The sequence below is a fragment of the Limosilactobacillus reuteri genome (assembly GCF_020785355.1).
GTDB lineage: Bacteria > Bacillota > Bacilli > Lactobacillales > Lactobacillaceae > Limosilactobacillus > Limosilactobacillus reuteri_I.
The window spans coordinates 1-109,823 of sequence record NZ_JAJGVH010000083.1; the positions used below are offsets into that span (position 1 = coordinate 1).

Annotated in this window: 95 protein-coding genes, 1 tRNA gene and 5 pseudogenes; 25 read left to right on the top strand and 76 right to left on the bottom strand. The window is 36.7% G+C overall.

Annotation, left to right across the window (positions count from 1 at the left end):
* Nucleotides 1-352 precede the first annotated feature (352 nt).
* The gene (locus LMB56_RS09395) at nucleotides 353-1,582 is read left to right on the top strand and encodes an IS110 family RNA-guided transposase (RefSeq protein ID WP_229282092.1); all 1,230 of its coding nucleotides are present in this window, start codon (nucleotides 353-355) and stop codon (nucleotides 1,580-1,582) included.
* A gap of 253 nt (nucleotides 1,583-1,835) precedes the next feature.
* On the opposite strand, the gene LMB56_RS09400 is transcribed toward LMB56_RS09395, so the two are convergent.
* From LMB56_RS09400 to LMB56_RS09415, 4 genes are all read right to left on the bottom strand, one after another.
* Entirely contained in the window at nucleotides 1,836-3,698 is a 1,863-nt protein-coding gene (locus tag LMB56_RS09400) for a L,D-transpeptidase (RefSeq protein WP_229284229.1), read from the bottom strand.
* Between the two features lie 257 nt (nucleotides 3,699-3,955).
* Complete coding sequence (locus LMB56_RS09405) at nucleotides 3,956-4,756, bottom strand: DUF4767 domain-containing protein (protein WP_229284228.1); 801 nt, start codon at nucleotides 4,754-4,756, stop codon at nucleotides 3,956-3,958.
* A gap of 213 nt (nucleotides 4,757-4,969) precedes the next feature.
* Nucleotides 4,970-7,765, bottom strand: a complete 2,796-nt coding sequence (locus LMB56_RS09410; RefSeq protein WP_229284227.1) for an NlpC/P60 family protein — start codon at nucleotides 7,763-7,765, stop codon at nucleotides 4,970-4,972.
* A 165-nt stretch (nucleotides 7,766-7,930) separates the two neighbouring features.
* Nucleotides 7,931-9,508: a peptide chain release factor 3 gene (locus LMB56_RS09415; protein WP_065867945.1), complete on the bottom strand. Its 1,578-nt coding sequence runs from the start codon at nucleotides 9,506-9,508 to the stop codon at nucleotides 7,931-7,933.
* A gap of 185 nt (nucleotides 9,509-9,693) precedes the next feature.
* On the opposite strand from LMB56_RS09415, the gene LMB56_RS09420 reads away from it, so the two are divergent.
* Nucleotides 9,694-11,163 (top strand): LCP family protein, encoded by a 1,470-nt coding sequence (locus LMB56_RS09420; RefSeq protein WP_229284226.1) that lies wholly within the window; start codon nucleotides 9,694-9,696, stop codon nucleotides 11,161-11,163.
* Between the two features lie 42 nt (nucleotides 11,164-11,205).
* On the opposite strand, the gene LMB56_RS09425 is transcribed toward LMB56_RS09420, so the two are convergent.
* The 8 genes from LMB56_RS09425 to LMB56_RS09460 form a co-directional block, all read right to left on the bottom strand.
* A complete protein-coding gene (locus tag LMB56_RS09425; protein WP_229277487.1) occupies nucleotides 11,206-12,324 on the bottom strand; it encodes an AI-2E family transporter in 1,119 nt (372 codons plus the stop codon).
* A 71-nt stretch (nucleotides 12,325-12,395) separates the two neighbouring features.
* Entirely contained in the window at nucleotides 12,396-14,696 is a 2,301-nt protein-coding gene (locus LMB56_RS09430) for a GH25 family lysozyme (RefSeq protein ID WP_229284225.1), read from the bottom strand.
* A gap of 71 nt (nucleotides 14,697-14,767) precedes the next feature.
* Nucleotides 14,768-15,607, bottom strand: coding sequence for a dTDP-4-dehydrorhamnose reductase (rfbD, locus tag LMB56_RS09435; protein WP_229284224.1), 840 nt, complete (start codon nucleotides 15,605-15,607; stop codon nucleotides 14,768-14,770).
* 146 nt (nucleotides 15,608-15,753) lie between these two features.
* Nucleotides 15,754-16,794, bottom strand: coding sequence for a dTDP-glucose 4,6-dehydratase (gene rfbB / locus LMB56_RS09440; protein WP_229279757.1), 1,041 nt, complete (start codon nucleotides 16,792-16,794; stop codon nucleotides 15,754-15,756).
* Between the two features lie 11 nt (nucleotides 16,795-16,805).
* A complete protein-coding gene (gene rfbC, locus LMB56_RS09445) occupies nucleotides 16,806-17,387 on the bottom strand; it encodes a dTDP-4-dehydrorhamnose 3,5-epimerase (RefSeq protein WP_003670616.1) in 582 nt (193 codons plus the stop codon).
* A gap of 13 nt (nucleotides 17,388-17,400) precedes the next feature.
* The gene (gene rfbA, locus LMB56_RS09450; RefSeq protein WP_152718276.1) at nucleotides 17,401-18,270 is read right to left on the bottom strand and encodes a glucose-1-phosphate thymidylyltransferase RfbA; all 870 of its coding nucleotides are present in this window, start codon (nucleotides 18,268-18,270) and stop codon (nucleotides 17,401-17,403) included.
* A gap of 146 nt (nucleotides 18,271-18,416) precedes the next feature.
* The gene (locus tag LMB56_RS09455) at nucleotides 18,417-20,738 is read right to left on the bottom strand and encodes a glycoside hydrolase family 73 protein (RefSeq protein ID WP_229279758.1); all 2,322 of its coding nucleotides are present in this window, start codon (nucleotides 20,736-20,738) and stop codon (nucleotides 18,417-18,419) included.
* Between the two features lie 206 nt (nucleotides 20,739-20,944).
* A complete protein-coding gene (locus LMB56_RS09460; RefSeq protein ID WP_229279759.1) occupies nucleotides 20,945-21,793 on the bottom strand; it encodes a hypothetical protein in 849 nt (282 codons plus the stop codon).
* 136 nt (nucleotides 21,794-21,929) lie between these two features.
* On the opposite strand from LMB56_RS09460, the pseudogene LMB56_RS09465 reads away from it, so the two are divergent.
* Nucleotides 21,930-22,691, top strand: a pseudogene (locus LMB56_RS09465) (IS30 family transposase).
* Nucleotides 22,692-22,736: 45 nt separating this feature from the next.
* Here LMB56_RS09465 and LMB56_RS09470 read toward each other — a convergent pair.
* From LMB56_RS09470 to recX, 21 genes are all read right to left on the bottom strand, one after another.
* The gene (locus tag LMB56_RS09470; protein WP_229284223.1) at nucleotides 22,737-24,461 is read right to left on the bottom strand and encodes a YfhO family protein; all 1,725 of its coding nucleotides are present in this window, start codon (nucleotides 24,459-24,461) and stop codon (nucleotides 22,737-22,739) included.
* 58 nt (nucleotides 24,462-24,519) lie between these two features.
* Nucleotides 24,520-25,008 carry a hypothetical protein gene (locus LMB56_RS09475; RefSeq protein ID WP_229279761.1) on the bottom strand — a complete coding sequence of 163 codons (489 nt, stop codon included), beginning with the start codon at nucleotides 25,006-25,008 and terminating at the stop codon, nucleotides 24,520-24,522.
* A gap of 210 nt (nucleotides 25,009-25,218) precedes the next feature.
* The gene (locus LMB56_RS10570) at nucleotides 25,219-25,386 is read right to left on the bottom strand and encodes an acyltransferase family protein (RefSeq protein ID WP_411268603.1); all 168 of its coding nucleotides are present in this window, start codon (nucleotides 25,384-25,386) and stop codon (nucleotides 25,219-25,221) included.
* 9 nt (nucleotides 25,387-25,395) lie between these two features.
* Nucleotides 25,396-27,096, bottom strand: coding sequence for a 6-pyruvoyl-tetrahydropterin synthase-related protein (locus LMB56_RS09480; protein ID WP_229284222.1), 1,701 nt, complete (start codon nucleotides 27,094-27,096; stop codon nucleotides 25,396-25,398).
* Between the two features lie 14 nt (nucleotides 27,097-27,110).
* Complete coding sequence (locus tag LMB56_RS09485; protein WP_229279763.1) at nucleotides 27,111-28,469, bottom strand: DUF6056 family protein; 1,359 nt, start codon at nucleotides 28,467-28,469, stop codon at nucleotides 27,111-27,113.
* Between the two features lie 22 nt (nucleotides 28,470-28,491).
* Nucleotides 28,492-29,253 carry a glycosyltransferase gene (locus tag LMB56_RS09490; protein ID WP_229279764.1) on the bottom strand — a complete coding sequence of 254 codons (762 nt, stop codon included), beginning with the start codon at nucleotides 29,251-29,253 and terminating at the stop codon, nucleotides 28,492-28,494.
* 5 nt (nucleotides 29,254-29,258) lie between these two features.
* Complete coding sequence (locus tag LMB56_RS09495; RefSeq protein ID WP_229279765.1) at nucleotides 29,259-30,044, bottom strand: DUF4422 domain-containing protein; 786 nt, start codon at nucleotides 30,042-30,044, stop codon at nucleotides 29,259-29,261.
* Between the two features lie 73 nt (nucleotides 30,045-30,117).
* Complete coding sequence (locus tag LMB56_RS09500; RefSeq protein ID WP_229279766.1) at nucleotides 30,118-30,753, bottom strand: YveK family protein; 636 nt, start codon at nucleotides 30,751-30,753, stop codon at nucleotides 30,118-30,120.
* A 2-nt stretch (nucleotides 30,754-30,755) separates the two neighbouring features.
* Nucleotides 30,756-31,931, bottom strand: a complete 1,176-nt coding sequence (locus tag LMB56_RS09505; protein WP_229279767.1) for a hypothetical protein — start codon at nucleotides 31,929-31,931, stop codon at nucleotides 30,756-30,758.
* A 13-nt stretch (nucleotides 31,932-31,944) separates the two neighbouring features.
* Nucleotides 31,945-32,871, bottom strand: coding sequence for a glycosyltransferase (locus tag LMB56_RS09510; protein WP_229279768.1), 927 nt, complete (start codon nucleotides 32,869-32,871; stop codon nucleotides 31,945-31,947).
* Nucleotides 32,871-33,860 (bottom strand): glycosyltransferase family 2 protein, encoded by a 990-nt coding sequence (locus LMB56_RS09515; protein WP_229279769.1) that lies wholly within the window; start codon nucleotides 33,858-33,860, stop codon nucleotides 32,871-32,873. Before LMB56_RS09515 ends, LMB56_RS09510 begins: the two co-directional genes overlap by 1 nt.
* 17 nt (nucleotides 33,861-33,877) lie before the next feature.
* A complete protein-coding gene (locus tag LMB56_RS09520; RefSeq protein ID WP_229279770.1) occupies nucleotides 33,878-34,837 on the bottom strand; it encodes a glycosyltransferase family 2 protein in 960 nt (319 codons plus the stop codon).
* Nucleotides 34,838-34,849: 12 nt separating this feature from the next.
* Nucleotides 34,850-36,286 (bottom strand): flippase, encoded by a 1,437-nt coding sequence (locus LMB56_RS09525; RefSeq protein WP_229279771.1) that lies wholly within the window; start codon nucleotides 36,284-36,286, stop codon nucleotides 34,850-34,852.
* Between the two features lie 5 nt (nucleotides 36,287-36,291).
* Nucleotides 36,292-37,410, bottom strand: a complete 1,119-nt coding sequence (glf, locus tag LMB56_RS09530) for a UDP-galactopyranose mutase (RefSeq protein ID WP_229279772.1) — start codon at nucleotides 37,408-37,410, stop codon at nucleotides 36,292-36,294.
* A gap of 282 nt (nucleotides 37,411-37,692) precedes the next feature.
* On the bottom strand, nucleotides 37,693-38,247 hold the full coding sequence (locus LMB56_RS09535; protein ID WP_003664399.1) for a hypothetical protein: 555 nt from the start codon (nucleotides 38,245-38,247) through the stop codon (nucleotides 37,693-37,695).
* A gap of 87 nt (nucleotides 38,248-38,334) precedes the next feature.
* Entirely contained in the window at nucleotides 38,335-40,878 is a 2,544-nt protein-coding gene (locus LMB56_RS09540) for a C39 family peptidase (RefSeq protein ID WP_229284221.1), read from the bottom strand.
* Between the two features lie 66 nt (nucleotides 40,879-40,944).
* Nucleotides 40,945-43,689 carry a M23 family metallopeptidase gene (locus LMB56_RS09545; protein WP_229279774.1) on the bottom strand — a complete coding sequence of 915 codons (2,745 nt, stop codon included), beginning with the start codon at nucleotides 43,687-43,689 and terminating at the stop codon, nucleotides 40,945-40,947.
* A gap of 191 nt (nucleotides 43,690-43,880) precedes the next feature.
* Nucleotides 43,881-44,810 (bottom strand): glycosyltransferase family 2 protein, encoded by a 930-nt coding sequence (locus LMB56_RS09550; protein WP_229279775.1) that lies wholly within the window; start codon nucleotides 44,808-44,810, stop codon nucleotides 43,881-43,883.
* Between the two features lie 12 nt (nucleotides 44,811-44,822).
* Nucleotides 44,823-45,584 (bottom strand): DUF4422 domain-containing protein, encoded by a 762-nt coding sequence (locus tag LMB56_RS09555; protein WP_229279776.1) that lies wholly within the window; start codon nucleotides 45,582-45,584, stop codon nucleotides 44,823-44,825.
* A 13-nt stretch (nucleotides 45,585-45,597) separates the two neighbouring features.
* Nucleotides 45,598-46,251, bottom strand: a complete 654-nt coding sequence (locus tag LMB56_RS09560; RefSeq protein WP_229279777.1) for a sugar transferase — start codon at nucleotides 46,249-46,251, stop codon at nucleotides 45,598-45,600.
* 78 nt (nucleotides 46,252-46,329) lie between these two features.
* Nucleotides 46,330-47,124 (bottom strand): recombination regulator RecX, encoded by a 795-nt coding sequence (recX, locus tag LMB56_RS09565; RefSeq protein WP_229284220.1) that lies wholly within the window; start codon nucleotides 47,122-47,124, stop codon nucleotides 46,330-46,332.
* 101 nt (nucleotides 47,125-47,225) lie between these two features.
* Here recX and LMB56_RS09570 point away from each other — a divergent pair, with 101 nt between their 5' ends.
* Together LMB56_RS09570 and LMB56_RS09575 are read left to right on the top strand one after the other, a co-directional pair.
* Nucleotides 47,226-47,441: a DUF1659 domain-containing protein gene (locus LMB56_RS09570; RefSeq protein ID WP_003670641.1), complete on the top strand. Its 216-nt coding sequence runs from the start codon at nucleotides 47,226-47,228 to the stop codon at nucleotides 47,439-47,441.
* 21 nt (nucleotides 47,442-47,462) lie between these two features.
* Complete coding sequence (locus LMB56_RS09575; protein WP_003670642.1) at nucleotides 47,463-47,690, top strand: DUF2922 domain-containing protein; 228 nt, start codon at nucleotides 47,463-47,465, stop codon at nucleotides 47,688-47,690.
* A 51-nt stretch (nucleotides 47,691-47,741) separates the two neighbouring features.
* Here the strand turns inward: LMB56_RS09575 and LMB56_RS09580 are convergent, their stop codons facing one another.
* Together LMB56_RS09580 and yjeM are read right to left on the bottom strand one after the other, a co-directional pair.
* Entirely contained in the window at nucleotides 47,742-48,632 is an 891-nt protein-coding gene (locus LMB56_RS09580; RefSeq protein ID WP_122481473.1) for a YihY/virulence factor BrkB family protein, read from the bottom strand.
* A 117-nt stretch (nucleotides 48,633-48,749) separates the two neighbouring features.
* The gene (gene yjeM, locus LMB56_RS09585; protein ID WP_113897388.1) at nucleotides 48,750-50,255 is read right to left on the bottom strand and encodes a glutamate/gamma-aminobutyrate family transporter YjeM; all 1,506 of its coding nucleotides are present in this window, start codon (nucleotides 50,253-50,255) and stop codon (nucleotides 48,750-48,752) included.
* A 330-nt stretch (nucleotides 50,256-50,585) separates the two neighbouring features.
* Here yjeM and LMB56_RS09590 point away from each other — a divergent pair, with 330 nt between their 5' ends.
* Together LMB56_RS09590 and LMB56_RS09595 are read left to right on the top strand one after the other, a co-directional pair.
* A complete protein-coding gene (locus tag LMB56_RS09590; protein WP_229284219.1) occupies nucleotides 50,586-52,007 on the top strand; it encodes a basic amino acid/polyamine antiporter in 1,422 nt (473 codons plus the stop codon).
* A 14-nt stretch (nucleotides 52,008-52,021) separates the two neighbouring features.
* A complete protein-coding gene (locus LMB56_RS09595) occupies nucleotides 52,022-53,143 on the top strand; it encodes an aminotransferase (protein ID WP_229279780.1) in 1,122 nt (373 codons plus the stop codon).
* A gap of 86 nt (nucleotides 53,144-53,229) precedes the next feature.
* Here the strand turns inward: LMB56_RS09595 and map are convergent, their stop codons facing one another.
* A complete protein-coding gene (gene map, locus LMB56_RS09600) occupies nucleotides 53,230-54,087 on the bottom strand; it encodes a type I methionyl aminopeptidase (RefSeq protein ID WP_003664420.1) in 858 nt (285 codons plus the stop codon).
* A gap of 113 nt (nucleotides 54,088-54,200) precedes the next feature.
* Between map and LMB56_RS09605 the strand changes: the two genes are divergently transcribed.
* The 3 genes and pseudogenes from LMB56_RS09605 to LMB56_RS10500 all read left to right on the top strand — a co-directional run bounded on the left by LMB56_RS09605 (nucleotide 54,201) and on the right by LMB56_RS10500 (nucleotide 55,635).
* Complete coding sequence (locus tag LMB56_RS09605; RefSeq protein ID WP_229273201.1) at nucleotides 54,201-54,659, top strand: flavodoxin; 459 nt, start codon at nucleotides 54,201-54,203, stop codon at nucleotides 54,657-54,659.
* Entirely contained in the window at nucleotides 54,652-55,089 is a 438-nt protein-coding gene (locus LMB56_RS09610; RefSeq protein ID WP_229284218.1) for a GtrA family protein, read from the top strand. Before LMB56_RS09605 ends, LMB56_RS09610 begins: the two co-directional genes overlap by 8 nt.
* Nucleotides 55,090-55,186: 97 nt before the next feature.
* Nucleotides 55,187-55,635 (top strand): annotated as a pseudogene (locus LMB56_RS10500) (hypothetical protein).
* A 51-nt stretch (nucleotides 55,636-55,686) separates the two neighbouring features.
* On the opposite strand, the gene wecB reads toward LMB56_RS10500, so the two are convergent.
* The 4 genes from wecB to LMB56_RS09640 form a co-directional block, all read right to left on the bottom strand.
* On the bottom strand, nucleotides 55,687-56,808 hold the full coding sequence (wecB, locus tag LMB56_RS09625) for a non-hydrolyzing UDP-N-acetylglucosamine 2-epimerase (RefSeq protein ID WP_229284215.1): 1,122 nt from the start codon (nucleotides 56,806-56,808) through the stop codon (nucleotides 55,687-55,689).
* Between the two features lie 80 nt (nucleotides 56,809-56,888).
* Nucleotides 56,889-56,961: transfer RNA gene (locus LMB56_RS09630), tRNA-Arg, on the bottom strand.
* Between the two features lie 59 nt (nucleotides 56,962-57,020).
* Entirely contained in the window at nucleotides 57,021-58,322 is a 1,302-nt protein-coding gene (locus tag LMB56_RS09635) for a DEAD/DEAH box helicase (protein WP_228341630.1), read from the bottom strand.
* Between the two features lie 11 nt (nucleotides 58,323-58,333).
* A complete protein-coding gene (locus tag LMB56_RS09640; protein ID WP_003674786.1) occupies nucleotides 58,334-59,353 on the bottom strand; it encodes a Gfo/Idh/MocA family protein in 1,020 nt (339 codons plus the stop codon).
* Nucleotides 59,354-59,513: 160 nt separating this feature from the next.
* Between LMB56_RS09640 and LMB56_RS09645 the strand changes: the two genes are divergently transcribed.
* Nucleotides 59,514-59,876: a DUF4828 domain-containing protein gene (locus LMB56_RS09645; protein ID WP_003670659.1), complete on the top strand. Its 363-nt coding sequence runs from the start codon at nucleotides 59,514-59,516 to the stop codon at nucleotides 59,874-59,876.
* Between the two features lie 31 nt (nucleotides 59,877-59,907).
* On the opposite strand, the gene LMB56_RS09650 is transcribed toward LMB56_RS09645, so the two are convergent.
* The 5 genes from LMB56_RS09650 to LMB56_RS09670 all read right to left on the bottom strand — a co-directional run bounded on the left by LMB56_RS09650 (nucleotide 59,908) and on the right by LMB56_RS09670 (nucleotide 64,673).
* The gene (locus LMB56_RS09650; RefSeq protein WP_229284214.1) at nucleotides 59,908-60,495 is read right to left on the bottom strand and encodes an LOG family protein; all 588 of its coding nucleotides are present in this window, start codon (nucleotides 60,493-60,495) and stop codon (nucleotides 59,908-59,910) included.
* Nucleotides 60,496-60,499: 4 nt separating this feature from the next.
* A complete protein-coding gene (locus tag LMB56_RS09655) occupies nucleotides 60,500-61,423 on the bottom strand; it encodes a lactate/malate family dehydrogenase (protein ID WP_020843255.1) in 924 nt (307 codons plus the stop codon).
* Between the two features lie 107 nt (nucleotides 61,424-61,530).
* Nucleotides 61,531-63,060: a glutamate--cysteine ligase gene (locus LMB56_RS09660; RefSeq protein ID WP_011953528.1), complete on the bottom strand. Its 1,530-nt coding sequence runs from the start codon at nucleotides 63,058-63,060 to the stop codon at nucleotides 61,531-61,533.
* Between the two features lie 136 nt (nucleotides 63,061-63,196).
* Entirely contained in the window at nucleotides 63,197-64,228 is a 1,032-nt protein-coding gene (locus LMB56_RS09665; RefSeq protein WP_229289148.1) for a DUF3114 domain-containing protein, read from the bottom strand.
* A complete protein-coding gene (locus tag LMB56_RS09670; protein WP_229284212.1) occupies nucleotides 64,218-64,673 on the bottom strand; it encodes a GNAT family N-acetyltransferase in 456 nt (151 codons plus the stop codon). Before LMB56_RS09670 ends, LMB56_RS09665 begins: the two co-directional genes overlap by 11 nt.
* Before the next feature lie 136 nt (nucleotides 64,674-64,809).
* On the opposite strand from LMB56_RS09670, the gene LMB56_RS09675 reads away from it, so the two are divergent.
* Both LMB56_RS09675 and LMB56_RS09680 read left to right on the top strand, forming a co-directional pair.
* The gene (locus tag LMB56_RS09675) at nucleotides 64,810-65,517 is read left to right on the top strand and encodes a Bax inhibitor-1/YccA family protein (RefSeq protein WP_229284211.1); all 708 of its coding nucleotides are present in this window, start codon (nucleotides 64,810-64,812) and stop codon (nucleotides 65,515-65,517) included.
* A gap of 14 nt (nucleotides 65,518-65,531) precedes the next feature.
* Nucleotides 65,532-66,707: an MFS transporter gene (locus LMB56_RS09680; protein ID WP_229284210.1), complete on the top strand. Its 1,176-nt coding sequence runs from the start codon at nucleotides 65,532-65,534 to the stop codon at nucleotides 66,705-66,707.
* Nucleotides 66,708-66,745: 38 nt separating this feature from the next.
* On the opposite strand, the gene LMB56_RS09685 is transcribed toward LMB56_RS09680, so the two are convergent.
* Nucleotides 66,746-67,300: a hydrophobic protein gene (locus LMB56_RS09685; RefSeq protein WP_229284209.1), complete on the bottom strand. Its 555-nt coding sequence runs from the start codon at nucleotides 67,298-67,300 to the stop codon at nucleotides 66,746-66,748.
* Between the two features lie 200 nt (nucleotides 67,301-67,500).
* Between LMB56_RS09685 and LMB56_RS09690 the strand changes: the two genes are divergently transcribed.
* Both LMB56_RS09690 and LMB56_RS09695 read left to right on the top strand, forming a co-directional pair.
* On the top strand, nucleotides 67,501-67,935 hold the full coding sequence (locus LMB56_RS09690; protein ID WP_229274520.1) for a LytTR family DNA-binding domain-containing protein: 435 nt from the start codon (nucleotides 67,501-67,503) through the stop codon (nucleotides 67,933-67,935).
* Entirely contained in the window at nucleotides 67,932-68,378 is a 447-nt protein-coding gene (locus LMB56_RS09695) for a DUF3021 domain-containing protein (protein WP_003664438.1), read from the top strand. Before LMB56_RS09690 ends, LMB56_RS09695 begins: the two co-directional genes overlap by 4 nt.
* Before the next feature lie 6 nt (nucleotides 68,379-68,384).
* Here LMB56_RS09695 and LMB56_RS09700 read toward each other — a convergent pair whose 3' ends face one another.
* Nucleotides 68,385-69,308, bottom strand: coding sequence for a peptidoglycan recognition protein family protein (locus LMB56_RS09700; protein ID WP_229284208.1), 924 nt, complete (start codon nucleotides 69,306-69,308; stop codon nucleotides 68,385-68,387).
* A gap of 248 nt (nucleotides 69,309-69,556) precedes the next feature.
* Between LMB56_RS09700 and LMB56_RS09705 the strand changes: the two are divergent.
* A pseudogene (locus LMB56_RS09705) lies at nucleotides 69,557-69,958 on the top strand (LLM class flavin-dependent oxidoreductase); the annotation flags it as partial.
* A gap of 176 nt (nucleotides 69,959-70,134) precedes the next feature.
* Here LMB56_RS09705 and LMB56_RS09710 read toward each other — a convergent pair.
* Entirely contained in the window at nucleotides 70,135-71,385 is a 1,251-nt protein-coding gene (locus tag LMB56_RS09710) for an RNA-guided endonuclease InsQ/TnpB family protein (protein ID WP_229284207.1), read from the bottom strand.
* Between the two features lie 74 nt (nucleotides 71,386-71,459).
* Between LMB56_RS09710 and tnpA the strand changes: the two genes are divergently transcribed.
* The gene (tnpA, locus tag LMB56_RS09715; protein WP_229284206.1) at nucleotides 71,460-71,909 is read left to right on the top strand and encodes an IS200/IS605 family transposase; all 450 of its coding nucleotides are present in this window, start codon (nucleotides 71,460-71,462) and stop codon (nucleotides 71,907-71,909) included.
* 47 nt (nucleotides 71,910-71,956) lie between these two features.
* A pseudogene (locus LMB56_RS09720) lies at nucleotides 71,957-72,142 on the top strand (LLM class flavin-dependent oxidoreductase); the annotation flags it as partial.
* 54 nt (nucleotides 72,143-72,196) lie between these two features.
* Here the strand turns inward: LMB56_RS09720 and LMB56_RS09725 are convergent.
* The 5 genes and pseudogenes from LMB56_RS09725 to LMB56_RS09745 form a co-directional block, all read right to left on the bottom strand.
* Nucleotides 72,197-72,655: pseudogene (locus tag LMB56_RS09725) on the bottom strand (methylated-DNA--[protein]-cysteine S-methyltransferase).
* A 14-nt stretch (nucleotides 72,656-72,669) separates the two neighbouring features.
* Entirely contained in the window at nucleotides 72,670-73,323 is a 654-nt protein-coding gene (locus LMB56_RS09730; RefSeq protein WP_229284205.1) for a nitroreductase, read from the bottom strand.
* Nucleotides 73,324-73,406: 83 nt separating this feature from the next.
* The gene (locus LMB56_RS09735; RefSeq protein ID WP_229284204.1) at nucleotides 73,407-73,946 is read right to left on the bottom strand and encodes a hydrophobic protein; all 540 of its coding nucleotides are present in this window, start codon (nucleotides 73,944-73,946) and stop codon (nucleotides 73,407-73,409) included.
* A gap of 93 nt (nucleotides 73,947-74,039) precedes the next feature.
* Nucleotides 74,040-74,753 carry a B3/B4 domain-containing protein gene (locus LMB56_RS09740; protein WP_229284203.1) on the bottom strand — a complete coding sequence of 238 codons (714 nt, stop codon included), beginning with the start codon at nucleotides 74,751-74,753 and terminating at the stop codon, nucleotides 74,040-74,042.
* A 154-nt stretch (nucleotides 74,754-74,907) separates the two neighbouring features.
* Complete coding sequence (locus LMB56_RS09745; protein ID WP_229284202.1) at nucleotides 74,908-76,239, bottom strand: dihydrolipoyl dehydrogenase family protein; 1,332 nt, start codon at nucleotides 76,237-76,239, stop codon at nucleotides 74,908-74,910.
* Nucleotides 76,240-76,464: 225 nt separating this feature from the next.
* Between LMB56_RS09745 and LMB56_RS09750 the strand changes: the two genes are divergently transcribed.
* Nucleotides 76,465-77,646, top strand: coding sequence for an ammonium transporter (locus LMB56_RS09750; RefSeq protein ID WP_107721448.1), 1,182 nt, complete (start codon nucleotides 76,465-76,467; stop codon nucleotides 77,644-77,646).
* Nucleotides 77,647-77,723: 77 nt separating this feature from the next.
* Nucleotides 77,724-78,554, top strand: a complete 831-nt coding sequence (locus tag LMB56_RS09755) for an Rpn family recombination-promoting nuclease/putative transposase (protein ID WP_229284201.1) — start codon at nucleotides 77,724-77,726, stop codon at nucleotides 78,552-78,554.
* Nucleotides 78,555-79,343: 789 nt separating this feature from the next.
* On the opposite strand, the gene LMB56_RS09760 is transcribed toward LMB56_RS09755, so the two are convergent.
* Nucleotides 79,344-79,667, bottom strand: a complete 324-nt coding sequence (locus LMB56_RS09760) for a multidrug transporter (RefSeq protein WP_229284200.1) — start codon at nucleotides 79,665-79,667, stop codon at nucleotides 79,344-79,346.
* Between the two features lie 130 nt (nucleotides 79,668-79,797).
* On the opposite strand from LMB56_RS09760, the gene LMB56_RS09765 reads away from it, so the two are divergent.
* Nucleotides 79,798-80,916 (top strand): ATP-binding protein, encoded by a 1,119-nt coding sequence (locus LMB56_RS09765; RefSeq protein WP_229284199.1) that lies wholly within the window; start codon nucleotides 79,798-79,800, stop codon nucleotides 80,914-80,916.
* 140 nt (nucleotides 80,917-81,056) lie between these two features.
* Here LMB56_RS09765 and LMB56_RS10610 read toward each other — a convergent pair whose 3' ends face one another.
* The 4 genes from LMB56_RS10610 to LMB56_RS09785 all read right to left on the bottom strand — a co-directional run bounded on the left by LMB56_RS10610 (nucleotide 81,057) and on the right by LMB56_RS09785 (nucleotide 84,927).
* Complete coding sequence (locus LMB56_RS10610) at nucleotides 81,057-82,031, bottom strand: GNAT family N-acetyltransferase (RefSeq protein ID WP_229284198.1); 975 nt, start codon at nucleotides 82,029-82,031, stop codon at nucleotides 81,057-81,059.
* A gap of 83 nt (nucleotides 82,032-82,114) precedes the next feature.
* Entirely contained in the window at nucleotides 82,115-83,731 is a 1,617-nt protein-coding gene (locus tag LMB56_RS09775) for a plasmid pRiA4b ORF-3 family protein (protein ID WP_229284197.1), read from the bottom strand.
* 325 nt (nucleotides 83,732-84,056) lie between these two features.
* A complete protein-coding gene (locus tag LMB56_RS09780; RefSeq protein ID WP_143451291.1) occupies nucleotides 84,057-84,176 on the bottom strand; it encodes an AbrB family transcriptional regulator in 120 nt (39 codons plus the stop codon).
* Between the two features lie 229 nt (nucleotides 84,177-84,405).
* Nucleotides 84,406-84,927: a PadR family transcriptional regulator gene (locus LMB56_RS09785; RefSeq protein ID WP_094532664.1), complete on the bottom strand. Its 522-nt coding sequence runs from the start codon at nucleotides 84,925-84,927 to the stop codon at nucleotides 84,406-84,408.
* Between the two features lie 159 nt (nucleotides 84,928-85,086).
* Between LMB56_RS09785 and LMB56_RS09790 the strand changes: the two genes are divergently transcribed.
* Nucleotides 85,087-86,742: an MFS transporter gene (locus LMB56_RS09790; protein WP_229282061.1), complete on the top strand. Its 1,656-nt coding sequence runs from the start codon at nucleotides 85,087-85,089 to the stop codon at nucleotides 86,740-86,742.
* Here the strand turns inward: LMB56_RS09790 and LMB56_RS09795 are convergent.
* The 4 genes from LMB56_RS09795 to LMB56_RS09810 all read right to left on the bottom strand — a co-directional run bounded on the left by LMB56_RS09795 (nucleotide 86,739) and on the right by LMB56_RS09810 (nucleotide 89,173).
* Nucleotides 86,739-87,323: an NAD(P)H-dependent oxidoreductase gene (locus LMB56_RS09795; RefSeq protein WP_229282045.1), complete on the bottom strand. Its 585-nt coding sequence runs from the start codon at nucleotides 87,321-87,323 to the stop codon at nucleotides 86,739-86,741. The two genes, LMB56_RS09790 and LMB56_RS09795, sit on opposite strands and share 4 nt — an antisense overlap.
* The gene (locus LMB56_RS09800; RefSeq protein WP_229284196.1) at nucleotides 87,323-87,859 is read right to left on the bottom strand and encodes a TetR/AcrR family transcriptional regulator; all 537 of its coding nucleotides are present in this window, start codon (nucleotides 87,857-87,859) and stop codon (nucleotides 87,323-87,325) included. Before LMB56_RS09800 ends, LMB56_RS09795 begins: the two co-directional genes overlap by 1 nt.
* A 138-nt stretch (nucleotides 87,860-87,997) precedes the next feature.
* Nucleotides 87,998-88,492: a cysteine hydrolase family protein gene (locus LMB56_RS09805; RefSeq protein WP_229284195.1), complete on the bottom strand. Its 495-nt coding sequence runs from the start codon at nucleotides 88,490-88,492 to the stop codon at nucleotides 87,998-88,000.
* A gap of 63 nt (nucleotides 88,493-88,555) precedes the next feature.
* On the bottom strand, nucleotides 88,556-89,173 hold the full coding sequence (locus LMB56_RS09810; RefSeq protein ID WP_229284194.1) for an SAP domain-containing protein: 618 nt from the start codon (nucleotides 89,171-89,173) through the stop codon (nucleotides 88,556-88,558).
* Nucleotides 89,174-89,390: 217 nt separating this feature from the next.
* Between LMB56_RS09810 and LMB56_RS09815 the strand changes: the two genes are divergently transcribed.
* Complete coding sequence (locus LMB56_RS09815) at nucleotides 89,391-89,813, top strand: YjdF family protein (RefSeq protein ID WP_225355628.1); 423 nt, start codon at nucleotides 89,391-89,393, stop codon at nucleotides 89,811-89,813.
* Nucleotides 89,814-90,095: 282 nt separating this feature from the next.
* Here LMB56_RS09815 and LMB56_RS09820 read toward each other — a convergent pair whose 3' ends face one another.
* Nucleotides 90,096-91,865, bottom strand: a complete 1,770-nt coding sequence (locus tag LMB56_RS09820) for a DHA2 family efflux MFS transporter permease subunit (RefSeq protein ID WP_229284193.1) — start codon at nucleotides 91,863-91,865, stop codon at nucleotides 90,096-90,098.
* Nucleotides 91,866-92,034: 169 nt separating this feature from the next.
* Between LMB56_RS09820 and LMB56_RS09825 the strand changes: the two genes are divergently transcribed.
* Nucleotides 92,035-92,568 (top strand): TetR/AcrR family transcriptional regulator, encoded by a 534-nt coding sequence (locus LMB56_RS09825; protein WP_229269065.1) that lies wholly within the window; start codon nucleotides 92,035-92,037, stop codon nucleotides 92,566-92,568.
* A 365-nt stretch (nucleotides 92,569-92,933) separates the two neighbouring features.
* Here LMB56_RS09825 and rlmD read toward each other — a convergent pair whose 3' ends face one another.
* From rlmD to LMB56_RS09890, 13 genes are all read right to left on the bottom strand, one after another.
* Nucleotides 92,934-94,310 (bottom strand): 23S rRNA (uracil(1939)-C(5))-methyltransferase RlmD, encoded by a 1,377-nt coding sequence (rlmD, locus tag LMB56_RS09830; protein ID WP_229284192.1) that lies wholly within the window; start codon nucleotides 94,308-94,310, stop codon nucleotides 92,934-92,936.
* Between the two features lie 214 nt (nucleotides 94,311-94,524).
* Nucleotides 94,525-94,689: a hypothetical protein gene (locus LMB56_RS09835; protein ID WP_229284191.1), complete on the bottom strand. Its 165-nt coding sequence runs from the start codon at nucleotides 94,687-94,689 to the stop codon at nucleotides 94,525-94,527.
* A 105-nt stretch (nucleotides 94,690-94,794) separates the two neighbouring features.
* Nucleotides 94,795-95,808: a diacylglycerol kinase gene (locus LMB56_RS09840; RefSeq protein ID WP_035168920.1), complete on the bottom strand. Its 1,014-nt coding sequence runs from the start codon at nucleotides 95,806-95,808 to the stop codon at nucleotides 94,795-94,797.
* A gap of 11 nt (nucleotides 95,809-95,819) precedes the next feature.
* Complete coding sequence (gene gatB / locus LMB56_RS09845) at nucleotides 95,820-97,244, bottom strand: Asp-tRNA(Asn)/Glu-tRNA(Gln) amidotransferase subunit GatB (protein WP_003664499.1); 1,425 nt, start codon at nucleotides 97,242-97,244, stop codon at nucleotides 95,820-95,822.
* A 1-nt stretch (nucleotide 97,245) separates the two neighbouring features.
* Nucleotides 97,246-98,718 carry an Asp-tRNA(Asn)/Glu-tRNA(Gln) amidotransferase subunit GatA gene (gatA, locus tag LMB56_RS09850; protein WP_035168922.1) on the bottom strand — a complete coding sequence of 491 codons (1,473 nt, stop codon included), beginning with the start codon at nucleotides 98,716-98,718 and terminating at the stop codon, nucleotides 97,246-97,248.
* Nucleotides 98,718-99,035, bottom strand: coding sequence for an Asp-tRNA(Asn)/Glu-tRNA(Gln) amidotransferase subunit GatC (gene gatC / locus LMB56_RS09855; protein ID WP_003664503.1), 318 nt, complete (start codon nucleotides 99,033-99,035; stop codon nucleotides 98,718-98,720). Before gatC ends, gatA begins: the two co-directional genes overlap by 1 nt.
* Before the next feature lie 151 nt (nucleotides 99,036-99,186).
* A complete protein-coding gene (locus LMB56_RS09860; protein WP_019253117.1) occupies nucleotides 99,187-100,302 on the bottom strand; it encodes a CamS family sex pheromone protein in 1,116 nt (371 codons plus the stop codon).
* Nucleotides 100,303-100,305: 3 nt separating this feature from the next.
* Nucleotides 100,306-102,348, bottom strand: coding sequence for an NAD-dependent DNA ligase LigA (gene ligA / locus LMB56_RS09865; RefSeq protein WP_229284190.1), 2,043 nt, complete (start codon nucleotides 102,346-102,348; stop codon nucleotides 100,306-100,308).
* 18 nt (nucleotides 102,349-102,366) lie between these two features.
* Entirely contained in the window at nucleotides 102,367-104,640 is a 2,274-nt protein-coding gene (gene pcrA / locus LMB56_RS09870) for a DNA helicase PcrA (RefSeq protein WP_035153928.1), read from the bottom strand.
* Nucleotides 104,641-104,797: 157 nt separating this feature from the next.
* Nucleotides 104,798-105,931, bottom strand: coding sequence for an ATP-grasp domain-containing protein (locus LMB56_RS09875; RefSeq protein WP_229284189.1), 1,134 nt, complete (start codon nucleotides 105,929-105,931; stop codon nucleotides 104,798-104,800).
* A gap of 16 nt (nucleotides 105,932-105,947) precedes the next feature.
* Complete coding sequence (locus LMB56_RS09880; protein ID WP_035157137.1) at nucleotides 105,948-106,523, bottom strand: xanthine phosphoribosyltransferase; 576 nt, start codon at nucleotides 106,521-106,523, stop codon at nucleotides 105,948-105,950.
* Between the two features lie 17 nt (nucleotides 106,524-106,540).
* A complete protein-coding gene (locus LMB56_RS09885) occupies nucleotides 106,541-107,167 on the bottom strand; it encodes a glycoside hydrolase family 73 protein (protein ID WP_003674860.1) in 627 nt (208 codons plus the stop codon).
* A 149-nt stretch (nucleotides 107,168-107,316) separates the two neighbouring features.
* Complete coding sequence (locus LMB56_RS09890; protein WP_035157140.1) at nucleotides 107,317-108,090, bottom strand: (S)-acetoin forming diacetyl reductase; 774 nt, start codon at nucleotides 108,088-108,090, stop codon at nucleotides 107,317-107,319.
* Nucleotides 108,091-108,454: 364 nt separating this feature from the next.
* Between LMB56_RS09890 and LMB56_RS09895 the strand changes: the two genes are divergently transcribed.
* Complete coding sequence (locus tag LMB56_RS09895; RefSeq protein WP_229282092.1) at nucleotides 108,455-109,684, top strand: IS110 family RNA-guided transposase; 1,230 nt, start codon at nucleotides 108,455-108,457, stop codon at nucleotides 109,682-109,684.
* Nucleotides 109,685-109,823: the final 139 nt, after the last annotated feature.

The following is a 109,823-nucleotide window of genomic DNA, read 5'->3' on the forward strand; positions in this document are numbered from 1 at the left end:
CTCGTATTCTATAAATATATCCTTACGGATTTTGCTACATTACAACTTGTTTTCTGGTCACCGCATGATAACCTCTAATTATCATTGGCTTTGGTCAACTGGTATAGGTTAATACCTCCTGTAGTTTTTAACTACTTATGAAGTCTGCCGCCCAGCCAATCTACTGATTTTCGAACTCACATGCTGTATCGATTAGATAGTTTACTAATTCAGAGTAGGATTAGGTGCAGCTTTAACTCTCTAACCAATGAATACTGATACTTGCGAGGATGTTTTTAGTGATTGTAATTAGGGGCTATCATGCAGTGATCAGATTAAGACCAGTAAATTTTAATGAAAGGAGGCCATTCCAATGAAACTTTTTGTCGGTATTGACGTTAGCTCAAAAGATTTAGTAACTTCAATGATTTCTGAAGAAACAACTGAAGTTGTTTTCCATGGTAACTTTGTTAATGATTTGAAAGGCGCAACAGAATTAAAAAACATGATTATCGATACGGCGAATTCAAATCATCTCGACCAAGTTGTGATTGGCATGGAAGCCACTTCCATTTACAGCTTTCACCCAGCAATGTTTTTCCAAGAAGACTCGGACCTTAAAAAGTTCAATACACAATCCGTGGTTATCGATCCTAAGAAAACTAAGCGCTATCATGATGTCTTCGCTGAAGATAAAAATGATCAAATCGACGCTTTTTACATTGCTGACTTCCTACGTGTTGGACGCTATTCAGTAGGGATTGTTCGTCAAGAGAACTACATTGCCCTGCAACGCTTAACGCGTTCCCGATATGAGCTTGTTCAAAGCTTAGCTCGGGCTAAGCAACACTTTATTGAGAACCTATACTACAAGCTCAATAAATTAGTAATTTCTGATGAACTGAATACTTCTATCTTTGGTTCAACGATGATGAGTCTGCTAACTGAAGATATGACTACTGATGACTTACTTAATCTTTCGATTACTGATTTAGCCGATTATCTGAATGAACACGGCCGGGGTCGCTTCGCGAACCCTGAAGCCTTGGCGAAAATAATTCAAAAGGCAGTTCGTGCTTCTTATCGTTTAGACAAAGTAATTGCTAATTCAGTTGATACAGTTCTCTCCGTTTATGCCGAGGAAATTAAAGCTTTTCAGAAGATGATTAAAGACCTCGACAAAGCAATTGAGAAAGTAGTTCAAGTAACTGATGAAGAACAGATTTTGCGCTCCATTCCCGGAATTGGACCAGTATACGCTGCTGGTATTTTAGCTGAAATTGGTCAAATCGAACGATTTGATAATGAAGCTAAATTGGCTAAATATGCTGGGCTTTCCTGGCGAGAAAAGCAGTCCGGAGCTTACGCTAGTGATAATACTCCGCTCAAGAGAACTGGTAATGCTTATCTTAGATACTATTTGGTTGAAGCTGCCAACAGAGTTAGAATCCAAGATCCAGTTTTTGGTGAATATTATCGGCGTAAATATCAAGAAGTAAAGCATACCCCATCAAAACGCGCTCTCGTCCTTACCGCACGTAAACTTATTAGGGTGATTTTCTTCCTACTCAAAAATCATCAAATCTATCAGGAAAAGAGGTAATTGGTATAGGAAGATAAACTGATTCTCGACGCTTAGCTTTTAAAACACCTTGGGATCAAGGCTTATTTAAGTGCGTCAAAAATCTGGTCAAAACAAGTTTGTCAGTGATAATTTTATCTTGACTTATTACCACATGACTTTTTGTTTAACACTTAATTACTTATGTAACTAAGTATATATGTAAATGAGAGATTTGGCAAGAGGGTAAAAGAAAAAAGAACCTAAAGTCAAAATGCTTAGGTTCTTCTTACTTCTAATTATCAATAACTACTTTCGTTCCAGTTGGCACATTATATTGAATCCATGCTGCATCAGGAATAGATAGACGGATACATCCGTGTGACCCTTGATTAATTCCTAATTGACTTGCCTCATAAGGCTTGTAATTACCATAAGCGTCAGTTGGAACTGTATGGAAGAGGTAAACGCCATGATCTAAAAATGAAGTCCAGTGATTAGCTCCTTCTCCTAAACTCCGATTAAAAAAGCTATTTCCACGTTCATTTTGGATATGGAATGTACCAGTTGGGGTTGTACTTACACCATGATCATAGTAACCTGCTGTACAGTACATTGTATAAACAACATCATTATTGTTCATTAAATAAACTCGATTATTTCCAATCTTTACGTGAATCCAGAAATTATTAAGCGTCTTAAGATCTGGATATGGCGCATATTCTGATGGCTGACGATAATCAATTGGTGTCCGCATAAAATTATTTACCATCACTGGATTAGAGTAAATATCTGAATAATCCCCATTACTGGATGGATCATCGGTATAACGATGAATAAAACGAACTGTATGATGTTGAACATTATTCGGAATATCAATACTTAGCCTATAGCCAGATTCTCCACTATTAAAAATATATGGAATAGCCTTTGCAACATCTGAACGCACTAGACCTTTTTCTGCAATTTTCCATCTTGCTAATTCTTGACCATTTTCACCAAGTGCTAGCAAGTATTGATATGGTTTATTTACACTCTGATTGCTTGCATGCCAACCATTAATAGAAACCGTTGCCTTATTGACATCAATTTGATCAAAACTACCTACATTAGAACTATAATTATTGCTAATTTGATCACTATAATTGTTATTTCCTAATGGATCGGCTGAGAATCGCAAAAGAACTTGCATATTACCATTAACTAATTGTGGATCGAATTTTACTAAAGTATTGAAGCCACTATTCAAACTGTTAAATACCCCTGGATAAACTTTTGCAACGTCAGGACGAGCCGTTAATTTTACCTGTTGGCGTGCAATTTCCCTACCATTATTGAGAATAATCACATAGGCATTGGGTTGCATTAATGAATTATCATCAACCATCCAGCCGGCTACTTTTAGTCCATCCTTAGTCATTTGAACTTGATCAAGATAATTTGCCTTAGTATTTAAAATAAATGAATTCGACCAGTAATCAGTATAGGCACCTTGATCACCATTTCCCTCTAATGCGGTTGAATAACGGCTAACAACAGAATAGCTATGCCCTGATAACAACTTTACATTTGTTAAATCAAATTCAGCTTGGTAACCAGAATTACCTGCTGTCTTAATATCAGGATAAGCTTTTGCAACATCTGGACGAGTAAAGGAAGTTGCCTTGGTGACGGCCACTTGCTGATTAGCAGTTTGATCATAAAGAATAATGAAATGATTTTGCTCATACTGGGTAACATCATTCGCATGCCAGCCACTAATCTGAACGTTATTACCATCTGCGAGATTTACAGCATCTACCCATCCCTGATTGGCAAATCCTCCTCCAAATGGGGCAAACCAATAATCTATTGCATTACCATTACCAGCTGGATCATCTGTATAACGATCCACTACTTGAAGCTGGTGATTAAAGTTAAATAATGAAGCTGTTAATTTTACATCAAAGCCAGATTTCTCAGCTTGGTAAATTTCAGGATAAACCTTAGCAACGTCTGGACGAGAAATACTTTCCGTAATCCGTTGACGAGCAAGTTCACGGTTATTATTTGTTTTATCGATAACAATTATATAGTGATACTTCTTATTAGCAGTACCATTATTTGCATGCCAGCCACTTAGTTGTAACTGGTTATTCTTAACTGAAACATTATCCAAATTACCATAATTTCCATGATCAAGATTAAACGGTGTAAACCAGTAATCTATTGCATTACTATTACCATCTGGATCATCTGTATAACGGTCAACTACTTGAATACTAGGAGTAGTAGCAATAACATTAGCAAGGTCAAATTGAACATTGAAACCAGATTGAGCTGCATTGTAAATATTATGTACTACTGCAACATCATTACGTTCTACTTGCTCATTCGTAATATTCTTTCGAGCAATTTCTTGGTGTGTTTCATCGTTTAAAATAATAGTATAACGATATTTTTATTAATCGCTTTGTTAGTTGCGTGCCAGCCACTAATATTTAATTGGCCATTATTAAGACTATGATTGTCTAACCATGCATAGTTTCCTTGATCTTGCATGTCATAAATCGGTTCATTATTTGCAATTTGAGTAAATACCGCTTGAAAATTATTCATATTATCCGCAGTCTTGCTATCCCATTCACGCACAGCTTGCTCATTATTTAGCCAGACTGTTCCCCCATTAGTTGTGCTATCTTCTAGTACAACTGGTTGGTTATTATGAAACACAAACCAATAAGTATCATGAAATTCACTAGGAACAGTCTTCCCTTGGTAATGATTATAAATGGCAACAACATTGTAGTCATAATCATCATTACCTGTTTTGCTATAGCCAATTGTAGCATTTTGATTATCTTGTACTTTAGTTATGTCAAACATTGGATAATCGCCATCAATTGGCATTGAAGTTGATCCATCATACTTCTGAAAAGTCAGCCCATGTTGCTGTCCGTATTGGTTGATATAGCTATTAAGTTGTTGATCCTTAGTAGGATTCCAATTACTTTGTTGAACATTATTTTGAGGAATAACTGGTTGTTTAATTTGTTGATCTATTCCTTGCCTATTACTTTCTTGTAATTGATTTAAATTAACAGATTGTGAAATTGTATTGTTTATATCTGGATTACTATCGGCTTTTACTGTTATCCCAGTATTAACTCCAAAAACAGCGCTAATAATTATACCGATTACCCAATTTTTCTTTGCCTTATATAGTTTCTTTTTCATAAATAATTATCTCTCCTAATTCGTTTAATGGTTACGCTTTCAATCAAATTTTACAATAAAGAGAGGAGAAAAAGCTAAGAATCTTCAACCCTTATTTAAAAGCTTATAAATTATTTATACTCTGACTAATAATTAAACACTATATTTAATTGCCAAATATTTTCAACAAAAAAGGCTTAAAGTGCACGACACACCTTAAACCTTTTTCACCTATTAAGCAAATACCCGTCTGATACCTGCAATTACATTACGTTGACCATTAACAATTGGTTGAACCATTACTCTTGGTGGCCAGCTTTCAATTACTTGGTTATTACCGAGGTAAATCGCAACGTGCCAAATAGTATGGGTTCCTGGTTGATAGTAGAAGACAAGGTCCCCACGTTGCCGATCATTATATGAAACATTCATAAAGTGCGGATCAGCAAAGAGGTTTCGAGAATTCCATTCATTGCCAGGGAAGCCATGATAGATGGAACTGCATGAAGTTGGATTAATTCCACCAGCATATAGAGCTTGCATTACTAACCCAGAACAATCAACACCGTAAGCTGGAGATGAAGAACATCCTGCAAGCCATGGTTTACCCATGTATTGATATGCTTGACGAATCATTGCTTCAATATGATCTTGACGTGAAGCACCAGCACCTGCTCCAAGTGGGGCTACGTAGCTATCAATGCTTGTCCATTGATCAGCTGGAAGACCTAATGCAACCCAAGTGTTATAGTCAACCCAACCAGTTGCTGGTAAGCCATGAGCTCGTTGAACACTCATTACCCGGTAAGCATCAGCAGTAGTGTAAGTGTTATGTTGATAACCAGTCCCAATTCGATCCTTAACTAGTTGCGTCTTAATTCCTTCATAACCAGGGCCGATGTTATGACCAACGGGACCACTTGGTTGGATTTGACTATAGTTAATTTGGTACATCCATGAAGGATTTTGGTAAAGATTTAAATATTGATTAGTAAGCCATACTTGCGAATAGTTTCCTTCACCATTATCTGCGTTACTATAACGACTGACTAATTGCATAGCATCGTGAGCATATTGACCATCAATATTAAAGTCAACTGTAAATCGAGCGTTATTTGCGCCTAAGATATTACCATAAACGTTATTAATATCTGGACTGGCAACATTAGTTACTTCTTTTCGAGCGATTTCACGACCCTTACTTAAATCCCATAAGATTATAAAGTGATGAGAGTCAATCATCGATGCATCATCAGCGTGCCAACCAGAAGCAGAAATAGTTGTACCATTTTGAGTAAAATGATCTAACCATGCCTGATTATTATTTAAGTTCACATTATTGTTATACCAATAATCAATATGGTTTCCTTCCCCATTCTTGGCATCATCAGTATAACGGCTGACAAGAACAAATTGGTGACCAACCATTGCTGGAGTGATATCAAACGTTGTACTGTAGCGCGATTGACCAGCATTTTGAATGTTACCATATCCATTGCGAGCAACATCAACGCTAGGAACCACCTTTACATTTTCACGAGCAACTTCACGATTTGCCGTCTTGTCAAATAGAATAAGATAATGATTCTTTAATAGAACGGAAGCATCAGTCGCATGCCAGCCACTCACTACTACTTGTTTATTTGCACCATTAACGTGGAATTGGTCAAGGTACCCAGCTTGATTTGCATATACGTCTATTGCTTGATTATACCAATAGTCGGAATGATTTCCTTCACCATGAGTTGCATCATCAGTGTAGCGGCTAACGAGAACAAATTGATGACCGACCATTGCTGGAGTGATATCAAAGGAAGTTGTAAAACGTGCTTGATCAGCATTATTAACATCAGCAAAACCATTTTGGGCAACATCCGCACTTGCCAGTGTCTTAACAGCTTGACGAGCAATTTCATGATTTGCCGTCTTATCAAACAAGATTAGGTAATGATTAGTTAATACGGTAGATTGATCATTAGCATTCCAACCACTAACAATCACTTTGTTAGACTTATTATCAATTCTAAATTGATCGAGGTAACCGGCATTTTTGTCTTTACCTAATTTGAGAGAATTATTAAACCAGTAATCTGAACGATTTCCTTCACCATTCTTGGCATCAGAGCTGTAACGACTAACAATCGTTAATTCATCGCCTAACATTGCTGGGGTGATGGTAAAGTTAGCACTGAAACGGGAATGATCTGCATTAACAATTTCATTATAACCATTTCGTGCTACATCAGCACTTGCCAAAGTCTTAACAGCTTGACGGGTGATTTCCTTGTTCTTAGTCTTATCAAAAAGAATCAAGAAATGGTTTGGCTTGTTGACAGACTGGTCATCTGCATGCCAGCCAGAAACTTCAATATTGTTACCATTAACTTTGAAGTTATCTAAATAGGCAGCCTTAGTTTGAATCGTAGGATACCAAAAATCAGCACCACCGTTTATTTCACCGTTGGCATCATTAGTATAACGTGAAACGAAGCGAACCGAAGAAGCATTATTTAGACGATCTACTGGAATCGAAGCTTTAAAACCACCATTTTCAGAAATCGGAGCTTTAGGGTAAACCTTTTGAACATCTGGACGACTAACTGTTTCTACTTTTCCACGATATAATTCCTGATTATTATCACCATTTAAAGCAATTAAGTAATGGTCCATTCCTGTCTTATACTGGTTTGTAGCATGCCAACCGCTAACATCAATTGTATTAGCATTGTCAGTATCAGCAGTTACTGTATCGATATAACCAGCATTTACTGGTGTTTGGAAATCAATATCTGTGCCCTGTTGCTTATCAGTTGCCAAATTAGGCACCTTAATATCTGAAGGTTGAGCACCCTTGTCTACTGACTCGTTAGTTACAGCAACAGTTGGGGTTTGAGCTGGAGCAGTTGCCGTATCTGCATGCACTGTTCCACTAGCAACAGAAACTCCTGCTGCCACTGCTACTAGCGTAATCATCATCGTACACCAGTTTTTACCAGCTTTAAAAAGCTTATAGTGGCTTTTTCCTTGCATAATATTACCTGACTTTCTACAAATAAATTACTTTCACTTAAACACGTTAATTAAATCACAGGTTTAATAATTTTTAAATAGTTTTTCATTTTTTCTTCACAATTTTCAGGCAAAAAAATAAAGTACTTATGAAGAAAAAAAGCTCCATAAACACTTTATTAACTATTATAACTTCGCTGTTAACTTCACATCAGGGTACTTTTGCTTAAACCAATTTTCGGCGAATTGATTTTCAAACAAGAATAATGGCTGATCATGGATATCCTTGACTAAGATGTTTCGTGATGACGACATCTTTTCATCTAATTGGTCTGGATCAATCCACCGGGCAGTCTTAGTTCCCATTGGTTCCATCACAACTTCTGAATTATATTCATTTTGCATCCGGAACTTGAATACTTCAAATTGAAGTTGACCAACTGCACCGAGAATATAATCACCAGTAGAATAACTCCGGTAAAGCTGGACGGCCCCTTCTTGAACTAATTGATTGATTCCCTTGTGGAAGGACTTCTGTTTCATCACATTCTTGGCAGAAACACGGACAAACAGTTCTGGCGTAAATTGTGGCAACTTTTCAAATTGAATATCCTTTTTACCATTGTAAATAGAATCACCAATTTGGAAGTTTCCAGTATCATATAAACCGATAATATCACCGGCAACCGCTGTCTCAACATTTTCACGGGTATCAGCCATAAATTCAGTCACATTTGATAACCGCATTGGTTTCTTAGTCCGGGATAATGTGACATCCATCCCTCGATCAAATTCACCAGAACAAATCCGAACAAAGGCAATTCGATCACGGTGACGAGGATTCATGTTAGCCTGGATCTTAAAGACAAAACCAGAAAATTCGGGATCAAGGGGCTTAACAACATCCCCGTCCTCAGTTTTGTGGTCACTTGGTGCAGGCGCAAACTGTAAGTAGGTCTCCAAGAAAGTCTGAACTCCAAAATTAGTTAAAGCAGATCCAAAGAAGACCGGTGTTTGGTCCCCCTTGGCAATCTTTTCTTGATCGAGTTCATTACCGGCAACTTCAACTAATTCCATGCCGTCCATTGCATCTTGCCATTCACCATCACCAGCTAATGGGTTATCGCCCTTAACATTACCGTCTTCATCTAATGGTAAGTAAGGATTGTTTTCATCAGCTGGGTGCGTCAAAGCAACACGATGGTTAAAGCGGTCATAGATTCCCTTGAACTGGTGACCAGAACCGATTGGCCAGTTGATTGGGTAAGTCTCAATTCCTAATACGTCTTCAACTTCATTTAAGAGATCAAGTGGTTCACGGGCATCTCGGTCAAATTTATTCATAAAGGTAAAGATCGGAATTCCCCGCATCTTACAAATTTGGAATAACTTCTTAGTCTGCGGCTCAATCCCCTTCGCACTATCAATAACCATCACAGCAGAGTCAACCGCCATTAATGTCCGATAAGTATCTTCAGAGAAATCTTCGTGCCCTGGAGTATCCAAAATATTGATCCGCTTACCTTGGAAATCAAATTGCATAACAGATGAGGTAACAGAGATTCCCCGCTTCTTTTCAATCTCCATCCAGTCTGACTTTGCAAAATTACCGGTCTTCCGTGCTTTAACGGTCCCGGCTTCACGAACTACTCCCCCAAAAAGCAAGAGTTGTTCAGTAATCGTTGTTTTCCCGGCATCCGGGTGAGAAATAATGGCAAACGTACGCCGTTTATTAACTGCTTCAGCAAGTTCTTTTGGTGACATTAATTTTTTCCTTTCCTTATTTTATTCTCGTGAAATATCTCTACTATATTATTACAATTTTTTATGAAAGTCTATTCTTAAAAAAGTTACAGAAAGTTTAAAGTATTGAGATATATTTGAACTTAGGATTAATTTTCTGCTATATTAATAAAGTTAGAACTTATTTTTATTGAGGTACTTAGTATATGGATAATAACAATAACAACGAATCGCGGGAACATTACCGTAAACGGATGGAAGAACGTATCCAACGTGACGTTAATGAACGCAAGCGGCGAGAACGCGAGGAAGCACACAACAGACGTGAAAATCGTTTGCGACGAGAAGAAGAACAATCGTCACCCGATTATCAACCGCCAAAAAAGCATCACTACCGAACGCCAAATTGGGTGCGCGCTTTAATTGGGTTATTAATTTGTCTAGTAGTGGCCGGCGGATTTTACGAATATCATAAAGTTCACTCAGTTGCCAAAGGGGTGTTTGGCGCTGGTGATGGAAAAATTAGTAAAAAGTTACAAAAAGGTGAACCAGTTTCCGTCCTGGCCATGGGAACAGATGTCGGTGCTTTAGATCGTGGTAACAAGGGTGGTAATACTGACTCTTTGGAACTATTTACTATTAATCCGAAAAAGAAAACAATTACTATGACTAGTATTCCTCGTGATATCCTAGTACGTGTTGAAACTAGTGATGGCCCTGATTACGTTAAAATCAACGCTGCTTATTCAATCAATGGGCCAAAGCAAACCGTAAAGCAAGTATCAGAATTACTTGATGTACCGATTGATTACTATGCGGTTATTAACATGGGAGTTCTCGAAAAAGTTGTTAATTCCGTTGGCGGAGTCGAGGTTGATAACCCATTTGCCTTTGACTACGAAGGCCACCACTTCAAGAAAGGTAAACAACACCTCAACGGAGCAAATGCGTTGAAGTATTCCCGGATGCGGTATGATGATCCAAATAATGATTACGGTCGTCAAAAACGGCAACAACAAATTCTAAAGAGCGTTATTAATAAGTTCAAGGCTTCAGGTTCAATTGGGGCAGCTAACAAGATTTTAGATGCTGTTGGGGATGGCGTTAAGACTAATATTCCAATTGATGATATTGCGACCTTGTATGGTAATTACCATGGCGCAATGAACAATGTTAAGACCTACCATTTCCAAGGACAAAACGCAACGATCGAAGGAGTCTCTTTCCAGATTGCCAGTCCTAAAGAAATCAATCGGGTTTCAAAACTGGTACGAGCTCAACTTGACTTAAAGGCTAAGAACGTTGTTAATCACGAAACGAAGATGTACAAGTCACAACCACACTATAATGGTTACAATGAAACAGACTTTATCCTTCCTGGTGGTGCCAGTTACAATGATCCTGGTAGTGGTAATGGAAGTGATGAAGTTATTGGCAGCTCTCGTTCATCCCGACGGAGTACAAATGAGACTGAATCATCTTCAGCATACACAGCGGGTAACAATGAAAGCTACAGTGAATCTCGAGCAGTTCCGGCAACTGGAAACCAAACACCGACTGCTCCTATCCAGCATCATTATTCTACCCCTCAATACCACACTTATAATGGTTATCATTCAACTTATACTCACCCAACATATGGCAATCATTATGGATATACACATCGGTATTATTAATAAAAAAGCATTTTCGCAAGTGAAGACGAAAATGCTTTTTTATTATTCAGTTTTATTTTTATCAACAGGATGTTCAATTCGATAAATATCAAAGAAGTATTCACAAACAGTCTTGATAACGGCATAGAATGGAATGCATAAAATCATTCCTCCGATTCCAGCAATATGGCCCGCAGCAAGTAATAACATAATGATTGTTAATGGGTGAATCTGAAGCGTCTTCCCGATGATATTAGGATAAACAATATTTCCATCAACTTGTTGAACAACGATCACCACCACAATTACCCAAATGATCTTATTTGGTGCCATCGTTAAAGCAACAAATAATGCTGGTGCAATCCCGATATAAGGTCCGATATATGGAATGATATTAGTCAAACCAGCAACAATTCCGAGAACAATTGCCAGCGGCTGGCCAATAATAACGTAACCAATTGAGGTAAATACACCGACAAATAAACATTCAATCATTTGCCCAGAAATATAGGAAGATAGAGTTGAATTCATTTTCCCAAGCAAGTCATTTACTTCTTTTGCATGGTGGGGAGAAAGCCATTTTTGAATACTTGGAATAAGTTTAGACCCATCCTTAAGCATATAAAATAGCATTACCGGAACAGTAATTGTTACCACTGTCACGTTCGTCAGCATTCCAATAATATCCCCGACCCGCGTTGATAGGCCTTGCAAAACTTTTTGCGCATATCCTGCTAGTTGGTGATCAAATTGCCGATAATATGCATTTAGATCCACGTTTCGCAAGAATGAGTGCTCAATTGTATCATTAATAAGGTGTTGAATTCCTGTGACCGTCTGCGGCATGTTACGTACTAATGTTGAAATTTCCTTTACAACTGGTGGAATTAACATGGCAATTCCACCAACAACAATTACGATCAATAAAAGTACGATTAATAAGCTAGCAATTCCACGATTCATATGAAAACGCCCAATTTTGATCTTCATAAAAAGCTTTAAGACTGGGTTTAGCATATAATATAGGAATCCAGAAATAATCAATGGAACAAAAACTACTGAGATAAATGTTAAAAACGGCTGAAAAATAAACTGAATTTTTGTACACATCCAGATTAGAGTTGCCACTGTTAGTAATAGCAATGGCCAAAACAGCCAATGATAAAATTTTTGCTTAGACATTTAAGTTTTCCTCTCAAAAATAAAATCTACCTAAAATTGTACAATAAATTTAGGTAGATTTGTTTAAATTATTAAACTTCAGAAGGGTTAGCTAATTTCATCCACTCTTCTTTATTTAAATAAAAGATAGAACGGTCTCGGTCATCACCGGTATACTGCCATCCAGTTATTTGTTTGAAAGCCCCTGAATTTACATTCATGTCTGGAACAGTCCATGAATGCCAGTTCATAGATGGATATTTTGCTACCCATAATCCACAATCATTAGCACAGTTAGCAACCTGATTAAGTGCAGATTCTTGAACATAAATAAGTGGCCATACATTGGTAAGACGATGAACTTCATCAACAAATTGTCTTGCCCAATTGGTGTTTCCCCAGGCAGGATTTTGGCCTTGTTCCCAATCAAGAATTAAAATACTTTGACCTACGTAGTTCTTAATACTATTTATAAAGTATTGAGCTTCTGTAACAGGATTACCTCCACCAGCATAATGATATAGCCCTGTTAACTTTCCCTCCTGTTTAGCAAGATTATATTGATGATTACATTTAGGATTAACATAATAAGTTCCCTGAGTTGCCTTAACAATTACACCTTGTGCATAGGAATCACTAATTATGCTATCATCACTGCCAGAATAAACATCGACTGTATAGAGAGGAGATGCATTTATGTTGTTTATTGTTTCTACAGTGATTAGATTACCAGCGTCGTTAACTAAGTAATCATGACTGTATTGGTCACTATAATTTTGGTTAGCATCATCACCAGCAAACCGCATAATTACTTTAAGGGTGCCGTTTACCTTAGCTGGATCCACCTTAAATTCACCGTTAAAGCCACTCTTTTGCGAGTTGTAAATGCTTGGATAAACTTTAGCTACGTCGGGACGGTCAGTTAGTTCGACCTTCGTTCTGGCAACTTCTTGGCCATTATTCAATAAAATAAGGTAAGCATTAGGCTTGTTAATTGATTGGTCACTAGCCATCCATCCTTTAACACTGTAGCCACTATCTGTTTTAGTAAAGCTATCAATATAAGAAGCCTGCTGATTTAAAGTAATTGGTGCTGACCACCAATCAGTGTATTTACTTTGTCTATTATCCCCATTGCCTCCATCTAATGTAGAATAACGGCTAACGATTGAGTAACTGTGGTTAGGGATAAGAACCACAGAACCAAAGTTAACATCAAATCCAGACTGACCTGCCGTCTGCACATTGGGATAAACCTTGGCTACATCTGGTCGAGTAACATTCGCAACCTTAATTGTCTTTACTTGAGTCTTATTCGTATTATCAAATAAAATTAGGTAGTGGTTATTTTCAATTTGTGAATAGTCAGTAGCGTGCCATCCACTAACAGTTAATTGACCATTACTAAGATTAAAGGAGTCAAGATTTCCTTGGTTACTGGTATTACCTGACATAAATTTTTTAGGTGCAAACCAATAATCAACCCGGTTGCCTTCACCATTAGCAGCATCGCTATAGCGACTGATAATTTGTAATTCGTGATTAAAGTCAATCCCAGCTAACGAAAAAGCTGTATTAAACCCTGAAGCTTTAGCATTAATAACCTGTGGATACACTTTAGCAACATCAGGACGTTCTGTAGCTTCAATTTTGTTCCGGGCAATTTCGCGTCCCGTTGTTCGATCAAATAAGATGACATAATGATTAGTTTTACCTAAAGCCTGATTTGTCGCATTCCAACCAGAGACTTGAAGCTGATTATTGGCAACACTAAAATTATCGAGATAAGCATAATTTCCCCTATCAAGATTAATTGGTTGTGACCAATTATCAACATGATTCCCTTCACCATTAGCGGCATCACTATAACGACTAACAATGTGAATCTGGTCATCAACGCTCTTAACCTTGCTCCAGTCCAGATTATTCATCGTTGCTTGGTAACCGGAATCCTTAGCGTTGACCACATCCGGATAAGCCTTGGCAACATCAGGACGCGCTACATTTCCGGTTACCGATGTACGACCTAATTCAGTATTAGTAGTACTATCATAAGCCACTAAATAACGATTCTCTTTGCCAGCGGCCTGATTGGTTGCTTGCCAGCCACTAACATGCAAGTCATTATTATTAACAACTTGAGCAGAATCAAGGTAGCCGTAGTTCCCGTTATCCTTTGCTTGAGCAGCCTTTTCTTGACTAGCTAGCTCTGCATTGGCATCGCCAGTAGTAGGATTAGTAGTTTTAACTACCGGTACATTATCAACCGGCGTATCAGCTTTTACGTTTGTATTTCCCAATACTAATCCCGCTGAAACAGCCGCAACAGCTAAAGCCATTGCACACCAATTTTTACCATCTTTGTATAATTTATAGTGTTTCTTTATTTCCATTGTTATCTCCCTATAAGTTAGAAATATCACTATTAAAGATACCACAAAAATGATTACAGTTTTATTAAGATTTAAATTATTTCCATAAATTTATTAAGGGCTGTTTGCCAATCAATAATCTCAAAGCCAGTATCTTCTGCCTTCTTCAAGCTCATAACTGAATGGCGAGGGCGGTAAGCTTTGGCCGGATATGCTGAAGAATCAACAGGAGCGACTTCAACATCTTTATCCTTTAAGATCTCGGTAGCGAATTCGTACCAGGAACAACTATTTTCATTAGATAGCTGGTAGGTACCGAATGGCTGATCATGATCGACTAAGTAAGTCATAAATTCTGCCAGGGTTCTAGTCCAGGTTGGCCGACCAAATTGATCGTTAACGACAGTGAGCTGATCATGGTCTTTGGCAAGACGAATCATTGTGTATACAAAGTTCTTGCCATATTTACCAAAGACCCAGGATGTCCGAATGATGTAGTAATCAGTTAAGATTTCTTGGATTGCTTTTTCACCGGCAAGTTTAGCTTTACCATATTCATTCCGTGGATTAGTGGGCGCATCAACTTCATACTCGCCTTCATTGGTCCCATCAAAGACATAATCGGTACTGATGTAAACCATCTTAGCGCCAACTTTTTTAGCGGCCTCGGCAACATTGCGCGTACCATCGGCGTTTACTTGCCAATTGAGGTCTTTAGCAACATCTTCCGCGTTATCAACGGCGGTATAAGCAGCACAATGATAGATTACTTCCGGCTTAAGCGCACTAATCTTTTCATTTACAACAACTTGATCAGTGATATCCATTTGGTTAGAATCAAAAGCGTCATATGCACCCCCGCGTTCATCCAATAAATTACGTAATTCGGAGCCAAGTTGACCATTGGCACCAGTAATTAAAATTTTTGTCATTTGTTTTCTCCTTAATTAAAGCTAATTAATGATATAATCAGTTTGACAACAGCTCTCAATATTTTTCCATGTCATCCATCTGTTGTCCTTAAAGTAAGAGTCGTGCATTCCTTAAACTTCGGGAATAACACGACTCTTTTTATCTTTTATTGACCGTTTTTCGCATACTTCGCTTCAACTGCGGCTTTCTCGTCCTTCCACCAATCTTGGTGTTCCGTATACCAATCAATCGTGTGTTGTAAGCCGGTCTTGAAGTCAGTAAATTCGGGCTGCCAACCGAGTTCAGTCCGGAGCTTCGTGGCATCAATGGCATAACGCAAATCGTGGCCGGGACGATCCTTGACATGGTCATAAGCATCTTTAGGTTGGCCCATTAACTCTAAGATCATTTCGAGAACTTCCTTGTTGTTCTTCTCGCCATCGGCCCCGATGAGGTAAGTCTCACCGATCTTTCCCTTGGTCAAAATATCCCAAACCGCCCGCGAATGATCATTAGTGTGAATCCAGTCCCGCACATTCTTACCGGATCCATAAAGCTTGGGGCGAATACCGCTCAAGATATTAGTAATCTGACGGGGAATGAACTTTTCAATGTGTTGGTAAGGGCCATAGTTATTGGAACAATTGGAAATCGTCGCCTGTAAACCAAATGACCGGACCCAGGCCCGCACTAACAAGTCAGAGCTAGCCTTGGATGAAGAGTAAGGACTTGATGGTCGGTATGGTGATTCAGGAGTAAACTTTTCTCCTTTCCCTTCACCATGACCGGGTAAGTCTTCCCGCAACGGTAAATCCCCATATACTTCATCCGTTGAAATATGGTGGTAACGGACGTCATATTTGCGACAAGCATTGATTAAAACTGAAGTCCCAACAATGTTAGTTTGGATGAACGGGGTTGGGTCAATCAACGAATTGTCATTGTGACTTTCCGCGGCATAATGCACAACTGCATCAGCTTTGCTTACTAATTTATCAACTAAATCCTTATCACAAATATCGCCAACTACGAGCTCAACTTTATCCTTTGGCAAGCCATCAAGATTGGCCGGATTACCAGCATAAGTCAGTTTATCTAAAACCGTAATGTGCTCAACTTCCGGGTGGTGGTTAACAACATAGTGAACAAAGTTGGAACCGATAAAACCGGCTCCCCCGGTAACAATAATATTTTTAAAAGTTTCCATAGCGACCTCGCTTAAATTTCACCATAAACAAAGGGGTTGTCTTTTTCAAATTCAGTTAAGGTTGGTTGTGCAGCATCCTTTTCGGAAGTAATAGCCTTATCAAATTCAATTGGCCAGTCAATGTTTAGTTCCGGCGTCTTAAAGGAAATTCCGCCATCAGCTTCTGCATCATAATAGTTATCACACTTATAAACAAAGTTAACGTTATCAGTTAGAGTCAAGAAGCCATGAGCAAATCCCCGGGGAACTAATAGTTGACGGTGGTTACTTGCGGATAAGATATAACCTTCCCATTGCTTGTATGTTGGTGAACCCTTCCGTAAGTCAACAATCACATCAAGAACAGCACCGGTAACTACCCGGATTAACTTTGTTTGGGCTGCTTTCCCCCGTTGGAAGTGTAAGCCACGAAGGACACCAGCATGCGTAGAAAGGGACTGGTTATCTTGAATAAAGTTAAAGTCAATCCCAGCTGCCTTGAAGTCACGATCAGAGTAAGTTTCTTCAAAGAAACCCCGGTGATCACCAAAGACGGCCGGCGTAATAATTTTGACGTCTTGTAATTTTGTTGTTTGAACGTTTAATTTTCCCATTACTTGTTCACTCCTAGTCCTGTTGTGCTAACCGTAATAAGTATTGACCATAGTCATTCTTCTTTAATGGTTGAGCAAGTTCAACTAACTGGTCCTTATTAATGTAACCCATCCGATAAGCAATTTCTTCTAAGGAAGCCACTTTTAAGTTTTGCCGCTTTTCAATCGTGGCGATGAAATTGGCTGCTTCAAGCATTGAATCGTGCGTACCTGTATCTAACCAGGCATAGCCACGACCCATTAACTTAACATCAAGCTTGCCTTGACGCAGGTATTCCTTGTTAACATCAGTAATCTCAAGTTCGCCCCGATCCGATGGCTTGATGTTTTTTGCAATATCAACTACTTGATTATCATAGAAGTAAAGACCAGTCACCGCATAATTACTCTTAGGATGAGCCGGCTTTTCTTCAATCGATAAGGCATGCATCTGGTCATCAAAATCAACCACGCCAAAACGTTCTGGATCATTGACATGGTAACCAAAGACCGTGGCGCCATCAGTTTTTTTCGCTGCTGATTGAACCAATTCAGACAGACCAGCTCCATAATAGATATTGTCTCCTAAAATCAAACAAACACTATCGTCACCAATAAAATCTTCGCCGAGAATAAAGGCTTCGGCGAGTCCATTTGGCTTTTCTTGAACTTTATAAGAGAAGTTTAGTCCTAAATTGGTCCCATCCCCTAAAAGTTCTTGAAAAAGGGGCATATATTCTGGAGTAGAAATCACCAAAATATCCCGAATTCCGGCCAGCATCAAAGTCGACAAAGGATAGTAAATCATCGGCTTATCATAAACCGGAATCAATTGTTTTGAAATACCACGCGTAATTGGATAGAGGCGGGTTCCTGACCCACCAGCTAAAATTATTCCTTTCATAGTGGCCTCCTTATGATTAACAAAAATCCTTTCTTATTTTAACACAAGTAATTGAACAATGTTTTTATATTAAAAATTCGCTCTAGGTTTCTATATAAAATAAGCAGCACCTACATTTAAAGTACTGCTTAGCTATAAACGATAAATTAATATAGATTTTGTGGTAACTTAATAGCATCAAACCAGAAATCAGTACGATTACCCTCACCATTGTTTGCATCACTATAGCGGGAAACCACTTGGATCTCATGTCCAATTAAACTACTATCTAATTTAAATGCTGCTTTGAAACCAGATTTAGCAGAGTTATAGATTGACGGATATGCTTTTTGAACATCAGGTCGGTCTAAGTTAGTTACTTGTTGACGTGCAATTTCACGGTGAGTTGTAGCATCATAAAGGATAACAAAGTGATTCTTTTGATTATAACTTTGATCAGCGGCTTGCCAGCCAGTTACCCTTACTTCACCATTCTTTACAACAAAGCTGTCAAGAAATCCTTGATTGTTGCTTGGGACAGTGGTAGGAGCAAACCATGCATCAGTACGATTACCTTCACCATTATTTGCATCACTATAGCGGGAAATTACTTGTAACTGATGTCCCGCGTAAGCTGCTCTATTAAAGTCAAAGGTAACATCAAAGCCAGACTTTCCAGCATTAGCAATGTTTGGATAAGCTCGTTGAACGTCAGGGCGACTGACATTACTTACTTGTTTACGAGCAATTTCTTGATGAGTGGTAGCATCGTAAAGAATCACAAAATGATTTTGTTCCTTAACACTTGCATCAGCAGCTTGCCAACCACTAACATGAACTTGGTTATCTGAAATCTCAACCTTATCTAAATATGACTGGTTCGCATTAAACGTTTTTGGTGCAAACCAATAATCAACATAATTGCCTTCACCATTAGCAACATTACTGTAACGAGAAATTACTTGAATATTATCACCAATCAACGCCGGACTAATGTTTACTTGAAGGTTAAATCCTGATTTACCAGCATTGTAAACATTGTAGACCTTGGCAACATCATTACGAATTGCGGAATTAACTTCATATCGACCTAACTCCCGGTTTTTAGTGGCATCATAAAGGATAATAAAATGATGATCCTTGCCAACAGATTGATCAGTTGCATGCCAACCACTAATATTAAGAGTATTAGTAGCAGTATCAATATTGAAATTGTCAAGATAACCAGCATTGGTATTAAGATTTACCGAATTAAACCATAAATCGTCTCCACCATTTGGTTCCCCATTAGTATTCTTAGTATAACGAGAAACAACTTGAATTGCCTTACCTGCAAAATTAGCAGAGTTTGGAACAGTTAAGCTAAAACCACCCCAACCAGAAATCTTGGCATTTGGATAAACGTTTTGGACATCTTGCCGGTAAGTACCAGGAACTTCTTGACGATATAATTCTTGCTTAGTATTACCATCAAGTAGAATGATAAAGTGATGCATACTTTGATCATAATTATTAGTAGCGTGCCAGCCTTCAACTTTAAGGTTATTTCCTTGAACAGAAACATTATCAATATGACCAGTATTGATGTTGTCATTAAAAGCTTCTTGGTCCCAAGCAGTTAAATTATATTGTTGGATTACACGATTAAGTGTAGTAGTATAGCTAGGATCAGTCGCATACCCGTCCTGTCGAATTAAGCGAGTGACTGTTTGATAATCTTTCTGACCAATTAAATTACTGTAACGGCTATTTTCTTTTAAGAAACGCCCATGATCGACAATACTTTCATAATTTGACGGATATGCACGGAAAGCATCATTTATTTGAACATACCGACCACCATAATACTCATAAGTCGGCATTGTAACTGATTGTCCATTATAAGAGCCTTTGATCCCAAACAAGTTATGACCCTGAGTAGTTAAAGCAGATTGCCCCCAACCACTTTCAATAATAGCTTGAGCACCAGTCAATGATGGCAAGACTCCAAATTGCTTCCAGCCATCAACGGCTCCTTGGTGGATACTTTCTAAAAATTGTACGTTACGAGCAGAAAGCCCATTAGTGTTAATGTTACCAGTCCCACTAACGGTCGTTGAAGTAGTTCCATTTTCTGGATCAGCTTGGGTATTACTTATTTGATTCGTTGACACATTAGGCTGAGTATCAACTGCTGGTGTATTAGCGACATTTTGTGCATTCTCCGCGCTAATATCAACAGCTCCTTTATTAGGATCTGTATTAGCAGTCTGCTCAGCGGCATGAGTCTGAACAGCTTGGGCAGTCATCAAAACAACATTAGCATTTTGATAATTACTACTTTGTTGATTGTCACTGGTTTGTGTAGTAGTGACCGCTGTATTAGCAGTAACATTGGCATCATCAGCATGTGCATTTCCTTGGAAGAAAACTAATGAAGCCCCAAATGTAAAGATTACTGGTAATACAATGCGAAACTGATTGTTTTTTGAGTTACTATCACTTGCCATAATTTAAGATATACCTTTCCCTTTTATATAGTCGTTTTTTAGTTTACCACTCTTAAATTACAAAAAGATTACAAGTAAGTTTTAAGTGGGTTACTTGTAATCTTTTGCCATAATATATAAATTATCTCTAAAATTAACCTATAATTATAAAATATATTAAAATCAATTATTAGATAATTTTTAGCTTTTGGATTGGTTTTGCTTATTTAAAGGTTGCTTTTTATTAATTTTTTAATCTGATTTGCTTTTTGTAATATTTTTATATTATCTATTTTCCCTAAATTAGAATAATTTTTCCCTTTATAACTATAAAAGCGTTTATAATTAGCAGACAGTAAATATTTACTATTAATTATCACGAAAGTTTTAATAGGCTGCTTGCTTACACCATTACGAACGTCCAAATAGCTTGTCTTCGATATCATAAATTTGTCTTGCTTTTCAAATTCTTTTTTTATGTAACTTTCTGCTTGCAAGATTACTGCAAATATTTCTACTTTCATTGTCTTATCCACAATAACAAAATAGAACACAAAAATTTCCTTTTTACTGTCACTAGACAAAGATGGCATTTTAACTTGAATATTACTTAAAGTAATAGACTTTCCATCATTATTAATTACCCCATCGTTATTAATAACATTATTGAATTCCGGTTCCCTTTTACCTTTTTTGTAAACAGCAATATATACACTATCGATCATACCATGCTCAATAGTTAGACCTCCAGCTATTTCAAAGTTAAATTGATAATATTCCTTTGAGTTCTGATCCACAGGCAGTTCGTCTTTACTCTTATTTTTTATACTGAATATAGAGAAATCATTAATTGTTACTATTAAGGGAGCAGTTAATTCACTGATGTTATTAGCAATCTCACTTATCTTTTTAGACTTCTTAGCAAGATTATTAGCCTCACCACTTATCTCATTGCTTTTTTTAGAAAGAGTATAGCTAGAAAAGCCAAAAATTATTGTAAAAAAGCCAAAGATAATTGTCGAAGCTATATTTATAATATCCTTATATTTCAAGAGATCATCCAAAAAGCTTACCAAATATCTTCTCTCCTTATACTTGATATATATTCAAATACAGAATATTAATTAATGTTATTTTCTTTTATTACGCCGTTTGTAAAATTAAGTTAGAAAAGGAACAAGCCATTTGTGATAGACTTTTGAATAACCACAAATGACCTATAAACATCTCACCACATATGAATTAACCCTCATAGCTGATTTTGGAAACCAGAGAACGAAGACTAATCAAGTTGCTAAATTTCTTAAGCAAAGCCAAGAAATTGTTTATCGTGTTTATCGCTTCCTCATAGCAGTAAGACAGTATCTCCAATCCTACCAACGTAATAAACGGCGTTGTGGATGTGGAAAAACTCAACTTCCTAAAGCCGAGATTAGCTACATCAACAAACAAATTAAAGCCGGTCACCTCAGTCGCAGTATCTATCAATGATATAGTAATTTCCCTCATTACCAGCACGAGTTTGGTCACTTTGAAGCTGATACTGTTCAAGGGAAAAGCCATCGTGGTGCGGTGATGACACTCGTGAAACGCCAGTCCATTATCCTTAACGTTCACCGTAAAACTGATAAAGCTGTCAACCATCGCCTAGATAATTGGCTTTCTAAAATGCCTCGTCATTTTGTTAAGTCAATTACTTTTGATAGCTAGATGGTGTGATATCGCTAATAAGCATGATACCCACACTTACTTTACGAAGGTTGATGCACCGAACCAACAAGGCTTGAATGAAAACAACAATGGTCTTTTATGTCATGACGGTCTCAGTAAACGCTTTGACTTCTGACATCTACCTGTGATGCATTGTTAATGCTTCGTAGAAATAATATTCCACAAAAGTCGCTTAATTACTGCACGCTACTCGAAGTATTTCTAAGTCATATCACAGATGAACAAGTTTCAAGTTTTTTCTAATTTAAATTAACATTTCGGTTTTCTAAAGCTCTAGATAAGCTTATTTTAGAATTTTGCTTTTTTGAGAGACCCCAACCCTTTTTTCCTGACAAAGGAAATGACACCGATAATCCAAGTTAACATACTAGTTACTACAGAAAATTTATCTAAATTTGACATTTGATATTTGACTTTAATTAAATTACTATTATTAGTTTTCCCTACAACAATTTGTCTGTAACTATTAACTTTATAAAACAATTCCTGGTCATTTTTATTATAGACTTTCAAATTTCTATAGGCGAAAATTGGTAGTGTTATATTTCTAGAATTTTTAAATTTACTATTATTAAATTCGATTTCATTGGGTTTAACAATAGTCTTTTTTAAAGTAAACTTTTTCCCGTTAATACTAGCATTCTTTGATATTATTTCAGGAAGTTTTTTAGTACCATCTATAGGAGCATAGTCCCCTAAGTGATATAAAGCTGGTTCTACTTTTTTTCCAGAATCAGTATAATTAACTCCTCTTGGGGTAAATGTAGCCAAAGCAAATTTTTCATTATTATTTACTGGATTTTTAAAATTGGTTATTCCAGCATACCATGGCACTATAGTTATTACAGATAGTACAAGTATGACAATTATTCTTCTATAGTATGAAGTAGCAATGATACTTATTAAAATATAACATTCATGTCCTGCAACTAGGCTTAATAAGTACGATGATATCGTTAAAAATCTCCAAGGAAATTGGATAATGCTCAATGGCGTTTTTTCAATCAAGTTCCAAGGTAATAATGACGTCGATACAAACAAGAATACTATCCCCAAAAAATAAATTATTTTATAATTTTTATCCCAATCTTTATACTGTGCAATTCCGATAATTATTGCTAAAAATAAAATTATACCAATATTATAAGTATTACCTGCATCACCACGAGTTAAATTATTATTTAGCGATTCCATAATAACCTTACTTGGCAAAAGCGCTTGTGCAACCATATCCATTTTATCGGGTTGTGATATTTTTTGATATGTCTCTTGTTCTAAGAAAGGAATCCAAAAAATTGCTGAACTTAAAATAGAAATTAATATAGCCCTCCCAAGGTCTATAACACGGTTTCTTCTTTTTGTTATTTTTTTATAAGTTATGAAAATAATAAAAAGAAGAAGCAAAAAAATAGCATAAAGTACTACACTAAGAAGATGTGATAGAAGAACAAATGACATACCAAATCCAAGAAAGGGCCAATCTTTACTATTTCCTAATACAATTGCATACAACCCATACACACATAATGGCAAAAATGTTAATGCTATAAACTCTCCTAATGCAAACCTGGCATAAATATCTATTGTTCTGTAAGAGCAAAACGTATAGATTATTGCAGTCATAAAGGATTGTAAATTATTATTTGAAAACTTCTTTGTTGTCCAGTAAGTAAATGTCAACGTTAAAAATGTATAGAATGCTATTCCAATATATATTGCAATAACACTATTTTTTACAAGCAAACCAAAAAATATAAATGGTAATAACGTTACCCAAGGATAAAACAAATTTAAAGGGTAACCAATACTATGGAAAGTATAAGTGTATATACCAATAAATAGATTTCCATTTTTAAAATTAGTTACCATCTCCAAAATTCTATGAAGTTGAAATATTAAATCATCACCATAAAATATTATATTTGTTTTAACTAATGGTAATATAAATATCACTGACAAAAAGCAAAATAATATTAATAATATGAGTTTCTTAACGATTATATTATTTTTCACTGTATCCCTCCTAAGCTACACTCTAATTTGTTTACTACTAATTTTCCAAGCTAATAATTTAATTCCAATCCAAAAAAATGTCTAATAATATACGACTGAAAGTAGAAAGGTAACCCCAGGCCAAAAAGAAATCTATAGTATTTATATACAATAGCGGTAATGTTTCTCTTCCAAAAAATGCTAGGTAATTGCCCAATTTTGTACTGCTTATACCTTCTGAAAAATAAATTATGCAATAAGAAGCAGAAATTATAAAAATCATAGAGAAAATAAAATTAGGAAATACTCTCATTGCCATATCTATATAAATCTTATTTTCTAATCCCAAAATCCAAATTGCAAAGGCAATTGTGATTAATAAAACTCTTTTCCTTTCTATTGCTGGATAATGTTCTCGAAACTCAGCACCTATCCACATAAATAAACAGGCAACGGGCACTAAATCCCATGCCTGAATTAACCAAATTCTATCAGCAAAGCTACTACTAATGTAGGCTAATACAACAAAAACTATCCCTACATAGTTTAAATCTATTACTTTTGTCATAAATAAAAGAAAAACTTACTCAAAAAAACACAATTAAAAACCACATAGTATCAATTGTAAAGTGTCCTCTTGCTGGAGTTGGCGGTGCAAAACTAATGCACTTAATATTGCCTAAAAAATACATCTTTATTATAGATATGGAACATTATTCGTTCAATTGTACAAACAATCACTACAATTATCGTTGGAACTAGAATCTTTTTAATTAGCTTAAATAGTTTTTTCCCTATAATTTTTTATCTTCGTCGTAAATCCAGACATAATAAAGAATACGGGCATATGAAATGAATATATTAATAATGTTAGTAAATTTTCACCAGGTGCACCGGTTAAATTATGCCCTGTAATCATTGCTAAAATTGCAATTCCTTTAACTATATCAACCCATTAAATTCTTTTCTTTACATAATGAAGTAGATACACTAATATAATCCCAGCCCATCCGATAAATGCTATTAATTTAAAAATTGACAGTAAAATAATTGGTTTATATGAAACTATAATCTTATAACTTCCCTTGTTAAGTTTTAGTAAAACAGTGCCTCGATCTGACATTTTATAATTACTGACTTTATTATTAAGTTTTACATTTGTATGTTTATAAGCCAAAGCGGGTAAATCTACTTTACTATTTTCTTTCAAACTTATATTATATATAAGTTTGTTAGCATTGCTTTTTTGGATCACTTTAGTCTCTTTGTTATTAATAAATGTAACTCTATTAAATATTGACTTCCAATTTTTAAATGCAGCTACTGGCATATAATCAGTTTCCCCATATAATGCACCATATGAAAATTGTCTATTATATGAAGTGTTTGTAAGAATAATCGGTGTATCAGTCGAGTCTCTCAAGGTTTTATATTTTCCATGACGACTATTTGCTAGTACTGCCACGCTATTGTCAGTATTTTTATTTCTCGCAATATCTGAATAAATACTACCCGCATATAACAAAATAAAAAACAATAAAATAACACTAGTAATAACATTAGTGCTAATAGTAGAATAGTTAAGCTTTAAAAGTGCTTTTGATAATACAATTGCTAAAAAAGCAATCGCATAGCTAGTATAACGATAGGGGAATTGAATAATGGATAGTGGAGTCTTAGCAAAGTATTGCCAAGGAAAAGCCGTTGTGATCATTAAGGTAATAACCACACCTATAATATAAGCCCATATATACTTTGAGTTTTTATCTATAAATATCCATCCAAACACTAAAGCTATCAAAAGTAGAAGACCGATTCCTCCGCGATTAAGCGCATCATTAGAAATAGCCGATACAATGAAATCTCCTGCTGACTGCATCAGCATAAACCCAGAGGATGGTCTCATTAAATTACCATGCAGGTAATCAGTAAACAATGGAATAAATTGCCATGCAGAAAGCAAAACAAAAAATATTACTGCTTTTATTAAATTAATAAGTTTATGCCATTCTACTTTTTGTTTTTGAATGACATAGCAAATTAACATAATAAAGCAAACCTCAACTGAAATGAAAACACTAACATAATGACTATAAGCCATTAATGTCATTCCAACAGCTAACGTTATCCATTTATTACGATAAAGTACATTCCACATACCAAGTAATATTAACGGAATAAATGTATATGCTTGCGCTTCTCCTAACACATAATTGCTTAAAGTAAGATAAAGATGATACGGAGCTATTACGTAGATAATTGCGAAAAAGAGAGATTGCCGAATATCTCCATTGGTAAAAGACCTCATGCAATAAAAAGCGATTAACCCTGTAGCTAAGAATAAAAGCCACACATATACCAAATATGCTGTAACAGGAGCAAAAATAAATTTTAATAACGCCCATGGATATAAAAAGACAGATGGATAAAACAAAAAATTAGCATTCCCCACTTTACTAAAAGTGTCTGTTGCAAGATACGTGAATAAGTGTCCTCTTTGTAAGTTTAAATAAATTTGTTGAACCCTTGCCGAATGAAAACTCCAGTCAGAATGAACGCCTATTTGTCCTACCCATAAAAAGGGTAGGATCATTAATACTGTAAAAGTAACTATCGTAATAATCGCTATAATACTTTTTAACCTTTTGTTTTTCATAATAATCCTTTTTACTACCAGATATTTGTCCACAATGGCAAATACTTCTGTAATTCTATGCCCTTAATCTGCAAAATAAAAATTGACATATTAACAATTGCAAATATTGATAATACAAATAATATTTTTCTATTCTTGCTTAATATCTTTTTTATTAAAGGAATGCACATTATTAAAAATGCAAAGCCTAGCACTGCAAAAGTTCTTGTTGCGGAAACGTAACTTGTAGGAGAAAATCCAAGTGCTACTCGCGCTAAAAATGCTCCTCCTAATAGAACTATCATTTCAATATATAAAAAGCTATTTTGCCCATAATAATATGTAAAGACAAGCAAGATAATATAGCACCAATATAACAGAAACTGAACAATTGAAGTAATGGTCATATGGTTAAGCAATCCCAATTTAGGAAAGGTAAACAAAACTCGAAAATGTCCTGTTAAAATAAACATATCAAACAAAATATTAACAGTAACTAAAAGAATTAAATTAATTCCAGATGCCAGCATATATTTTTTTGATGTAATTAAAATATGTGTCCAAAATATTAATAAGGTTAACAGCATCACTAATAATGAATTACTAAATAAAATATGTTCTCCTGTTGTCATAAAGCCAATATCCAACTTATTAATCATATTTAGTTTAGAAAATTCTGGAAACCATTTTGCGGTTTCTAATTGACTCCGTACTCTATTTCCTGGGCATAAAATAAAGTATATAAAGTTAAATAATATAAATATTAATTGTAAACAGTTATACTTATAATGAGGGCTGATATTATGCTTTATTGCTCGTATCATAATATTAGTAATATAAATAATAAGCAAAACAATCATAATTTGCTCATTATTAGCAGCATATATAACTGCTAAACTCGCTAATATATATTGATATCCCTTCATCTGCTGATCCACAAATAAAGGTGTAACTGCATAAATTGCTGCTATTATTGGCCACAAGTAAGTTGTTGTAGTAGCAATCCACCCTGCTGTACTAAAATATGGAAATGGAATAAGCAATATCAATAAGCATAAACAAATATCTATATATATGCTCTTCTCATTATTAAAAATTTTAGACAGACTTTCTAATAAGACATAAAATAGCAGGGCAGTAATAAATGAAAAATATATTATATTATGAGTCGAAAAAAGATACATAAAGAAGTTAATAATTGTTCGAGAAGACCAATTACCATATTGACCTACTACATAATCAAAACTTTTCTGAACCGTATTAAACATTTCTCGATGTTGAAGGTTATAAACATCATCACCAATAAGTGGTACTTTATAGAAAAGAAGAAACATTAAAGCAGACACTATTACAAAAAAGAGTGTCCTATATTTGAAATAATTTTTACTTACCATAATTTTTTCCTTAATCAATAGCTTATTTATGTTCATCTAAATATCGATGCACTTGTCGTTTAGCATAACGATACCATGGAGTTGTATATTTTGCTATTCCCTTAGTATCCCATTTCGTTACGGTAGTGTTTATGTATGGAAAATAATTCCCATATTCTTTTACTATTTGTTTTCCAATACGTACATAATTTCTATCTTCTGAGCCACCTGTTGATTTGTGCCAAATTCTTGCTGGAACAACATAATTTTTCTTTCCATCAATGACTGCACGTAAGCACTGTTCAACAGCATAGAAATGCCAACCTGGACAATCAGTAAAAGGAATATGCTCCCAATAAGTTTTTTTCATTACAAAAAAGCTTTCATCTACAGTTTGAACTTCTGTAGTTTTACTAATACTTGTACCTACAGATTCTTTATTTTCACCTTGAACAATTGCAGTAACAATAAAGCTCCTATTTCTATATAACTTCCATGGACTTCCTGCTATTCCCGCTACCCCAAAGTCACCTATATCTTTAATTTTGTTTAAAGTATCCCGTAATGAATATTCATCAAGAAAGCGGATATCTGGATGAAGAAAAACTAAATACTTGCCAGTTGCTTTAGCTGCAGCTTCATTATATGCCGTACGAGCTGAATTAAATTGATTCTGATCATTATTTATTTTTATTAATTCATAATCAACATTCTTTTGTTGTAATAATCCCTTCCTAAACTCCTGATATACATCTTCATGGTTAGAAATCGTTATCAAAGAATATTCATAGTTATAATTACCCATTAGGATTATCCTTTCTTTATAAGATTATGTTTTAACAGCCTTGCTGCATCAATACGCGCCATTGAATCAGAATTATATTCAACTAACTGTTTAATTTTGGGGTGACGATGGTCTAGCCAAACATTGAGTAACCGTTCTCCCAAAAATCCATATAATCTTTGTTGATACTGATCATAAGAAGATATATCAACTTGTTTTTCTACTTGAAATAAAATTTTAAATAACCATTCACAATATCTATCCATTTCTTCTCTTCTTGTATAAAACATATTATAGAATGAAGCTTGATTATTATATTTCATAACCCTATCAAACGAGCTAATATATTCTGGAAAAGTCTCTTTTATTATATTGCGTGTTATTTCTAAATCCTTAATATGGTGAAAGTGATCAAATTGCTCCCATAGACTGCCTTTCCCTCCAATTTGAGGAGTAGCAACAATCCAATCAGTCCCATCCTTAAGCCAAGTATCTAATTGACTAACAGAAACAGGTTGAGAATGTCCTTTTATAATAGTTGTTAAATATAAAGTATTAAAAGAAGTATATTTAGAAAAATAACGCCGATAATGTGCTAATCCAATATTCTTATCTTTGGTGTTTTTCCACATCCAATATAAACCGGTTAATTCACAAAAACTATAATTTTTATTTGAAATATTGTCACCAGTGTTATCTGTAATAAAATTGTCAGGATTTTGATTTTTATTTGCTCCTACTAGTAGTGGGGTATATCCAATTGGCAAACTTTGGTAATTAAAATGCTTGTGAGTTATTACATAAAATGTCATTTATTGCTCCTTTAATTTTATAAACCTTTCACCTAATTCTTAAATAAAAAAGGATACTATATAGTATCCTTTTTTATTTAAGATACCTCTTCCATGTTACAACAGTAAAAGAAACAACAAGTCCCACTAATGCTCCTAAAGCTAGTCCCACAGCTATATACTTCTTTTTATTTGGAGTAGTATTTACTTCTACATCATCAGAAGTAGCGCGTGAAAGCAATCGAACATTTCCTGCTCCGGGTTGTACTTTCGGGAGTTCTTTTTGAAAACCTCTAGCGACTGCATTTGCTATTGCAGCTGAATCACTCGCATCACCAGTTTGAACTTTAATTTTCATTACTAATGATTGAGGATGCGTAATTGCGTTAACATCTTCTTTAATCATATCTGCAGAATATTTGTGCTGTAACTTTTTCGGCAAGTATTTTCGAGCACTGATAGCAACTTGCTTATCTTGAGCAACATCACTATAAGTATCCATCATATTTAAATCAGTAATAACAATTGGCTGTTGATTATTTCCTTGGTTTAACTCACTCTCACTAATTCGATGTGATATCACTACTGATCTTTCAGCAGTATAAGAAGTACTTTGCTTATATTTTGCTAGCACTCCCATTCCAATTCCACCAATTATTGCTAAAACTATTGTTATGATTAATCCTTTCCAAAAACTAGGACCTAACTCTTTTAATTTATATTCTTTCAAAATTAATCCTCCAACTTGTGATAATAAGCATTACTTGCTAATAATGCTATTAGAAATGGATTATAGGATATGTCCAAAATATGCTGTTCAATAATACAACTAACAGTTAATAATAGCATTATTCCTGCCAAGCAATATCCTTGTACGCTTACGGATCTCATCCCAATCAAAGTCATTACAATAATAACAAACAATAACATTATGAGTCCATATATTATTGTTAATCTAATAAATGAAGAATCAATATAAAAATATCCCCCACTCATTCCACTTTGATAAAATTGCTTGAAACCTTGAGCACCACCAAATCCATGCTCAATTACGCGCTTACCAAATAATGATATACTATATTTTTCAAAAGCTAAATGTGAAATCTCTAATCGTTTAGAAACTACATTATTAACAATTTGAAATAATCGATTATTAGCAGAATAAAAAATTGCAGAGATTACAGTAATGTATGATAAGATGGGCGCAACAATCCAATAAAATGATGCTATATCTCGACTAATACCCCTAGCTTCATAAGCTCTTTTTGCAATTGCCATAACTGGAATTGTTAATAAACTAACAATAACGTCCAATCTTGCCTGTGTTAAAGAGTACATAATCATACTTATAATAATAATGCCAATATATGATCGCCATGTAATCTTTTTAAAATATAGATAAAAATATGCAAGAATTAACGAAAATATATGTGCAGCAAAATCAGTGGGGTAGTTTATTCCCATAGAATGACGTAAAAACTTTTCCCGTACATAAACTGAATCTTTTATAATTCCTAACTGGGAATAAATAACAGTTAGAAATAACATAATTAATCCAGTTTTAAAAAAATAATTAATGATAGTATGAAAATTAATTCCTTTAGCTCCTAATATAAATAATGTATAAATTAAAATATCTACTGCTTGCGAGTTACGCCAACTAAGAAACGCTAAAAATATTATTAACAAATATCCTAGCTTCTTTTTTAAACTAAGACCATCCAAGATATAGATTTTTAAAAGCAACAAAATTATCGCTAAGTAAGATAACCTATTTAACAAATTTATGGAAATTGTTGGTGTAAATGTTGTGAAGCGAAGAAAAGAAATTACATAATAATACAAAAAAGTAAAATAATAAATTCTCTTTCCTGAAATTGTCATATTTTCTAGCTTTTTTATCGCCATACTTTACATTCCTTTACTTTTTTAAATATATTAGGTACCAATCACCTAAATATTGTCGCAAGCGCGGATAGCAGTTAAGATACGTTAATAAACTTATTCCATTAAAAATATTACTAGTTTCATAAAATTGTTGTCTCTTTGCTAACCATTGACTATTTTTATTAATAATTTCCTGCTGGTAGGCTGTATCTCCCATAACATCACTATCTATAAATTTACGCATTGATTCATTATTAAATTTGCTAGAAACTTTTATCCAATTTTTTTTCGCTGCAACTGATTTAAGTTTCTTACTTTCTTTAGCAAACGCACTTTTCTTATGGTTGCGCCAGCGGATTAAATCATCAGTGTAAGCATATACGCTTCCATCCATTAATCCCATTCGCCAGAGTAAGGCATCATGAGGATAATCTGGTTGCCAATACTTTTTGCTAAGAGTCAATAGTTCTTTCCGAATACAGTATGTACATCCTGGTGAATTTACCAATAGATAATTATCTTTAAGTGGAACCTGTTTTAATTTGTTATCGTTTTTCCACGGATCAATTCTTTGTTTACCATTCTCAAAGAATTCACAATAATTAGAAGTTAGTAACATAATTTGTGGATTTGCAGTCATTAATCGTACCATTATCTCAATTTTATCTGTACGCCAAATATCATCTTGGTCACATGGAAAAATTAAATCTCCTGTTGCATTCCACATCGTTTCCATAAAGTTTCTTCGCCAGCCTTTGTTATGATCATTAACAATAACTTGCCAGCTGTTTAACTTATTTTGATTAATATACTGCTTTACTATATCAACAGTATGATCGCTAGAACAATCATCTGCAATAATCACCTCATCTGCTGGTCTTGATTGCTTGCGTAAAGAATCTAATTGTTCAATTATATATTTTTCGCCATTATATGTTGATATTACTACTGATGTCTTCATCAACTTTCTCCTTTATGTTGCTCATATCTCGACCATGCATACCGATAAAATGGCAGGCCTAAACATAATAAATAATAAGCAAGCCTATCCCGTTTTGGCGCTTTTCTATTTAATATAACCTTTTTATTAGTTTTAATATATTTAATCAATTTAAGTTGAGTATCTTTCACATTTTTAGTATTAAGAGTTTGATTTAAGGTACTGAATCGAGCATAAACTTGTCGTCTTAGAACAGCATTTTTTAAATCAGGATGTGCAGCAACTACACTTTGTGCCATTTGATCTGTCATTTCTAAAAGATCTAATTTTTTATTACTAAATTTAGCAGTAACAATTGAGTTTGGTCGAATAACGTAATAATACTTCCCAATAAAGCCACATGCTACTTTATCACATTGTAATAACAATTTATATGTAGATCCAATATCTTCAAATAGTTTACCTTTAGGGAAGAAATCATTAGAATATAGGTCTTTTTTTCCTAATTTTGCATATGCACATGTATCAACCAAATTATGGTAACACATCATCTCAATGCATTTTTTTCCAGATAGAACTTTTTCTATTTGATTTCCATTATCTTTTTGGCGGCCAGAATTGCCGTATACGTTAATAAGAGAACAGATAGCCAATGGAGCAGTAAAATTTGTTTGTTTTAGTAAATTGAACATAAAAGAAACATAATCCTCGGTTACATAATCATCCGAATCGATAAAAGTTACATATTCTCCGGTCATAATTTTTAGCCCGTAATTACGGGCATCCGAAAGACCGCCATTTTCTTTATGAACTACCTTAATACGATTATCTTTAGCAGCATATTCATCCGCAATTTTACCAGATAAATCTGTTGACCCATCATCAATTAAAAGAATTTCAAGTTTTTTGTATTGCTGATTAATTATCGAATTTAAGCATTTTTTTAGATAATTTTCCACATTATAAATTGGAACGATAACTGTAATTAACGGCGTACTTGCCACTGCCATTTTATTCACCTATCTTTTTATTTAGTATAAAGGAATTTACTAGGATAACGTATCATTAAATAGTCTAACAATAACTGTCCTCGCAGATGAGAACGAACTGGTGGCAATTTTAGCGCCAACTTCAAATTATTGGTAAAGCTACTATCCTTACTTAAGTTTGCATATGCTTTGAGATACTCAGCATTCTTTCCAGTTATTTCACCATTGTACAGTCGCTGAAATTCATTCGCCATTTTAGTCATTAATAAAAACCCATCAAGTTCTCCTGAGAGGTTGAAAAACCTACGAATCAATTGCTGAGGAGCTTGACTATCACTTCCTCCCACAACATTGTCAATATGTTGACGATACAGTATTGTTGGAGTTGAATCATAAATTACTTTACCAAAAGCAGCCGCAATTTCAGCAAACCACCAATCGTGCATTGCTACTTTATCCCAATTCACGGAATTGATCCGTAATTTTTCTTTAAGCTTCTGGTTAATCATTACCGTACACCCGGTAACACAATTTCCAAATAAAAAATGTTGAAAATCAGACCATACACGTCCTCGTTTCATTAATTCGATCGGCTTTAAATCATCATTTACAACCTGTAGCTCAGTATGTAAACAAAGAGGGATTTCTTGATATTTTTCCTTCGTAATCAGGTCAAGAGCTCGCTGAATTTTATTTCTTTTCCAAATATCATCCTGATCAGAAAACATATAAAAATCTGCATCAACATTTTTTAAGAGATCCATGAATGACCTTATAACTCCCACATTACAAATATTTTCCTCATTAAAGAAGGTTATTCGATCATCACTATTTACAAATTTAGAAATAATTGAAGCTGTTTTATCATTAGATCCATCATCACGAATATAAAGATGCCAGTTATTGTTTGTTTGTTTTTGTATAGACTCTATCTGCTCCCTTAAATATCTTTCGCCATTATATGTTGACATTAAAATGGCAATTTTATCTTGTCCCATTATTATCTACCATCACTCTCTATTAGCTTTACGCTCATTAATTAATTCTAAAGCCTGATTGACAATAGGAGCGCGTAAAACAAATATACATAATATATAGACTATCGCTCCTATTATAACTTCAATTGCTAAATTAGGAATTGTCATATTCATAATCATTGCCAACCGATAAGTAATAATGAACATAATTCCTCCACTTAATAAATACTTCCACATTTGACCAAAAAGTTTTCTTCTACTGATTGTTTGTCGAATATAAACTAACTGTACTGCTGCCACTGCAAATTCAGAAATATCAGTAGCTAGAGTTGCCCCACGTGCTCCCCATAATGCAATTAAAAATAAGTTTGCAATAACATTAATAACTGCACCGACAGTGACAGAAACTGTATACTCTTTAGTCCGATTAATTGGCATTAAATACTGTGTTCCTGTAACATTACTCCAACCAATAAACAAAATCACCGGTGCTTCAATCATCATTAGGATCCCAGCATCATTAAACTGCTTTCCTAAGAACCATGGTGCAAATTGCTTGGCGATTGCCATAATTCCAAACATCATTGGAATCGCTATCGCCGTAATAAAATCAAAAGAATTATAAAGGCTATCACGAATTCCTTTAACATCACCCTTAGAAAATTTATTAGCAATATGCGGCAACATTACTTGGCCTGAAGCAGTTACAACAGCTAAAATAACTTTAATAATTTGATCTGTATATTGAAATTGACCTAATTGACTTTGCGTTGACATTCGCCCCAACATTAATCGGTTAACAACCAGATATACTTGAGTAGTAATTGTTGGAACAAATAATAATAAAGCTGGATAAAAATGCCGAAAAGGATGCCACGTACTAATTGGAACCCATTTAATTTCATCTTTTAAATACGGCCATAAGGTCAGATTACCTACTAAATTTGATAAACCAAGCAACGCGATATATTTACCTAAATCATTATTACCTTTAACTACTAAAAAAATTAAAGCAACTGAAGCCAACTTAACAAGCATATTACGGAAAACAATCCGCTGAAAATTTTCAACGCCCATAAAATACCATGATACATCTACACCAGCGGCAATAATCCAAAAAGATTGAAGTAAAAAATATTCTTTAAAAGTTGTACTGAAGAGTAATACAGCTCCTAGATAAGCTATTAAGGCACAAGTGATAGTTATCACTTGCAACAATTCGATTCCCCAAAAGATTTTTGAACGTTCAATAGGATTTTCACGATGATAGGCAACTTCACGATTACCATAAAGTGCAATTCCCATTTGCCCAACAAGCATAAAGAAGGTCATCCAACTGTTTGTATAAGAATTGATACCTACAAGTTCCGGTCCCAGTACACGTGAAATATAAGGAACAGTAATTAACGGTACTAACAGTAATAATATTTGATAGACAACATTATACAAATAATTCTTAATAACCTTCATGGCTACTAATCAAACTCCTTGTTAACAGCTGTCAAAGCTGCGTGTAATACTTGATCCATGTTGTAGTAACGATATTGACCTAAACGACCACCGAAGATCACATTATTAGCCTCTTCGCTCGCTAACTTCGCATATTGCTTATAAAGTTCGTTATTCCGTTGATTATTAATTGGGTAATATGGTTCATCACCACGATGCCAATCAGCCGGATATTCACGGGTAATCACTGTTTTATCCTTATCGCCTTTACCGAATTCAAAGTGCTTATGTTCAATAATCCGGGTATATGGTGTTTCTGCATCAGTATAGTTAATTACCGCGTTACCTTGATAATTGCCAATATTCTTTTCCTCAGTTTCAAAGCGTAAACTACGGTATTGTAATTCACCTAACTGGTAGTCAAAGAATTGGTCAATCATTCCGGTAAAGACGATCTTTGGATAATCTTTGAGGTACTCATTCTTTTTATCAAAAAAGTCTACTCCAGTTTCAACGTCAATCAAATCACTGTCTAACATTTTTTCAACAATCTGGGTGTAACCACCAACCGGAATTCCTTGATAGGTGTCATTAAAGTAGTTGTTATCGTAAACCAACCGCACTGGAAGTCGCCGAATAATAAAGGCTGGCAATTCAGTTGCCTTTTGTCCCCATTGTTTTTCAGTATAACCTTTGATGAGCTTTTCATAGATATCGCGACCGATTAAGGAAATAGCTTGTTCTTCCAAATTCTGTGGCTCTTTACCTGCCATCTCTTGGCGTTGTTCATTGATCTTTGCCATTGCTTCTGCTGGTGTCCGTACCCCCCACATTTGGCTAAAAGTATTCATATTAAATGGGAGGTTGTACATTTCGCCCTTGTAGTTAGCTACTGGACTATTTGTATATCGATTGAATTCTGCAAACTGGTTTATATAATCCCACACTTCCTTATTAGACGTATGGAAAATATGGGCCCCATATTGATGCACTTGAATGCCATCTACTTCCTTAGTGTAGATATTACCAGCAATATGGTCTCGCTTTTCAATCACTTTTATACGCTTACCACGTTTAGCAGCTTCATAGGCAAAAGTCGCCCCAAAAAGGCCTGCGCCTACTACTAGATAATCATATTTTTTCATTGTTCTCTCCATATCATAACTTTTACATACTTTTGTATAATACTACATTACTACAGTGTTTGTGAAGCTTTGAAATATTTATCATAATTTAAGACTATTTAAGTATTTTTGTAATCTTTTAGTAAAATTTCTGTAATATAGAAGACTACTAAAATGTTTTCAGGCATAAAAAAATACCCCCTACATTTTCGTAGGAAGTATTTTTAGTCAACCATACCAGTTGACAGATATCCAGTTTAATTTGTACTCAAAAAGCATTCCTTTTCTTCTATTGAATGGTTTTTAATGAGCTTGAACAACCTTTGCATTGCTTGGTAAACTACCTGACCAATCATTATAAGTAATTTGATCACTACCGCTCGTTGTTTGTCGATCCATTCCATCACTATCCACATGGTGAGTAACGCCATTTTCATCTGTCCAAACGGCAACGTCACTTAAGCCAAGTTGAATTTCGCTGCTTTGATTAGCCTTATTACTTGAAGATTGTTGACTAGAAGTAGATGACTTTGTCGTACTTGTAGCAGAAGATTGTGATGAACTCGTCGCCTTAGATGAACTTGCATTTTGAGAAGTAGTATTTGAACTACTATTAGAATCAATCTTGGCTACATCATCATCACTAACTTTAGATGAAGCGGCATTCTTTTTACTACTTGATTTAGTTGAATCTTTAGCTTTTGCAGAACTTTTGCGACTCTCAGTAACTTTTGAGGTCGTCTCTTTAGACGAACTGTCACTAGAAGCAGATTTGTTTGTACTGCTTGCACAACCAGCTAAGCCTAAAGTGGTCATTAATAATACAGAACTGCTTAGTAAAAGTCGTTTAATTTTCATTTAATTAATTCCTCCGTTTAGGATCATGTATCTTATGCACTTATTGTAAACCATCTTGATTATTTACGCCACTAATTAAAGTTAATCTTAATAACTAATTGCTCGTTGTCTATCAGCATTCCAATGTTGGTAAAATTCACCATACGTCATGCTTTCTTTTCTTCCTGTCCAAGGATTATTGTAGAACAAGCGACCTGCATCATAACCAGTTAATGCCAATGCATGATTTACAAATCCATTGACATTTGCAACCCATGCAACTACTAGATGTCCTTGCTTTAATTTATCTTGAATACGTTGTATCGATGCACCTGTCATAATTTCATGATGACCAACGAAACGGTCAACTACTGGTGCAATTCCAGTTGGGAAAATCCACCATCCACTCGGGCTAAACGGATTACCTACAAATCCATAGTCTCCATTATTGCTTCGTGGCATGATATTAGCAAGCTGTACCTTATTAACATCATAGCCTGCGTAACGTAACATCATTGTTACTGCCGTAATTTCACAACCAGTTGGTAATTCCGGAAGTTGACTAATAACCTCCGCATCATTATAAACCGCAACAATTTGTCCATTATCATTGTAGGTAGTCGTTTTACGACCTTCAGTTTGAGCTCCTGAAAGAATAGAAACCGGTCCAGATACAATATCAATATAATTACCATTGCCAGCTGGATCATCCGTTAATCGGTTAATAATTTTAACTACTTTGTGGAGCATATTTTCTTGAGTCGGAATCACAATTTGGAAACCTGACTTATTTGCTCCTTCAATGTAAGGATAAACATTTTGGACATCATTTCGTGAAACATTTTTATCCGTAATCTCTTGGCGGTAAAGTTCTTGACCATTATTATCAAGAACAATCAACCATTCATATGGTTTATTACCCGCTTGCGTACTTGCATGCCAGCCACTTAAACTAACCTGACTAGCTGTTACGTGAATATTATCAAAATTACCAGCATTTGTTGGGTAGTCTTGACTATATTGATCGCTGTAATTTTGGTTAGCATCATCACCAGCAAACCGCATAATTACTTTAAGGGTGCCGTTTGCCTTAGCTGGATCCACCTTAAATTCACCGTTAAAGCCACTCTTTTGCGAGTTGTAAATGCTTGGGTAAACTTTAGCTACGTCGGGACGGTCAGTTAGTTCGACCTTCGTTCTGACAATTTCTTGACCATCATTCAATAAAATAAGGTAAGCATTAGGCTTGTTAATTGATTGATCGCTGACCATCCAGCCTTTCACATTGTAGCCATTGTCAGTCTTGGTAAAGCTATCAACATAAGAAGCTTGTTGATCTAACGTTACAGGATTAAACCAGTAATCGGTAGTCTTACTTTGACCATTATCCCCATTACCACCATCTAACGTCGAGTAACGACTAACAAGACTATAGCTATGGCCTGGGGTAAGATTTACTGGACCAAAATTAGCATTAAAGCCGGATTGCCCAGCTGTTGCTACTGTAGGATAAGCCTTTGCCACATCGGGACGAGCAACATTAGTTACTTTAATGGACTTAACTTGCGTCTTATTTGTATTATCAAATAAGATCAAGTAGTGATTATTTTCAACTTGAGAATAGTCAGTTGCGTGCCAGCCACTAACGATTAATTGACCGTCGCTAAGATTAAAGGTGTCAAGATTTCCTTGGTTACTAGTGTTAGCTGGCGCAAACTTCTTAGGAGCATACCAGTAACTAACATAGTTTCCTTCACCATTAACAGCATCGCTATAGCGGCTGATAATTTGCAGTTCATGGTTTAAGTCAATGCCAGCCAGTGAAAAGGCTGTATTAAAGCCAGAATCTTTGGCATTAATCACTTGGGAGTAAGCTTTCGCTACATCGGGACGGACCGTAGGTTCTACTTTTACCCGAGTAATTTCATGACCAGCGGTGCGGTCATACAAAATCACATAGTGATTAGCTTTCCCTAATGCCTTATTAGTTGCATTCCAACCAGAAACTTGAAGATGATTATTGGCAACACTAAAATTATCGAGATAAGCATAATTTCCCCTATCAAGATTAATTGGTTGTGACCAATTATCAACATGATTTCCTTCACCATTAGCGGCATCACTATAGCGACTAACAATGTGAATCTGGTCATCAACGCTCTTAACCTTACTCCAGTCCAGATTATTCATCGTTGCTTGGTAACCGGAATCCTTGGCGTTGACCACGTCCGGATAAGCCTTGGCAACATCAGGACGCGCCACATTTTCGGTTACCGATGTACGACCTAATTCGGTATTAGTAGTACTATCATAAGCCACTAAATAACGATTATCTTTACCAGCGGCTTGATTGGTTGCTTGCCATCCACTAACATGCAAGTCATTATTATTAACAACTTGAGCAGCATCAAGGTAGCCATAGTTTCCGTTATCCTTTGCTTGAGCAGCCTTTTCTTGACTAGCGAGCTCTGCATTGGCATCGCCAGTAGTAGGATTAGTAGTTTTAACTACCGGTACATTATCAGTCGGCGTATCAGCTTTTACATTCGTATTCCCCAATACTAATCCCGCTGAAACTGCCGCAACAGCTAACGCCATTGCGCACCAATTTTTACCATCTTTGTATAATTTATAGTGTTTCTTTATTTCCATTGTTATCTCCCATAACTCCCTACAAAAAAGCCACTTAATGTTAATTAACAATAAGCAGCTTTTTTATTACTTAGAACCATTCCGGATTAAATCCAATGGGTTTAACCAAGTACCATTATTGTTAAATGAGTTAGCCAAAGCAATATTAAAGTTGTGTTGACGAGTAACACCAATGTGAAGATGAGATGTGTCACGACGACCAATTACATCTCCAACGTTGATTTGTTGTCCCACTTGAACTTGAATATTGTTCCGGTTAGAGAATGCTTCTTGATAAACAGTAAGATATTCACCGGTATCAACTAATACGTACCAGTCTAAACCAGCTGTATAACCAATCTGAGTAACTTTTCCACCATGAATAGCATGAACTTCTGCACCTGGATGGTCAATTGAACCAAAATCTAGACCATCATGGAATCCATTCATACGGAATTGACCACCAGCGTTTACCCCAAATAATTGAACACCAGAGAAGTGACCTTCACCAGTACTAGGGAATGGCCAACCCCACTTATCATTTTCCACTGCAACCCCATTACTACCGAAATCATAAGACTTACCGTCCACCGTATGGGTACCAGTAAACATAGCACCAGTAGATGGATCAAAGTAGTAATTATTATTGTTAATATTTGCCCAACCTGTTTGTTTAGCACCTGTCCGTGGATCATAGTAATAAGTAGAACCATTTTCATTTTGGAATTCAGAATGAACAGATACTAAATCAGAATAATAATCAACATAATTACCTTCACCATTAGCTTGGTTAGAGAATCGGTGAATCAAACGAACCGCTTTATGATTAATTTGATCATTAAGGTTTACAACAGTTTCAAACCCTGACTTATCACTATTCTCAAGCCATGGATAAACTTTTTGAACATCATCCCGAGTAATATTCTTTGTATTCACAGCCTGACGAGCTAGTTCATGACCATTTTGGTCTAAAACAATAATAAATTGGTAATCTTTTCCATTAGCTTGGGTACTTGCATGCCAACCAGCAACCTTAATTTGGTTATCAGTTACATCAACAGTATCGAAATAACCAGTATTAGTAGCATATTTGCTAGTATATTGATCACTGTAATTACTGTTTCCATCTTCTGAACTAGTAAAACGTAAAACAAAGGAGAGTTCACCGTTCAAACTAGTTGGATCAACGTTCAAGTCTGTACTAAAGCCGCTCTTTCGACTGTTGTAAATACTTGGATAAACAGCTGCTACATCTGAACGATCGGTTAATGTTACTTTGCTTCGTGTAACTTCCTTGCCATTATTAAGTAAAATTACGTAAGCATTAGGACGATTAATAGCAAAATCACTTGCCATCCATCCTGTTACGTGAAAACCATTATTATCATTTTGAGTAAATGAATCAATACTATACCGAGCTTGATCAAACTTGAGATCGTTGAACCAATAATCTACATAGTGACCGGTATCACCATTACCGTTTGCAGAAGTAGAATAACGGCTAACAAGTGAGTATTCATGACCAGGAATAATAGTGTCAGCATTGAAAGTACCACTAAAGCCGGATTGATTAGCCGTTTGAATGTTCTTAAAGGCATTTGCAACATCTGTACGATCAATTTGGGTAGCATTAATAACGCCAGCTTGCTTTTTAGCTGTTTGGTCAAATAGAATCAAGAAATGATTAGGTGCAATGGTAGAAGCATCATTTGCATGCCATCCATTAACTACTAATTGTCCATTGCTAAAGTTAGCACTATCAAGGTAACCTTGATTTTCACGACTAGTTGGTGCAAACCAGTAATCTACTCGGTCACCTTCACCATTTTCAGCATTACTATAACGACTAATTACTTGTAATTGGTCACTTGCATCAAAGGATAATTTTGACAAGTCAAATGTAACGTTAAAACCAGACTTACCAGCATTATTAACATTTGAATATGCTTTTTGAACATCTGGACGTTGGCTAGCCGTTTCATCTACTAACTGGCGGCTAAGTTCGCGACCCTTAGTTGTATCATAAAGAATTACATAGTGGTAATCTTTGTTATTTGCTTGGTTAGTTGCGTTCCAACCACTAACATGCAATTGGTCATTTTCAGTATGCATATCATCTAGCCAAGCATAGTTACCTTGGTCAAAAGTAAATGCTGGATACCAATAATCAACATGATTACCTTCACCGTTAGTAGCATCGCTATACCGGCTGATTACACTAATAGAGTGGTTAGTATAATCTTCATTAGTTGTATTTAACTTAATAGTCGAGTTAAAGCCGGAATTATCAGCATTGGTTGCATCTGGATAGGCTTGAGCAACATCCGGTCGACTAACATTTTCAACTTGTTGGCGACCTAATTCTGCGTTAACCGTATTATCATACGCAATTACGTAATGGTAAGGCTTGTCTGCAGCTTGGTTAGTTGCTTGCCAACCACTAACTTGCAACTCGTTGTTTGATAAACTAACTGAATCTAAATAACCATAATTGTTGGGATTTTGTGGTTGAGTTGCTTCTTTATGTTGTACTTCTTGATTATTGTCCTGCGTTGGAACAACATTATAATTTTCTGTATTTTGAGTAGTTTCACTAGCTTGTGGACTAACTGCTACTCCGTTATATGTATTTGGTGTTTGTACATCAACTGTGGATGCATTTGGTTGTTCATTAGTTGTTTGTTGAGGAGTAACTGGTTGTTGAACATCAGTTGTTTGATCATCAGCAGCAGCATTTCCACTTAACAGGAATAAAGCTCCTCCACATACAGTAAGAGTAGATAAAACTTTTGATTTTAAATGACTAGGTTTAAAAATAAGCTTGTCCTCCATAAAATTAAAACCGAATTGTAACTTAAATACTTAATTTTCTCACGATTAATATCATACTGGTTGTGCTTTCTCCTTGCAAATCAACAAAAAAACCTACAAAAGCCTTAAATAACAGCCTTTGTAGGTAATCGTAACTATTAAGATATATATTTTTAACTTAATTGTAATAATTTAAAACGATCAAATCTCACTCACTTTTTCTCTTTAATAATATAAATAGGTCGTTTTTTCGTTTGCATGTAAATTTTTCCAATATAACGTCCAACTATTCCTAGGCACAGTAATTGAATTCCACCTAAGAATAAAATTATACAAACCATTGATGCCCATCCAAAAGCACTACTAGCAGGCTCTAGCATTTTACGAATTAAAACGACAATTATTCCGATTATAGAAATAAATGCTGTCAATCCTCCAGCCCAGGTTGCAAGTGCTAATGGCGCTTCAGAAAAATCGGTAATACCATCAATCGCGTATTTAAACAATTTCCAAGTCGACCAGTCAGTTGTTCCGGCAACCCGCTCGACATTTTTGTAAGGAAGGTACTTGGTCTTAAACCCAACCCAGTTAAAAATTCCCTTGGAAAAGCGATTATACTCGGTTAATGATAACACTGCATCCACCATCTGACGGGTCATCATCCGGTAATCACGAGCCCCAGAGACAATCTTGGTATCAGAAATCTTATTGATAACATTATAGAATTGGTTAGAAAGGAAAGACTTAAACTTCGCCTCACCTTTTCGATCTGTCCGCCGCATCCCTACACAATCATATTTGCCCGTGGAAATATCCTTATACATCTCAGGTAGATATTCTGGCGGATCCTGTAAATCAACATCCATAACAACAATATAGTCTCCTGTTGCCGCTTGAAGCCCTGCATAAAGCCCCGCTTCTTTTCCAAAATTTCGGGAAAAAGAAACATAGTGAACACGTTCTGGATCCTGTTCATGTAATTTACGTAATTCGGCTAAAGTATCATCATTGGATCCATCATTAACAAACCAATACTCAGTTTCTACTGGCATCTGTTTAACCACTTGTTCAACGGCAGGATAAAAAAGTGGGATAGCTTCCTGCTCATTATAACAAGGAACAACTATTGATAATTTTGGCATTTTGACTCTCCTTTAATAGTGTCCAACAATTTTTCTCTTTAAGAAATTACCACCTTTTACAAGCCAATTTGTATGTTCCATAAAAACATAATCTACTTCAGTTGTTTTATATTCTGGATGCCTTTCTAACCAAACATCTAATAATGGTTCACTTAAAAAGCCATAAACTCTTTGTTCATAAGTTGAATAGGTACTAATATCAATTTGCTTTTCAACGTTTTTCAATACATCAAACATCCATTTACAATATTCATTTAATGGTTCTCGTTTCATTATAAACATATTGAACATATGAGCCCATGTACGTTTCATTACCTTATTATAAGCGTCTTCATACTCAGGATATTTATCTTTAATAACATTTGTCATAATGTCCAAAGGTTTATTTTCATGCGAATGACGATAATGCGATTCTATTGTTTCAATATAGTATCGTCGTTTTTCCGGCAAAATAATATCATTATTTTTTAAAAGCCTTTCTGCATCTTGATATGAGAGAACTTTATTTAGTGACTTTTGATGGTTTAAGCTTAAATATCGTCGATAATGAACAAGCCCCATCGCATCTAAGTCTAAATTTTTCCATCCCCAATAAATAGCCGTTAGTTCATTATAATAAGGATTCATGGCAGACATGTTATCACCAGTATTATCCCCTTGAAAACTATGATTAACATCTGGTCGTAATTCTTTACCAACAAAAACTGGTAAATATAACTTGTCATCTGGCATTTGATAGTTTTTATGTGCTGCTACTAATACTTTAATCTCCACAAGTCTGCTCCTTTTAATATGCCCCGTTAGGCTTAATCATTATTTTAACAGTTTCAAACATAATTTTTACATCTAATAAAATTGAACGCTGTTGAATATATGTTAAATCTAATCTTACCATTTCAGCAAAGTCAACATCATTTCTTCCACCAACTTGCCACATACCTGTAGCCCCAGGCTTCACCATCAATCTTTGTTTATCATAGTTTGAGTATTCTTTTACTTCACTAACCAATGGTGGACGAGGCCCCACAATGCTCATTGAACCTTCTATAACATTCACTAACTGAGGTAATTCGTCAAGACTATATTTCCTTAATACTCTTCCAACTTTAGTAATACGTGGATCGTTCTTTATTTTAAACATTGCTCCGCTAATTTCATTTTCATCTTTTAGTCTATCTAATAATTCATCAGCATTTACAACCATTGAACGAAACTTATACATTCTGAACCGTTGGCCATCTTTTCCTACACGACTTTGTGAATAAAAAACTGGTCCCTTTGGATCATTTACCTTAATACAAATAGCAATAATTAAAAATAGAGGACTTAATAGTATTAAAGCTATACAAGAAGCAACAATATCAAAAGTTCTTTTTACAGTTCGATAAAAATATTGATGATTAAGCTTTTCCTCATTAATGTATATTTTCTTATTTTTCATAATTAACTGTCTCTTTTTTCTAAATAAATTAATATAAACATTAAAATAATACCAGTAATTCCCAATCTTGGAAAGTTATTATTGGAAATCTTGCGCATCTAGCCAGCTCTGCACGTCATCCAGATCAAATCCTTTGCGATACATTGTCTGCTTAAAATGCTGCTCACGCTCGTATCCCTGATAACGGCGAACACGACGCCATTGCTTCGCTGCTTCCTTCGCTAAAAGGTCGTTCTCCTGCTCCAGGTCAGGTTGCGGAACAACTTCATCCTTAATCATTTCATACACACTACTGGAAAAGCCTTTTGTCATGAGTCCCTGTTGTACTTTTTGTTCTCGTCGCCGCTCTGGCTGGTTCCGATAACGGCGAAATAACTTTACAGCTAACTTTTTTGCCAATTCTGCTTGAACTTCGGGAGTAAATTGCGTTAAAGCATCATCAATATCGTTTTCGCCAATCCCTTTTTGTCGTAAGTGTTGACGAATTACCCTAGGCCCCTTCAAGTCCGTATTGATCATCGTGCGGACATAAGAAGCTGCATAGGCATGATCATCGATTAACTGTTGGCCCCGCAGCTTTTTTAAGATTGGCTCAATAAACTCTTCTGGCGTATCAATTTCTTTTAGCTTCTTAACGATGTCGCTTTCCGTCCGCATCTGGTAAGAAAGGTAATCAAGCATTCGTGAATAAGCCTTTGCTTGCTGGTCAGCAGTCGCAATGGCCGTAATTTGCTTTTCATCTAGCTCAGTTCCCTTCATCAAACGGAACTGAATCAAAACACTTTCTGCAACCGGAAAAGCATACTTACCATCAAGGTATATATTATATCGACCCTTCCGTTTTTGCGCCTCAATTTTCGAAATTTTTGCCATTTTTAAATTTCTCCTTAACATTCTCAATTTTTAATCGTTTATAAAGGTGTAAGCAGTGGCCACTACTTAACAAATCAAATTAAACAAAGGAAGTTTTTATCATGCAAATGGTTCGTAATTTCAAGTCCGCTAAAATTCAGCTTACCCTCACTAACAGTGAACATCCCAAGGGCGTTAAACATCCCTTTAACAACATTATTGAGGATGTCACTAATGAGCAGGTAGCACAATTTAGTGCGGCAATTGAAATGCTTACTGCTGAAAAATGCCTTGATACAGACATTATCGTTACTAGTCAAGTCGCATTGAACAACTAATTTCAAGGAGGAAACTAACTTATGCGTACATTAAGCTTAACTTTCAAAGGTAGTCTTGGTAAAAAGCATTCATTAAAGTTAAACTATGCCAGTGGTGATCTTGATGCCGAAACCGTTCGGAAGGCAATGCAAGAAATTGCACAAACTCACCTCTTCACTAAGGAAGGCGAAGATATTTATCAGCAACCTCTTTCTGCAAAATACATTGATACTGTTTCTACCGTTATCTTTAACGACGAACAAAAGTAATTAAATATCGAGTTCTAAAGATCTTCAACATTTGGAGGCTAGGAAAAATTCCTAGCCTCCATTTTTGTTCTTTCTTTCTACCAGTTGCCAAAAGTGTTTCTTAGCGTGCAATTCACCCTCATGACATTCTTGCAAAGCAGCATTGAGAGCCGCCCCCAACATGATAATATAACCCGAAAAGTCAAGCCATACCATCATTGCAATAAAAGCTCCAATTGTCTTATAGGAAATTACCCCATGACTAAATAATAAGGTATAGAACGAGAATAAACGTGATAGTCCCATCCAAAGCAAAGAGGCCAAGAATGAACCAGCAAGTGCATAGCGCAACCGGACCTTCGCATTAGGAACAAAGTAATACAAGAGCGTAAGAGCAATAAACAAGACGCCAAATGTTACCGGCCACCTTAATGAGCTAAAGATAGCAATGTAATCACGCCGGAAATTAAAAATTGGCTGAATACTCTTAAGAACCTGCTCCCCAAAACCATATAAAATAATAATGATAAAGATAATTACTAAAACGACAATCATCCAAACAAAAGAGACGATTCGGTTCATCACTGGATTTTGATTTTCAGCGATTCCATACGCATGATTAACGCTTCGTTGAAAAGCGGCAATTCCCTGACTAGTCGACCAGAGAGCAATCAAGGCCCCGGTTGTCAGAACACCACCACTCCCCCGTCGTAAGAAATCATAGATCAACGGCTGGATAAAATCATAGACCGATTCAGGAATTGCCGTTGAGAGGTAGGCTAAAATCGTCTTAGCGTCAATTCCAATCATCGGTAATAAATTTCCTACTACCATCACGGCAGGAAAAATAGATAGCAAGGTATAGTAAGCTAGAACAGCAGCAGAACTTGAAATCTGGGCCATTGTAATATGTTGGATTAATAACGCAATAAATGTCTTACCTTTGCCCGGTTCCTTGTCCATAATAACCTCCAAAATTAATTTATAAAGACAATTATAACAAACTGAACACCCGACAAATATTACAGAATAGATAAAAAAGCCTCACCACCAAACTAATGGTGCTGAGGTTTTTATCAATTACCCTTCAACATGGTGACGCTTTGCGGAAATTTGATAGAAGACCAACGCAACGATTGCAAAGAAGATTGGCCCAGCAAGTGTCCAGAAAGCTGTTTGATAATCTTTTTGTAATAGTGGTTGAACAAACGTAAAGACGATTCCGACAATTAAAATCAATTCAACGAAACATACTAATACATCTGTCCAGAAACGGTTCTTAAAGACGACGAATGGCCGGTCAAGGTCCTTCTTTGCCTTAAAGAATGGGAACGCCCCGATCAAGAAAATATATGGGAAACAAGTTGAAACGTTCGCCATATCAGTCAAAATCAAGTAGAACTGTTGAGCAGCATTGCCACCAAAGGCAACCAAGAAAACAATAATTGAAACAATAATTGCTTGAAGCCACATTGCATTTGCAGGCATCCCCGCCTTATTAAGTTTCGTAAGCTTCTTTGGCCATAAGTCTGGATTAGATCCAAGAATGAAGGCCTTGATTGGGGAGTAAAGCAGGATAAACAATGCACCCAAGAAACCAAGAGTCTGTGCAAAGGCAACGATCCGCGTCATAATAAGTCCAAAAGTAAGGGCAGCACCGTGCGACCATCCAAGTGCATCCCCCATGGTAACCCCTAATTGATTAAAGACAACATAGGTAACATTACCAAGGTTAACGCTGCTCTTAGTCAAAGTTTGTTGATAATTTACTGACCAACCAAGCATAAAAATCATTAAAACATAAGTACCAATCGTAAAGATACTTGCAATAATCAATCCACGAGGGAATGTCTTTTCAGGATTTTTCATACTATCAGTAACGGACCCTAATGATTCCATCCCACCGTAAGCAAAAATAGCATAAACAACAAATGAAATAATAGCAATTGGTGTCTGGAATTGTGGATTAGGCGATGTAATGAAAGTTGAAGCCCCATGAATTGGTTGCTTTAAGATTCCCTTATCGGCGACTAAAACAATAACGCTGACAATAACAAAGATAATATTAACAACAATTGTAAAAATACCACCAAGTGAACCAACTTTAGCAATGGCGGTCATTCCCCGTGAACTACACCAAGTTGTCCCAAGAATCAATAGAATTCCAAGGACCCCAATCAATTGAGTCGAGGTCAGACCAAATGCGTGCCATTGTTGGGTAGTATCCTTACCAAAAAGCAAGGCAGAAAAAGTAATCCAAATCCGTGATGCCGTTGATACCATCCATACAATCCAAGATGCTAACCATACGAAAGTACCAACAAAGGCGATTCGTTCACCAACTGACCCGGCAAGCCAGGAATAAATGCCCCCTTTAGCATCCTTAAATGTGGAACCGTACTCTGCCATCATCAAGCCACAAGGAAAGAAGAAACAAATCCCTGCTAATGCGTACCAAATAATACTACCGTAACCCATTTGTAAGTAGGCGTTTGAAACATTCCCAAAACCAAAAATGGCGGTAATGATCATCGTCACTAGTCCAAAGGTAGTAATCATCTTTTTATTACTACTCTGTTCGTCCAAAATAATGCCTCCAAAGCTTTAAAATTCTTAAATAAAAATAAGAAATTATTTAATAATTATTAGTATAGTCGTCTTTTAAAAAAATAAAAGTCTTTTACATAATTTCACATTACTTTTATACTACTTTTTGTATTTTTATGCTAATTTAGAAATCTTTATTCGTGTATTTGTATATTTAACTCCAAGTGATGTATACTATTTTCATCACTTAATAATCATTTTCACATTTAATCTTAATGATATTGATAGCGTTTTCTGACGTTGCTATAATTGAGTTAAGAAAATTTATGTGATTTTCACTCTAATATATAAGATCGTGAGGTGGAGTAAATGAGTGAGAAAAAAGGTATTAATACGACGGAACTAACCCTTTTAATTGTGGGGTCGACAATTGGTTCGGGAGTATTTGGCATTACCAGTGATTTAGCTACCGCGGCGGCTCCCGGACCAGCAATCATTGCCTGGATAATAGTAGGGATCGGGGTCTTGACTTTAGTTCTCTCCCTAACTAATCTTTCGCAAAAGCGGCCAGACCTTGATTCAGGGATTTTCAGCTATGCGGCAGCTGCTTTTGGTCCGCTGGGCGAATTTATTTCTGGTTGGGCATACTGGCTTTCGGCGTGGCTCGGCAATATTGCTTTTGCGACGATTATGATGAGCGCTCTTGGAACGTTTTTCCCCAGTCTATTTGCCAATGGTCAAAACTTATTCTCAATTATTGTTGCAATTATTTTAACCTGGGTTTTGACATTCTTGGTAAATCGAGGGATCGAATCAGCGGCCTTTATTAATTCAATTGGGACAATCTGCAAGATTATTCCATTAGTCGTCTTTGTTATCTGTGTGATTCTTGGTTTTAAGGCTAAGATTTTCACTGCTGATTTCTGGGGCAATGTAACGCAGAATCTTAGTTCAAAAATCGAAACCGGTTCAATCTATGACCAAGTAAAGGCCTCAATTATGGTAATGATGTGGCTATTTGTCGGCGTTGAAGGTGCTTCTGTCCTTTCCAGTCGTGCCAAAACGCGGACTGATGCTGAACGAGCTTCCATCTTCGGCCTGGTAAGCTTGCTTGTTATCTACATTGTGGTTTCTATTTTGCCATACGGGGTCATGACCCGAGCCCAGTTAGCAGCTGGTGGTCAACCGGCGCTTGGGGCTATCATGCAACACCTGGTTGGAACATGGGGTACCGCCCTGATCAGTATTGGATTGATCATCTCGGTTTTAGTTTCGTGGCTCTCGTGGACAATGCTCCCAGCTGAATCATTAATGCTAATGGCTGATGATGAAACCCTTCCAACATCATGGGGCGAAGTAAATGACAAAAAAGCGCCAACACGGGCATTAGTAATCACTGGGGTTCTTCAATCGATCTTCCTCTTCTCTTTGCTTTTCACTACCTATGCCTACAACTTCGCATATACGCTTTGTACGGCTGCGATTTTGATCTGTTACCTCCTTGTTGGCATTTACCAGATGATGTACAGTTGGCAGCACCAAGAATGGAGACAATTTGTCATTGGACTAATCGCCACCCTCTTTGAACTGATGGCGATGGTTCTCTCTGGCTGGAAAGAAATAACGGTCGTTTCAGTCGGTTTTATTCCTGGATTCTTCTTTTACGTCCAAGCATGCAAAGAATTCCATCACTCAATCACAGTAAAGGAAAAATGGGCAATGGGGATTATCGCTGTCTTTGCGGTTATTTCCTTAGTATTAGTAATCAACGGAACAATTTCAATTAATTAAAGGAGAAAAAGATCATGGTAGAAATAGCACATTTTGGTGTCGAAGCATGGCTAAATAAGTGGGAAAAGAGCGCGACTTATGATATTTCACAAAGTACAATCGCTTCTTTAAGCATGCACGATCTCTTAAATTTAGATGGTAACAATGGTGAAGAGTTTTATGAGATGCTTGATAAGCAGCAAATGAACTACGGATGGATTGAAGGATCACCCGAGTTTAAAGAAGAAGTTGCTAAACTGTATCACCATGTTGATCCAGAAAATGTCTTGCAAACGAATGGTGCCACTGGGGCAAATATTTTAGCCCTTTATGCCTTAATTAATCCCGGCGACCATGTAATTGCCGAATACCCTTCTTATCAGCAACTCTACGATATTCCTAAATCATTAGGTGCAGATGTTGATTACTGGCATATTCATGAAGAAGACAATTGGTACCCACGAATCGATGCCCTAAAAGCGATGGTTAAACCTAATACTAAAATGATTTGTTTAAACAACGCGAATAATCCAACGGGAACGGTTCTTGATAAAGAGTTTCTCGAACAAGTTGTTGAAATTGCTAAGTCAGTCGATGCTTATGTTCTTGTTGATGAAGTCTACCTGCCCCTCGATCATCCCGAAAAATTTGCGCAGATTATTGACCTTTATGATAAGGGAATCTCTACTAATTCTCTTTCAAAGACTTATTCAGTACCAGGGGTTCGGATCGGTTGGACTGCGACTAACGCTGAAGTTGCCGATGTCTTCCGTAAGTTCCGTGATTACACCATGATCTGTGGCGGAGTCTTTAACGACCAGCTAGCTACCTATGTTTTACGGCACCGTGATCAAGTTCTTGCTCGGAACCGGAAGTTAGTTCTTGGCAACCTCACCATTTATAAGGATTGGATTGATCATGAAGACCGAGCAAGTGTCATCATGCCACAAGCAGTCTCCACTTCTTTCCCAAAGCTTAATGTGCCAGTTGATATCCATACCTTCTGTGAAAACTTGCTTCATGATGAAGGAGTTCTCCTCGTGCCCGGCGATGCTTTTGATACTCCGGGTCACGTTCGCCTCGGCTACTGCGCACCAGAGGCAACCCTAAAAGAAGGCTTAAAGCGGCTTTCAAAGTATATGCATCAATATGATTAGCGTTATAAAAAAGAGGCTGAGAAAACTTTTTTTAACAGCCTCTTTTTTATACGAATGTTGTTACGATATCGTGGAAATTAACTTTTTTAATTTTCAAACTGCTTAGCAACCTTTTCTGCGATCTCACGGTAATGGTCTAAGTACTTAGCATAATTATCATCGTACATGTAATCAGCATCTGCTTCTGGATCTTGAGACGTCAAAATCTTCGGACCATCATTCGTAATAACTAAGGTATGCTCATATTGGCAACTCCAACCACCATCAGCAGTTTTGGCAAGCCAACCACTTGGATCACTGGTATCAGCTTCCCACGTACCGGTGTTAATCATTGGTTCAACAGTAATGGTCATCCCATTACGAAGACGGATTCCTTGACCATGTTCGCCGTAGTGAGGCACCATTGGATCTTCATGCATTGTTGGTTGAATACCGTGACCAACAAATTCACGGACATCCCCATAGCCATTCTCATCTTCTGTGTAGTGTTGAATAACTGCACCAATATCACCAATCCGGTTACCAGGAACACATTGGTCAATTCCCATAAACAGTGACTTCTTAGTAACGTCCATTAACTTTTGGATTTCAGGAGAAACTTCCCCTACCGCATAGCTCCAGCAAGAATCACTGAAAGCACCGTCAACACTGACAACCGTATCAACCTTTACTAAGTCGCCCTTCTTTAAGATTAACTTCTTACGAGGGAATCCGTGACAAATTTCATCATTAACACTAACACAGGTAGCGTACTTGTATCCTTCAAAACCAATTTGTTCAGCTTTAGCTCCAGCAGCCTTGAAGTACTTCCGAGCGAATTCTTCAATCTTCCAACTTGAGATGCCCGGCTTAATAATTTTACGAAGGCCAAGGTGCATTGCCGCTAAGGCTGCCCCGGCCTTTTCCATTGCATCGATTTCTCGAGGTGATTTTAAACTAATCATTTTCGCGATCTCCTTATTTACAATCTAACATAAATAGTATACCACTTGTCTGCCCTGATATCGCAAACCGTGCTATACTATATGAACGTTATAGATTTAATGGAGGTTATAAAATGGCAAAAGCACTTGTAGTATACGCAACCATTACAGGTAATAATGAAGACGTTGCGGATATCATTACTGACGCTCTTGAAGATTTAGGAGTAGAAGTCGATGAAGTTGAAATGACAATGGCTGATCCAGCTGACTTTGAAGAAGCCGATATTTGCGTAATCTGTCCTTACACTTACGATGAGGGAGCTCTTCCAGAAGAAGGAATTGACTTTTATGAAGACTTGCAAGAAGAACAACTAGCAGGCAAAGTTTACGGGGTTGCCGGCTCTGGTGATACTTTCTATGGGGATGACTTCTGTGTTGCCGTCGATAAATTTGGGAATGCTCTTGCCAAGACAGGGGCAACTAAGGGCGCTGAAAATGTTAAAATCAACCTCGCACCAGATGAAGAAGACATTCAAAAGCTCGATGCCTTCGCTAAGCAATTAGTAGAAAAGGCGGCTAAACTGAATGATTAAGAATCTGTGGGTAAAATATAAGTCAATCATCGCCTACCTTTTCTGGGGCGTTGTTACAACGGTGGTTAACTTAGCAGTGTTCCAGATTTTGAGTCCGGGACTTCACTGGAATGTTGCCCTTGCAACTGTAATTGCGTGGTTTGCATCCGTATTAGTTGCTTATTTTACCAATAAAGTCTGGGTATTTGGTTCCCATTACACTACCGTTAGTGACTTTATTGTTGAAATTTTCCGATTTTTCTTTTATCGTGGATTGACTTTATTTATCGATTTAATAATTACGTATGTAGGTATCAAAGTTTTGAAATTCGATACACCTCTCCAACAATTTATCGTTAAATTTATTGATAATGTCATTGTGGTAATTGCTAATTATATTTTCTCAAAGTGGTTAATCTTCAAAGATAATCGTGATATTGCAGATAAATAAATGATAGGATTCGGGCTGTAAACTTACAGTGCGAATTTTTTATTTATTTTGAGAATTTCAACTATAATAAATATAAAGAAGGGACTGACCTAAAATAATGAAAAAATTCCCACCAATTGAAAAAATATTAGAAGCTTATACAGCAATTGCAGACGGTCACGTTAAACTTGAAAACGATCAAGCACTCGTAACCTCCTCTAATGAAGCAAAAACTTATACCGTCACCTTTCACGACATACTTATACTTCAAATGACAATGCCTCATACTGGCAAGGCTATCTTGGCTATCCCGGAATTGCTGTACTGATGCTTCAAGGAAAGTTACCATATAATAAGGAATTAGCTCAACAATTTGCCGGGGTTGATTGGAATAAAATCAATCAAGAATATAAGCGTAATTATGCACAAGCTGCTGATGCTGTTATGACTGCTAAAGGAATTGATAAAAAGAAAGCAGAGACGGAACTTCATCATGTTTACAATGCCCTAAAGCAATTACCAATTATCGTTAAACGTGGAGCATTACGACCACCTAAAGCAAACTAAAGGTGAATAAGAGACTACTCTTTTACATAAAAGCTCTCTTATTCACCTTTTTTATTGTTGTGATAAGTATTTTTCAACAATTTTAAGAATCTTTTCGCTCGCGTGTCCATCCCCAAATGGTACTTCCGCTTGTTCCATCTGCCGATACTTCTTTTCATCATTTAACAATTCAAAAACTGCTTGCTGAATCGTTGTTGGATCAGTTCCAACAATTTTTACGCCCCCCAGACTGACTGCTTCTTGACGTTCTGTTTCATCCCGTAAAAGCAAGAGAGGGCGATGCAATGCTGGAGCTTCTTCCTGCAAACCGCCTGAATCAGTTAACAGAATCGAACTCCGGGCAGCAATATTTAAGAAATCATGATGATTTAATGGTGCAATAAGATGAATTCGGTCATGGTCTCCTAAAATATCATTAGCCAGTGATTCTTCTTCTGGATGAGGATAAACAGGAAATATCAGGTCAAGATTGTTGTTAGTTTCCACAATATCACGCATTGTATGGAAAACACGCTTCATGGGGGCACCAAGGTTATCTTTGCGCCGCATTGTCATTAATAAAATCCGATTGTCTGCTGGGATAGACTGGAGTAAAGGATACGTAAAATCTTCTTGCAAATTATGCTTCACGCTATCAATGGAAGTATTTCCAGTAACATAGATTCGTTTTGCCGGATGGTGCTCTTGCAACAAATTATCGCGGGCACTTGTCGTTGGCGCAAAATAAAGGTCTGCTAGATTATCTGTAAGGCGCCGATGCATTTCATCAGGGAATGGCGAATACCGTTCATAAGTACGCAAACCAGCTTCGACATGGCCGAGTGAAATATGATGATAAAAGCTAATCAAGCTGGCAGCCAAACTTGTAGTAGCATCACCAGCGACAAGGATCATATCTGGTTGTCCAGCATTAATCACATTATTTAAGTTATGCAACAGTTGGCTCAATAGTTCAACTTCATTTGTACTTGTTACGTTCGATGAATCAACACTGAAATCAATTTGGAAATTCAAATATGCCAACGTGTCGTTTAATAATTGTGAATTTCCCGTTGCAACAAGAACCGGTTGCCAGGTCGCAGGATTTTGATGCATCAATCTAATGATCGGCGCCAACTTCAAAACCTCAGCCCGCGTACCAAACAAAAACATAATCTTATATGGTGGCTGCATTAATGACTCTCCCTTCAGCTTTTAATAAAAAAAGACGTAATCACTAAACAAAGCAATCACGTCGACAGTGCATTATCAAATGGTCCCATCCGGATTTGAACCGGAATCGACCGCTTAGGAGGCGGATGTACTATCCAATTATACTATAGGACCAAACTAAAGAATATTATCGCATTTACGAAGGATTTCGTAAAGACGGTAATTATTCTTTTTTAGTTTTCGTTATTTTTACGACGATGCTTCAAACGAATTCCTTTATTTTTGCGATTCTTTTTCTTTCGCCGTTTCTTTGGCTTAGAGAATCCACTGAGAGTTTGATTCATCTTTTTATGGGTTTCCCCACTTAATTGTTCTTTTTGCAAGTGACGACTAGCCTGCTTTTTGATTGAAACCACCCGTTGACCCTCTTCTGGCTTCTGGTTGGTTAATTTATTATCACCAATGTAGAGCTTAGTTAGTTCATAATCACTATTAGCAAGCAGCTTCTTAAGGTCACGAATATCATGGTCATCACCTAAACTAAGTGCTAACCCCGGTTCTCCCTGTCGCCCAGTACGGCCAACCCGATGAATATAGGTATTGAGCGATGTTGGCAAGTCAAAGTTAATAACGGCAGGCAATTTAGGAATATCAATGCCCCGGGCTGCCAAATCCGTCGTCAACAACAACTTGATTTGCCGCTTCCGAAACATCCGCATTGCTTTTTCCCGTTGTACTTGTTTCTGCCTACCACCCAAGGTATCGACCGGAACATGTTCGTGTCGCAACCGACTTGCAGCATAATTAAGGGTACGGGTACTGTTGAAGAAGACAAGCGCCCGAAAATCTTTAATACTCGTCAACCGGCGTAAAGTTGCTGTTTTTTGCGCATTGGTTCGTGCACTTAAGTAACCATGTTCTACCGGTCCCTGAGAAGTATCCTCATCACGAACATCAATAGTTTCAATATCGCGACCAAACATCACGTTCAATTCGTCCAGAACAGGAGATTTGGTAGCAGAGAAGAATGCTAATTGAGTAGATAACGGGGTCGCACGCTCAATATCTTCCACGACGGCTAAAGTATCGTCTTGAAGCATGTCATCGGCTTCATCAATAACCATTGTCATTAGATGACCGAGCTTTAAGTGGTGGTTATCAAGCATATGGAGTACCCGTCCAGGAGTTCCCACCACAACATCCGGGTGTTGGTGCAAATTCATAACTTGTCGCCGTAAATTTGCCCCTCCTGTCAGTGATTGGACGCTAACACCAATTAAAGTTGCCCATTCACGGATTACTTTCGTTGTTTGAATTGCCAATTCCTGGGATGGTGCGAGAACCAATAATTGAGTTCCCTCGCCTGGCATAATCTTAGGCAAGAGTGGCAACGTAAAAGCTAGGGTCTTACCAGAGCCAGTCGGTGCTATTCCAAGGACAGATTGGTCAGTTTTTAATGCCGGCGCAACTGCTTTTTGGATTGCTGTGGGCTGCTTGTATTTTTCATCAAAGTGTTTTTGAAATTGTTCGATCAAATTAAATCATCCTATTCTTGATCGTTATCAGATGGGAAAACTAGTTGAGCAGATTGACGAAGGGAGTACATAACTGAGTTGACCGTCTTAGATAATTCTAACCAATGCTTGTACTTCTTCATTTCCTCTTCATCATCAGGATTGTTAAAGAGGTCTGCGAAATCATTCATTTCATCAGTCATTGAATTTTCTTCAACTGGTGCTTCGATTGGGTGCGCATTTTGGTCAGCATCATAGTAAGTAACCTTTCGCGTATCAAAAATACTATCAAAGACTAAGGTATCCTTCAAGCCGTAAACTTCAGAATAGAGATGAGAGTTGGCAGTCTTACCGAAGTTTAAAGTGACAGTAAATTTGTCATAGTTAAGGATTGCAACCCCCTTACCATCAACCCCAGTTTTAGTAAGAGTTGGGAAGTAAACTACAGATTCTGGTTCACCATAAATAGTAACGGCACCATAAACGGCATATACACCGAGGTCCATTAATGCTCCCCCTGCATACTTAAGGGTAAAGATATTTGGATATGGTTCACTGCCATTAAGAACTTTGTCAAAACGCGATGAGTATTTCATTACAGTGATGGTTGCGCCTTGAACGTAATGTTCCTTCATCTCATCAACTTTCTTCAAGGCAGCTTGATAAATCTTGGTATGGATATGACGGGCTGCTTCAACCAAACGAGCCTTAGGGTGGGCTGCTAATAATGATTCAATTGCACTGTATTCACTTGGATTTACGAAGGCTGGTTTTTCAACAATAATAAATTTATCATTTTCAATTGCTTTCCGTGCTTGTTGATAGTGCAAACTATTTGGTGAAGCAATATAAACAACATCAAAGTCGCCCTCTTCAAAGAACTTATCAATGTCATCATAAAATTCAGTTGCTCCATATGGCTTACCAAACTTCTCAGCGTGCTCTAATGTCCGAGAATAGACAGCAGTCAATTCATATTTTCCAGTTGTCTTGGCCGCATCTAGCATCTGATCAGTAATAATATTTGTTCCAATAACACCAAGTTTTAGCATAAAATCAACTCTTCCTTTTCAAATATTTCTTTGCTTACATTTAATTTTAACAATTATTGCGCGTTTTTAACAGAAATGAAATCTTCTGATAATAGAAATGTGTGTATAATTAGTTATGTTATAGAATGACTTATCACTTAATTGAGGAGACTGATAAAATATGAGAAAAAAAGGAATGTTACTTTTCGGCGCGGGACTAATGGCTGGACTCACCAGTACTTTAGGGTTCAGTCGTGCGAAGAAAAGCAATAATACGATCTCGTTACCTATCTTTTATGCGGGCACATGGCAATATTATGATAAAGAACGAGATCGCTCTCATAAAATAACCATCTCTCCTGAATTAAAGCTCGGCATCGATAACCAAATCATTCCGGCAACGGTTCAACAAATCAAACCTGATAAGTTAGTTTTCCTTGATCGGTTTGGTTATCACATTACTATCCGGGCAAATGAACAACGGCCAGTTTCATTAACCGATGAAGCTGATGACCAAGTTTATACTATTCAACCATTAAAATAATGTTGGCGCTGCAAGACAGCGTTTTTTCTTTTTAAATTATTTTTGAGTGCTGAGTGTACTGACGATGTGCCGGTGCCTTATAGTTTTGCATAAATGCCAAAATCTGGTCAAACTGGTCACTAAAACAGATACTATTTAGATAAGGATCTTCCACAAAGCCCGCCTTATTCATTTGCTTAAATAAATCGTTTAACGAATCATAAAAGCCATTAAAATTGTAAAAAGCAACTGGCTTATGATTATCCCCAACTGTTGTCCATGAAGCGGCCTCGGTAATTTCCTCTAATGTCCCAAAGCCGCCGGGAAAAGCTAACAATCCATCCGCAAGATCCATCATCGTTTGCTTGCGAATATCCATATTAGGGACAATTCTTACATCTTTTAATTCGTTATAAATGGCTCCACGATCAGCCAGCTCAGTAGTTATTACCCCGTGAACAACGCCGCCATTTTTTAAGACTGTCCGAGCAAGGGTTCCCATCAAGCCAAACGCACCAGCACCATAAACTAATTCAATATCGTGTTGGACCAGCCATTCACCAAATCGTTGTGCTTCATAATTAAATGCTGGATCATTTCCGTCACGCGCCCCACAATAAACTGCAATTCGTTTGATCATACAACTACTCCCCTTTAATATTTTTTAGAGAATCTAATTGATGCTTAATTGTTGCTGCCGCACTCTTAATCTCCTCTTCTTCCAATGGGTAAAGCTTTAAGAGGAGGAGGTTGCCAATTCCTTGCCGGCCAATTAACGCTGGAAAACTGATGTAGGTTGAATACTGCGGCTGATAAATTGCAACCGGCAACGCTAATTGTTCATCCGCAAAAATTGCCGTAATAATTCGGAGAGTCCAGGCAGTAACAGCACTAACATTATACCCTAATCCATCGAGAGTGTACCAATTACTAAGGTTCGCCTTAATTTTAAGCTGACTTTGATCTAAGTGATGACCATTGATTGCCGCAGTTAATGGTTGTCCATTCACGCGAACAGTTGACCAAGCAAATACCTGGTGACCATCGTGCTGACCATAAACAAAGCCAGTTACATTGGCAGCAGCGACCTTTGCGGCTTCTGCAATTGCCCGATAAAGGCGCGCAGTTTCAACAACCGTGCCAATCCCAATTACTTGCTTTTGCGGCAAGCCAACTTTTTGCTGGAGAACAGCAGTAATTGCCTCATTAGGATTAGTAAGGTTAATTAAGATCCCACTAAAATCACTCTTAAAAATCTTATTACCAACTTGTAAGGCCTGCTGATAGCTGGTCTCAAGCTCAGCCATTGGTTGTTGCTTCATCAAAGCACTCTTTCCAAAGGCGGTAATAAGGACATCCGCATCGGCTAAGGCAGCGTAATCTTGAATAATTATTTTTGTGTGGGTCGCTAAAACCGTTTGGGCATCATTTAAATCGGCCTGAATTGCAATAGCTAGTTGATCTTTTTCATCAATCAAAACTAATTCATCAACTTTTCCGTTCATTACTAATTGGTTGGCTAGCATTTCACCCACATGACCGAGGCCAATAATTCCAATCTTTCTCATTTTTAGCGCTTCTTTCTATTTCCCGGGAAATAACGAAAGTGAAAACAAGGTTATTACCCTACTTTAAAAAGATAGAGACTAGGAAATAATCTCCTCAGTCTCTTTTTTTACTTTTCCTGAAAATCCTGAACTTCTGGGAAATCACTAAGAATTACATCACGGGCACCCTTTGAGAAATCAAAAGTTGCTTGAGCATTATAACTTTCTTGATGATCTCCTACATATAATACTACTTGCGTTGGTTGCAAGTCTATTTGGACACCTAACTCAATGGCAGCTTTAACCAATTGTTGAACATCGTCTGAGTAAACATCGCTGATTGCTTGCAATGGATGTTGGAAATTAATATTTTTCGTGTAACGATCATTGGCAATTTTTAACCCAAATGATAATAAATCACCATTTTCAAGTTGATCTGCTAACTGACCGCTAAGAGTTAGTGAAGGATCATCCACTCGTCGTTGTACAAACTTCAAAGCAAGCTGGTATTCTCGCGGAGCATTAAACTCAACAATAAAGTTTTGCAACTCTGCGATTAACTGCATTGCTTCTTCATGCATCCACGGCAATTGTTCCTTTGGCTTTTGTAAGGCCACTTCATTATTCCGCTTTTTTGCTTCCGCTAATCGTTCCTCCAAGTTATCAGGTAATGGTGAAAGAATACTATTTAAAAGCATTAATTCAAGGAAGTTAATCGTATCATCACTAATTCCTGTTCGCGACAACGGGTCAAGGTCAAAATTACGAAATTCAAGATAATCAATTCCCTTATGTAAGGCCCCATCAATATCATGCATATCATGGTTATGCCGCCGTAATCGTACTGGGCCAAAGAATTCCTTCATACTATAGTAAGTGCCATTGTCCATGAAGTGCTTTAGTTCTGCAAAATGCTGGTCGTATGAAGTATAGGTAACTTGCTCATTGGTAAAGTTATCATCCCCATAATCACTACAACGCAAACTCCGAACTGGCAGCTCCAAATCCTCTGGAATACTATGTGGCATATCTTCAGAAACCGGACTTGCTCCATATAAGTACGTAAATAACCATTGATAAAGGTAGAATTTTTGCGCTAATTTAAAGTAAAGATGATTTTGAAAATCAATGCGGTTTGGATACCGGTCTGCATAAAAGCGGTGATAAATCTCGTTGATTAATTCACCATCCAAACTAAAATTAACATGGACATCCCCTAAAATTTCTTGAACAATACCATATTTCTTTCCTAGGTAATCATGAGTCTCTTGGTCCCATTTCTTAGTAAATGCAGTTTGTAAATATTCAAGGTCATGCTGATAAGTCGGTCCTGGCGCCATACTTAACGGCCATAATCGTTCATCACTCCGTAAATGTGAGATAACAATCTGCTCTAACATTTTTAGTTGCCGAACTGCATTTTTAGCTCCAACAACTGGACCCGTTTCAAAGTCCATCATGTCATCCGTATAGCCTGAGTTCAAATAAATATTATATTGCCGCGAACGCAGATTTTCAGGATATGGATAACGACTTGCCCGTCCATTGGTCAAAATTCGGTGCTTCTTTGCCTCTAAACCAAACTGTGAAGAAAACAGTTTGGCATTTAATGACGGTTCTTTTAAAGCTGCTTTAAGTTGATCATAATCGGTTCCCATCCAAGAATCCCTCCAATCAATCATTTTAATTTTATTCAAATTCAACCATAACACTTTTGAAACATAATAGACAATAATAACTTAATTATTTTACTGGATAATCACTTCAAAATAGATTAACGCTTTCTGTCCTTAATTATATCAATCTCCGCCACCAAGGAACACTAAATTGCTGATACGCTTTATTCTTAGCAAAGAAATGATTAATTCCGCTATTTTTACACTGATGTTCTTTTAATGAATTGACATAATCAGCATAAACCTTTATTCGTTGCGAATCTGGAACACCCCGCCATGCTATAACATCCTGTATATTTTTTACTAAGTCAGCATAATTACCGCCATCATCATAATCAATAGGTGCCTGCCAATATTTTTTAGCGACCCTTCGAAGCTGACTATCGGTCGGTTGAGTAATATCAAGACGTTGATGAGTGTGACGATATTTACCAGTTACATAATACTCTCCATAGGGAATTCCATAATTAAAAGATTCTGTATCAGCAATTTGCCGTAATTGATTGGTCGAATAATGCGTGGGATCTGAATCAACCCTTCCTTGGTTATCAAAGCGATAAATATTCCATTGACTAATAAACTTTCCTGTTTCGATATCAACAATAAATTCAATCATTCGGGCTGGATTAGCATACCGACGATACGAATTACGAACTAATTGAACCTTCATATTAGAGGGATAAGTAAATTTATGATGGTAACGATTATGATAATTAGCACCAGTCTTAAAGTCTAATTTAAAGTGATTATCGTGGGCATAGGAAAGCAATCGTTGAAAATCTGTCGCTTCTGATGAAAGAGAGGGACGCTGATATCGGCGAATAAAAGCGATGTTTTGCCGATCAAGATAACTGCGAAATAAATGAATTTTGCGTCCTAATAAATCTGCTTTTAGCCCTTTCTTCCCTGAATAAGCCGTCACAACTAAATCACGAAAATAAGGATAGAAAAAACTGGTAGGGGCTAACTGAGGTGAAATTTGATAGACAGTTGGGGAAAATTGAAGAAATCCATAGTTATCAATATAAGCTTTTAAATGGTGATTAATAATTAAATCAAGCTGTTCACGAGCGTTGAGACCGCTTTGTTTCAAGGTTCTTATATAGTTAACGGAACCAATTTGATTTACTTTTATCATATTATTTGTCATAAATATCGTTTAACGGTTCATGAACCATCGTAATATGCTCGCGCTCGGCTTCTATAAAATGGTCACCAACAGATGCAAAACCATATTTTTTGTAAAATTCCTCAACATAGGCTTGGGCATGAATAGTTATCTTAAAGTTGGGGAAATTCACTTTGATTCCACTTAATAAATGTTCAATAATCTTTCCACCTAAACCAATCCCGCGTGCTTGTGGAGCCACAACTACGCGGCCAAAAGTTACAACATCATTCTGAATAAAATAACGTGCATAAGCAACTACTTCACCATTAGTAGTCGCAAAAACATGGTGCGCAAGTGGGTCACTATCATCTGGATCAGGATAGGAACTCTGTTGTTCTCCATTAAAAACTTGTGCTCGTAACTTAAGAATGGCAAAAAGTTCATTAACTGTTAGTTCAGTAAATTGTTTATCAAACCATTGCATAATTTATCTCTCCTATAATTTTATATATTATACAAAAACTAGTAAGTTAGCATAATTTTCCCGCAAAACAATTTTATTATTAAATTTATGGAATATAATAAAGGTAATGATTTATTTGTGAAGGGAGCGTTCAATAATGGATAATTTTTCGCCTAATCGTCGAAACGTTGTTGATATTACCGACTTAAATAAGTTTTTAACAAAAATGTATGGCTTAATGACCCTAGCAGTATTACTTTCCGCCTTAACCGCTTGGCTCGTAATGACTGTTTTCGCTCAGCAATTTACTGCTTTTATGGTCAATAACCGCTGGGGAATGTGGTTAATTATCCTCTTGCCAATCATCCTGACGTTGGAGATTAATTTTAATGCTACTCGCAGCCCTGGCCTTTGTCTGTTCCTATTAATTTTAACAGCAATTGTCTATGGAATTACCTTTGCTTTTATTGCAGGTGCTTATGCTGGCACTGATATTGCAACAGCCTTCGTTTCCTCAGCGTGTGTATTCTTAACAATGGCGATTATTGGTACTTTTTCTCACCGTGATTTTACGCGAATTGGTTCTTATGCCAGTGCAGCCTTAATTGGCTTAATTATCGCCATGCTGGTTAACTTTTTTGTCCAAAGTCCAATGATTAATTATCTGCTTTCGATCGTTGCCGTAATCATTTTTACAGCGTTAACTGCTTGGGATGCACAACGAATGAAAAATATCTATATCGAATGCAATGGTCAAGTCTCATCCAATGGACTGGCTGTTCTTGGCGCTTTACAGCTTTACCTTGATTTTATTAATCTCTTTATTAGCTTCTTAGACATTTTTGGATCAAGCAATGACAGATAAAAACATTAAAGATCATGAAATCAAATACGAATATTCACCGCTTACCTTTTAAACTATCACTCTTAGCAATTTCATTATTCATAATGATGTCGGCAGTAATTTCGCCGGCCCTTCCGCTAATGATACACGCATTTCCCACAATTAGTCATGTAAAGATTGAATTACTTGCTACTATTCCCAATCTTGGTATGATTTTTGGATTATTAATCAGTCCCTTTCTCAACAGAAAATGGTCCCAAAAAAGAATTATTCTTATTAGCCTGCTTATTGTCGGCGTGATGGGTACTTTGCCAGTTATCTTAAATAATTATTTACTAATTTTGATTTCACGAATTTTTTTAGGAATCGGAATCGGGAGCTATAATTCGTTAGCTGTGAGCTTAATTCCGCAATTGTATACCGGCAATCAGCATGAATTGAATCGGATGATCGGTTTTCAAAATATTATGAACAACTTAGGTTACGTTGTCGGCTCATTAGCAATCTGCTATTTAGTCACTTTATCGTGGCACGCTGTCTTTCTTGTTTATATTATTGCGATCCCGGTTTTACTTGCCTTCAAAATCTGGGTACAATTACCAAATGCTACTAGGAAGGACAAAGATAGCTCAATATCAATGCATAATTTAACTAAATTCGTCCACCCAGTGATCATCTGGATTAGCATCATGGTTTTGCTAATTTATATTTTTTACATGGCGCTTGCCTACAAACTACCGACATTAATTGTCGATGCCGGTTTAGGGAATGAAAGTACTGCTTCTCTCTTGCTGGCCCTTCTTGCTGCCATTGGAATCCCAATTAGCGCGGCCTTTGATTGGCTTGAACAACGACTTCATCAATTTGTATTTCCACTTTGTTTAGCATTTAATGCGGGCGGCTTCTTCTTGATTAGTACCGCTCACCATTTCTGGATATTAGTAATTGGTTGTATCATTCTCGGAAGTGGTTTTGGTCTTGTGATGCCCTTTATTTTCAAATGGATTGATAATGTTAGCGATAAAAATGCCGTTAACTTCTCGACGACCATTGTCTTAATCATGATGGATATTGGCTGTACCATTTCACCACTGGTAATTGCCCTTATCGATCATACGGCAAGAGGAGCGTTATTCTCGTCTGCTATTTTCTTCACATTATTAACAATTTATGGCTTGTTTAAGAGCCTAAAACACACTTTTATTAAATAACAAAAATGGTCAGTGAAAAAATGCTAGTTTTTTCCTGACTATTTTTTCTTAGCATATTTTTTCCACACTAATGCCTCTTTGATACAGGGGTAATGGCGAATCAGGATTAAGGTATACGTACCAGTTGTAACTGTGAGCAATAACCAAATTACCCACCCATTATCTGGCAAAAACTTAAAACGTTCTCGTAAGACTTCATCTAATAAGTCAAATAATAGTCCTTTGAATGTCATCTTTAGCCCTAAAAGGTGGTCTGTTGCAATTTCAACCATAAATACGAGGGCAAATCCATATAAATAGGCCCAACCACGCCGATATTTAAATATATGGTTACCATATTTATCTTTTTTCGCTGTCTTTACAATGCGAACGCTAAAGGTTTGAAACCAGCCAAGCATGATGCCAATTAAAATTAGAACAATTGTAACCAGCAAATGCCATTCCTGTTGCTCCGTAAAGATCGAAATAATGGTCATAACTAATGCATAAATCGGAATAATTATAAAACTAGTCTTAGTCACAGTTTCTAATTGAAATGTTCCTTTAATGAAATTATATAAAATCAATAAACAAAAAATTATTAAGAGAGTCATTAAACATCCCTCCTAATATAAATATAGGATAGATTTTAATAACTCTCCACTATTACACTTATAATAAGGCAAAGGAATTTCCTTTACACCAATAATTTAAGGAATTTTACCATTTGCTGTAAATTTTTGACCACTTATTACATATATAATATAAGCGGTGATAAATATAATATACTTAGATTAGAAAGGAAGTGGGAACTATGAAAGTAAATTGCCATATCGACCCTAATATTGAAGAGGAACATCTCGATTTATTTGTCCGTGAAATGAATCCCCAAATTAGCAACCTCCTAAAAAGTTTTACAAGTACCGAACCAGTATTATGGTGTTATGACGCAGATCAAATCATCCCCATTAAATTCTCGGATATCTTTGAATTAACTGTCGCTAAGACCGGTACTAAAATTTCAACAAAAGATCATGCCTACTTTTATCGTGAACGGTTATCCCACTTCAAAAGTAATCTTCCAAATGACTTTATTGAAGCATCTGGCAGCACTGTTTTTAATTATCATTACCTTGATCACCTTGAGTTATTAGATAATGGCTTGATAGATGCAATTTTAACGAATGGTAGCCATATTCAGATTTCACGACGAAAAATCAAAAATTTGAAAGCGAGGTTAGGACTATGAAAAAATATGTCAAATATACGATTGGTTTCTCAGGAATCGGGGTTCTAATTGGTCTAGCAATCTCTTTAGTCTTCAACTATCTTAACGGCAGTACCATCTACTACCCATCATCCCCTAATTTTGTTAACCAATTCGCTCATCCCCTTAACAGCGTAACTGTTTCTGTTATTTTATGGATGCTAATTGGCTGTGTTTTTGGGTTTGGCAGTTTAATTTTTGAACTTAAAAATTGGTCACTGCTAAAGAAAACGATCATTAATTTTTGTGCTTACTATGCTGGCTTTGCGCCATTAGCAATCCTATGTGGTTGGTTCCCGCTGACTTGGATTAATTTTGCTATTTTCACGCTTATCTTTATTGTAATTTATGCCATAATTTGGAGTCTTAATTGGTATTCGATAAAAAAAGAGATTCGCTCAATTAATCAGCAAATCAAAAAGTAGTTTCCCTCACATTTGATTGTAATAAGCCTGGACCAATTCAACAAAGTTATTAATGTTATAAGTTGTTCCAAATAGCTTACGAGCCGCTGTTGACCAATAAGAAATCGGGTCTTCGTGATCAGTTCCACCAAGATAGCTTGAAATCATTGCATGTGTCCAAACAGTTCCCCCGCCATCCTTGGTTCCCTTCGTCACGGGCAAATTATTCTGTTTTAAGATATAGGCTGTATAGTAAGCAGCGTTGCCAAGCTGGTTTGCAAAAGATGCTGCGGTATATTCATGAGGCATTTCAAACTGGACAAAGTATGGATTAGCATATGGTCCCGCTCCTTCTGCCATATATTTCGTATCAGCGATATTAACAATTTGTTGATTATCAATAAATGTATGAACAAATACTCTAGTTGAACTATAATTTTGCTTCATATAAGATACTTCACTACTAATCGTTGAATTTTCATTCCCCGTATCGTGAATTACGACCCCACGAGGATTTCCAGATGAAGTACTGTACCCGCGTTGTTCAAATATACTTGAAATTTGTTTAGTAATTTTAGCGTGTGGAAGACCAGATTGAGTAAGATAACTATTGATTTCATTGTTCATTTTCAACTCAATATCGGTGGTCCGAACAAAATAATTTTTTCCATTATAGGTAATCCGTGCGTAAGTATCATCGTTATCATTAGAAGTCAGATAGTAGCGATTGACTTTAACTAAGGCTTGATCAGGCAGGTTGGCGCGTTGAATTGCTGAAAGTGAATTATATACTCTTGCGCCACTGCTTAACGTAGCCGTTTCACTAACAGCATATGAATTACTGACCTCCCGCGTATGATGAGAATAAAACCAACTCCCACCGATTATTGCTACGACGATTATAATACGTGATAGATATATTAAATTTTGTTTTTTCTTTCTCTTTGCCATACTAGTTATTGTAACGAATAAATTTGAATTTTGTAGGAAAAACTAATTATTTATAAGTAATGCTAAAAAATCCCTTGCCATCAATACTGAAAGCAAGGGATCATTTTTTTATTTACCAATTATTAATCACCTCCACAGCAAGCACACACTTTACGTGATTAATACCTATGCAAGTGGTATTGTTAAATAAAAATATTTATGATATTATATACTTACAAAAAATAAGTAAGTGGAAGGAGCAACTAATTATGAATGTCGAATTAGGAATCTCAACTTTTGGTGAAACGACCCCGCTCGAAAAAACAGGTAAGGCAATTAGCCATGATGAACGGATTAGAAATCTTATTGAAGAAGTAGAATTGGCCGACCAAGTAGGAATTGATGCATATGCTATCGGTGAGCACCACCGCAAAGACTTTGCAGTTTCAGCATCTGAAACCATTATAGCGATGGCGGCTGCAAAAACAAAACAAATTCATCTTTCAAGTGCCACTACTAATTTACCAACGATTGATCCAATTCGAGTTTTTGAACAATATGCTACAATTGATGCAATGGCTTCTGGAAGAATTGAAATTATGGCTGGCCGTGGATCATTTACTGAAGCTTTTGACTTATTTGGTTATGATCTTGATAATTATGATGAACTATGTCAACCACCACTGACTAAAGTTAGTGGCTTGTGAGCTGAAAATCCTCGTGGATTTCAGACCACAATTTGCGTAAATAGGGACAACTTGCTTGACCAGCCGAGGCTGTAATCAAGTAGTGGTCGTCTAATTACCAACGCCTTTTATGTCCCCAGGTTGCCATAGGGACAGATAAGCTAGGCTAGTTTAGCTGTTCCCTTATCAAGAATATTTTTAGCTGCGTTCCAGTCACGAATATGGTAAGTACCACAGTTAGGACAAGTCCATTTGCGGTCAGCTAACGTTAGTTTGTCCGTGCCATTAGTACCCATCACAAAGCCACAATTGTGACATGTTTGGGTAGTATTTCTTGGGCTGATTGTGATAAATTGCCGATCATACAGATCTGCTTTATATGCTAACATGCCAAGAAAGGAACGCCAGCCAACGTCAGAGATACTAAGCGCTAAAGCATGATTTTTGAGCATATTCTTACTACGCAACTCCTCAGCTACTACTAAATCGTGGTTCTTGATTAGTGCAGTAGAGATTTGTTGAAGAAAATTATGTCTTTGGTTCATTACTTTGGCATGAAGCTTAGCAACTAACAAGCGTTGCTTTTGGTAATTTTTACTGTCTCGTAAAGAACGATGTTCTTTTTTTGCACGCCGTTGCCGTCTAGATAAAATACGCTGCTCTTTGGCTAATTTGCCTTTAATAGTGCGATAATATTGTGGATTAGGAACTGTGTTACCTTCACTATCGGTTAAGAAATTATCAGTATTAAGATCAATTCCAATATGTCCGTGATTAGTTTTGGACTCTTTAACGAAAGGTTTATCTGAAGCTAGTTGCATTGATAGAAAGAAGTGATCCGCCGGATCTTTAGTCAACGTCACAGTACCAATTCTAGTCTCACACATTCTCTTCAAAAGACGTGCTTGAGAACCGGCAACACGTAACAGTCCGATTTTAGGGACTTTGACATGGTTATTATCTAGAAAACAGACTGTACCGTTAGTTAGCAAAGCGGTCTTTTGCCCCGGGTATTGACAATTGGTTTGATAACGCCAGCGGTAACTTTTTCGATGAAACTTAGGAACACCAGCGGTGTGAACCTTCCGAAAAGCATTCCAAGCTTTTCGATAGTTCTGAATGGCATTAGCTTTCGCTAAACTGTCAATTCGTTTATCTTCTAAAAATTGATAGTGATTAGACATTTGTTTAGCGTTTTGGCGCATAGTTAGTTGTTTAATACGATCCTGAACTGTGTCAATTGGCAGCTTAACTCTGCGAAGTTGTATTAGTTCCTTACCGATCGCAACCATTTCGTTATAAATAAAGCGACTAGCGTCACTATTAATTTTAATCAACTGCTTTTGTTGGTCACTAGGATAGCAACGCATTTTCAGGCCATAATGATATTTCATTTTTGCCATTGACTTCATTTAATTTCACCTCCTTTATTGATATAATAATATTGTATCACATGTCAATGATAATAAATATAGAGGTCAATAAAATGAGTAAAGATAAAATCAAAGATGCAGTATATACCAGACGATATATCTATAACTTCCATTTCCATCTAATTTGGGTTACTAAATATCGTCATAAAACTTTTACTACTGATGAGTTATCGAACGAAATGAAGGAGATCCTATGGCAAGTAGCTGAGGATAACAAAATCGTAATTGAGAAAATGGAAGTTATGCCTGACTATGTTCATGTCTTAATTAACTTTCCACCTAGCAAGGCACCGACTAGCGCCATCAAAGCGCTCAAAGGCAGAAGCGCCTTTATTTTCTTGCATCGACACCCGGAAATTCGGCAGTCCCAATACTGGGGTGGTCATTTATGGTCGCCTAGTTACTACATGAGCACATTAGGTAATATGAGTAAAGAAGTAGTCGAGAAATATATAAACGATCAAAAATACAATGAGATGAAAAAAGCTCCTTACGGAGCTTGATAGGGCCTTCCATCCCATGACTAAAGTCACGGGATTTTCGGCTGAATATCATTAAAATGATGGAATTGCTTGGCTTAAAGCGTTTCTACCTCCACTTGCCAATTGCATCAATGCCCTATAAAGATGTATTAAAAGCAATTGAAATTTATGGAAAAGAAGTTGTACCAAAAGTCAAAAAATATTTTAAAGATAAAAGCAAATTGAATGATTTTTCAATTAAATGGAAAGCATAAAAAGATAGACGTGAGTGGAAAAAACACTTTTTTCTCACCCACGTCTTTTTATTACTAGAGCTTAATATTCTCAATTGCTAACAATTTCTTTTTGCGTTCAAGGCCACCTCTATAGCCCGTTAATTTACCATTTTGTCCAAGAACACGATGACATGGGATAAACAGTAAAATTGGATTTTTACCAACAGCATTCCCCACTGCCCGTGGACTACTATTAATTCTCTTAGCTAGTTGCCCATAAGTCACTGTTGCCCCATAAGGAATCTGTCTTAATTGTTGCCAAACTTTTTGTTAAAAATCTGTACCGTTCAAATGGAACTGAGGATATGTTAAAGGGACATTTCCCAGGAAATAATCATCTAACCATTTAACGGCATCTTTAATTGGAGGATAAGTAGGATTAAGATTATTCTCTTTAGATTGATCAACAAATTTTACTTCAGTGATTCCATATTCATCTGCTTGAATTTCAATCTTTCCTAAAGGCGACGAGTAATTAAAACTTGCAATCATTATGACCTTTCTCTTTAGTTAAAATGCAGAATTTCATTTACAGGACGACGCTCTGAATGGTAGCTATTAATTGTCGTATCAGTCGAATAACCAAGCGAGATACCAACGATAAACCGTTCATCGTCTGGCACATTCAAAGTTTGGTGAAGAATAGCTGGGAAACGAACGCTGTTATAGGTTGGAATCGTTCCCAAGCCATAAGCAGTTGCCGCTAACATAATATTTTCAGCAAACAAGCCCGCATCAAAAATCGACCAATCTGGTGAAGCTTTAGGAATAGTAATATAAAGAATTACCGGCGAATCATATAAAGTATTGCTGGCATTTGTCATCTTTTCATGAGCTTCATCAAAATTAGCAAAATGATGAACAATTCCATGCCGCCATTGCTTCATATTATCTTGGGTTTGCGGTGCCCAATCTTCACGGCTCATCACTGGCAAATCTGAATTCCCTTGATTACCGGCAATGTCTTGCTCACGATAAGCGTTCTTAATTGCCTGTAATGTATCACCCATCGCACAATATACTTGCCAAGGTTGAGAGTTTACCCATGATGGAGCACGTTGAGCTAATTCAACAATTTTAGTAATCATCTTCTTTTCAACTGGTTTGTCCGTAAATTGACGAATTGAATGGCGTTGATTAATTGCATCTTGTAAATCCATTAGATGATTCCTCCTAAATTACATACTCTTACTAAAGTTTAGCATATTTAGGTTTACTTTAATAAGATCTTGTATTGGTCACTTTATTTCGTTCGCCGCACCGCTTCCCTAATCTTGGGATAACGAACCATTAAGCAGGCCCCATAGGTAAAACTAGTTGCGACATTTAACACCCAGATGAACCAGGCGTTGTGACTGCGGAAAAAGGCGATAGTAGATAAGTCTTTAAGGACCTCTTCAAACAGTTCATGTGATATTTCCGTAGCGTTAATATGTGCACCATAAAACACTTCAACGCTAATCCCAATCGCAAATGAAACAAGCCAACCTACAAGGTACGGCCAATTCCTTTTAACCTTTAAAATCGGCCGCTGGTGGGAATCTAGTTTATTGGTGTCTTTAATTTGCGTTTTGCTTGCTTGTAGAAAGCCAATCGAAACTCCTAAGATTAGAAGAATAATTGTAAGTCCAGCTGCCGTTAAAGATCTTACGTTTTCTAGGCTCAAGGCCATCATAATTGCGGAATACATGGGGATAATTATTAACTCAAACCTTGTTACCTTTTCATATTCAAATGTTCCCTTAATGAATTTATAGATTAATAGAATTACAAATATAATCATTGATAATATACCCTAACTTTTAAGATTGTATTTGTATTCTACTATATCTTACTTTTTAATTCTCACCCTATTTAGGAGAAAATAATGAGTTTCCTATTTCCATGCAAAGCTTTGATGTGCTTGATCAACAATTCCACTCTGGATCTTCATGTTAAAAAGTTCTTCTAGTTGAGCAGATAAGTCAGCAACTGCCCGGTCAACAGCATCTTTATTTACATCGACAAAACCATCAATCGGGAAAAAGGCACTGGTCGTATCCGGGGTAATTTTTCCCTTATCGCTTTGTCGCCAAGTCCACCGTCTTGTCCATACTTCATTGCCAACTGCGTATACGACTTCACCTTCATCAGGAATTTCAACGTCATCTTTGCCCTTCCCCAGCGGAATAAATTCATCAGTTTCTGGCTGAGCTAATCGCATCATAATATCAGTTGAAGCATTATCCAAATTATGGGTACCCATCGGCAAAGTATATTTCAAAGAAACCGCATTGTTAAGATCAACTAAAGGATTAATATGAGGAAGCTCTTTTCCTTTTGCTAATCGTTTAAATAGTGCCTCAACTGAGCACGGGTATTTATTAGGATTGATTCCTAGTTGCCGAAATGCCTCCCTATAATGAATAATTTCTGGTCGTTCTTTAACATTAACCCCTGCAAAATTTTGCTGAGCAAGCTGTTCGTATTTTTCTAGCATCTTGTCAATTTCTGAATACTTTTGATGATTATCAATACCATGAGCAACTACAACGCCAACATACATGTTTGGTAATTTCTCAAAAATTTCTGGTGCAACAATAAATTTCATAATTTTCCTCCTAAAAAAACAAAAAGCTGGATAAGAAACCCGCTGCCGTAACAACGCTCTTATCCAGCTTGTAATTTTTACAAACCCTCTGAACTTAGGTTATTTAATTTTTAGATATTGTATCAAGTTGCTTTAAGGACGTCAAGAAAAAATCCTAAGGCAACAATCCAGCAACCTTATCACCTAATGTTGGATAAATCGCCATTACTTTTTGGCGATACTCCTTCCCATTTATCTTTAAACCAATAATTGGCAAGAAGTTATTAATATCATCAGCTGCGTAATCGCCAATTTCACTTGCACCTACCAATTGCTGATCTTTAAAGACTAAGGTAAGGGTACTGATTTGATCGTTTTGACCCGCGTAAAGGCTACCATATTTTAGTGAAACTTTCTTAATCTGATAGTTGGAATCATTCACAACATCATCTGGATTAACACCAGCGCGAGCTACTTCAGGAAAAGTAAAAGCAGCTTGACCAATTGTCGGGTAAACAATATCTTGATCCGTTTTACCTATTAAATAGTCAAAAAGATATTGGCCTTCAAATTCAGCAACCGGAGTTAGTTTAGGCTGTTGACGATTAACAACATCCCCAATTGCGTATACACCGTCAACCGTTGTCATCAAGTGACCGTCGACATTAATACCATGACGATTATATTCAATATCAGTATTTTCAAGCGCTAATTTTTCGATATTGGGATGACGACCCGTTGCATCAAGTACATAGTCAGTCTGTATTTCGCCATGATCGGTTGTAACGAGCAAGCCGTCTTTACCTTGACTTACTTTTTGCGTATCAGTATTAAAGCTAAATTTTATTCCCCGTTGCTTCATCGCATTAACTAGCGCTTCATCTTCCGTCTTGGTAAATTCATGAAGGACACGGTCAGAATGAACAACGATTGTTACCTCAGCGCCAGCAGCTGCTACAAGAGTTGCTAACTCTAAGCCCACAAAACCCGCACCGATTATCGTAATCCGTTGTGGAAGTTCTTTTAACGAGAGGAGGTCATAACTGGTATGAAGATATTCTTTACCCGGAATATCCAGAATATTTGGTGTTTGCCCCGTCGCAATGATAATATGATCGGCCTGGTATTGATGACCGTTTACACTAACAGTTTGGTTATCAATAAAACTTGCGTAACTGTCTTCAACATCGTGATTTTTCTTAATAATATCGCGCGTTTCGCCTGGCCATGGATCAAACCGCTCAAGCTTAGTCTGCATTAATGCTTCCCAATCTAATTTTGCGGGCTGACTAATGCCTCTACCAAGAAGTTGCTGAGATTGGAGAACAGTCCGGGTTGCTCCCTCCAGAAAAATTTTAGGCTCACATCCATAATTAGGACAAGTACCCCCATATTCGAAGCCTTCGATTACCAATACTCTACGATCAGTTTGAGCTAAGAGGTTAGACATCTTATAGGCAGCCGGTCCAGATCCAATTAAAATATCGTCATACTTTTTCATGTTCATCCCTCCAGATTCTTACATTATTGAATCAAGTGTAACTTAAGTAGTGAAAATAGTACAAACATTTTGTTTCGTCGTATAAAAATATTAATCAAAACTCAATTAATACTTATCCTCTTTCATCATGAAAGCGAATTCAACTAATGATTTAACAGTATTTTGTCTAACCTATTGTATGATCCATTCAAGAATGATAGATTAGCCTTTAATTATTAGGAGGTGGTCTACATGTTAAAAGTTAATACATTATTTATCATGACCGCCAGTATTCTCGTGTTATTGATGACACCAGGACTGGCTTTTTTCTATGGTGGTCTAGTCAATCGGCGCCATGCTAATAACATGTTGCTAACTGTTTTTATGATGTGTGGTTTAGCCGTGATTCTCTGGATTACAGTAGGCTATTCTCTTTCATTTTCCGGTAACCATTGGGGAATAGTCGGAAATTTAAATAATATATTAATGATTCATGTGCCAATCGATGCTATCACTAAAACCGGTATTCCAATTGGCGATTATGCAATGTTTATGATGATGTTTGCAATTATTACCCCGGCAATCTTTTGTGGATCGGTCGTCGGCCACGGACGCTTTAATTTTTTAGTAATGTTTACCATTTGCTGGTCTATCTTTGTTTACTACCCCCTTGTCCATATGGTTTGGGCACCACATGGACTATTAGCAAGATTAGGGGCAGTTGACTTTGCTGGTGGATTAGTTGTTCATGTAAATGCGGGGATAACGGCCTTAATCCTTTCAGCTTGGGTTGGTCGACGGAAAGATGTTCATTCTCAACGCAATAATTTATCGTGGGTATTAATTGGAACAGCCCTTTTATGGATTGGTTGGTACGGCTTTAACGCTGGTTCAGCCCTCGCCGTTAATGATACGGCCGTACAAGCCATGTTAACAACGACCATCTCATGTTCAAGTGCAATGGTAACATGGATGTTATTGGATCGTTATCAGTTTAATCATGTTACTCTAGCTGGAGTCTGTAACGGTGCAATTACCGGTTTAGTAGCAATCACTCCTGGAGCAGGCTACGTTACACTAGGTGGTTCAATGATTATTGGAATAGTCGGTGCAATCGTTAGCCAATACTTTATTACTAAGATCAAACCACACCTGCCAATTGATGATGTTGTTGATGCATTCGGCTGCCATGGGGTTAGTGGTATCTGGGGAAGTATTGCAACTGGTATTTTTGCTAGCCATCAGATCAGTCATCTAGTACCTAATGGGCTTTTATTTGGTGGTGGTTTGCACCTTTTGCTTGTTCAAATCTTTGTTACCTTATTGACAATTATATTTATCGGTGTGATGGATATTATCTTAATAAAACTGCTCTCAATTGTTTTACCGGTTTCGATTGATAATGAAAAACTGGCGGCGATTCAAAGTAAGTGAACTTAAATTTTTGCTGCAAAATTAGATTATTTACGTATATATTCCTTTAGAAGCAAAAATACATAAGGAGTAAATTTATGAATAATCTATCACGAGAAGAACAAATTGCCTTAATCTATGACAAATGGCAAAAGATGACAATTACTAGTGATCCAATGTTTGGACTAGTAATGCAAAATAAAGAAATCTGTTTAGAGTTAATTAATAGAGCCCTGCCAAATATTAAAGCAAAACAGATTATCCAGTTAGACACCCAAAAAGATATTAATATCGTTAGTGCCCATTGTGTTCGCTTTGATGTTTATGTTCGTGATGATAAAAATAATATCATTGTCATTGAGATGCAAGTTAATAATCAAAATAACATACCAGCACGCTTACGTTATTACCAAGAACAAGTTGATCATGAGCTATTAAGACCTGGAGATAATTACTCAGTACTCAATAATTACCCTACTTATATTATTATGTTTTGTAATTTTGATTATTTTAAGCAGGGATGGGCACGATATGAATTTAATCTTACTTGTACTAGAGACCATAATCTAAAATTTGGTGATAATCGGACAGTCGTTATCTTCAATGCTCTTGCTAAAAAATTTGATAAAAATGATGAACCGATTAAGAACTTCCTTGCTTTAATGCGCAATCAAGGCGACAATAAGAATAGATTTATTGCACAAATTCAAGGCGAAATTGATAAAGTCAAACAAGATCCAGAAAGGAGAAATGGCTTTATGAAGTACGAATTAAACTTGATGGACGCTAAAATGGAAGTTCGCGAGGAAGACATAAAAAAGCTAATTGATTCTCTTTACGAACTCAATATTAAACCAGAGATCGTTAAACACAAAGTTATGGAAAAATATAATTTAACTGATGATGAATATGATAAATTTCTCGAATAATAAAAAGAGTGCGTACAAATGAACTTTTTGTATAGCACTCTTATTTTATTGATGTGTCCGATACCCAACTGCCTGGGCATCAGCTAATGAATCGAAATAAACCACATTTTCAGGAGCAATTCCATAATCAGGATATTGTCCTGGCAAGTAACAATACATTGCGGAACTATCATCAATAATTGAATTCGGTTCATAGTTATCGGAATCATACCATGGTTCTGGTTCCTTTGGTGGGGTTATCGTTCCATTATTAGGCTGCTGAATTGTTGAAGGAGCTGTCTGACTATTATTATTTGAATAACTCTTCTCATTATTCGGTTGCTGAGACTGTTGCTCGCTTATTGAGGCTGCCGACTGATTATGGTTACTAATAAACCAGTCACCACCAACTAGTAATAGGGTAACTACTATTTATAGCCATGGGCGGCAGTAAAATGGTTTCTGATGTTGTTTCCTGTTCATAACTAATCTCCCTTATATCTGGACTTTCTATTTTGTATCAATTATTTTCTGCTTTTATTATATAGAATTCATATATGAACAAGATACTGCATTTGAAAAAGATTAATGTGGTCAATTAATTTTCAGAAGATTAGTTATAGGATATTCATAATTTAAAAAGCCAAGCAACAACCACCGTCTCTAAAGAATTTAGTAATTACTTAGCTTTTTATCAAAATTTATTCCATTGCGGGGAGACCAGTCTTTGTTCTTTGCTTATTTCTAGGTAAGTAAACTCCATTTTAGCTATTTACTGTTATTACCCATCAAGATTCTCGAAACTTTAGACTAACCAAATCGTTTAACAACATCATTAATCCTATCTCTTAATTCTTCACTAAAGCCATTTAAATCTTCATCTGTAATTACTTTCTCTAAGATTAACTGCAATAAAATCTGAAACATGGATCTTTTCGATACTTCAACAATAACCCCCGGCGATTTTCGATCCGCCTTTATTCGTTTTTCCAGCTTCCAAAATTTATTGGTTGCCGAATCATCACCATCTAGTATTCTTTTGTATTCTTGGTTAAGTCGATTCATATATCTTTCTTGCCATTCTGGGAGCAACTTATTGAATAATTGCCAGTCGCTTTTAGAGATATCATTCATTTCTCTTTACCTCGTTTTTACTTTAATTATATCCAGAAAGTTCAATTTAGGGGCAAAAAATTGTTTTAAAATGTAAAAAAATGTAAAATAAAATCAAAATGTAAAAGAATGTAAAAATAAGGTGAACTAAATGATTAATAAGCAAAAAAATCCATTTGACCCAAGCTTTGGGACCCCACCTCAAATTATCCTTCCCAACTATCAAAGTGATTTTGAAAGTCCTACATCAGTTGCCCAAGCGATTGCATACGATGATCCTAATCGAGTAATTTTCATTACGGGTTTACGCGGTTCTGGCAAAACTGCGCTCCTGACCCAAATTGAGCAACAAGTAGTGAAATTGCCTAATACATTTGTAGTAGAGATTGATAATAATCAACGAATGGTTCAAAACTTTGGGCACAATCTTAAAAATATCTTCAAAATGCACGCTCTTACTGATAAGATTGCTTCAATTTCAGTAATGGGCTTTGGTCTTAGTTTCAACAAAACTAACGAGGATTACACTACTCAAGATATTGAGAATTTTATGACAATGTTGACCAAGCTTAATAAACGCGTCGTTATTTTTATTGATGAATTTAATCATAAGGAAAATACCCGTGAATTTATCCAGCTTCTCCAAAATTTAAAGCGACATAATCTTAATTTTTATTTAGTCGCTGATGGTCTACCCAAAATGATCTATGACATTGAGCATGATCAAACACTAACCTTTTTAAAACGTGCTCGGCATATTCAAACAACCATGTTAAATATCAACGAGATTGAAATGGAATATCAAAAGCATCTCAATTTTGACCCAGTCGTCACCCATCAAATTGCTCAACTAACCGGTGGCTATTCTTTCGGCTTTCAATTACTTGGTTATAAACTTTGGAATGCCACTATGATTAGTCAACAGCCTGCTAATCAACAAACATTTGATGCTATTAAGACACTATATGTCCAAGACTTATTTACGCAGAGTTATGACATCATTTTTGATAATCTTTCCAACCACGACCGGGAATATTTAGTCGGCACGGCCAATAATATGACAACAATCCAGATTGCTGACTTGATGAATTATCAAAAGTCAGCCAAGCAACAGCAAAATTACGTTAACCAGTACCGCCGACGAATGATTCAACAAGACTTGATTATCCCCGCAGGTAATGGAAAAGTAAAGTTCAAGTTACCACTATTCAAAGAGTACCTAGCTGATACACAAAATCCAGATTCAATTCGCTATAATCCATTAATTTAATCACAAAATCACCATCCTGGAACTCAACATAGGGTCCAAGATGGTGACTTTTTAAATACTCTGAAAAATTACTACCTACAATTCCCGTTCAAAGATGGTGAAGTGGTTAAAATATAAATATAGAATTGTAAGGCACTCAGCTATTTTAGCTGGGTGCTGTTTTTATTCCATTGCATTAGGTATTCTTCATTTCCCGTTTCATCTATTTGTTTCTTAATAATTTTCAGTCCATGTTGTTGATAAAAATAGTAAGCTGACTCATTTTTTACATACACATGGAGTGTCAACGAAGCGTGATTCTGCTGAATTACCGTTAATAATTGACTACCAATTCCTTGATTTCGAAATTCTTTTTTGATAAAGATTCCTGCTAAGTAGTTTTCTTGCAAGCCAGCAAATCCAACTAACTGATCACCACTTTCTGCAACCAATACATTAGATTGCAATAACGCCTTTCGAACTTCTTGAAAATGCTCATGCCAATATTGTTGCTTAACAAATGGATGTGCTTCAATATTACAACTCAGCCAAATTTCCATGACTTGATCAAGATCACTCGCCTTAAATTTTCTAATAGTTATTTCCGCCTTTTGCTGATATCTTAACTCAGTAAATCCATTATAACTTTTTGTCTCAAGCAACCGCAGCTTAATTGGATTAGGCAAAGTGTTAAATAAGCGTATGCCCTGGCCAAGCAATGTAGGAACGATGGTCAGGTAATATTCATCAATCAAATTTTGTTGTGCAAGTTGTTGAACTAAACTAGCTCCACCACAAATCCAAATATTTTTACCTGATTGCTGCTTCAGTTGCTTAACTAATTCAGCAGGTTGTTCTGCCGTGAAATGAATATTATCGGTTGAAGTTTCTTGACGATGGGTAAAAATGTATGATTGCAAATCTTCATATACCCATTTATTAGGGGACAATTCTGTTCTTACCTGATGATATGTGTTCCACCCCATCAGCACTGTATCAATATCCTTGATAAATTCTGAATATGTATCTGGGTTATTACTATCGTCACCATGACCATGAAGCCAATCAACTTCACCATTGTTATCAGCAATATATCCGTCAAGACTTAGTGCGATAAATAGTATTACTTTCCGCATCCCTAATCACCTACCCTTTTCCGTTAGTAAATCACCATCTTTCAACGTTACATAAAGTTCACGTTCAAAGATGGTGAGGCGAATTATTTAATTAACTGGTTTAATTCGTTGATGTCTACAGCATTGAGGTCAATTGCTTCTCCACCTAACCATTCTAAAAGGTCAGGATCAATTTGCCCTTTTTGGTAATCATCATAATACTGTTCTAAACCACCGACACCACCAATATCTTCAACAATACCATAACCTTGGGCTTTTTGAACATGTGGTAGTTCCTCATTAGTAACTGATTGAATTTTTTGGACATGAAGTTTAAACTCCCAGCCGTCCCCATAGTCATAATGAATAGTTAATTTATCTTTTTCATTTAATAATGAGACCGTTGCTAGATCAAGTTTAACTTTTGTCATCCTGCCTGGCACAAAATCCGCTGACTGAGTATAAAATTCCTGAGTCTGTTCATTAATTGCATCATACAAGTGTGCCAAGTCACCATGAAACATCAAAATCACTGTTTCAGCGAGTTCCTCAATTGTACTACTACCCTTAATCACGAACGTACGGCTTGCTAGCGGTTTAAAATCAGCTAATTTAGCAGTAATTACATACGCCTGGTCATAGTTTTGCGGATTAATCAATTGACGGTTGCTAACATTCGCTGGTATATCTGCTTGTGCTGGAGCTAGTTCGTCAAGCAACTGCTGAATAAGAGAATCTTGATAGTCATCTTCTGGCATAGCTAATTCTGGTTCTCCATAGATAATATCGTAGCTTGTATCTAGATAGTCTGCAACATCCCTAGCGGCTGATTGACTCACGATCCCTGTGTGACTTAGAAAAACATAAAAATTGGATAACGTAGCAGAAAGAAGATCCTCATCAATTTGATCTAACGTTCCAGCGAAAAAGATGTTTGGCGCAGCTAGGTTAGTAGTGACGGTGCAAATTTTATTTTTTAACATGAAATGGTTCAAAAATTGGTCCAAGATACGACGAGCAGTCTTATCATCCCCCATTAACTGACTATCAGCACTGGCGATAAACTGGTCAATCATTTGCTGGTTGTTTTGGCTAATCGCTTGAACTGTTGCTGGATTATCTGCTGAGGTTTTTCCTTCGTCATCCGCCCAAATACGAGGATCTTTAAATTGTGGCTTGATAGTACAATATTTGGCCCCCGGTCGTGGAGCTTTCACCTTCACTGAATGTTCTTCATTAACCAATTGGCAAAATTGCATTAAAACTTCCTGATCGTTTCCAGATAAAGCTAATAACAAGTAGACAAGATCATTGAAATCCTCAGTTGATGAAAAATCATCATTATCGTTAAGGGTTTCCTTAAATTCTGCTTGGTGGCTAGCAATTATCTGCAAATAATTTTTAAGTTTTTCGTTTTCAGCAGATGGGGTTGGCCGGTATAAATTAAATGAAAAAACATTTTGCATTAACCAAGTACGTTGCGGATCAACCAAAAAGGGCATTTCATTTAGAAAGTTAATGGCAACCTGACTAAATTTACCCTCGCCTAATTTGTCAGTAAAGACTGGCAAACCAGTTTCCTCTTCTACATATAGGTAGTATGTTTTATTATCAATCTTTACCGGACTAAGCTGCCACCGTCGTAAAGGTTTTTGGCTAATCTTACCAGTATTATGAGGTAGTCGATCAGCCAGGTCAGGACTATAAAATAACTGTGCCATGATTGCTACTCCTTTATTTTTGAATGTGTGAGAAATGAATTTTATTCGCTCTTGTGGGTATTTAAATACTCAAATAAGTTGATACCATGAATTTTTTCAATAAACTAGTCTACTCGAACAAAACTGAAGTGGGATCTTCATTAGCAATTTTTCAACTGACTGATAAATTCAAACAAACCTATACGATCAATATTCATTAACTTACCAATCGGTTATCGACTAAAGATCTATTTCTTAGTTAGTCCATACATTTTATGTGTATCTATATAAGACTGTTTGTGAATGTTCATTGATTTTATTATCCGTTAATTATCTAATCATGAAATTACGGATACTTTAGGGAATCATATTGACCATTCTCATCAATTTTAACATCTTCTACCGGAATCACTTTGACTAAATCAGCCCAATCAAGCGCATCCTTAGCCTCAAATGCCACTTCCATTTCTTTTTGCAAGCTCATTTTTTTGCGAATAGTTGCTGGAATTTCCACTTGGGCTTTTTTGTGACATCTTACTAGTTAATGCCTTGGTCATAATAATCCCTCCTAGTAATCTATCTCATGTCTTACGTTTTACGTCTTATTTATATAATAAATAGGGTTTTGAAACAATTCAAAGAGATAATTCTTTGGGAAAGTAATATGTAATTTGATAATGCGGTGCTCTACTAACTTAATCTTCTAGTTTCTTTAGTTGTTCTTTCAAATATTCAACTACTGCCCTATATTCAGCTAATCCGTAACCCACTGTTATTTTTTGAAGATTACTAATTCCCTGTAATTCCCAATGCTCCAAACTACTTTCTAAACGCTTAATTTGGTCTTCTTTAACCTTAATCTCACTTTTAATCAACTCAATAACTTTTTGTTTACTTAAATAATCGTCGCCAAAGAATAGCTTCATTAAAAAATCAGATTTAAATACTTCTTCAACTTTATCTGATTCTAAATATTTTCTTAATTCTTCCCTCCCCTTATCAGTAATCGAAAAAATATTTTTATTTGGCTTATCTTCCTGAATAACAGTTTCCTTTTTTACTTTCTCCTCTTTTTCTAATTTTTTCAGTGTTGGATATATCATCCCATAAGTTCCATCATAAAAATAAGAAATTTGATTTTGTAAAATATCATTAATTTCATATCCAGTTCTTGGTTTATTCCTTAGAATTCCAAGGATTACATCTCGTCCTTTCACTCTTTTATCCTCCTCTTTTTATTTAATCATATCATTTATACCTAATATTTTCATTCTTAATATCATTGACATTTATATTAACAATGTTAATATAAACTATATTCATAATAAAGGAGTGAAAATGTTGTGAATACTAAAAAAGTTTTTGTCATTATCGCTATGTCAATTGGCATTTTCCTATGTATGCTCGATACAACTGTAATGAATGTTGCCCTTCCTACTATTCAAACTAGTCTAAATGTTAAATTAAATAATCTATCTTGGGCACTTAATATATATACTATTCTCTTTGCAACTCTTACTATTCCACTTGGTAAGATTGCTGAACGTTTAGGAATTAATAAAACCTATGTTAGCGGTCTAATAATTTTTATTGTAGGATCAACTTTCTCTGCACTTGCCAAAACATTGCCAATTCTAATTCTTGGGCGTGCGTTACAAAGTATTGGCGCAGCAATTGTTTTTCCATTGTCTATGTCGATTGGTATTGCTTCTACCGATCTTGCTACTAGAAAGAAAGTAATTGCTATTTTAGGAATCACTCAAGGATTAGCTGCTGCTTTAGGGCCAGTAATTGGTGGAGTATTAACACAATTCTTATCTTGGCGATGGATTTTTATTATCAATATTCCATTGAGCATTATTTCGTTTTCTATTTGTTTATCTACATTAGAACTACATGAAACTCCTAAAAAAGAACCGATTGATTTTTGGGGGTCTCTTCTAAGCATGATCTCTTTATTTTCATTGACTCTTTCTTTAGTACAAGGACGTATATGGGGATGGGTAAGTGTAAGAATTATCAGTCTCCTTACCTTTTTTGCTATCACTTTAGTTTTGTTTATAATTCATGAAAATAAAACTAAATATCCAATGATTCCATTGGAACTTTTTAAAAATCGCGAATTTACAGGATCAGCTATTACAATTGTTCTTAGCAATCTCTTCTTAGTTGCTGTCACCGTTGTTCTCCCAACTTACTTTGTTAAAATTCAAAACAAAACTGAGTTAGAGGCAGCGCTACTAATTACTCCTATTACTGGAATGATTTTTATTTTTTCGCCCTTGGCAGCCATACTAATTGATAAATTAGGATCACGAGCGGTAATTGCTACTGGATTTTTATTAATGACGATTAGCTTTATTCTTTTCGCAACTATTAATATGAACAATTTAGCTTTAGTCATTATCACATGTCTTATCCTAGGAATAGGATATGGGATAATTGCAGGTCCGATTACAGTTTTAGCCGCTTCAGACTTCAAAGGCTCACTATTAAATGCATCTCAAAGTGTTGCTGGCGTGCTTCGACAAATTGGTATCTCCTTAGCAATCGCAATTTATGTAACAGGACTTTATGGAAATTTAGTCACTGCAAAACATAATTCAGTTAAGTATATTAAAAGTGAAGTAGCTACTTTAAACATTCCTCAATTAAAAAAGCAAGCTGTAATTGATAAGTCAATTTATTCCCTATCCCATTCAGCTAATGATAGCTCAGGGAAACATTTTACTTCTAATGAAAGAGAGCTACTTATTCACAAAAATTATGAAAATGCTCTATTATCCCAGCCTACTTCGCTACCCAAAAGAGCTAAGGTAAAAATCTATTCTCAAGTGCAAGCAAAAGTAGATAAAAGATTAAATAATCTAAATAAGCAAATTAATCTTACAATTACTAAAATAAAAAGCTTTGCCACAAATGAATATGGAAAAGCTTTTACTAAATTATATAAATATTCAATTATTTTTGTTGCACTTTCTATATTAACTAGTTTACTTTTTCCAAGAAAGAAAAATAAGACCTCATACTAAACAAAATGTTCTTGTTGGATTCTAGCAAGATATTTTTTACGTCGTTTCACCGATGAATCGGAAACCATTCCAAAATTTTGCCATTGACAATTTTGAAAGCCAAGTTGCTTTAAAGTTTGATTAATAAAAATTTTCTTAATCGCATTACCATTTAAATATTTAATATAAAACGTTGGAGAGCTTGAAGTCGTTAAAACATAACATTGCTGAATATTAGTTAATTCTCCTTTTACGCCAACTTTACTAACAGTATGTGAAAGTCCCTTACCTTCCATCATTACCTTATCAATAAAACCCTTTAACATTCCTGGAATGCTATTCCACCAGATCGGGGTAATGAAGATTACTGTTTTTGTCTGTTTTAATAAATTGAGATATTTTACGACTAATGGATCTGTTGTTTTTCCTATATGAAAAAGCGACAGGTCTTTTTTCGTATAAACGGGGCTAAAGCGCTCAGCATATAAATCGATAGTTGTAAATTCAATATTCTTTGATTTTAAATTATTCTGAACTGCTTGAAGGATCGCATGGTTAAAACTTTGCGGATAAGGATGACAATAAATGATTAATGTATCCATTATTTTCCTCCTACCATTTGATTGAGGGTTACTTTAACGACTTGGGGCTCATAAGTAGTGACACCATTTTTGATTAATAGCGAATACCCCTGGATGAAAGACCATAGCTGTTCAAAAAATTGCCGATCATTCAGAATTCCTGGATTCACTTGTTGGGCTAAGTGTTTAATCTCTTTCAAAAAATTAAAATCATCGTTCTCTGTTTGATAAACCTGAATAATTGTTGGATTAAAGAACAGGAAATCCATTACTTGTGGCTGTTCTTGAAATTCTTTGCAAAACTGTTGTACAATTTGTAGGATCTGATCAAAAGCAGATAATTCACTGTTAATTGATAACTTAGTAAGAAACTGCTGCGATAAAATCATCGCTGTTCGATAAAATAAAACATCCTTATTCTTGAAGCGCTTATAAAACGCCCCTGTTGTAACTCCGGCTGCTTGAGAAATTTTACGCAGTGAAACGGTTTGATAACCATTTGTACGAATAAAATTAATTGTTGCTTTTATTATTTTTTCTTCGATTTTATCATTCATTTACGTTGCTCCTGATAACAGTGTTATTTACAATTTAAAATAACACTGTTATCAGAAAATGTAAAGAAAGTCATCATCTTAGAATACAACATTGAATTCAAAAATGATGACTTTCAAAATATGAATGTTCACTTCAAATCAAATAAATGTAAGAAACCTATTATTCCAAATATTTTCAAAAAAATTGATAGTATCTTCAGCTGTCATATATTTATTATCAAATGTACTGCTAGTGTTGTGTTGCATTATTACTTGATATCCTAATCCATGTGCCATTTTAATTGTTGCATCAACACAGTATTCAGTCTGAGCTCCACAAATTTCTAAATTATTAATACCTAAGTTTTCTAAAATTTTCTCTAGATGAGTTTGATAAAAAGAATTAGGATGCTTTTTACTCAGCAAAATATCGTTTTTCTTATAATGCAAATCGGACACAAGCTGCCAAGCAGTAGAATTTTTTTGAAGGAAATTATCTTCGTGCTGGATAAAGATAATTGGAAAATTCTGGCTCCGATAGTAATCAATACGTCTATTTATTTTTGATATTAAATTTTCATAGTTAAAAATAACTTGATCTGATTTACAAACACCATTTTGTAAATCTATTATTATAAGAGCTGACTTAGCCATATAGTCTCCTTATTAACAATTAATGGTTCAAAAAAATCCCGTAATGTTAAAATGTGAATCTTTCTATTTATATTCTTTAATTTCCCTATCATACTTCTTTAGCAAATCGTGATGATAGATTTTGCTTTTTTGGGACATCCGTACTTTCTTCCATAAAATTGATGCCACTTTCAATCTGTGTCTATATTGAGCAGTAGCTTGGTCTTTAAAAAAATCTCGCACAAAATTATTCCATTGATATGTTCCTTCTTCTACAGATAAATTCGTTTTGCTTTGATCCCAATTTTGCATCTCTAGAATTAAATCGCCAACAGTCATTTCTGTATCATGCTCTGCTTCGGCTTTTCTTTTGATAATAGCCATTTGCTTACTAAATGAAAATCTTTTAACACCAAAATAATCTGCAAACCATTTACGTGCTTCCTGATTAAAACTAAATCCAGAATCAAGCAACTTGGTATCAAGATTAATTTCTTCATAGGCTAAAGGACAATGACTTTTCTTGCTCCGTAAAGGTTTAATTTGAGTGGCAGGTGTTCCATTCAAACATTCCCTAATATATGAGTTAAGTTCTGCCTTTGTTCCTGATGTAGGTAATTTCAATTGCCGACATAATTTTACTAATTCAGTTTTATAATAATAGGTTTGTTCAAATTCAGAAAGAGTATGAGGTATTTTCATCTCAAATAGCCTCGCTTAAAATATATTAATTTCTATGGATATCTAAATTTTATATTCAAAGAGCTGAAATTTATACAAGCTGTAATCCAACTATGATATTATACACCTTAGAAAGTAAAAACACAGTTCGGTTGGTAGTCCGAGCATCAGTTCAAGCTGATCAGTATCCTTCCTCTCCGGGATGTCCCTCTTTCATAATTTATCTTAAGGAGGGGACATGATGGTTATTCGATCTTGTCTAACAATTGTTTTTGATGGTAGCTTTTATAAAGCTGTCTTGGAGTGTCACAATGGAAAAGATTACTCAGTTGCATCTGTTATACTTGGTAGCTCTGAACCAAAGACATCATTAATTCTGAAACTAGTTAATAATGATTATCAGCGGTTTCATTTTCACCACGTAACAGATAAAATACAAATAAATTTTAAACATGTTAATCCCAAACGTGCCCAGCGATTGGCTAATAAGGTAATAAAGCATCAAGGCATTAGCACTAAAGCTCAAAATACTTTACAAAAACAATTTGAAGAAAAGAAAAAAGTACGAAAAGCCAAGCACTCTGCTGAAAAACGATTGACAAACAACCTTCGTTATCAAAAAAGAGTAGCAAAGCGTCGTGAAAAACATCGTGGTCATTAATATCAACGTGTGGTTGCCATTTAAGGATAACCATGCGTTTTATTTTTAAATATTATGACAAAAACAGCTCGGTTTGCTTATAGTATAAAATTGGAATCATCAACTAATATTTCAAAAAATAAAATTAAAACCCTGTATAAATATGGTTTAGTTGATTTTGATGAACATCTAGTTTATCGCCTAGTCAAAAATCACCATCTTTTAACGCTACCTAAAATTCCCGTTCAAAGATGGTGAAATAATTGAAGTTAAGATGTAACATTTAGGATTGGCGACATTCAGCTATTTTAGCTGGGTGCTATTTTTTCTATCAGTTAACATTGCTAGCGGGCTGGTCAATAGAGTAATGAGTGCTGTAAGGTTGAACACTTTTCCAAATGCTTCAGCTAGTTCTTCATTTTTCTTCTCTTTTATCTTGTGCAACGCTGCTTCTAACTCGTCTTTTTGGGCTAGTAGTTTAATTCCATTGCCTAATTTATTTTGTCCCTGAGCGAGTGGAATTGTATATTTTGCTACTTGTTGTACTTTACTTAGCTGATTTGTTCCAATCAGTAATTGGCGACTAGCCAAATATAGTTGATAATAACTACTCTTCTTTTTGGGAACTGGCAAATTAGCTTGGCTTTTAGCAGTTTGGATAATCCGTTGTTTCATTTTCTTTTGATTACTACTAACTTTTGTGTTTCCAGAATTTCTAAATGTCTTTCTGATTTGTTGGCGTGCGACCATTCTGACATGTGGTGATAGTACCCGTTTGTTAATCTGTGTATAGGCAGTATCACGAATGTGGTTCTTTGCAGTTATAACATTATTGTTTAAGATGGTAACCAACAGTGCCATTCCCAGCGCTTGGCCAACATAACGAGCAGCATTAACAATTCCGGAACCAATTCCAGTTTTATTGACTGGTAAAAACTTCACGGAAGAAGTCATTGCAATTGCAATAAACCCAAGCCCTAGACCAACGATAATGTTACAACAGATGATCATTGCAGAACTAGTATTGGTTTTTACAAGTCCTAACATTGCTAATCCACCTGCTGTAATCACTAACCCTATTCCAATTAATAATCTTGAGCTAACCACTCGATATATTTTAGTAGCCAAAGGCATTCCAATAGCAATTGATAAAGATGCTGGAATTATCAAATAGGAAGAATGAAGTGCCGAGAATCCTTTTACGTTTTGTAAAAAATAATTCAAAATTAATGATGGACCAATAATAGCAAAGCCAAAAATCAAATAAACAATACAGGAGGAAGTAAAAGTCTTTTCTCTGAAGAGCCCTAAATCAATAATTGGTGATTTAACTTTTCTTTCGACCCAAACCAACAAAGGCATACTAATGATACTGATAGCAAAACACGAAATAATAATGGTCGAGGTCCAACCATTTTCATGTCCTTCGAGTAAGCCGTAACAAAGTGATGATAGTAGAACTGTAAGTAAAATAACCCCTAACCAGTCAATCGATTTTTTAATAGATGTATCATAAGATTCTTTAGTTCCAATCGAAATTAAGATAAATGCAACAATTGCAATTGGAACATTAATACCAAAAATCCAATGATAGTTGGAACAATTAATAATAAATCCACCAATAGCTGGACCACCTGCAGCTGCTAAAGCACTAAAAGCTCCCATAAAGGCAGTAATTTTACTTGTATTTATCTTACCAAATAACTCAATACCCATCGGAAGAACAATCGGCGTGAGAATTGCACCACCAATACCTTGAAAGAATCGCGCTATAATTAGTAACGATAAAGACCGTGTAATCATACAGACAGCAGAAAAACTACCAAAGAGGACAACCCCTAGTAGCATAATTTTTTTACGACCCAAAATATCAGCTAATTTCGCAGCTGTAATAATAAACGAAGCCATTGCTAAAACATAAATTGTTGCTACCCAACTTGTTGCTGTTAACCCGGTATTCAGATCTTTCATAATATCTGGCAGAGCAATATTTACAATCGTTGCATCTAAAGCTCCCATAAACATCGCTAAGATTAAACCAATAAAGCCAATAACTTTTCTTGTTTGTGACATTATTATTCCTTTCATTGACACGTCAAAACAGTTTAAATTATTGACACACGTGTGACAAGGACTGTAATATCAAGATACAACCTACCATAATAATTAGCAATAGTTCTGGACTAATCTTAAAAACTGTCCCAAAAAGCTAAATTTGTGGCAAAGACAGGAGTATTAAAGAATGCACAATCGAATGTACCAACAGAATAAAGAAAGAATTGTAAATAGCTTTTTCTATTTATTAACAGAAAAAAACTACCAGCAAATAACCATTGTTGATATTGTTAATAATGCTGGAATCTCCCGACGAACCTTCTATCGAATATTTCCAGATAAACAATCAATATTAGATAACTATTTAGATGAATGGATGAAAAATTGGATTAACTATGTCAGTAATAATCGTCCTACTTCTCAACAAAAGATGGTTAAACAACTATTCAAATTCTGGGAGCCCTTCATCCCAGAGTTGACAATATTGGTAAATGCTAATCTAGCATCATTAATTCTTGAGAAATACAATGAGATTTTTCCAAAATATTTTATAGACTTTCACAATGGCACCCAAGATAATGAGGAACTCGCCCTAGTTAAATTAAGATATTTATCTTATTTTGATATAGGTGCTATTTGGAATGTATTCATCAATTGGATAAAAGATCCCTATAAAATCTCATTAGAGGATTTAACTTCTTTGATCCAACAACAATTTTAAGTAGTAATAATATGGTACTCAATTAGTGGGTGCCTATTTTTATATCGAGTGTATCAATATACTGAATATTTCTATTGTTTCGGCCAGATTAATAATTCTTCAATATTGTGCTAATCAACTCAACTAGTTAACCTAAAATCCGACCTTGTCACAATTTCTCTCTTATCGACCATTAAAGTTATTTTCACTGCCAATATTCACACAACTTACCAAAATAGACAATCGTATACCCAATTATCGAAATAGAACATAGAGAACTCAACCCACCATTTCCAAATAGAAAAAGTGTACTAACCCTAATTATTAAAATTAGAATTAGTACACTTTAAACTACTTTTAAATACCATTACATCAGCATTCGCTAACTATTTTTCTGTCTGCTCCAACACCGTTACTGACTCAACATGCGTCGTCTGTGGGAACTGGTCTACTGGCTGAATTGGCTTTGTTACATGGTAGCCTTGGTCAGCGAACCGCTTGATATCCCGAACTAAAGTAGCAGGATTACAAGAAACATAAATCACTTTCTTTGGTCCCATTTTACCGGTGGCTTCGATCAGACTTTCAGCAAGACCCTTCCGTGGTGGATCAACGATGACAACATCTGGTTTGAGGCCTGCTGCTTGCCACTTAGCGAACTGTTCTTCCGCCTTACCAACAACAAATTTGGCGTTCTTAATCCCATTCCGTTTAGCATTATGTTTGGCGTCTTCAATCGCGGCTGGGACAATTTCCACTCCATAAACTTGCTTAGCGTGTTTAGCTACTGCCAGGGAAATCGTGCCAATCCCACAGTAGGCATCAATAACGGTTTGATTACCGTCCAAACCAGCATTATCAATGGCCGTTTGGTAAAGGCGTTCAGTCTGTTGCGGATTAACCTGGTAGAAGGACAGTGGTGAGATTGCAAAATCAATTCCGAGGAGCTGATCATGAATTTCATCAGCACCCCATAATGTTTTATTCTTGTCACCGAGTAGGCGGTTCGTTCGCTTATCATTGATGTTTTGCACAATACTTTTTACTTCTGGCACTCCGGCAACGATTCCGTCGACGATTTGCTTTTCCATTGGCAGCCGCTTCGTATTCGTAACTAAGACCACCATCATTTCATGGCTGTAATATCCCCGTCGAACCATTACTGTGCGAATCACGCCCTTACCAGTTTGTTCATCATATGGTGTAATGTGGTATTGCCGTAATAAGTCACGGACAACTACAATGGCCTTATCAATTTCTGGATCCTGGATATAGAAATCTTCAATCGGTACTAAATTGTGGCTTCCCCGCTTATAAAAACCGGTTTCTAATTGACCGCGGACCATTTTTACTGGTACTTGGGCCTTATTACGGTAATGATAAGGCTTTTCCATCCCCATCGTTGGTAAAACTTCAATCTCATCTAAGTGTGCTTTGGCCAATAATTCTTGGATTTGGTGTTGTTTGAATTTCAACTGGGCATCATATTTCAAATGACCAAGTGGCGCGATTCCCGTTTGAATGTACTTTTTATTCTTAACATCAACGCGGTCTGGACTCTTCGTCTGCCAGTCCATTACCCGTCCCCAAGCAAAGTGGCTGCTTACCTTGGTGATCTTTACCGTAATCACTTCACCAGGGAGGGCATTAGGAACAAAGACGGGAAAATCATCAATCTTAACGACCCCATTGCCTTCGTAAGATAAATCCACTACCTTCGCTGGATATTCTTCATTTTTATGTACTGGAATGTTTAGTTTCAAAGTTATTCCTCCATTAATTTCAACGTTACAAACTTCTCCTATTATAACAAAACAAACGGCCAACTTCCTCTTTGTGAAGCTGACCGTTTATACTTTTACACAATGCTTTTCTAAAAAGTGCGCAATTTCTATCATTTCTTCTTCGGAATCGTTGGCTAAGGTTATTTGAACGACAAATGCCTCACCTTCATCTGCGTTTAAGTGTAATTCCCAACTATTTATTCTTTAAGCGCTCCATCAAGTCTTTATTCTCATCAAATAGTTGATTAATTATTGTCAATATTTTATCATTGCTCTGTTCTTTATCATTTTTAGTTAATTGCAAGTCAACAGAATTATCGGTTTTGAAGAATTTTGAACTATTATTTAATTCTCCCACATTATCACCTCATAATTACATTATAGAATATTGTAATTACGAATTGTCCATTATAACAAAACAAACGGCCAACTTCCTCTTTGCGAAGCTGACCGTTTATTTATTCTATTTCTTTTCGCGATCTTTATAATCGTCAATGCCATTCATAAAGTCTTCTTCGACCCGCTTAAAATCAGCTGAAGTTGTAATCGCATCTTCTGGAATCTCATCCAAGTTAGCAATTACTTCTAGGTGCTGTTTAAGGTTATGGAATTTCATTGGCGCGTCGCCACCGTATTCCCCGTCCAGGTTAACCATCAAGCGGTCATCCTTGTTCAGCGGAATAACTTCAATATCGGTTGCCTTAGCATAAATAATACGCGGATCATCAAGATGCTTTCCTTGAAGCGCCTTCGCCATTAAGCTGAGCATATCGATCACACTGCTCTTCTTGACAATAATCATTGTAAACTTTCCATCATCAAGTGAAGCATCCGGCACAATCTGTTCAAAACCGCCGACCGAATTAGTCAAGGCAATCATAAACATGGAAGCACTGCCCCGGTATTCCTGATTATCATACTTGATTAGCATGTCAACTGGCTTAATCCGCGGCATTAACTCTGCTCCCTTGGCGAAGTATGCTGCGTAACCAAAGAGGGACTTCATTTGCGAAGGGACCTCATAGGTTAATTCGGTCATCGTTCCACCAGCAGCAATGTTCATGAAGTAGTTTTCACCAGCCCGACCAATATCAATCTTAAATTTCTTATTCTTCTTTAGGATTAACTTAGCCGCGGCGATCGGATCATCACGAGGAATCCGTAATGCCCGTGCATAGTCATTAGTCGTCCCTGCTGGAATAATCGCTAATGTTGGCCGATGTTCTAACCCAGCAATTCCATTAACCACTTCATTCAGGGTACCGTCTCCACCAGCGGCTACAATCAAATCAAAACCGTCTTCAGCAGCACGAGTGGCTTCGTTCTTAGCCGAGTTAGGCGCAGGAGTAGTCGCAAAAGCACTAGTTTCATATCCAGCTTTCTCGTAAATTGCGAGAATATCAACTAAATCACTTCGCAATGTTTCACGGCCTGAGGTAGGATTATAAATTATCCGAGCACGTTTTCGCACGGTCATCCCTCCCTACTCTATTTAGCCTTCAAAGACTTCATCAATAATTGAGTAACAACTTGTGGGTTAGCCTTACCACGCGTTTGCTTCATGATTTGACCCATTAAGTAGCCGACAGCCCGGTCTTTACCATTCTTAAAGTCTTCAATTGATTGCTCGTTGTTATCAAGAACTTCATCAACGATTGGCTGTAGTTGCGCAGGATCTGATAATTGAACAAGACCGTGTTCCTTTGCGTAAGCATTTGGTTCTTCACCATCTAAGATTCCCTTGAAAACCTTCTTAGCCATCTTAGAAGAAATTGTTCCGTCTTCAATCAACTTCACCATGCCGGCAAGGTTAGCTGGAGTAAGCTTGGTGTCTTGTAAGTCAACTTGCTTATCGTTCAAGTATGAGTTTACATCGTTCATTAAGTAGTTGGCTACCCGCTTAGGATCGCCACCGTCCTTAACAGCCTCTTCAAAGAAATCAGACATTTCCTTAGTCTGGGTAAGAACCATCGCATCGTAATCAGTTAAGCCAAGATCCTTAACATAGTGCTCACGACGCTCACCAGGCATTTCTGGCATTTCGCTTTCAATTTCACTAATCCATTCATCGCTAACATTTACTGGTGGCAAGTCTGGTTCTGGGAAGTAACGGTAATCATCCGAACCTTCCTTTGTCCGCATCAGAATAGTCTCCCCAGTCGCTTCATCATAACGACGAGTTTCCTGACCAATGTGTCCACCAGCCATCAATACTTTTTGATGCCGTTTTTCTTCAAATGCGAGGGCCTTCCGAACATAGTTAAAGGAGTTGATGTTCTTCATTTCTGTCTTGGTCCCAAACTTGTCAGAACCGATTGGCCGAATTGAAATGTTGGTATCAACCCGCATGGACCCTTCTTCCATCTTCACGTCAGAGATCCCTGTAAATTGGATCCGTTGACGCAATGCTTCCAAGTAAGCCACTGCTTCTTCAGGCGAGGCAATATCTGGCTTAGAAACAATTTCAATTAGCGGTGTTCCTTGCCGGTTCAAGTCAACGTATGAATACTTGCTGGTGTGAGTGTTCTTACCAGCATCTTCTTCAATATGCATTTCTTTGATACCGATCTTTTTCTTCTTACCGTTTACTTCAATTTCAATCCAACCATCATGAGCGATTGGAGTATCTGATTGAGTAATCTGGTAGGCTTTCGGGTTATCAGGATAGAAGTAGTTCTTCCGATCAAAGTGCATGTGGTGGGCAATTTGAGCATGAAGAGCAAGTCCAGCCATGATTCCGTCACGAACGACACCCTTATTTAAACTTGGCAATACACCAGGGTAACCCCAGTCAATGACATTAGTGTTTGCATTAGGCTGGTCACCGTATTCAACGGGGGATGGACTGTAAATCTTTGAATTAGTCTTTAATTCAACGTGGACTTCTAGACCGATTGTTGTTTGAAAGTTCATCTTAGTTTTGACCTCCTAACTTTGGTGTCTTCTTATGGAAATCAGTTGTCTGTTCAAAGACATATCCAGTGTTATAAACTGTTTGTTCGTCAAATGCTTTTCCGATGATTTGCAGACCAACTGGCATGCCATTTTTAGCAGAGAAGCCAGCAGGAATGGACATTGCAGGAAGACCGGCCATATTAACGGGAACAGTCAATACATCGTTCATGTACATAGTTTGCGGATCGTCAATCTCCGCACCAATCTTAAATGCCGTTGAAGCACCAGTAGCACCAACGATTACATCATGATCCTTAAATACATCTTCAAAATCTTGGGCAATAAGACGGCGAACTTTAGCGGCCTTATTAAAGTAAGCATCATAGAAACCAGCAGAGAGAGAGAATGTCCCTAACATAATCCGCCGCTTAACTTCTTCACCAAAACCTTCCGAACGAGAACGAACATAAACATCTTCCAAGTTCTTAACATCAGCAGCTCGGAAGCCATAACGGATACCATCGTAACGTTGAAGGTTAGAAGATGCTTCAGATGAGGCTAAAATGTAGTAAGCAGGAACCCCATACTTGGTGTGTGGCAAACTTACTTCATCAACAATTGCGCCGAGGGATTCTAAGTGGTCCAAAGCAGCCTTGATTACTTCTTGAACATCTTCGTCTAAGCCATCAAAGTATTCCTTTGGCACAGCAATCCGTAAGCCTTTAACATTCGTATTTTCGTTTAATTGGGCTGCCCAGTCTGGAACTTCTTTAAGGGAAGATGTCATATCCCGTTCATCATTTCCACTGATGAGGGCGGTCAACAAGGCATTATCCTTAACATTTTGGGTCAACCAGCCGACTTGGTCAAAACTTGAACCAAAGGCAATGATTCCCCACCGCGATACACGACCGTATGTAGGCTTCATCCCAACGACACCGTTAAAGGAAGCAGGCATCCGAATAGAACCACCAGTATCAGTACCAAGCGCACCTAAAACATCCCCAGCCGCAACAGCAGCAGCAGAACCACCGGAAGAACCACCAGGAACCCGTGTAAGATCCCATGGGTTATGAGTTGTAAAGAATGCTGAATTTTCAGTAGATGACCCCATGGCAAATTCATCAAGGTTAGTCTTACCAACGTTGATGTAATCAGCAGCATTTAACTTTTCAACCACTGTCGCGTCATATACAGGGTTAAAGTTTTCAAGCATCTTAGAAGCAGCCGTCGTTGTGAGGCCCTTAGTTAAGATATTATCCTTAACTGCAAGCGGAACCCCTGCAGTTAATTGATCAGCACTAATGCCCTTTGCATCAATCTCAGCTGCCCGCTTCAGTGCTTGATCTTCATTTAAGCTGATGAAGGCTTTAACTTGGTCTTCGTTACCCTTAATGTGGGCAAAAGTTTCCTTTGTTAATTCAGTTGCACTGATTTTCTTATTTACCAAGTCATCGTGCAATTGACTCAAGCTTGTTTGGTAAAAATCCATTATTCGCCGTCCTCACTTTCGTCAAGAATTGCTGGAACCTTGATGTAGCCACCATCAGTTTCAGGAGCATTGTTAAGCAAGGCTTCTTGTTCTTCTTTAGAACTCTTAATTGCCTTATCTTCACGCATTACATTTACCCGATCGGTTGCTGATGTCATTGGTTCAACGCCATCGGTATCAACCGCTTCGAGGTCTTCAAACATATCAATAATGTTTCCTAGTTGAGTGGTAAACTTACCAAGTTCATCCTTAGGGAACTCAAGCTTAGCAAGTTCAGCAACGTGTTCTACTTGTTGCTCAGTGATTTTACTGGCCATTCTCTCTACCTCTTTTCCAGTAATTTAAAATCTACATATACATTTAACAATTTTAGCACAGAATAGGCTCCTATTTCATCCATGTAGAAATAAAAAAGGAGTTATCGGTTCGCATTTTCTAGTAACGAATCAATATTCTCCTTTTTCACCTTTAATAAGAATCAAAAATATGCGACTGGAAGTTATCAGAACCAGCATTCCGATAAACAACCGCCTGAATTTCTGAATCAGATTGAATCTTAATATCAATCGGAATCCCATTAGGCAGGTACTTCTTCGCTGCCCGGGTAATATATTGGGTAAAACTAGTAATTTCACTTTGACTATAGAACTGAGTAGTAACAGTAATGTGCATCCCCGACAAAGTTCCATTTTCATATTGTGCTTGTGCTGTAACTCCGCTCAAGTTAGGGAAGAAACTTTGAATCTGACTCTTAAAGTTTGAGAAACTATCATCATCAGTTTGATCAGAACTATTAGTTGTTGATGCACTAGCCTTTGGAAGGACTACATTCTTATAATTTAACTTCCGCCAGCTACTAATCGTATTACCACTATTCTTGCTATAAGCAAAGAATGTACCACCAACTAAACTATCATCTGGTGCTTGTTTGTATAGTGCAATCACGATTGGAACATTTCCAACGCCTGATTTTTTCCGCACTCGTTGTAGAACCTTTTGTGCCGCGATTTCACCTTGACGACGAACCTCACTATCACTAATCTTCTTAGTTAAAGTTGGTCCTCCTGTCTTAGTTTGGTAGTTGTATTCGGAATTTATTCCAATCCCAATCGTAATCCCCCGCAATTTCATGGAATTACCACTTTCTTGCATATAATCTTGTTCTTCAATTTGTTGAATATAGACTGGGTTAGGATTACTCTTCTTTCCTTGAGCAGGGTTTAGCCCTTCAGGATTACTCTTTGTTTTTCGGCCAAGCCAGTTTTCAATCGTCCCACTACTAAGGTATTGACCTTCTTGGAAAATATAGCTTTTTGTTGAAAAGACCCGTTTTGAAACCTGAGTCAAACCACTTTCAAAGCTTTTAAGGTTATATTGATTATCATTTTGTGAGACATTTATACCTCGAGCTTTACTTGTTCGGTAACGACCATTTTTAATCACACCTTGATAAGTACCATTACTTGAACCAGTCGTTGAATAGTTTTTCGATGACGACTTTCCTCCAAAACCACATGATGCAAGCAAAACAGTACACATCAAAACGGCAGCACTAACGGCTATTTTTTTTGCCTTTCGCTTCACGATTTACTGTTCCTCCTTCATTGCTTGGCTGAATTGCTGTTCATTCCATACCTCAATACCCAAGTCTTGAGCTTTTGTTAGCTTACTACCAGCATCAGCCCCAGCAATGACAATATCTGTTTTCTTTGAGACGCTTCCGGTTACCTTAGCCCCGCGGTTTTCAAGCCATGATTTTGCTTCCCCACGAGTCATTTCAGTTAGCTTACCAGTCAGTACTACTCGCCGACCATTCCATTCACTATCAGGATTAGCATTTGACCGTGAGCCAAGATAAGCAAAGTTTACCCCAACTTCTCGCAATTCGTCAATTAATTTAACAACCTGTTGATTAGCAAAATAAGTTACGATACTTTCACCAATTGTTGGCCCAATTCCACTAATTGCAGAAATTTCATCGGCATCAGCCTTCATTAAGCTATCAAGGTCACCAAAATGTTCCATGATAATTCGAGCAGCCTTTGCACCTACATGACGAATTCCAAGACCAAATAATAAGCGCTCGACAGAATTATTACGACTATTATCGATCGATGTCAATAGGTTAGCGGTCGATTTCTCACCAAATTTATCTAAAGTTAATAATTGGTCATGATTAAGCCGATACAAACCGGCAACATCATGAATTAATTCTTTATCCCACAGCTGTTCAATAATTCTAGGACCAAGCCCATCAATATTCATGGCATTCCGAGAAGCGAAATGTGCTAAGCCTTCTTTAATCTGTGCTGGACACATTGGATTAATACAGCGTAACGCAACTTCACCATCAAAATGAACTAATTCTGAGCCACAGACCGGACACTTCGTTGGAATCTCATATTCAACAGAATCTGCAGGACGCTTAGTTAGGTCTACTTTTGAAATTTCAGGAATAATGTCACCCGCTTTATGCAGGTAAACAGTATCACCAATCCGAATATCTTTCTCATGCAAGTAATCAGGATTATGCAAAGAAGCTCGACTAACCGTTGTACCCGCTAATTGAACCGGGTCCATAACTGCTGTTGGTGTTACATTGCCGGTCCGTCCGACAGTCCAGACAATATCACGGACAATCGTTGCTTGTTCTTCGGGAGGAAATTTATAAGCAATTTCCCAGCGTGGCACCTTAACTGTATTCCCAAGGGCAACTTCCGTATCAAGGTCGTTTACTTTTTCAACAATTCCATCGATCCCGTAAGTGAGCTTGTCTCGTTGAGAAGTATATTCTTCAATATACTCCTCAATCTCTTCACGGTTATGAACAACCCGATTATTAGGATTAACATTAAAGCCTAATAATCGCATACGATCAAGTGCTTCTGCTTGGGTCTTAACGCCTAGCTTTTGATATTCAGGAACATAATACATAAATGTATCTAGTTCACGTTGCGCTGTTACTTTCGGATCCAGTTGCCGCAAACTCCCAGCTGCTGCATTCCGGGGATTAGCAAAAACCGGCAATCCCTCTGCTTCGCGTTTAGCATTTAACTTCGCAAAAGCTGCTTTGGGCATATAACATTCGCCCCGAACCTCGATTGACAATGGCTCTGGCAATTCTGCGGGAACTGACTTGATAGTTCGGACATTAGCAGTAACATCTTCACCAATCGCTCCATTGCCACGCGTAGAACCTTGAACTAACTTTCCATTCTCGTAAACAAGTGAAAGAGAAAGACCATCGATTTTTAGTTCAAGATTATATTCGGGCTCAACTTCGACATCCCGATTTTCCTGTTGTCGTTGGTTAAAGTCCATCAATTCTTCAATCGAAAAGACATCCCCCATCGATAACATCGGAATTTCGTGCCGAACTTTTGTTAATTGGCTTTCTGTTGCTCCTCCTACTCGTTGGGTTGGCGAATCGGCAGAGACCAATTGTGGAAATTGTTCTTCCAGCTGTACTAATCGCTGATAAGCACGATCATATACATGATCCTCTACAGTTGGATTGTCTTGTTCATAATATTCTTTTCCCCACTTAGTCAATTTTGCTCGTAATGGCTTAATCTCATCTTGAGCTTCTTGAAGGGTTAATTCTTTTACTGGCGTCTGTTTTTCACTCATCTCATCCGCCTCATTTCATTATTTTTGTACTTTCGTAATTGGGGCAAAACTTGCCAATAACCGCTTTACACCCTGACTTGGAAAGGCAATATCTAATTCCATATCATTGCCACTACCGTTAACTTTGACCACTGTTCCTTGACCCCACTTTTTGTGCTCAACTTTATCGCCAGTTTTCCAGCCAACTTTATCAGCCCCAGTTCCGGTGTTAGTAATTGGTTTAACCCGCTTGCCAGCACTACGATATGTCCGCTTTTGCTGATCACGGTAGGTAGTAGCAGTTGCGGCAGCACGATCAAATGGCAGTTTACTATCTTTAATGCTATTACCTGATGGGCTATTTTCAAACTGTAACAACTCAGAATCAATTTCTTCTACAAATCGTGATGGTTGGTTACGCTGGATACGACCATAAAGTAAACGTGAAAAGGCATTAGTAAGATAAAGCTTTTTCTTTGCCCGTGTAATTCCAACGTAGGCTAAGCGACGTTCTTCTTCCAATTCGTCATCTTCCATTAAAGCTCGCGATAATGGGAAAATACCTTCTTCCATTCCCACAAGGAAAACAACTGGAAATTCAAGTCCCTTAGCTGCATGTAATGTCATTAAAGTTACAGCAGGTGCTTGTTCATCAACATCATCTTGATCTGAGACAAGGGCCAAATCAGCTAAAAAGTTAATAATTTTTTGCAAGTTAGGATCATCATCGTCTTTATGCTGCTCATCATATTCTTGTGTAACCGACTTAAATTCATCAAGGTTTTCACGCCGAGCTTGTGCTTCAAGGCTTCGATCATCACTTAGCATCTTATTGTAGCCACTTAACTCTAAAATCTGTTCAGTTAAATCAGTTAAGGTGAGATATTCTGCCTGTTTAGTCAAGTTAGCCATTAATTGACCAAATTCATCAATTTTGTTTCGTGTTCGTGCAGCAATTTCACTAGCAGTATCAACATTTTGAGCTGCCTTTAATAATGTCCAGCCATTTTCATTAGCAAAATTGCGAAGATGTTCCACACTAGTTAAACCAATTCCTCGTTTGGGCGTATTAACAACTCGTTCAAAGCTCATTGAATCGGCAGGGTTAACGATTAAAGTCAAATATGCTAAAATATCACGAATCTCACGCCGGTCATAGAATTTATGACCACCGACCATCGTATAGGGAATACTACTCTTCAAGAAAGTTTCTTCAACCATCCGTGATTGCGCATTAGTCCGATAAAGGATCGCAAAGTCATTAAAGTGATAACCATGCTTTTCTTGTTCTTCTTTAATCTTCGAAACAATAAACTGCGCTTCATCGTGTTCATTTTGCGCGCGGTAATACGAAATTTTGTCCCCTTGACCATTTTCTGTCCACAAATTCTTCTTTTTTCGATAAAGGTTATTAGCAATAACTTCATTCGCTGCATTTAAAATTGTTTGCGTTGACCGATAGTTTTGCTCAAGCATTACTGTCTTGGCTTGAGGATAATCATGCTCAAAATTCAAAATATTGTTCATATTAGCTCCACGCCAACCATAAATACTCTGATCTGCATCCCCCACCACACACAAATTTTGATACTTTTGCGCTAATAAATTAACTAACCGGTATTGGGCATCGTTTGTATCCTGGTACTCGTCAACATGGATGTAGTGGAACTTATCTTGATAAAATTCAAGCGTCTCTTGATCACTTTCCAATAACTCAATCGTCTTCATGATCAAGTCATCAAAATCTAATGCCTGATTAGCTTCTAGCTCTTGTTGGTAAAGCTTATAAGCACGCGCAACCATGTTTTCAAACATACTATTAGCTTCTTTACTATAGTCATCTGGCGTCAACAAAGCATTTTTAGCATTAGAAATCGCACTTAAGATACTGCGGGGATCGAATTTTTTGGTATCAATATTTAATTCTGCGCAAATCCGCTTCATTAACGTCCGTTGCTCACTTGTATCAGCAATCGTAAAGGCGCGATTGTAGCCAATTTTTTCAATGTCACGACGGAGGATTCGAACACATAATGCGTGAAAAGTCGATACCCAAATCTCATTAGCACTTTCACCAAGTAATTTACCAACCCGCTCTTTCATTTCGCGCGCAGCCTTGTTAGTAAAAGTAATTGCTAAAATATTCCATGGTAATACACCATTTTCTTCAATTAAGTAAGCAACCCGGTGTGTAAGAACCCGTGTCTTGCCTGATCCGGCACCGGCCATTACTAATAATGGTCCCTCTGTAGTTAATACTGCTTCGGATTGTTTATCGTTCATTCCTTCTAATAATGCTTGACCGTTATTCACGCTTGTTCCATCCTCTCTAAATTTTCATCGGCTAATATTATACCAAATTAGGATCACATTTGGTGCTAAAATCGAACATATGTTAGGAAAAATAAAGAGACTGCGATTTCATCCTCAGTCCCTCGTAATCTTGTACGCTTAATTTGTAATTTCATGATCAAGCTTTGCCGTTCCAAACTTCAGTATCGTCAACCTGATTCTTTAAGGCTGCCAAGTTATCGCCGCCAGTTACCCAGACAAAGCCTAGAATTGCTTGATCATCGTCCCCAACATCATTAAAGAACCTAAATTGCCAGTTATTCTTCAACAACCATTGCCGCTGAATTGCCCGTGATTGATAATTTCGAACTACCATTAACAAACCAATTTGTAATGGTGTAATAACATGCAGGGGCATTCCAACAGCACTTCTTAATTGTTCCTCATACTGGTCAACATTTGTTGTGACATCATAAATATTAGCAATCGATGTTAACCCTGGTTCAATATTCTTTACATAAAGAGTACCAGTAGAAGTAACATAAAAGTTAACGGAAAATACACCCCGATATTCAAGAGATGCCGCAACACTTTTTACAATCCGCTGCATCTCTTTTAACATATCATCGTGAATATTTGCTGGTGTCGCAACAGAAATCAATTGCCGCTTGTCATTGTAATGAAGCTGAGCAAGTGGAAAAATCTCTGTATCTTTTCCATCAGTTGCCGCTGTCATCGTATATTCATTTGTATGTTCAATCCACGATTCTAGTAAATATGTACCAGTATCAATAAAATCAGCGGCGCGAGTAATATCTGATTGGCGCTCAATCAGCATTGAATTTTCCCCAATTCCTCGTTGAATGGGTTTTAATAGTGCAGGATAGCCAATGGAATCAATTGATTGGTAAACATCATCTAAACTAACCACCGTCACATATGGAGCAATGTTAATATTTACTTGATCTAAGAAAGCCCGTTCCATTAACCGGTCTTGCACAATTTCAAGAGCATTAATCCCCTGTGGAATCACTGCATATTGACTCAAAAAGTGCAGAACACGAGAATCGACATTAGGGGTTTGATAAATAATTGCATCACATGCTTCCCCAAACTGAGTTAGTTTTGTCCGATCGTTCATTGCCCCTACAATTGTAAAGTCAGCCATTTTAGTTACTGATGGCTGAGAGCGATCCACATACACCCCAACATTAAAGCCTGCCTTTTTCGCTGCCGCAATAAGTGCAGCCCCATTACGGTTAATTCCAATAATTCCTAAAGTACTACCTGGGTAAATAGCATCTCTGCCCATTTTATCACTTCCCTTATTAGTCTTTTACGAATTCAACTTTATTATCACTCAATGATTGGATTCGTGCCAATGATTCGACACGAATTCCACGTTCTTTTAGTTCACCAGCTCCAGGTTGAAAGCTTTTTTCAATAACTATTCCTGCACCAGCTACTTGAACCCCCGCTTGATCGGCAATTTCTAATAAACCTTCTACTGCTTGACCATTAGCCAAGAAATCATCAATCATTAAAATTTTATCGTCAGCATCTACATACTTTTTAGAAATTGAAATCCGATTAGTTGTTTTCTTGGTATATGAATATACATCAGCAATATACATATTTTGGTTAAGAGTAAGGCTCTTATGCTTACGAGCAAAAATAACTGGGAGGTTCATTTCCAACCCTGTCATTACAGCTGGCGCAATTCCTGATGATTCAACTGTCCAAATTTTAGTAATACCTTCATTAGCGAAAAGTTTGGCAAATTTTTGACCGATATGCAACATTAATTGAGGATCAACTTGATGGTTCAAAAAGGCATCCACTTTTAAAACATTACCCGGTAAAACAGTCCCATATTCCTTAATTTTTTCTTCTAGCTCTTTCATTTTCGTACCCCTCTATATTACTTATCATAATTATATAATTTATATGCCTTAATCACAGAAATTAATTTTTGTGCATAATCAGGATCAGTCGCATACCCTGCTTCTTGTAATCCACGAGCTGCTTCTTGATAATTAGTCGCATGAACAACTCGATCGTAATTTTGTTGATTGGTGTCTGTCCCATTTAACATCAATCGCGTGTGATCCTTAATAGAGTCGCTCCAACTATCATAAACGCGGAACCGCCCCTTAGTAACGATCCACTTACCATTAATGTATTCTTTGGTTGTCATTACTCGTGAATTTGTTCCTGTTCCCTTAATTCCAAATAAATTATGGTATTGCGACGCTAACTGACTCGTTCCCCATTGAGATTCAAGAATCGCTTGGGCAATCGTAATTGATGCATAGACATGATAAGTATTTTGCATTGCCTGGGCTTCAGGAGCAACTTGCTGAATAAATAATTGCTTCGCTCGGCGATCCTTTTCACGTGCCTCTTGTTCAATTCGTTGCTGATTCCAAATTCGGTAAAAATGGTGCCCAACGTAAACACCCAAAAAAATAACAATAACAGCAAGAATGCTAATAATCCAATTTCTACCCGTATGGCGGTTTTTGCTTCTCCGCTTCCGTTTTGCCACAAGCCTAGCCTCCTCATTTCTACTAGTTATTAATTGTAGCAAAATCCATCTCGTTTGGGTTAATTTATCGTAATATTTTTAGAAGAAGTTAAAAAAGCGCAGCTGAAAAATTCTTTTCCAGTTGCGCTTGCTGCTACTAGCATTAAATATTAATGGAATTGCATTCCACCATCAACAATAATTGTCTGTCCAGTAACGTAATTTGAATCAGGACCAGCTAAGAAACTTACCACATTAGCAACATCTTCTGGTTCAGAAAGACGCTTCATTGCAATGTTCTTGGCAAAAGTTTCCATTCCCCATTCATCACTCTTACCAGCATTCTGACCAACTTGATGTGCAATATCATACATCATCGGTGTCTTAACGATTCCTGGTGCAAAAGCATTTACCGTAATATCTTCAGTTGCCAAATCTTGAGCTACTACCTGCGTAATGCCTCGAATAGCAAATTTTGTTCCAGAATAAAGTGCAAGATTAGGATTACCAACAACACCAGCTTGAGATGTAGCATTGATAATTTTACCACCATGGCCAAGCTCCTTAAATGCCTTGTGGGCAGCTTGAATTCCCCATAAAACTCCGGCAACGTTTACGCCATATACTTTTTCAAACTGTTCTGGTGTAATTGAATCGATTGGAGTCGTAGGACCTAATCCAGCATTATTAACGATTACATTAAGATCTCCAAAATGTTCGACTGTTTTCTCAACAGCTGCAAATACTTCTTCCCTATTTGCTACATCAGCTACAAGTGGGAGTGCTTCTCCACCATTATTATTAATTTCATCAGCAACTTGTTGGAGCTTTGCCTCGTTTAATGCTACAAGAGCAACTGCAAAGCCATCCTTAACCAATCTTTCTACAATTGCCTTACCAATTCCTTGGCTTGCTCCAGTTACTAATGCTACCTTTTTCGTCATTAGTAATCCCTCCTCGTATTCTATAAATATATCCTTACGGATTTTGCTACATTACAACTTGTTTTCTGGTCACCGCATGATAACCTCTAATTATCATTGGCTTTGGTCAACTGGTATAGGTTAATACCTCCTGTAGTTTTTAACTACTTATGAAGTCTGCCGCCCAGCCAATCTACTGATTTTCGAACTCACATGCTGTATCGATTAGATAGTTTACTAATTCAGAGTAGGATTAGGTGCAGCTTTAACTCTCTAACCAATGAATACTGATACTTGCGAGGATGTTTTTAGTGATTGTAATTAGGGGCTATCATGCAGTGATCAGATTAAGACCAGTAAATTTTAATGAAAGGAGGCCATTCCAATGAAACTTTTTGTCGGTATTGACGTTAGCTCAAAAGATTTAGTAACTTCAATGATTTCTGAAGAAACAACTGAAGTTGTTTTCCATGGTAACTTTGTTAATGATTTGAAAGGCGCAACAGAATTAAAAAACATGATTATCGATACGGCGAATTCAAATCATCTCGACCAAGTTGTGATTGGCATGGAAGCCACTTCCATTTACAGCTTTCACCCAGCAATGTTTTTCCAAGAAGACTCGGACCTTAAAAAGTTCAATACACAATCCGTGGTTATCGATCCTAAGAAAACTAAGCGCTATCATGATGTCTTCGCTGAAGATAAAAATGATCAAATCGACGCTTTTTACATTGCTGACTTCCTACGTGTTGGACGCTATTCAGTAGGGATTGTTCGTCAAGAGAACTACATTGCCCTGCAACGCTTAACGCGTTCCCGATATGAGCTTGTTCAAAGCTTAGCTCGGGCTAAGCAACACTTTATTGAGAACCTATACTACAAGCTCAATAAATTAGTAATTTCTGATGAACTGAATACTTCTATCTTTGGTTCAACGATGATGAGTCTGCTAACTGAAGATATGACTACTGATGACTTACTTAATCTTTCGATTACTGATTTAGCCGATTATCTGAATGAACACGGCCGGGGTCGCTTCGCGAACCCTGAAGCCTTGGCGAAAATAATTCAAAAGGCAGTTCGTGCTTCTTATCGTTTAGACAAAGTAATTGCTAATTCAGTTGATACAGTTCTCTCCGTTTATGCCGAGGAAATTAAAGCTTTTCAGAAGATGATTAAAGACCTCGACAAAGCAATTGAGAAAGTAGTTCAAGTAACTGATGAAGAACAGATTTTGCGCTCCATTCCCGGAATTGGACCAGTATACGCTGCTGGTATTTTAGCTGAAATTGGTCAAATCGAACGATTTGATAATGAAGCTAAATTGGCTAAATATGCTGGGCTTTCCTGGCGAGAAAAGCAGTCCGGAGCTTACGCTAGTGATAATACTCCGCTCAAGAGAACTGGTAATGCTTATCTTAGATACTATTTGGTTGAAGCTGCCAACAGAGTTAGAATCCAAGATCCAGTTTTTGGTGAATATTATCGGCGTAAATATCAAGAAGTAAAGCATACCCCATCAAAACGCGCTCTCGTCCTTACCGCACGTAAACTTATTAGGGTGATTTTCTTCCTACTCAAAAATCATCAAATCTATCAGGAAAAGAGGTAATTGGTATAGGAAGATAAACTGATTCTCGACGCTTAGCTTTTAAAACACCTTGGGATCAAGGCTTATTTAAGTGCGTCAAAAATCTGGTCAAAACAAGTTTGTCAGTGATAATTTTATCTTGACTTATTACCACATGACT

What these genes read in the sequence shown, in the direction of transcription:
- LMB56_RS09410 (WP_229284227.1), bottom strand. Translation starts at nt 7,765, where the DNA reads ATGCAAGGAAAAAGCCACTATAAGCTTTTTAAAGCTGGTAAAAACTGG.
- LMB56_RS09765 (WP_229284199.1), top strand. Translation starts at nt 79,798, where the DNA reads ATGATTAATAAGCAAAAAAATCCATTTGACCCAAGCTTTGGGACCCCA.
- LMB56_RS09760 (WP_229284200.1), bottom strand. Translation starts at nt 79,667, where the DNA reads ATGAATGATATCTCTAAAAGCGACTGGCAATTATTCAATAAGTTGCTC.
- LMB56_RS09540 (WP_229284221.1), bottom strand. Translation starts at nt 40,878, where the DNA reads ATGGAAATAAAGAAACACTATAAATTATACAAAGATGGTAAAAATTGG.
- LMB56_RS09895 (WP_229282092.1), top strand. Translation starts at nt 108,455, where the DNA reads ATGAAACTTTTTGTCGGTATTGACGTTAGCTCAAAAGATTTAGTAACT.
- recX (WP_229284220.1), bottom strand. Translation starts at nt 47,124, where the DNA reads ATGGCAAAAATTTCGAAAATTGAGGCGCAAAAACGGAAGGGTCGATAT.
- LMB56_RS09660 (WP_011953528.1), bottom strand. Translation starts at nt 63,060, where the DNA reads ATGGGAACCGATTATGATCAACTTAAAGCAGCTTTAAAAGAACCGTCA.
- LMB56_RS09535 (WP_003664399.1), bottom strand. Translation starts at nt 38,247, where the DNA reads ATGAAAATTAAACGACTTTTACTAAGCAGTTCTGTATTATTAATGACC.
- LMB56_RS09730 (WP_229284205.1), bottom strand. Translation starts at nt 73,323, where the DNA reads ATGGATTTACAAGATGCAATTAATCAACGCCATTCAATTCGTCAATTT.
- LMB56_RS09665 (WP_229289148.1), bottom strand. Translation starts at nt 64,228, where the DNA reads ATGACAAATAATATGATAAAAGTAAATCAAATTGGTTCCGTTAACTAT.
- gatA (WP_035168922.1), bottom strand. Translation starts at nt 98,718, where the DNA reads ATGGATTTTTACCAAACAAGCTTGAGTCAATTGCACGATGACTTGGTA.
- gatB (WP_003664499.1), bottom strand. Translation starts at nt 97,244, where the DNA reads ATGAACTTTCAAACAACAATCGGTCTAGAAGTCCACGTTGAATTAAAG.
- LMB56_RS09595 (WP_229279780.1), top strand. Translation starts at nt 52,022, where the DNA reads ATGGTAGAAATAGCACATTTTGGTGTCGAAGCATGGCTAAATAAGTGG.
- LMB56_RS09645 (WP_003670659.1), top strand. Translation starts at nt 59,514, where the DNA reads ATGAGAAAAAAAGGAATGTTACTTTTCGGCGCGGGACTAATGGCTGGA.
- rfbA (WP_152718276.1), bottom strand. Translation starts at nt 18,270, where the DNA reads ATGAAAGGAATAATTTTAGCTGGTGGGTCAGGAACCCGCCTCTATCCA.
- LMB56_RS09480 (WP_229284222.1), bottom strand. Translation starts at nt 27,096, where the DNA reads ATGAAAAACAAAAGGTTAAAAAGTATTATAGCGATTATTACGATAGTT.
- LMB56_RS09610 (WP_229284218.1), top strand. Translation starts at nt 54,652, where the DNA reads ATGATTAAGAATCTGTGGGTAAAATATAAGTCAATCATCGCCTACCTT.
- ligA (WP_229284190.1), bottom strand. Translation starts at nt 102,348, where the DNA reads ATGAGTGAAAAACAGACGCCAGTAAAAGAATTAACCCTTCAAGAAGCT.
- LMB56_RS09475 (WP_229279761.1), bottom strand. Translation starts at nt 25,008, where the DNA reads ATGACAAAAGTAATAGATTTAAACTATGTAGGGATAGTTTTTGTTGTA.
- LMB56_RS09655 (WP_020843255.1), bottom strand. Translation starts at nt 61,423, where the DNA reads ATGAGAAAGATTGGAATTATTGGCCTCGGTCATGTGGGTGAAATGCTA.
- LMB56_RS09695 (WP_003664438.1), top strand. Translation starts at nt 67,932, where the DNA reads ATGAAAAAATATGTCAAATATACGATTGGTTTCTCAGGAATCGGGGTT.
- LMB56_RS09780 (WP_143451291.1), bottom strand. Translation starts at nt 84,176, where the DNA reads ATGGAAGTGGCATTTGAGGCTAAGGATGCGCTTGATTGGGCTGATTTA.
- LMB56_RS09690 (WP_229274520.1), top strand. Translation starts at nt 67,501, where the DNA reads ATGAAAGTAAATTGCCATATCGACCCTAATATTGAAGAGGAACATCTC.
- LMB56_RS09425 (WP_229277487.1), bottom strand. Translation starts at nt 12,324, where the DNA reads ATGTCTAAGCAAAAATTTTATCATTGGCTGTTTTGGCCATTGCTATTA.
- LMB56_RS09700 (WP_229284208.1), bottom strand. Translation starts at nt 69,308, where the DNA reads ATGGCAAAGAGAAAGAAAAAACAAAATTTAATATATCTATCACGTATT.
- LMB56_RS09815 (WP_225355628.1), top strand. Translation starts at nt 89,391, where the DNA reads ATGATGGTTATTCGATCTTGTCTAACAATTGTTTTTGATGGTAGCTTT.
- LMB56_RS09430 (WP_229284225.1), bottom strand. Translation starts at nt 14,696, where the DNA reads ATGGAAATAAAGAAACACTATAAATTATACAAAGATGGTAAAAATTGG.
- LMB56_RS09670 (WP_229284212.1), bottom strand. Translation starts at nt 64,673, where the DNA reads ATGCAATGGTTTGATAAACAATTTACTGAACTAACAGTTAATGAACTT.
- LMB56_RS09420 (WP_229284226.1), top strand. Translation starts at nt 9,694, where the DNA reads ATGGATAATAACAATAACAACGAATCGCGGGAACATTACCGTAAACGG.
- LMB56_RS09415 (WP_065867945.1), bottom strand. Translation starts at nt 9,508, where the DNA reads ATGTCACCAAAAGAACTTGCTGAAGCAGTTAATAAACGGCGTACGTTT.
- LMB56_RS09875 (WP_229284189.1), bottom strand. Translation starts at nt 105,931, where the DNA reads ATGGGCAGAGATGCTATTTACCCAGGTAGTACTTTAGGAATTATTGGA.
- LMB56_RS09640 (WP_003674786.1), bottom strand. Translation starts at nt 59,353, where the DNA reads ATGCTAAAACTTGGTGTTATTGGAACAAATATTATTACTGATCAGATG.
- wecB (WP_229284215.1), bottom strand. Translation starts at nt 56,808, where the DNA reads ATGCAGCCACCATATAAGATTATGTTTTTGTTTGGTACGCGGGCTGAG.
- LMB56_RS09515 (WP_229279769.1), bottom strand. Translation starts at nt 33,860, where the DNA reads ATGGCAGTGGCAAGTACGCCGTTAATTACAGTTATCGTTCCAATTTAT.
- LMB56_RS09680 (WP_229284210.1), top strand. Translation starts at nt 65,532, where the DNA reads ATGAAATCAAATACGAATATTCACCGCTTACCTTTTAAACTATCACTC.
- LMB56_RS09800 (WP_229284196.1), bottom strand. Translation starts at nt 87,859, where the DNA reads ATGAATGATAAAATCGAAGAAAAAATAATAAAAGCAACAATTAATTTT.
- LMB56_RS09650 (WP_229284214.1), bottom strand. Translation starts at nt 60,495, where the DNA reads ATGATCAAACGAATTGCAGTTTATTGTGGGGCGCGTGACGGAAATGAT.
- LMB56_RS09570 (WP_003670641.1), top strand. Translation starts at nt 47,226, where the DNA reads ATGCAAATGGTTCGTAATTTCAAGTCCGCTAAAATTCAGCTTACCCTC.
- LMB56_RS09810 (WP_229284194.1), bottom strand. Translation starts at nt 89,173, where the DNA reads ATGAAAATACCTCATACTCTTTCTGAATTTGAACAAACCTATTATTAT.
- LMB56_RS09795 (WP_229282045.1), bottom strand. Translation starts at nt 87,323, where the DNA reads ATGGATACATTAATCATTTATTGTCATCCTTATCCGCAAAGTTTTAAC.
- LMB56_RS09825 (WP_229269065.1), top strand. Translation starts at nt 92,035, where the DNA reads ATGCACAATCGAATGTACCAACAGAATAAAGAAAGAATTGTAAATAGC.
- LMB56_RS09575 (WP_003670642.1), top strand. Translation starts at nt 47,463, where the DNA reads ATGCGTACATTAAGCTTAACTTTCAAAGGTAGTCTTGGTAAAAAGCAT.
- LMB56_RS09545 (WP_229279774.1), bottom strand. Translation starts at nt 43,689, where the DNA reads ATGGAGGACAAGCTTATTTTTAAACCTAGTCATTTAAAATCAAAAGTT.
- LMB56_RS09560 (WP_229279777.1), bottom strand. Translation starts at nt 46,251, where the DNA reads ATGAAAAATAAGAAAATATACATTAATGAGGAAAAGCTTAATCATCAA.
- LMB56_RS09510 (WP_229279768.1), bottom strand. Translation starts at nt 32,871, where the DNA reads ATGAAGACATCAGTAGTAATATCAACATATAATGGCGAAAAATATATA.
- LMB56_RS09685 (WP_229284209.1), bottom strand. Translation starts at nt 67,300, where the DNA reads ATGACTCTCTTAATAATTTTTTGTTTATTGATTTTATATAATTTCATT.
- LMB56_RS09775 (WP_229284197.1), bottom strand. Translation starts at nt 83,731, where the DNA reads ATGGCACAGTTATTTTATAGTCCTGACCTGGCTGATCGACTACCTCAT.
- LMB56_RS09495 (WP_229279765.1), bottom strand. Translation starts at nt 30,044, where the DNA reads ATGACATTTTATGTAATAACTCACAAGCATTTTAATTACCAAAGTTTG.
- rfbB (WP_229279757.1), bottom strand. Translation starts at nt 16,794, where the DNA reads ATGGAAACTTTTAAAAATATTATTGTTACCGGGGGAGCCGGTTTTATC.
- LMB56_RS09805 (WP_229284195.1), bottom strand. Translation starts at nt 88,492, where the DNA reads ATGGCTAAGTCAGCTCTTATAATAATAGATTTACAAAATGGTGTTTGT.
- map (WP_003664420.1), bottom strand. Translation starts at nt 54,087, where the DNA reads ATGATTAGTTTAAAATCACCTCGAGAAATCGATGCAATGGAAAAGGCC.
- LMB56_RS09580 (WP_122481473.1), bottom strand. Translation starts at nt 48,632, where the DNA reads ATGGACAAGGAACCGGGCAAAGGTAAGACATTTATTGCGTTATTAATC.
- LMB56_RS09395 (WP_229282092.1), top strand. Translation starts at nt 353, where the DNA reads ATGAAACTTTTTGTCGGTATTGACGTTAGCTCAAAAGATTTAGTAACT.
- LMB56_RS09490 (WP_229279764.1), bottom strand. Translation starts at nt 29,253, where the DNA reads ATGGGTAATTATAACTATGAATATTCTTTGATAACGATTTCTAACCAT.
- LMB56_RS09520 (WP_229279770.1), bottom strand. Translation starts at nt 34,837, where the DNA reads ATGGGACAAGATAAAATTGCCATTTTAATGTCAACATATAATGGCGAA.
- LMB56_RS09675 (WP_229284211.1), top strand. Translation starts at nt 64,810, where the DNA reads ATGGATAATTTTTCGCCTAATCGTCGAAACGTTGTTGATATTACCGAC.
- LMB56_RS09840 (WP_035168920.1), bottom strand. Translation starts at nt 95,808, where the DNA reads ATGACCGTGCGAAAACGTGCTCGGATAATTTATAATCCTACCTCAGGC.
- LMB56_RS09735 (WP_229284204.1), bottom strand. Translation starts at nt 73,946, where the DNA reads ATGATTATATTTGTAATTCTATTAATCTATAAATTCATTAAGGGAACA.
- gatC (WP_003664503.1), bottom strand. Translation starts at nt 99,035, where the DNA reads ATGGCCAGTAAAATCACTGAGCAACAAGTAGAACACGTTGCTGAACTT.
- LMB56_RS09485 (WP_229279763.1), bottom strand. Translation starts at nt 28,469, where the DNA reads ATGGTAAGTAAAAATTATTTCAAATATAGGACACTCTTTTTTGTAATA.
- glf (WP_229279772.1), bottom strand. Translation starts at nt 37,410, where the DNA reads ATGAAAAAATATGATTATCTAGTAGTAGGCGCAGGCCTTTTTGGGGCG.
- LMB56_RS09790 (WP_229282061.1), top strand. Translation starts at nt 85,087, where the DNA reads ATGTCAATTGGCATTTTCCTATGTATGCTCGATACAACTGTAATGAAT.
- LMB56_RS10610 (WP_229284198.1), bottom strand. Translation starts at nt 82,031, where the DNA reads ATGCGGAAAGTAATACTATTTATCGCACTAAGTCTTGACGGATATATT.
- LMB56_RS09405 (WP_229284228.1), bottom strand. Translation starts at nt 4,756, where the DNA reads ATGAAAAAGAAACTATATAAGGCAAAGAAAAATTGGGTAATCGGTATA.
- LMB56_RS09525 (WP_229279771.1), bottom strand. Translation starts at nt 36,286, where the DNA reads ATGAAGGTTATTAAGAATTATTTGTATAATGTTGTCTATCAAATATTA.
- LMB56_RS09710 (WP_229284207.1), bottom strand. Translation starts at nt 71,385, where the DNA reads ATGAAGTCAATGGCAAAAATGAAATATCATTATGGCCTGAAAATGCGT.
- LMB56_RS09550 (WP_229279775.1), bottom strand. Translation starts at nt 44,810, where the DNA reads ATGCCAAAATTATCAATAGTTGTTCCTTGTTATAATGAGCAGGAAGCT.
- LMB56_RS09455 (WP_229279758.1), bottom strand. Translation starts at nt 20,738, where the DNA reads ATGGCAAGTGATAGTAACTCAAAAAACAATCAGTTTCGCATTGTATTA.
- LMB56_RS09590 (WP_229284219.1), top strand. Translation starts at nt 50,586, where the DNA reads ATGAGTGAGAAAAAAGGTATTAATACGACGGAACTAACCCTTTTAATT.
- LMB56_RS09745 (WP_229284202.1), bottom strand. Translation starts at nt 76,239, where the DNA reads ATGAACATGAAAAAGTATGACGATATTTTAATTGGATCTGGACCGGCT.
- LMB56_RS09755 (WP_229284201.1), top strand. Translation starts at nt 77,724, where the DNA reads ATGAATAATCTATCACGAGAAGAACAAATTGCCTTAATCTATGACAAA.
- LMB56_RS09505 (WP_229279767.1), bottom strand. Translation starts at nt 31,931, where the DNA reads ATGGCGATAAAAAAGCTAGAAAATATGACAATTTCAGGAAAGAGAATT.
- LMB56_RS09605 (WP_229273201.1), top strand. Translation starts at nt 54,201, where the DNA reads ATGGCAAAAGCACTTGTAGTATACGCAACCATTACAGGTAATAATGAA.
- tnpA (WP_229284206.1), top strand. Translation starts at nt 71,460, where the DNA reads ATGAGTAAAGATAAAATCAAAGATGCAGTATATACCAGACGATATATC.
- rfbC (WP_003670616.1), bottom strand. Translation starts at nt 17,387, where the DNA reads ATGGGAAAATTAAACGTTCAAACAACAAAATTACAAGACGTCAAAATT.
- LMB56_RS09740 (WP_229284203.1), bottom strand. Translation starts at nt 74,753, where the DNA reads ATGAAATTTATTGTTGCACCAGAAATTTTTGAGAAATTACCAAACATG.
- LMB56_RS09820 (WP_229284193.1), bottom strand. Translation starts at nt 91,865, where the DNA reads ATGTCACAAACAAGAAAAGTTATTGGCTTTATTGGTTTAATCTTAGCG.
- LMB56_RS09890 (WP_035157140.1), bottom strand. Translation starts at nt 108,090, where the DNA reads ATGACGAAAAAGGTAGCATTAGTAACTGGAGCAAGCCAAGGAATTGGT.
- LMB56_RS09880 (WP_035157137.1), bottom strand. Translation starts at nt 106,523, where the DNA reads ATGAAAGAGCTAGAAGAAAAAATTAAGGAATATGGGACTGTTTTACCG.
- LMB56_RS09750 (WP_107721448.1), top strand. Translation starts at nt 76,465, where the DNA reads ATGTTAAAAGTTAATACATTATTTATCATGACCGCCAGTATTCTCGTG.
- rfbD (WP_229284224.1), bottom strand. Translation starts at nt 15,607, where the DNA reads ATGACAAAAATTTTAATTACTGGTGCCAATGGTCAACTTGGCTCCGAA.